This is a genomic window from Aromatoleum anaerobium (assembly GCF_012910705.2).
GTDB lineage: Bacteria > Pseudomonadota > Gammaproteobacteria > Burkholderiales > Rhodocyclaceae > Aromatoleum > Aromatoleum anaerobium.
Genome location: NZ_WTVG02000034.1, coordinates 56,161 through 138,186 on the forward strand (window position 1 = coordinate 56,161; position 82,026 = coordinate 138,186).

Sequence of the window (82,026 nt, forward strand, 5' to 3'; positions counted from 1 at the left end):
AGCGGCGCGCCGGCGCGCTGCGTTCGTGCGTCGGCAGCACGGGTAGGCGGCATTGGTGGTGCGGCATCCTCGCCCTGCAGCAGCCGTTCGCGCTCGGCATCCAGCGCGAGCTGTTCATCGACCAGTGTCTGCTGCGCGGCAAGGTGGCTGGCGCGCAGTTGTGCCAGCACGTCGGCGGCGCGCTGCTGCGCCTGCAGCAAGACGGCGCGGGCCGGGTTGTCGCCTTGCAGGCTGCCGACCCACAGCGTCAGGGCGGGCAAGGGCGGCTCATCGATGTGCAACTCCGCCAGACTCGCGAAGTGCTCCTGCCAGGCCGCGATCAGGCGCTTGCCTTCGGTCTCGACGGTGGCGTCGGCGGCGCTGCGGCGGGCCGCGGCGGCTTCAGTTTCGTCCAGGCGTTCGTCACGGGCCTGTTGCCGGCCTGTGTGCGCCGCCTCGGCCTGCGTCACGTCGCCGACGCGGCGCTGCACCAGCGCGAGCTGTTCGCGCCGCGTCGCCGTCGCGTGGCGCAGATCGTTGCGGGCGGTGTCGAAGGGCAGGGGGTCGAGCGTCGCCACCTCGGCCGCCGGCAGCGCCGCGAGCGGATTGAGCTGCCACGGCTCGCCGATGCCGCTCGCCCGTGCTGCGGTGGCGGCCTCTTCGCGTGCCGCGGCGAGGGATCCTTCGGCCAGCGTCCGGCGTGCGTCGCGTTCCTGCAGCGCGCGGCATTCGCGCTCGAAGCGGGCCGCGGCCTCATCGGCCATGCGCGTCGCGGTGGCGAGGTCGGCGGTGCGTGCCTGGGCGTCGCGTTCGGCCTGGGCGAGGCGATTCGCGTCCTTCATCGCCGGGTCGGACTGCAACTGCTCGAGCCGGGTGCGCCCGGCCTGCAGGGCGGCGTCGGCGGCCTCGGCGCGGCTCTTCGCCTCGCGCTCGGCGTCCTGCGCGGCCTGCCAGGCCGTGCGCGCTTCGTTGAGGGCACGGCTGGCGCCGTCGTAGCCGGTTTGCGCGCTGCGCAGGGCACGGGACTGACGCCGCGCGTTGGTTGCGGCATAACGCTGGTAGCGCTGGTTGAACGTCCCGACCGCCTTCGCCAGGAGTTCGTAATCCTGCAACTCGCGGCGATATTCCTCGAGCTGGTTCAGCGCGTCGGCGACGTCGGTCAGCAGGTCGGCCGACATCGGCGGCAGCGCCTCGGTCAGCGCATCGGAGAGGTTGCCTTCGTCGGGCTTCTTGGAAAGCTGCGGCTGGCGCAACTGGACCAGCGTGTCCATCAAGGCCGCATAGCGCGCGGCCCCCAACTGGAACAGCCGCTCGTCGACGGCGCGGCGGTACGCGGTAGCCGTATCGAACACCTGGCCGTGGTCCTGCAACGCCTCCCGCAGGCGCTCTCTGGTGAGCACGTGGCGCGCCGGACTGGTGAGCCACAGATCCTGGCCGAGGCGCCGCGCCTCCAGCACGAAGAACCACGCCTCCACCTGCGCCCGCGCGGCGGCCGCCGACAGGCCGCAGCCGAGGCTCAGGTAGGCGGGCTGGCCGTCTTCGGCGATCCGACCGAACTCGATCCATGCGTAGCCGATGCGCCTGTCGAGCTTGCCGAGCAGCAGGTTCCACGCCATTTTCTTGCCGGCATCGCCGTCGGGCTCGATGCGCGAGGGTTTCAACTGCGCATCGAACAGGAACGGCAGGGTCAGCGACAGCACCTTCGACTTGCCGGTGCCGTTGTTGCCGCGCAGCAGCAGGTGGCCGTCGCGGAACCAGAATTCCTCGCTGTCGTAGTGAAAGAGCTCGACGAGGCCGAGTCGCAGCGGTTGCCAGCGGGCCAGCGTCGGCACCGGCAGTGCCGGGCGGGCGCCGGCGACCGGGAGAGCGGGCGGAAGGTCGATCAGGGTATCCGGAGTATTCAAGGGGCACATCTCAATCGAATAGGTTGGCGGTGGCGGCGGGTGCTGCCGGCTTGAGCTCGGCTTCGCCGACCGCAAAACGCGCCAGCGCCGGCAGCGTTCGCACCCGGGTGCCGTCGCGCGTCACCAACTGGAGGCGCTGCAGGCGTTCGAGCGCCGTTACCGCCAGCTCGTGCTCGGAGCCGGCTTCGCGGGCCGACTTGCGCCAGAAGCTGCCGAAGCGTTGGCGCGCAGCGGCGATGAACGCGGCGACGTCGGCCTCGCTCACGCTGCTGGCCGCGCGGGCGCTCAGGAACTCTGCGACCAGCAGCGTGACGTGCGCTTCGGTGCCTTCGGCCGGCATCGCGACGTCGGTCAGTTCGCCGTCCTCGTCGGCCAGCGCGAGACCTTCCGCACGCTGTTCGGCGACCAGCCCGGTGGCTTCGCACAGGCGGGCGGCCATCGTGCCGCGCTGGTTCATGAAGTAGGCGCGCAGTTCGGCATCGAGGCGGTCGAAGTAGATCACCGGGTCGTCGAGCAGCCGGCGCGCGAGGTGATGGCGCAGCGCCGTGCGCCGGCCTTCGTCGCTGTCGGGAACGTGTTCTGCGACCAGCGCGGCGAGCCGCGCTTCGAGGGTCGTCGGCGCTTCGTCCGCAGGCCAGGTGGACGGCCCGCGCGACGCCGCGAGCACATTCGAGAGGACTCGCCGCTGGACGTCGTAGAGGGCGTCGTGCAAGGCGTCCGACCCTTCCGCGCCGCCGCGCACGAAGCCCTCTTCATCACCGGCCACGCGCTGCAGTACGCCGAGTTCGAGCAGCGTGCGGCAGACTGCGACCAGTTCGCGCCGCTCGTGCTGCGCCTGGAGGGTGAACGTGAAGCCGAGCGCGGCCAGCGCCGGGTCGGCCGCCAGCGCGAGCAGCCGGTCGCCGAGGACCCGTAGCGTGATCTGCGGATCGGCCCGCTCCAGCGCCGCGCAGGCCAGGCACAGCAATACGTAGCGGCGGCGCTCGTAGCCGGGCAGCCCGCGCGTCGCGTCGTCGAGATCGGCCGGGCGCTTGTACAGGCGCGCCGCATCGCGTTCGATGTGCAGGGGCCAGCCGGTTTCGCGCGCGAACCACTCGCGCAGCGCGTCGGCATGACGGCGCACGGCGGCGAACCCGGCCTGCGCGGGGGTCATCAGCGGCGTCATCAGCAGGGCTCGCAGCGCGCCGGTAAACTCCTCGCGCTGGTGGCGGGCCTGCTGTTCGCCGATCGCGGCGCTGTCGAATTTCATCAGCGTCATGGCGTAGCGGTGATCGTGATGTGGTGGTCGCGGCCGGCGAACACGCCGGCATCGGTGACCACTTCGGCATGCGACTGCGCACCCATCGGCTCGAGGCGAATGTGCAGCAGCCCGTCGCCGGTCTGGCGCTCGACCACGTCGTCGGGCGAGGCTTGCACGGTCAGGGCCTCGCCGAGCAGGCTCAGCAACAGCGCAAAGGCGTGCGGATCGAGCCGCCCGATCTCGGACAGGCGCGTCCTGCGCCCCGTGGCCAGGCGTTCGCGAGCGGCTTCGACCTGCCGGTGCTCTTCATCCAATTGGCGGGCGAGCAGGGCGCGTTCCTCGTTGCGCTCGCGCACCTTGGGCAGCGGCCCGCGCGGGGCGGCCTCGCCGTACTCGCGCAGGCGCGGATGAATGCGCAGCGGCGGCGCCTCGGCCCACGGCGTGGTAGCAGGCAGCTCGATGCCGGCGCCCGGCTTCAGCGAGAAATGCCGCGCCGGGTTGAGGGCGAACGCGGCGCGGCCCAGGCGGTGCGCCTCGTCATCGTTGGCGCACGCGGCGAACCAGCCGGCCAGCACGCGGAAGTCGGCCGAACGATCGCTGCGCCCGCTGCGCCGCTCGTTGAGCGCCGCGACCGCCGCGAGCAGCTGCGGAATCGCTGCCCGCGCCTTCGAGCGCAGCACTTCGGCCTGCGGCGGTTCATGCTGCGTGCTGACGAACCAGCCGCGCAGGCCCTTCCAGCGTTCGCGCCAGGCTTCGTGGCGCTGCGCGAGCGCGTCGGCCTGCGCCAGCGAATCGCCGGGCGCCGCGTCGCGCGCTTCGCGTTGTGCGGCCGCCCACAGCAGCGGATCGATCCGCGGGTGGAGCAAGGCGATGTGCTGCGCGATCTCGCCGGAGCGCCCGACCAGGTCGCCGATGAAACGTTCGAGGTAGTCGATCAGCCGCTTCTTGTAGGCCACCACCGCGGTGGCATCGGCTTGCTGGAGTTCGATGCTGCGTGCCATGCCCGCCATGAAGGCCTGGGCGTTGTCGGCCAGGCTCTCGAACACACGCACCAGGTCGCGCAGCGTTTCGTGCACCTTCGCCGCATCGGGCGTCGGCGAGTCGGCGAGTGCGAGCAAGGTCTTCAGCCGGCTGGCGATGTCTTCGAGCGCGATGGTCTGCAACTCGGCCCGCCGGCCGAGCGCCCTGGCGAAGGCCGCGAGTGCCGTCTCGACTGCCTCCCCACCATGCGAGAGCCGGTAGAGGAAGCGGGCCCGGTAGAAGTCGCCGATGCTCGCGACGCGTGCCGTGTCGGGTTGGGCTTCGAGGTTGCCCCACTCGACGAGCTGGGCGAGCGCGGCCTGCACCTCTTCAAGCTTCGGCACGCCGTCGGTCCACCGGGCCTCGGCCAGCACCTCGTCAGGCCGCATATGCAGGCGGAACTGGCGCTTCGCTGCAGCAAAGCTGTTCATGATGCTGCGGTAGACGCTGGCCTTCTCGGCGCTGACGTGTCGGAACAGCTCGGCCGGTGTGTTCGCAGACGGCATGGACTGGATTCTGGGAGTTCTGGCCGCCCGATGTTGGCAACAATGCGAGCGATTGTCGAGTATTTCCGTGCTTGTTCTTGGTAGGCCAATGAACTACATTGATCCCATGGATTTTGAATGGGATGAGGCGAAGAGCGAAGCGTGCTTTCAGGGGCGCGGATTTGATTTCGCCTACGCGGTCAGAGCGTTTTTCGATCCCAATCGGCTCATTCGGGCCGACTCCCGTTATAGCTACGGCGAAGAGCGCTATCAGCTGATGGGCAGGATCGAGCACAGGCTGTTTGTGGTCATCTACACGCCGAGAAACACGGCGATGCGCATCATCTCGGCACGCAAAAGCCAACCAGAGAGAGGTCAAGCATTATGAAAACCGTACGCGTGACAATTGATCCCGCCGTGCCAGAGTCGCTCGCACAGGGGCGCATCGACCCGGCACGCGTCGACGCCACGTCGGAAGCAGAACTTGTGCGCCAGCGGGCGGCTGATGATGCCGAGGCGATGCAGGATGCTGCGAAGTTCGCGCGCCGCGTGCGTAAACGCCTGGGTTTGAGCCAGGCCGAATTCGCTGAACGCATCGATGTGCCGCTCGACACGATACGCAACTGGGAGCAAGGCAAACGTTGCCCCACCGGTGCAGCCAAGGCATTGCTGAAGGTGCTGGACAGAGCGCCCGAGGTTGCGCTGGCCGCCTTGCATTGATCAGTTGCGCGGCAAACCTCGCCCTTCAGGGCGGGGAAGGATAGCGCGGACGGCGCAGCCGTCCTTGCCTTTGCCTCAATGTGGCGTCTGCTGCTGCTCGATGTATTGGCGGATGGCTTCGATGGGTGCGCCCCCACAGCTACCGGCAAAATAGCTGGGCGACCATAGTGCACCGCCCCACAGCTTCTTGCGGATGCTCGGGTAGTTCTGCTTGCGGATCATGCGGCTGGATACCCCTTTCAAGCTGTTGACCAGCGCTGACACTGCAACTTTCGGCGGATAGTTCACCCGCAAATGCACATGGTCGTCCTCGCCGTCGAACTCCACCAGTTCCGCTTCGAAGTCGGCGCAGACACCCGAGAAGATGCCGTGCAGCGCGTCGAGGATTTCCTTGGTGAACACTTCGTGGCGATATTTTGTCACAAAGACCAAGTGAACGTGCATCAGGAACACGCAGTGCCGCCCGTGCCGAATATCGTTTTCATTGCTCATAGACCAAGAGTATAATTCCAACTATGCAACGTCTCCAAGCCTTCAAATTCGAGCTGATGCCGACCGGCGAGCAGCAGCGCGACATGCGCCGCTTTTCTGGCTCGTGCCGCTTCGTGTTCAACAAGGCGCTGGCGTTGCAGCAGAGCAACCACGAGGCCGGTGGCAAGTTCATCGGCTATGTCGCGATGGCGAAGCATCTGACGGCGTGGCGCAACAGCCTGGAAACGTCCTGGCTGAAGGATGCGCCCGTCCATCCGTTGCAACACGCCCTCAAAGACCTCGAAAAAGCCTACAAGAACTTCTTCGAGAAACGCGCCGATTTCCCGCGTTTCAAGCGCAAGGGGCAAAGCGACAGCTTCCGCTATCCCGACCCGAAACAGATCAAGCTCGATCAGGCCAACGGCCGCATTTTTCTGCCCAAGCTGGGCTGGCTGCGTTACCGCAACAGTCGGGAAGCGCTGGGCGAACTGCGCAACGTCACGGTCAGCCTGAGCGGCGGCAAATGGTTCGTCAGCATTCAGACACGGCGCGACGTTGAAACCCAACTGCCGCACGGCGGCGCGATCGGCATCGACATGGGGATTGCCCGCTTCGCCACGCTGTCGGACGGCACGTTCTACGCGCCGCTTCACAGCTTCAAGCGACACGAAACCGCTTTGCGCCGCGCGCAGCGGGCGATGAGCCGCAAGACCAAGTTCAGCAACAACTGGAGGAAGGCGAAAGTCCGCGTCCAGCGTATCCATTCCCGCATCGGCAATGCCCGCCGCGACTACCTGCACAAGTGCTCAACCACGATCAGCCAAAACCACGCGATGGTGTGTATCGAGGACTTGCAGGTGCGGAACATGTCCAGGTCGGCGGCAGGCACGGCAGACGCGCCGGGAAGAAACGTTCGGGCCAAATCCGGCCTGAACAAAGCCATCCTCGATCAAGGCTGGGCCGAGTTCCGACGACAACTGGACTACAAGCTGGCGTGGAACGGCGGACACCTCATCGCCGTGCCGCCACGCAACACCAGTCGCACTTGTCCGTGCTGCGGCCATGTATCAGCGGACAGCCGTCAGACGCAGGCGCGGTTTCTGTGCGTCGAATGCGGTTTCGAGGAGAACGCCGATGTGGTCGGCGCGATCAATGTGCTAAGGGCGGGACACGCCCGGTTAGCTTGTGCAGATACTTCGCCTGAAGTCAGGGCGTCGGGCCAAGAACCCACCGAAGCGACTATACAGTTCAGCGTATAGCGCCGTAGGAATCCCCCTCCTTTCCGGTCTCAAGGCCGGCGAGCGTTAGCGAGAGGTGGGGGAGGATGTCAAAAGACGGTCTGTCCGCGCTGCGACGCGTGCTGCCTTGATCCGCCTCCAGGCCGGACGTATGCAAAGCAGCATCGACGCCGCCTCGCGAAGCCTCGGGCTGCTAGAATTCGGCGCCCTGACCTTGCGCGAGTGAATGCATGAAACGCCTCGAATCGGCCTTCGAACACTTCCTCTTCAGCAGCCGCTGGCTGATGGCGCCGGTGTATGCGGGATTGATCTTTGCGCTGCTGGTGCTGCTCGTGAAGTTCGGCAAGGAGGTCTGGCAGCTGTCGAGCCATGTCATGACGGCGAGCGGCAGCGAGGTGATCATCGGCGTGCTGTCGCTGGTGGATATCTCGCTGATCATGAGCCTGCTGATCATCATCATGCTGAGCGGCTACGAGAACTTCGTCTCGAAAATGGAGGATCTGCACGCCCACACCGACCGGCCGGAATGGATGGGGCATATCGGCTTTTCCGACCTGAAGATCAAGCTGATCGGCTCGATCGTCGCGATCTCGGGGATCGAGCTGCTGAAGGCGTTCATGAATGTCGGCAATCTTTCCGACCGCCATCTCGCGTGGATGGTCGGCATCCACCTGACCTTCGTGCTGTCGGGCCTGCTCTATGCGCTGATGGACCGGCTGCAGGGCAAGGGGCATTGACGGTCGCAACGCCCGGCGGATAGCGCTGCGAACGCCTGTGGCTCATCCGCCCCGCTAGATGTGCAGCCGCTGCAGCAGTTCGCGCTCGATCTTGACGACCCGTGCATCCTGCGACAGCCCGTTTCCGCTGAGCAGGAACGTGTCTTCGACGCGTTCGCCGAGCGTTGCGATCTTCGCGGTGTGCAGGACGATGCCGTTCTGCGCGAGCACTTCGGCGACCGCGAACAGCAGGCCCGGGCGGTCGGCCGCGGTCAGCGAGAGGATGTAGTGCTTGCCGGACTCGTCGGGCAGGATGCTGACGCGCGGCGTGATCGGGAAATGCTTCACCTGGCGTGACAGCCGGCCTGACGACGGGCGGTCGGGCGGGGCGGGTTTCTTCAGGCGTTCGGTGAGCTCGTGCTCGATCAGCGTGATGACGTCGCGGTAATGGGCGGCGTTGCCCGGGTCCTGCAGCATGAAGCTGTCGAGCGCATAGCCGTGGCGCGTGGTGTGCACCTTGGCGTCGAGGATCGAGAAGCCGAGGCGGCCGAAGAAACCGGTCAGGCGCACGAAAAGATCCTTCTGGTCGCGCGTGAACACCATCACCTGCACGCCCTGGTCGGCTTCGGAGACGCGCGCCTTGACGACCGGCTCGAGGGTGTCGGGGCGGTAATACAGCGTGCGGCTGTGCCACGCGATCTCTTCGGCTGAATGGCGCATGAAATACACCGCATCGAGCTGGGCCCACAGCGCGTCTTCGACGCCGGGCCGCAGTCCGTGATAGCGCAGCAGGGCGCGCGCGTTTTCCTGGCGGTCGTCGAGCCCGAGCGCCTCCTGCGGCGTCGCGCCGCGCAGCAGCCGGCGGGTGGCGAAGAAGAGGTCTTCGAGGAGCTTCCCTTTCCAGCCGTTCCAGACCTTCGGGCTGGTGCCGCGGATGTCGGCGTGCGTGAGCAGATACAGCGCGCTCAACCGCCGCACGGTGCCGACAGTGTCGGCGAAGCGCCCGATGACGGCGGGGTCGGAGGTGTCTTCCTTCTGCGCCACGTGCGACATCGTGAGGTGATGTTCGACGAGCCACACGACGAGATCGGCGTCTTCACGGGCGAGATGGTGATGTTCGCAGAATTCGCGCGCGTCGATCGTGCCGAGCTTCGAATGGTCGCCGCCCCGTCCTTTCGCGATGTCGTGGAACAGCGCGGCGACGTACAGCAGCCAGTGCCGCTCGAAAGCCATGATGAGCTGCGTCATCAGCGGGTATTCGTGCGCGTGCTCGCCCATCGTGAAGCGGCGCATGTTGCGCAGCACCATCATGATGTGCTGGTCGACGGTGTAGACGTGGAACAGGTCGTGCTGCATCTGCCCGACGATGCGTCGCCACGAGGGCAGGTAGCCGCTGAGGATGCCGTACTGGTTCATGCGGCGGAACTCATGCACGATGCCGCGCTTTTGCTGCAGGATCGCGAGGAAAAGCTCGCGGTTGTGCGGGTCGGCGCGAAACGCGGCGTTGATGCGCTTGCGGTTGAGCCACAGGGCGCGCAGCGTGCGGGCCGTCATGCCCTTGAGCTCGGAGCGCTGCTGGAGGATCAGGAAACACTCGAGCAGCGCCGACGGGTGCCGGGCGAAGGTGTCGTCTTCGCGCATGTCGAGCAGCTCGCGCACCGCCTGGAAACGGTCGTTGATGACGATCGCCGCGCCGGCGCGCCGCGGGAAGATCTCGACACCGTAGTTCTGCAGCAGGATGGTGTTGGTCTGCGTGACCTTCTTCGCGTTGACGTAGTAACGCTGCATGAACACTTCGGAGGCGCGCTTGGCGGCGGTCGCTTCGATGCCGAGGGCGCCGGCGAGCCTTTCCTGGTAGTCGAACAGCAGCCGGTCTTCGCTGCGCCCGGTGAGGTAGTGCAGGCGGATGCGTACGTGCTGGAGGAAACGTTCGATGCTGCGCAGGTCGCGCGCTTCGGCGCCGGTGATCAGCCGCCGCCGCGCGAGGTCGCGCCAGTTGCGCCCGAGCCCGGCGGCCCGCGCGATCCAGCCGAGCATCTGCAGGTCGCGCAGGCCGCCCGGGCTCTCCTTGCAGTTGGGTTCGAGCGCGTAGGGGGTGTCGTTGTAGCGCGCGTAGCGCTTTTCCTGTTCGAGCTGCTTGGCCTTGAAGAACACGCGCACGTCGAGCAGCGCACGATAGCGCCGGCAGAATTCCTCGAACAGCGGCCGGTTGCCTTCGAGCAGGCGCGATTCGAGCAGGTTCGTCTGGACGGTGATGTCCTGTTCGGCGGCGTCGATTGCTTCATCGACGGTGCGGGCGCTGTGGCCGATCTCGAGCCCGACATCCCACAGCGCACCGAGCAGCACGGACAGGCGCGCCTGCATCGCGTCGTCGGCGGTGTCGGGCAGCAGCACCATCAGGTCGACGTCGGAGCACGGGAAGAGCTCGCCGCGGCCGTAGCCGCCGACCGCGAGCAGCGCCACGTCGGCGGGCATCGCGCACGCGCGCCACAGCCGGTGGATGGTCTCGTCGACGAGGTGCGCGCGGCCCTTGAGGACGGTGGACGTCGCCGGATGGGCTTCGTAGGCCATCCGGATGCGCATGCTGCCGTCGGCGAGGCGGGCACGGGCGTCGGCAATGGCGGCCTGGACCGCATCCGTGGGGATCGCCGCGGTGCTCATCGCGCGTCAGGCAAGCGAGGGGAACAGCGGCGCGACGAGCGCCGGCGGCGGCGGACAGCCCGGCGAGAGCGTCAGCACTTCGACGCCGGTGTCGGTGACGAGCACCATGTGCTCCCACTGCGCGGACAGGCTGCGGTCCTTGGTGACGATCGTCCAGCCGTCGGGGAGCTCGGAGATCGCGGCCTTGCCGGCGTTGATCATCGGCTCGATCGTGAAGGTCATGCCGGGACGCAGCTCGATGCCGGTGCCGGCCTTGCCGTAGTGCAGCACCTGCGGTTCTTCATGGAACTTCAGGCCGATGCCGTGACCGCAGAATTCGCGCACCACCGAAAAGCCGTTGCTCTCGGCGTGCTTCTGGATGATGTGGCCGATGTCGCCGAGCCGCCCGCCGGGGCGCACCACGGAGATGCCGAGCCACAGGCATTCGAGCGTCACCTGGCACAGGCGCTTGGCGAGGATCGACCCGTCGCCGCCGACGATGAACATGCGGCTGGTATCGCCGTGGTAGCCGTCCTTGATGACGGTGATGTCGAGGTTGACGATGTCGCCCTTCTTCAGCGCCTTGTCGCCCGGCACGCCGTGGCAGATCTGGTGATTGACCGAAGTGCAGATCGACTTCGGGTAGGGCGGGTAGCCCGGCGGGGCGTAGTTGAGCGGCGCGGGGATCGTGTGCTGCACGTTGACCATGTAATCGTGGCACAGGCGGTCGAGTTCTCCGGTCGTCACGCCCGGCTGGACATAGGGCGTGATGTAGTCCAGGACTTCCGCGCCAAGCCGGCCGGCGACGCGCATTTTCCCGATTTCTTCCGGCGTCTTTATTGTGATGCTCATTTCCGTGGGGTCGCGTGTAAATGAGAAAGGCTAGCGCATGCGCGAACGCGCGGCAAATTCATGCTGCCCCGCGAGAGGCGTGCGGGTGCGCGGCCAGGCGCGAAGTCGCCTTGAGTGGAGAATGGCATAGCTGCTATCATCTTGGGCTTGTCTGCCGACCGAGGCGGGCAAAATCCACACGCCCGGCATCGTACCGAAAGGGTCCGCCGGATCGGGGCAAGCGCCCCGTGGCGGTTTTAGGCACTGAAATGAGGTTGCCGAAGGATCGCGGAGAAGTCCGCGAGTGCTTGCGAATATTGTGAGCGGCGACCGTGCCGGGCGGCGGTTCAACCCTGAAAATCCGGAGTTTTACATGACTGTCACGATGCGTCAGATGCTCGAAGCGGGCGTCCACTTTGGCCACCAGACCCGATTCTGGAATCCGCGCATGGCCCCGTACATCTTTGGCCAGCGCAACAAGATCCACATCGTCAACCTCGAAAAGACGATGGGCAAGTACAACGAAGCGATGACCTACGTGCGCAAGCTCGCGGCCAATCGCGGCACGATCCTGCTGGTCGGCACCAAGCGCCAGGCACGCGAGATCGTCGCCGAGGAAGCTCGCCGCGCCGGCATGCCGTTCGTCGATGAGCGCTGGCTCGGCGGCATGCTGACCAACTTCAAGACGGTCAAGCAGTCGATCAAGCGCCTCAAGGAAATGGAAGCGATGGTCGAGGACGGCTCGATCGAGCGCCTGTCCAAGAAGGAAGCGCTGATGGCAACGCGCGAAATGGACAAGCTCAAGAAGAGCATCGGCGGCATCAAGGACATGGGCGGCCTGCCCGACGCGCTGTTCGTCATCGACGTCGGCTACCACAAGATCGCGATCACTGAAGCGCAGAAGCTCGGCATCCCGGTCGTCGCCGTCGTCGATACCAACCATTCGCCGGACGGCATCGACTACGTGATTCCCGGCAACGACGACTCCTCGCGCGCGATCCGCCTGTACGCCCGCGGCGTCGCCGACGCGGTGCTCGAAGGCCGCAGCCAGGCGCTGCAGGACGTCGTCGCAGCGGGCTCGGACGAGTTCGTCGAAGTCGAGGAAGACGGTTCGGACGAGCAGGCCTGAGTCCTGCCGGCCTTTGATCGCGTCGAATTGAATACGGAATACAGGAGTTAGCATGGCGGAAATTACCGCAAGCATGGTCAAGGAACTGCGCGAGAAGACCGACGCGCCGATGATGGAATGCAAGAAGGCGCTGACCGAAGCCGCGGGCGACCTGGCCAAGGCCGAGGAAATCCTGCGCGTCAAGCTCGGCAGCAAGGCGAGCAAGGCAGCGTCCCGCGTGACCGCCGAAGGCATCGTCGCGACCTGGCAATCGGCCGACGGCAAGCTGGCCGCGCTGGTCGAAGTGAACTGCGAGACCGACTTCGTCGCGAAAAACGACGACTTCCTCGCGTTCGCCGCTGCGGTGGCCGAGCTGGTCGCGACGCGCAATCCGGCGGATGTCGCCGCGATCGCGGCGCTCGAACTCGACGGCCAGACGGTCGAGCAGGTGCGCACGGCGCTCGTCGGCAAGATCGGCGAGAACATCACGATCCGCCGCTTCACGCGGATCGACGCGCAGGGCGCGGTGGCGAGCTACATCCACGCCGGCGCCAAGATCGGCGTGCTGGTCGACCTCGTCGGCGGCGATGAAGCGCTCGGCAAGGACCTCGCGATGCATATCGCCGCGGCCAAGCCGAAGGCGCTGATGGCGTCCGAGATCCCGGCGGAGCTGATCGACACCGAGCGCCGCATCGCGATCGAGAAGGCGCGCGAAGCCGGCAAGCCGGAAGCGATGCTCGACAAGATCGCCGACGGCACGGTGCAGAAGTTCCTGAAGGAAGTCACGCTGCTCGGCCAGCCGTTCGTCAAGGACGACAAGCTGACGATCGAAGCCCTGCTGAAGTCGCGCAACGCGTCGGTGGCGAGCTTCGTGCTGTACGTCGTCGGCGAAGGCATCGAGAAGAAAGTGTCCGACTTCGCCGCCGAAGTGGCTGCGCAAGCCGCCGCCGCGGCACAGAAGTAAGGGCCGCCAGATGAGTGTCGCCGCTTACAAGCGCATCATGTTGAAGCTGTCCGGCGAGGCCCTGATGGGGGACGACTCGTACGGCATCAACGAGGATGTGGTCAGCCGCATCGTCGCCGAGATCGCCGAGGTGAATCGCCTCGGCGTGCAGATCGGCGTGGTGATAGGCGGCGGCAACATCTTTCGCGGCATGAAGGGTGCCGCCTCCGGCATGGACCGCGCCACTGCGGACTACATGGGCATGCTGGCGACGGTGATGAACGCGATGGCGCTGGCCGACGCGTTCCGTCGCGCCGGGGTCGAGGCGCGCGTGCAGTCGGCGCTGCGCATCGACCAGGTCGTCGAGCCGTACATCCGCGGCCGGGCGATCCGCCACATGGAAGAAGGCCGCGTCGTGATCTTCGCGGCCGGCACCGGCAACCCCTTCTTCACGACCGACACCGCGGCCGCGCTGCGCGGGGCGGAGATGGCCGCGCAGATCGTGCTGAAGGCAACGAAAGTGGACGGCGTGTATACCGCCGACCCGAAGAAGGACCCGCAGGCGCAGCGTTACCACCGCATCAGTTTCGACGAGGCGATCGGCCGCAATCTGGCCGTTCTCGACGCGACCGCGTTTGCGTTGTGCCGCGACCAGAAACTGCCGATCAACGTGTTCTCGATCTTCAAGCCGGGCGCGCTCAAGCGCGTCGTGCTCGGCGAGGACGAAGGCACGCTGGTCCATTCGTGAGGACTCGACGATGATCCCCGAACTCAAGAAGACGACCGAGCAGAAGATGCAGAAGTCGATCGAGGTGCTCAAGGCCGACCTGGCGAAAGTGCGCACCGGCCGCGCCCATACCGGGCTGCTCGACCACGTCATGGTCGAGTACTACGGCAGCATGGTGCCGATCAACCAGGTCGCCAACGTGACGCTGATCGACGCCCGGACGATCGGCGTGCAGGTGTGGGAAAAGCCGATGATGCAGAAGGTCGAGCGGGCGATCCGCGATTCCGACCTCGGCCTCAATCCCGCGAACCAGGGCGACATCATCCGCGTGCCGATGCCGGCGCTGACCGAAGAGCGCCGCCGCGACCTGACCAAGGTCGTCCGCCACGAGGGCGAGGCGGCGAAGATCGCGATCCGCAACCTGCGGCGCGACGCCAACCAGCACCTCAAGGATGCGGTCAAGGACAAGACGATCTCGGAAGACGACGATCGTCGCGCCCAGGAAGATATCCAGAAGCTCACCGACCGAAACATCGCCGAAATCGACAAGCTGCTCGCGCAAAAAGAGCAGGAACTGATGCAGCTCTGATCCTCCCGGATCGCATTCTCCAATCCGGACGAACCGCGGGAGACGCATCATGACGGAATCATCCTTCATCAGTTCGACGCGCGACGTCCCCGCGGTGTCGGGCATCCCCCGGCACATCGCGATCATCATGGACGGCAATGGCCGCTGGGCGCGCAAGCGGTTCCTGCCACGCGTCGCCGGCCACAGCCGCGGCGTCGAATCGGTGCGCAGCGTCATCCGCGCGTGCATGGAACGCGGCGTGTCCTACCTCACGCTGTTTGCGTTCAGTTCCGAGAACTGGCGCCGCCCGGCCGACGAGGTGTCGTTCCTGATGCAGCTGTTCATGCGTTCGCTGCAGAAGGAAGTCGACCGGCTTCACGACAACAGCATCCGTTTTCGCGTCATCGGCGACCTGTCGCGCTTCGACCCGAAGCTCGTCGACATGATCCGCCGCGCCGAGGCGCGCACCGCCGCCAATGAAAAACTGACCCTGACGATCGCCGCGAACTACGGCGGCCGCTGGGACATCCTGCAGGCGATGACGCGGATGCTGGCGAAGAACCCCGAGCGGCGCGAAGGGTTCACCGAAGAGGATCTGTCGAGCGAGCTGTCGCTGAACTACGGCCCGGAACCGGACCTCTTCATCCGCACCGGTGGCGAACAGCGGATCAGCAACTTCCTGCTGTGGCAGCTCGCCTATTCCGAGCTTTATTTCACCGATACGTTGTGGCCCGATTTCGACGTCGCGGCGCTGGACGAGGCGATCCGCTCGTACCAGGCGCGGGAGCGCCGTTTCGGACGTACCAGCGAGCAGCTTCGTCAGGCCGAAGGCGTGGTTTCTCCGTCAGGCGGCCATGCTTAGAACGCGCGTCATCACGGCGCTGGTATTGCTGACGGGCCTGCTTGGGGGGATTTTCCTGCTGCCGCCCTGGGGCTGGCTCGCCCTCGCCGCGACCATCTGCGCGGCGGCGGCGTGGGAGTGGGGCGGCCTCGGCGGCTTTCCCGTCGGCCGGCGCAGCGTGTTTGCGGTGCTGATGGGCATTGCATGCCTGCTGACCGGCGCGATGAGCGGGCTGGCGGGCGACGACGCCTCTCCTCCGGCCGGGCTCGCGGCGCTGTACCTGGCGAGCGGCGTGTTCTGGGTTGCCGTCGTGCCGGTATGGCTGGCGAGAAAATGGCGCATCACCGGCGCGGCCGGCACCGTCATCGTCGGCCTGGTCGTGCTGCTGCCGCCGGCGCTCGCGCTGGCGCACCTGCGGATGCTCGGTCCGTGGCTGCTCCTGGCGGTGATGGCGGCGACGTTCGTGTCGGACATCGCGGCGTATTTCACCGGGCGCGCGTTCGGTCGCCACAAGCTGGCGCCGAGCATCAGCCCGGGCAAGACCTGGGAGGGCGCCGGCGGCGCGGTCGCCGGCGTGCTCGTGTTCGCGCTGATCGTTCTGGCTTCGAGCGCGCCGTCGATGCTCGACGCGCGCACCCTGTTGCTGGTGGTTCCACTGCTCGCCGCATTCACGGCGGTCGGCGTCCTCGGCGATCTTTTCGAGTCGCTTCTCAAACGTCAGGCCGGCGTCAAGGACAGCGGCAGCATGCTGCCCGGGCACGGCGGCATCCTCGACCGCATCGACAGCCTGACCTCAACCCTTCCGCTGGCCGGTCTGGCGGCTTTATGGCTGGCCCTTTGATCGATGCCTGACCCGACTCCCCCCCGCCTGCAACGCGTCACGGTGCTCGGAGCGACCGGTTCCATCGGCATGAGCACGCTCGATGTGCTCGCCCGGCATCCGGACCGCTTCGAGGCGTTCGCGCTCACCGCGCAGGTCCAGGTCGAGCGCCTGTTCGAGCTGTGCCTGCGCTTTTCGCCGCGCTTCGCGGTGCTCGTCGATTCGGCCGCGGCGTCCGATCTTCGCCAGCGCCTGAAAGCCGCCGGTTCGGCGACGGAAGTCCTCGCCGGGGCAGGGGCGCTCGTCGAGGTCGCGGCGCATCCCGACACGGACGCGGTGATGGCGGCGATCGTCGGCGCTGCGGGCCTTGCGCCGGCGCTTGCCGCGGCGCGCGCCGGCAAGCGCGTGCTGCTCGCGAACAAGGAGGCGCTGGTGCTGTCCGGGCGGCTGTTCATGCAGGCGGTGGCCGCGAGCGGCGCGCAACTGCTGCCGATCGACAGCGAGCACAACGCCGTCTTCCAGGCGCTGCCGCAGGGTTACACGCGCGACCCGCAGCGCTGCGGTGTACGGCGCATCCTGCTGACGGCGTCCGGCGGCCCTTTCCGCGAGCGCTCGCTGGAGAGCCTCGCGAACGTCACGCCGGACGAAGCCTGCGCACATCCGAACTGGGTCATGGGGCGAAAAATCTCGGTCGACTCGGCGACGATGATGAACAAGGGGCTCGAAGTCATCGAGGCCCACTGGCTGTTCGCGGTGCCGCCGGAGGCGATCGAGGTCGTCGTGCATCCGCAGAGCGTCATCCATTCGATGGTCGAATATGCCGACGGCTCGGTGCTCGCGCAGCTCGGCAACCCCGATATGCGCACGCCAATCGCGCACGCGCTGGCCTATCCTGAACGCATCGACGCCGGCGTGCGCCCGCTCGACCTGTTCGAGATCGGCCGGCTGAACTTCGAGCGCCCGGATTTCGTGCGGTTTCCGTGCCTGGCGCTCGCGTACGACGCGCTGCGCGAAGGCGGGGCGGCAGCGGCCGTGCTCAACGCCGCGAACGAGGAAGCGGTCGCCGCGTTCCTCGATCGCCGGGTGGGATTCACGCGCATCCCCGACATCATTGCGGCGACGCTCGAACGCGCGTGCGATCTGTCGGTCGATTGCATCGAGGCAATCCTCGATGCCGATGCGCGCGCACGTGAAATCGCGCGAAGTGAAATCCTCGCCCGACAGACGACTCCATGAACATTCTCGAATACCTGATCCCGTTCGTTCTCGCGCTCGGCCTGCTGATTCTCGCTCACGAACTGGGCCATTACCTGATCGCACGCGCGTGCGGCGTGAAGGTGCTGCGTTTCTCGATCGGATTCGGGCGCCCGCTGTTGCGCTGGACCACCGGCGCCGACCGGACCGAATGGGCGATCGCGGCGTTCCCGCTCGGCGGCTACGTCAAGATGCTCGACGAACGCGAAGGCGAAGTCCCGCCGGCCGAGTTGCACCGCTCGTTCAACCGGCAGTCGGTATGGCGGCGCTTCGCGATCGTCGCAGCCGGGCCGCTCGCCAACTTCCTGCTCGCGATCGTGCTGTACTGGGGCCTGTTCGCGACCGGCACCGAGGAGCTCAAGCCGCGGCTCGCGCTGACCGACGGACCGAGCATCGCCGCGTCGGCCGGCGTGCGCGAGGGCGATCTCGTCGCCGCGGTCGATGACGAACCGGTGCGCAGCTGGCCCGAGCTGCGCTGGGTGTTGTTGCGCCACGCGCTCGACGCGCGCGAGGTGACGTTGCAGGTCCGCACTGCCGAAGGCGGTGACGCGCTGCGCACGCTCGACCTGTCCGGCGTCGAGGTCGACGACGGCGAGAGCGACCTGATCGCGGAAATCGGCCTGCGCCCGTGGCGCCCGCTGATTCCGCCGGTGGTGGGCCGGATCATCCCGGACGGCGCTGCGGCGGCGGCAGGCATCAGGGAAGGCGACCGTTTCGTGTCGCTTGCCGGCGAGCCAATCACGTCGTGGGTGGACTTCGTCGAGCGGGTGCGCAGCTCGCCCGGCGAATCGCTGCCGGTGCGGCTGATGCGCGGCGACACACTGGTCGAGACGACGCTCGTGCCCGAAGTGTCGGAGGACAGAGGCGAACGCGTCGGAAAAATCGGTGTCGCGGTGGCCGAACCGCCGGGCGGACGCGAGGAGATGTTCGCAGTCGTGCGCTACGGCCTGGTCGACGGATTGTCGAAGGCGATTGCCCAAACCTGGGAAACCAGCGTATTGAGCCTCAAGATGATGGGCCGCATGCTGACCGGCGAAGTGTCATGGAAAAACCTCTCGGGACCGGTGACGATAGCGGACTATGCCGGGCAGTCGGCGAAGCTTGGATGGAACCATTACCTGAAGTTCATCGCGCTGATCAGCATCAGCCTGGGGGTGCTGAACCTGCTGCCCATCCCGGTGCTGGATGGGGGGCATTTGCTGTATTATGTGATCGAAATTATCAAGGGCGGCCCAATTCCCGAGCGCGTGATGGAGATCGGCCAGCAAATCGGCCTGGTTGCGCTTGCAATGCTGATGGCATTCGCCTTTTACAACGACATAACTCGTCTCATTTCTGGCTGAATCCCTAATGAAACACAAGCTTCTCACCGGGCTGCTGACGGCCCTGTTCGCCGTCGCGCCGGTGCATGCGTTCGAGCCTTTCGTCGTCAAGGACATCCGGGTAGAAGGTATCCAGCGAACCGAAGCCGGAACGGTATTCAACTACCTTCCGGTGCGGGTCGGAGAGACCTTCACCGAGGCGCAGGCCGCCGAGGCGATTCGCGGCCTGTTCGCCACCGGGTTTTTCAAGGATGTGCGGATCGAGGTCGAAGGGGATGTGCTGGTGGTGCTCGTCGACGAGCGTCCGGCGATCGCCCAGATCGACTTCGTCGGGGTCAAGGAGTTCGACAAGGAAGCGCTGAAGAAGGGGCTGCGCGAAGTCGGTCTGGCCGAATCGCGGATCTTCGACCGGGCGCTGCTCGAACGCGCGGAGCAGGAGCTCAAGCGGCAGTACCTGAGCCGCGGCAAATATGCCGCCGTGATCGAGACGACGGTCACGCCGCTCGAGCGCAACCGCGTCGGGCTGAACTTCAAAGTCGATGAGGGCGAGGTGGCGAAAATCCGCCAGATCGAGATCATCGGCAACAAGGCGTTCAAGGATTCCGAGCTGCTCGGCCTTTTCCAGCTGACCACCCCGGGGTGGCTCAGCTGGTACACGAAGAACGACCAGTATTCACGCCAGAAGCTCGCCGCCGACCTCGAGAACCTGCGTTCGTATTATCTCAATCGCGGCTATCTCGACTTCAACATCGATTCCACCCAGGTGTCGATCACGCCCGACAAGAAGGACATCTACATCTCGGTGAGCGTCACCGAAGGCGAGCGCTACACCGTCTCGGCGGTGCGCTTCGCCGGCGACCTGATCCTGCCCGAAGAGGAATACCGCAAGCTGGCGGCGATCAAGCCGGGCGAGATCTTCTCGCGCGAAAAGCTGACGGAGACGACGAAGGCGGTCGCGGACCGTCTCGGCAACGAAGGCTACGCTTTCGCCAACGTCAATGCTTCGCCGGAAGTCGACAAGGAAAAGCGCGAAGTGGCGTTCACGATTTTTGTCGACCCGGGCCGCCGCGTGTATGTCCGACGCATCAACGTGGGCGGCAACACCAAGACCCGCGACGAGGTGGTGCGGCGCGAGATGCGCCAGATGGAAGGCGCCTGGTACGACGCTGAAGAGATCAACCGTTCGCGCACCCGCATCGACCGCCTCGGGCATTTCGAGGAGGTGACCGTCGAGACGCCGGCGGTGACAGGGACGACCGACCAGGTCGACGTGAATTTCAGCGTCAAGGAGCGCCCGACCGGCAACCTGTCGCTTGGCGTCGGCTTCTCGAGCTCGGAGAACATCGTGCTCTCCGCGTCGGTCTCGCAGCAGAACCTGTTCGGCAGCGGCAACGCGCTGACGCTCGCGCTCAATACCAGCGAATCGAGCCGCACCTACGCGCTGTCCTTCACGAACCCGTATTTCACGCAGGACGGCTTGAGCCTCGGCTGGGACGTCTATCACCGCACCTACGATCCGTCGGAATCGCTGTCGGTGGCGCCGTACAAGACCGTGTCGTCGGGTGCCGGCCTGCGGCTCGGCTACCCGATCGCGGAAGACGACTCGATCAACTTCGGCCTCGCCGTCGATCGCACCGTCATCACGACGTTCGACGCGAGCCCGCAGCAGTACCTCGACTTCTGCGACCCGAACAAGGATGACTTCGACTGCGACTCGGTGACCAGCCTGGTGGCCACCGCGGGCTGGGCCCGCGACACGCGCGACAGCACGTTCTATCCGCGCATGGGCAGTTACCAGCGCGTCTTCGGCGAGGTGAGCATCCCGCCCGGCGCGCTCCGTTATGCCAAGCTCAATTACCAGTATCAGCACTGGTTCCCGTTCGGTCGCGACTACGCGCTGATGCTCAACACCGATCTGGGCTGGGCGAAGGGGTACGGCGGCAAGCCGTTGCCGTTCTACAAGAACTTCTACGCCGGTGGCATCGGTTCGGTGCGCGGCTTCGACCAGAGCTCGATCGGGCCGAAGGATCCGATCAGCGAAGACGCCCTGGGCGGCAACCGGCGCGTGATCGGCAACGCGGAATTCTATTTCCCGCTGCCGGGCACCGGCATGGACCGCTCGTTCCGCATGTCGGCCTTCTTCGACGTCGGCTCGGTGTGGGGCGAGGGCGACAAGGTGAACTTCGCCGACCTGCGCTACAGTACGGGGCTGGCGTTCTCGTGGAGTTCCCCGATTGGCCCGCTCAAGTTCAGTTTCGGTGTTCCGCTGAAGAAGAAGGAAACGGACGAACTGCAGAAATTCCAGTTCCAGTTGGGCTCGGTCTTCTGAGCGCCCCCAGGAAACGGCTTTGCCGTTTCCGCCCCCCGAGGGGGACAAGAAAACTTGGGGCGGCCCGGCGTTTTCTTGAGAGAACCCGATCTACCCGATTCCGTTGGAGAAGCATGTGAAAGTTACGACCCTGACCGTTCTTGCCGCTGCGCTGCTGAGCGTTGCCGCGCCCGCCGCCCTGGCTGAGTCCAGGCTCGGCTTCGTCAATTCCGACCGGGTGATGCGCGAGGCCGCGCCGGCAGTGCGGGCACAGCAGCGTCTCGAAAAGGAGTTCGAGAAGCGTGACCAGGAGCTTCAACGTCTCGGCAAGGAACTGCAGGCGCTGCAGGAAGATCTCGAACGCAACGGCGTGACGATGGCCGAGGCCGATCGGCGCAACAAGGAACGCTCGTTCAACGACCTGAACCGGGACTTCCAGCGCAAGCAGCGCGAGTTCCGCGAAGATCTGAACCAGCGCCGCAACGAGGAGCTCGCGTCGGTGCTCGACCGCGCGAACCGCGCCGTCAAGCAGATCGCCGAAGCGGAAAAATACGACGTGATCCTGCAGGAAGCCGTGTACGCGAGCCCGCGTATCGATATCACCGACAAGGTGATCAAGGCGCTGGCGGACAGCAAGTAAGCGCAGCGTTCCATGTTCCGCCTGGATGAACTCGTCGAGCGCCTCGGCGGTGAACTGCTGGGTGACCCGGCAACGGCGGTGCACCGCGTCGCGACCCTGGAGCAGGCTGGCGAAGGCGATCTCGCGTTCCTCGCGAATCCGAAATACCAGTCGCGCCTCGCCGCGTGTGGCGCGTCCGCGGTCATCCTCGCACCCGCTGCGCGCGACCTGACCGGCCTGCCGCGCATCGTCACCGCCGATCCGTACATCTATTTCGCGCGCGTCGCGCAGCTGTTCAACCCGCCCGAAGCGTTCGTGCCGGGCGTGCATCCCGCGGCGAGCGTCGCGAGTCCCGTTCCGGCTTCGGCGACCGTCGCGGCCGGGGCGTCGATCGACGTCGACGTCGAGCTCGGCGAACACGCCGTCATCGGCGCGGGCTGCCGCATCGGGCGCGGCGCCCGCATCGGCGCGGGCTCGCGGCTCAATGCCAATGTCACGATCTATCACGACTGCGTGGTCGGGCGCGACTGCATCGTGCATGCCGGCGCGGTGATCGGCGCGGACGGGTTCGGCTTCGCGCGCGAGCGCGACGGCAGCTGGGTCAAGATTCCGCAGGTCGGCCGCGTCGTCATCGGCGACGACGTCGAGATCGGCGCCAACACGACGATCGACCGCGGCGCGCTCGACGACACGGTCATTGGCGACGGCGTCAAGCTCGACAACCAGATCCAGATCGGTCACAACGTGCGCATCGGTGAGCACACCGCGATCGCGGGCTGCGTCGGCATCGCCGGCAGCACGACGATCGGCGCGCGCTGCATGATCGGCGGCCAGGCCGGCATCATCGGGCACCTCGAGATCGTCGATGACGTCGTGGTGTCCGCGGGCACGCTGGTGACCAAATCAATCCGCCGGCGCGGCGTCTACACCGCGAACCTGCCGGTGCAGGGCCACGCCGAATGGGTGAAAAACTTCGCCCACTTGCGCCATCTGGATGCGCTGGTCGATAGAATACGCGCCCTCGAAGAACGCAAAGAATGAAAAGCCCGGTGATCGCCATGGATATCAACGAAATTCTCCAGTACCTTCCGCACCGCTATCCCTTTCTGCTCGTGGATCGCGTGCTGGAGATCGAAGAAGGCAAGCGCATCCTCGCGTTGAAGAACGTGACGATGAACGAGCCGTTTTTTCCTGGCCACTTTCCGCATCACCCGGTGATGCCGGGCGTGCTGATCGTCGAGGCGATGGCGCAGGCCGCGGCGCTGCTGTCGTTCAAGAGCATGGGCGTCAAGCCCGACGAGAACTCGGTGGTCTATTTCGCCGGCATCGACAACGTGCGCTTCAAGCGCCCGGTGGTCCCCGGCGACCAGCTGCTGTTCGACGTCGTCATCACGCAGAGCAAGCGCAACATCTACAAGTACAAGGGCGTCGCCCGCGTCGGTGGCGAGCTCGCGACCGAAGCCGAGCTGACCTGCGCGCTCAAGACCTTGTCATGATCCATCCGACCGCCATCGTCCATCCGGGCGCTGCGCTCGGAGCAAACGTCGCCGTCGGCCCGTATTCGATCATCGGCGAGCACGTCGAGATCGGCGACAACACGCGCATCGGGCCGCACGTCGTCATCGAAGGTCGCACCCGCATCGGGCGCGACAACGAGATCTTCCAGTTCTGCTCGATCGGCGCGGCGCCGCAGGACAAGAAATACGACGACGAGCCGACGCGGCTCGAGATCGGCGACCGCAACACGATCCGCGAGTTCTGTTCGTTCAACGTCGGCACGAGCCAGGACGCCGGCGTGACCCGCGTCGGCAGCGACAACTGGGTCATGGCGTACGTCCACATTGCGCACGACTGCGAGGTCGGCGACCACACGATCTTCGCCAACAACGCGACGCTCGCCGGACATGTGCACGTTGGCGACTGGGCGATCCTTGGCGGTTTCACCGGCGTGCACCAGTTCGTGCGCGTCGGCGCGCACAGCTTCTGCGGCGTCGGCACCGTGCTGCTGCAGGATCTGCCGCCGTTCGTGACCGTCGCCGGCAATCCGGCAAAGCCCCACGGCATCAACAGCGAAGGCTTGCGGCGGCGCGGTTTTTCCGCCGCGGGCATCGCGGCGATCAAGCGCGCGTACCGCGCCCTTTACCGCTCCGGGCTGAGCTTCGACGAAGCCCGCACGCGCATCGGCGAGATCGCCGCCGACCATTCCGAAGTCGCTCCGTTCGGGGCCTTTCTTTCGGCCTCCGCGCGCGGCGTCGTCCGCTGAGCCGATGGCGACGCGCATCGCGATGGTCGCGGGCGAGGCCTCCGGGGATCTGCTCGCGAGCCACCTGATCCGCGCGATCCGCCAGAAAATCCCCGATGCGGAGTTCTACGGCATCGGCGGGCCGAAGATGCAGGCCGAGGGCTTCGACGCGCTGTGGCCGTGCGAGCGCCTCGCGGTGCATGGCTACGTCGATGCGCTGAAGCGTTATCGCGAGCTGTCCGGCATCCGCAAGGCGCTGCTGCGGCGCGTGCGGCAGGAACGGCCGGACGCGTTCATCGGCGTGGACGCGCCCGACTTCAACCTGTGGCTCGAAGGCAGGATCCGTTCGTCCGGCATTCCGGCGATCCATTTCGTCAGCCCGTCGATCTGGGCGTGGCGCGGCGGGCGCATCAAGGGCATCGCGCGCTCGGTGTCGCACATGCTGTGCCTGTTTCCGTTCGAGCCGGCGCTGTACGAGAAGGCCGGCATCCCGGTGAGCTACGTCGGGCATCCGCTCGCCGACGTGTTTCCGCTCGCGCCGGACCGCGCCGCGGCGCGCGAACTCCTGAACCTCCCTGCCGACTGCAGGATCGTCGCGCTGCTGCCGGGGAGCCGCCAGTCCGAGGTGCGCAATCTCGCGGCGACCTATATCGAGACGGCGCGTCTCCTCGCCGAGCGCCACCCGGACATCGGCTTCGTCGTTCCGCTGGCGACACGCGAGACGCGCGCGCTGTTCGAGCAGGCGCTGCACGCGGCCGACGCCGACGAGCTGCCGATCCGCCTGCTGTTCGGCCATGCGGTCGAGGCGATGACGGCGGCCGACGTCGTGCTCGTCGCGAGCGGCACCGCGAGCCTTGAAGCGGCGCTGCTGAAGCGGCCGATGGTGATCAGCTACCGCATCGGCAAGTGGCAGTACCGGCTGATGAAACGCATGGCCTACCTGCCGTGGGTCGGCTTGCCGAACATCCTGTGCAACGACAGCGTTGTGCCCGAGCTGCTGCAGGACGACGCGACGCCGCAAGCGCTGGCCGACGCGCTCGACCGCTGGCTCAACGACGCCGGCGCGTGTGCCGAGCTTGCGCTGCGCTTCGAGGCGCTGCATCGCGAGTTGCGCCAGGACACCGCCGGGCGTGCGGCGGCCGCGATCCTTCCCTACCTGAACCGGAGCCCCGAATGGAAGCCATCCCGGCAATCGGCCTGATCTGCGGCGTCGACGAGGCCGGGCGCGGACCGCTCGCGGGTTCGGTCGTCGCCGCCGCGGTGATCCTCGACCCGGCCCGCCCGATCGACGGCCTGAACGACTCGAAGAAGCTCACCGAGCGGGCGCGCGAACGCCTCGCGCCGCTGATCCGCGAGCGGGCGATCGCGTGGGCGGTCGCCGAAGCGAGCGTCGAGGAGATCGACCGCCTGAACATCCTGCACGCGACGATGCTGGCGATGCAGCGAGCGGTGGCCGCGCTCGGCTGCGTGCCGGACCTCGTGCGGGTCGACGGCAACCGCTGCCCGCCGCTGGCAGTGCCGGCCGAGGCGGTCATCAAGGGCGACGCGACGGTGCCGGCGATCGCCGCGGCGTCGATCCTCGCCAAGACGGTACGCGACGCGCAGATGATCGCGCTCGACGGCAAGTATCCCGCGTATGGTTTCGCGAGCCACAAGGGTTACCCTACGGCTGAACATTTCCTCGCGCTGCGCCGCCACGGCGTCGTCGCGTGCCACCGCCGCAGTTTCGCGCCGGTGCGCGAGCTGCTCGACAATCCCGAACTCTGGCCTGCGGGGACGCTGACATGACTTTTCATCACCTGATGCTGTTCCTGCACCTCGTCGGCGTCGTCGTGTGGGTCGGAGGGATGGCGTTCGCGTACCTGTGCCTGCGCCCCGCGGCCACCGCGCTGCCTCCGGCGCAGCGGCTGCCGCTGTGGGCCGCGGTGTTCGCGCGCTTTTTCCCGCTGGTATGGACGAGCGTCGCGCTGGTTGCCGCGAGCGGGGTTGCGATGCTGGTCGACACCGGCTTCGCGCGGGCGCCGGTCGCGTGGCACGTGATGCTCGTCACCGGCTTCGTGATGATCGCGGTGTTCATGTGGATCTGGGCAGGGCCGTGGCGCGCGCTGCAGTCGGCGGTGGCCGGCGAGAACTGGGCGGGCGGCGCGGTCGCGCTGAACCTCATCCGCCAGCGCGTCGCGTTCAACCTCGCGCTCGGCTTCGTCACGATCGCGATCGCGACGCTGGGGCTCGGGCTGTAAGGGTCTGGCGCGCCGTTCGCAGTGAAAACGATCACTTCCCGCGACAATCCGGCCGTCAAACGCCTGCACGGGCTCGCGCATTCGGCGCGCGACCGGCGCAGCGAGAGCCGCACGCTGCTCGACGGTGCGCATCTCGTGCGGGCTGCGCTCGACGCCGGCTGGCCGCTGCGCGAACTCATCGCGAGTGACCAGGGGCTCGCCCGCGCCGAGATTGCGGACCTGATCGAGCGCTGCCCCGGCGTGCCGGCGATCCACCTCCCCGACGCGCTGTTCGCGCACATCAGCCCGGTCGACACGCCGTCGGGTCTGATCGCCATCATCGACCTGCCGGCGCCGCCGTCGACACAGGCATTCACCGAATCGCTGCTGGTGCTCGACGGCGTGCAGGACGCCGGCAACCTCGGCACGATCCTGCGCACTGCGGCGGCCGCGGGCGTGCGCGACGTGCTGCTGACCCCGGGCTGCGCACAGGCGTGGTCGCCGCGCGTGCTGCGCGCCGGCATGGGCGGGCACTTCTGCGTGCGGCTGCACGAACATGCAGACGTCGCGGCGCTGCTGCGGGGCTACCCGGGACAGATCCTCGCGACGGGGCTCGGCGCCGGCGTGCGCGGGCTGTACGAAATGGACTTGCGCGGAGCGGTCGCGTGGCTGTTCGGCGCGGAAGGCCGGGGGCTGTCTGCGGCAGTTGCGGCGCTCGCGACCGACACGGTCGTCATTCCGATGCCGGGCGCCGTCGAGTCGCTGAACGTCGCGGCGGCCGCGGCGGTGTGCCTGTTCGAGCAGGTGCGCCAGCGCCGCGCCGCATAGCGCGACGCCGGGGCGGTCAAGCGGGCAGTCGCAGCGCCGCGGCGACTTGCGCCGGGCCGGCGCCGGCGACGTGCGGGACGACGCCGAGCAGCGGCGCGGGGATGCGCCGCCGCAGCGCTTCGAGGTTCTCGTCGACCCGCAGCATCGCCGGGTCGATGCGGTTCGCGATCCAGCCGGCGAGCGTCAGGCCGCGCGCCGCGATCGCCTCGACGGTCAGCAGCGCGTGGTTGATGCAGCCCAGGCGCATGCCGACGACGAGGATCACCGGCAGCCCGAGCTCGCGTGCCATGTCCGCCGTGTCGTAACGGTCGCCGAGGGGCACGCGGAACCCGCCGATGCCTTCGACGATGACGACGTCCGCCTGCGCGCGCAGGCTCTCGAACGCTGCGCGGATGCGCGCCGGGTCGATGTCGATGCCTTCTTCGGCAGCCGCAATGTGCGGCGCGACCGGCGTCTTCAGGCAGTAGGGGTTCAGCTGGTCGAGGCCAGGGTCGAAGCTGGAGGCCGCACGCAGCTGCGCGGCGTCCTCGTTGAGCCACTCGCCGGCGATCCACTCGGCGCCGGCGGCAACCGGCTTCATGCCGAGCGCGCGGTGGCCGTCCCGCCGCGCCGCATGCAGCAGGGCGCAGGCAACGAAAGTCTTGCCGATCTCGGTGTCGGTTCCGGCGAGGAACCAGGCGCGGGGTTCAGTCATCTGTCGTTCCTTCGGGGGCGGCTGCGAGGTCCGCGCCGCAACCCGCCGCTTGCGCGGGTTTTTTCAGCGCGAGCAGGATCAGGTCATAGGTCGCAGGCAGCAGGCCGTCGTCGCGGCGATGCGTCTCGTAGCGTGTTTCGAGCACTTTCCAGGCCGCGCGGCCGAGCGGTTCGCGGCGCCGCTGCGCGCCGAGGCTGTGCGCGCCAATCGACTTGATGTCGCGCAGCAGCTGGCGCAGGTCGGGGGCGATGGCGAAGACGGGAAAATTGTCGGCGGCGATCGGCTCGAAGCCGGCCGCGACGGCTTCCGCTATCCAATGCTCGGACGGGTGAAAGCGGATCGCATGCTCGGCGTCGTCCACGGTGGCGAAAGCGTCGCGCAGTTCCCACAGCGTGCGCGGGCCGAGCGTCGCGATCCACGCTTCGCCGCCGGGGCGCAGGACCCGCGCAAACTCGCCGAGCGCGAGCGCCGGTTCGCACCACTGCAGCGCGAGGCTCGACCAGACGGCGTCGATCGAGCCGCCGGCGAGCGGCAGCGCTTCGAGGTCGGCGCAAAGTGGCACCGGACGCGTGTGTTCCGGCCCGACCGCAGCGAGCCGGGCGAGCATCGCCGGCGCGAAATCGAGCGCGAGCAGCGTCGCCTGCGGACAGAGCCGGGCGAGCAGGTCGAGCCCGTAGCCGGTGCCGCATCCGGCATCCACGACGCGCTGCAGCGGCGGCGCCGACGCCAGCCGGGGAGCGGCGAACTCGGCGAGCCGGTGGCAGATCTCGCGCTGCACCGCGGCTGCGCTGTCATAAGTCGCCGCGGCGCGATCGAACGCGCGTCGCACCACGTGTTTCGGGATCGTGCGGCTAACCACGGACGACGTCCTCGATGAGCGCGGCGCAGTCTTCCGGGCGCGACAGGAAAGGCGCGTGGCCGCAGTCGTCGAATCGTGCGAGGCGGGCGTCGGGCAGTCGCGTCGCGAGCCATTCGGCGGCGGCGACCGGCATCAGCGCGTCGCCGGCACCGTGAATCAGCTGCACGGGCTGGCGGACGTCGTCGAGCGCGGCGCGCCGGTCGCTGTCCGCGAGCAGTTCGAGGCCCGCGCCCAAGGCAGCGGGATCGCACTGTTCGATATCGGCGAGCGCCGCGTTCAACGTGTTCGCGACCGTGCGCCGCCGCGCGTCGCCGAGTGCCTGCAGGGCGACGAAGCGGCGCAGCGTCGCGGCCGAATCGTGCGCGAAAACGTCGATGAATCCGGCGACGGTCGAAGCGGCGAGCCCGTGCGGCCACGGCGCGGCGGTGTTTTCGGGGCGGGTGACGAAACACGGGGAAGTGCCGATCAGCACCAGCCGCGCGACCTTGCGCGGATAACGCCGCGCGAGATCGAGCGCGATGAGCCCGCCGAGCGACCAGCCGCATACGACCGCGCCGTCCGGCAGTTCGGGCAGCAGCGCGTCGCTCCACGCTTCGAGCGTCGTGTCGCGGGCCGGTGCGCCGCCGTGGCCGGGCAGCGCCGGCGTGCGCACGCGCAGTGCGGCCGGCAGGTGCGGCGTCAGCGCGCTCCACACCTGCGGACCGAGTCCCCAGCCATGCAGCAGGACGAGATCCGGCCGGCTCATCGCCGCGCCTCGAGCCGGTTTAGCGCGTGCGCGAGACGGCGCACGTCGTCGGCGCCATGCGCGGCGGTCAGCGAGATGCGCAGGCGCGCGGTGCCGTGCGGCACGGTCGGCGGGCGGATCGCCGGCACCCACAGGCCTTCGTCCCACAGCGCGCGGGCGACGGCGAGCGCTTCGGCGTTGTCGCCGATCAGCACCGGCTGGATCGGCGTGCGCGACGGCAGCAGCTGCCAGCGGGCGAGGGCGAGTTCGCCGTGCAGCAGCGCGACCAGCCCGGCGAGGTGCTCCCGGCGCTCGTCGCCGCGCTCGATCAGGTCGAGGCTCGCGAGCAGCGCTTCGGCGAGCGCGGGCGGCGCGCCGGTCGTGAAGATGTAGGTGCGGGCTTTTTGCATCAGCCATTCGACGACATCGGCGTCGCCGGCGACGAACGCGCCGGCGACGCCGGCGGCCTTGCCGAGCGTGCCGACGTAGATCAGCCGCCACGACGCGAGACCGGCTTCGGCAATCGCGCCGCGCCCGTTCGGACCGAGCACGCCGAAGCCGTGCGCGTCGTCGACCATCAGCCACGCGTCGAAGCGCTCAGCCAGCTCCAGCAAGGCTGCGAGCGGCGCGACGTCACCGTCCATGCTGAACACCGCATCCGTGACGATCAGCTTGCGCTGCGCCGAACTCGATGCCAGCGTGCGCTCCAGCGCCGCCGGGTCGCCGTGCGCATAGCGGTGCAGCTCGGCGCGCGACAGCAGCGCGCCATCGATGAGCGACGCGTGGTTCAACCGGTCGGCGAAGATCGCGTCGCCGCGCCCGACGAGCGCCGGAATCGTCCCCGTGTTCGCCATGTAGCCGGTCGAGAAATACAGCGCGCGTTCGCAGCCGACGAACGCCGCGAGCCGCGCTTCGAGTTCGTCATGGACGGCGTAGTGGCCGCTGACGAGGTGCGACGCGCCGGAGCCTGCGCCCCAGCGCGCGGCGCCGGCCTGCAGCGCGTGCGCGAGAGCCGGTTCGGCGGCGAGGCCCAGATAGTCGTTGCTGCAGAACGCCAGCATGTCGCGCCCGTCGACGCGGGCATGCGGGGTGCACGGTGTCGCGAGACTGCGGCGCGTGCGCCTGAGCGCGCGGGCATCGAGTTCGGCGAGATCGGCCTTGAGGCGGTCGAGGAGCATCGCGGTCAGCCCGGCGCCGGTTCGAGCGCTTCGGCGAGCGCCGCGGCAGCGCCGTCGACGAGATGCGCGACGTGAGCCGCGTCGAGGATGTACGGCGGCATGAAATAGACGGTGTTGCCGATCGGGCGCAGCAGCACGCCGTGGTCGAGCCCGGCGCGGAAGAAGTTGCGCGCGAAGTCGGGCCGCTCGCTCGCGACGTCGAACGCGAGGATCATGCCGCGCTGGCGCAGCTGCCGCACCGCGGGATGCGCGCCGAAACGCGCGTGGACCGCGTCGCCGAGCTGCGTGGCGAGCACGCGGTTCGCGGCCAGCACGTCATCCTGTTCGAAGATGTCCAGCGTCGCCAGCGCCGCGCGGCACGCGAGCGGGTTGCCGGTGTACGAGTGCGAATGCAGGAACGCGCGGGTCGCGGAGTCGTCGTAGAACGCCGCATAGACGGCGTCGGTCGCGAGCACCAGCGACAGCGGCAGGTAACCGCCCGAAATGCCTTTCGACAGGCACAGGAAATCGGGCCAGATGCCGGCCTGTTCGCATGCGAAAAAGCTGCCGGTGCGCCCGCAGCCGACCGCGATCTCATCGGCGATGAGGTGCACGCGGTAGCGGTCGCACAACCCCCGGGCGAGGCGCAGGTATTCCGGGTCGTACATGACCATGCCGGAGGCGCCCTGCACGAGCGGCTCGACGATCAGCGCGGCGGTCTGTGCGTGGTGCTCGGCCAGATGCGCTTCGAGCGCGGCGGCCGCGCGGCGGGCGACGTCCGCCGCGGATTCACCGGGCAGGGCGAGGCGGGCGTCGGGCGTCGGCACCGTCGTGCCGGCGCGCACCAGCGGCGCGTATGCGTCGCGGAAGATCGGGACGTCGGTGACCGCCAGCGCGCCGACCGTTTCGCCGTGATAGCTGCCGGCGAGGCTGACGAAGCGGGATTTTTCCGCAAGGCCGAGGTTGCGCCAGTAATGCGCGCTCATCTTCAATGCGATCTCGGTCGCGGACGCGCCGTCGGAAGCGTAGAACGCATGCCCGAGGCGCTGGCCGGTCAGCGCCGCGAGCCGTTCGGAAAGCTCGACGACCGGCTCGTGCGTGAAGCCGGCGAGCATCACGTGTTCGAGCGTGTCGAGCTGCGCGCGCAGCGCGGCGTTGATGCGCGGGTTGCAGTGGCCGAAGAGATTGACCCACCACGAGCTGATGCCGTCGAGCAGCCGGCGGCCATCGGCATCGATGAGCCACGGGCCTTCGCCGCGCACGATCGGCACCAGCGGCAGCGCTTCGTGCTGCTTCATCTGCGTGCAGGGGTGCCATACGCTCCTGAGGGATCGTTCGAGCAGTGACGGGGCGTGCATCTGGGATTCCGGCCGGGTGGGACCAAGGAATGTCGCGCAATCGGGCTGCCCGTGTCAAACGCCCCGCCACGCTCCGCCCCCGCGCGACGCGAGGCGCGACGTTTTGTTACCATGCGTCGGCCCGGCAACGACAACAAGCACAATCCATGATTTTCGTGATCTCTCCGGCCAAGGCGCTGGATTTCGAAACCCCGCCAGTGACCGCTGCGGCCACCCAACCGGATTATCTGCGCGAAGCCGAGGAACTGATCGCCATCCTGCGGCAGAAGACCCCCGCCGAGGTCGCGGAGCTGATGCACCTGTCGGACCCGCTCGCCGCGCTGAACGTCGCGCGCTACGAGCGCTGGCATCGGCCCTTCACCCCCGACAACGCGAAGCAGGCGCTGCTCGCGTTCAACGGCGACGTCTACGGCGGGCTCGACGCGGGCAGCCTGTCGGAAGATGACCTCGCCTGGGCGCAGCAGCACCTGCGCATCCTGTCGGGGCTGTACGGCATGTTGCGCCCGCTCGACCTGATGCAGCCGTACCGCCTGGAAATGGGCACCCGGCTCGCCAATCCGCGCGGGGCGAACCTCTACGCCTACTGGGGTGACACGCTCGCCGAAGCGCTGAACCGGTTGCTTGCCGCCGAGCGCGAGGCCGGCGGCAGCGCGGTGCTGGTGAACCTCGCGTCGCAAGAGTACTTCAAGGCAGCCGCGCGGGCAAAGCTCGCCGCGCAGGTGATCACGCCGGTGTTCGAGGACTGGAAGGCCGGACGCTACAGGATCATCAGCTTCTACGCGAAGCGCGCGCGCGGCCTGATGAGCCGCTATGCGATCCGCAACCGGGTCGAGGACGTCGAGGGGCTGAAGGGCTTCGACGCCGAAGGCTACGGCTTCGCGCCCGAGGTTTCGGACGCGGCCACGCTGGTGTTCCGGCGCCGCACCGACTGACGCTCACCACACCGCGATCCGTGGGGGACAGCATGAAAATCAGCCATAACTTCGACGCCGGCGCGATCGAGGTCGTCAGCATCGCCAACCCGCAGGACATCCGCCTGCGGCTGCGCCCCGACAATGCCGCGGACCTGCGGCAATGGTTCTATTTCCGCCTGCACGGCGCCGCGGGCCGGCCGCTTCGTATGACGTTCGAGAACGCGGGCGACGCGGTCTTTGCTGAAGGCTGGCCGGGCTATCGTTGCGTTGCGTCGTACGACCGGCGCAACTGGTTCCGCGTCGCGAGTACGGCGTACGAGAACGGCCAACTGATCGTCGAGCACACGCCCGAGCGCAACAGCATCTACTACGCGTACTTCGAACCGTATTCGCAGGAACGCCACCTCGATCTGCTCGGCTGGGCCGAGATGTCCGCGTTCGCGCAGATAGACACGCTCGGCACGACGGTCGAAGGGCGCGACATCGACCGTATCGTCGTCGGGCGGGCGAGCCCGGGGCACCGCCCGGTGTGGATCATCGCCCGGCAGCATCCGGGCGAGACGATGGGCGAATGGTTCGTCGAAGGCCTGCTCGAACGCCTGCTCGATGCTGCCGACCCGGTCGCGCGCAGGATTCGCGAACAGGCGGTGCTGCACATCGTGCCCAACATGAATCCCGACGGCGCCGTTCACGGCAACCTGCGCACCAACGCCGCCGGGCGCAACCTGAACCGCGAATGGCGCGCGCCCGACCCGGTCGCCAGTCCCGAAGTGTTCTGCGTGCGCGAGGCGATGGAGGCGAGTGGCTGCGATCTCTTCCTCGACATCCACGGCGACGAGTCGCTGCCCTATGTGTTCTTCTCGACCGCCGAGGAAGTGCCCGGCTTCACCGCCGAGATGGCGCAGCAGCAGGCGCGCCTCGTTGCCGCCCTGGCCGCCGCGAGCCCGGATTTCCAGACGCAGCACGGCTACAAGACCGGTCGGTTCGGAGACGAACTGCTGACGCTGGCAAGCAAATGGGCTGCCCACCGTTTCGGCTGCGTGTCGCTGACGCTGGAGATGCCGTTCAAGGACAACGCCAACCTCCCCGATGGCCTCACCGGCTGGAGCGGCGCGCGCAGCAAGCGGCTCGGCGGCGCAATGCTGAATGCGATCCTCGCGCATCTGGAGGGCTGACCGAGGTGATCGAATCCATCGCGATCAAGGTTTTGTCGTTCTCATCGGTGACCCTATATTTTCCAGAGGTCCCTTCCCGCGCGGCATTCGGCCTTGGTGCTCAACGGTTGTACTGCCGCTGGCGCTCGTAGTAAGCGTCCTGGTCGCGCTGGAACTGATCTTGCGCGCGTGAGCGGTCCACGTGGTTGCGCCAGGCCTGGTCAGGCACCTGGCTGCCGCTGTGCCCACCGTTCCAGCCGCCCTGGCCCGCGAGCGCGCGGCGTTCGGCGTCCCGGGAGATGGCGTCCACCTGACGCTGGATGTCTTCGTCCGAGCGGCGCTGAGTGTAGGTGGGGGTGGACCATTGGGTGGTGCGTTCCGCCGTGCCGCCGGGCGCGGTGGGGGAGCGCGCGGTGCTCGCGGGGTTGGGCAAGGTGTGACTGTTGCTCCATTGATTCGTGTGCGTTGACGGCTGGGCTGACGGGGCGTGGGGCCTTGGGGGCTTCCGACCAGCGCTGGGTCTTGGGGACCTCGGACCAGACCTGGGTCTGCGCCCAGGCGGGCAGGTTCAGGGAGCAGGCCAGGGCGAGGTAGCACAAGGTACGTTGCATCGGTCCTCCTTGATAGTAGGTTACGGTTGTATCAAGTTGTTACGGCAATGTACAGCCGCCGTAGGGCGGATGAGCCGCGCAGCGATGTTACCCGCCGCATGGGGCAAGGGGACCGGCACGGGTCGTGCGGCGTAAATACCCTGCGGCGGAAGGGGCCTGCGGCTTTTCCGTCCTATGCTCGCTGCGTCGGCACTGACGGGCCTGCGTTCATAAATAGGACGCCCTAAAGATTTGTAAGAACTGTATTGTTGGGTGAAGTTGACTTGATGTAAAGTGCATACATTCACGCTGACGGGTTGCGACCCGTCATTTAGGCGGTCCACTTATAGTTGGGCATCTTAGGAGCCTTTTCTTATGTCACCGCTCGAAGCCAGAACGATCATCGATGCACTCGCCAACGGTATTGACCCAGAGACTGGGGAAATCCTGCCTGTGCAAAGCACCTTCAACAGCCCGCAGGTAATTCGAGCGCTATTTGTCGCTGTCACAGCCCTTGATAGCGCAGCTAAGCGCGCTGAACGCACCAAGGCGTTACCAGACAACGCCGGTCGCTCATGGTCCGAGAAGGAAGACCAAGAACTTCTCGCGCTCTTTGATTCTGGCATCCCGGTTAAAGAGATCGCACAAAGGCATGGTCGCACTCTGGGAGGAATTGCTTCTCGTCTTGTTCGCCTGGGTCGAATCAAAGAGCGTGCCGATGCATATCAAGATGCCCGACCCATCATTCCACCAGACCTTGCGCATAAAGCTGCGCAAGTCCGGTGAATTCAAACGTTGGCCCTACAATTCGCGACGCCATAAATCATTCTCAACTTGTATATGCCGCAGCAAGCAATCGATCTAGCAAATTCAATCTACGATGCCGCAACCCCCGTCTTGTGCATCCATAGCCTCGCAGGCCCACGCTGGAAGCGCAATATTGCCAAGAACCCGAAAGACGCACGCATCGGGCCTTGGTTACAGGCCAAGTACACAGTCGTAAATGATCCGGTGTGGCGTGACAAGGCAGCATGCCTGTACTTAGTCCGTACCAGTGATGGACATCTCAGATACGTGGGTATTTCACGCAATGGTGTAAAGCATCGCTGGAGAACATCACCTGCTTACAACGCCGATACAATGATCAGGCTTCACGAGGATCAACTCTTCCATAGCCAATGTTGGCGACACATGGAGGTAGCAGCTCTTCGAAAACCTGCTATCTCCGTTGAAGTCAGGTCAATTCAATTTCGCTCACTGGCGACAGAGTTGTCGCGCCTTGGACCTCCCCTTTCTGCCTTCTTGGCACTTGGCGACGACGGCGAGGGCCTATGTGCAGCAGTTGAGCGCTGGCTATGTAATCGTAGCGAGGACGAGTTCCTTGCTTGGAATACAGCCATGACAGGCAGAGCGTGAAGCGAAGCCGGCCCAACAATCATTCCAGCGGACCGCCAAAAAGCTGCGCTTTTTGCCGTCCGCTGAATTCGCACGTTGGGCACCTTAAGCTGCCATACGTCTGGCCTTGACAACATGTAGCCTACCGGCTACATTTTTCCTATGATCGAAATACGCGAAACCGACGTCTTCGCTCGGTGGCTTGATGACCTGCGCGACATTCACGCAAGGGCGCGCATCCAAATCAGAATCGAACGGTTAGCCGCGGGAAACCCAGGAGATGTCGAGCCCGTTGGCGAAGGCGTGTCGGAGTTGCGGATCAACTACGGGCCCGGTTACCGGGTGTATTTCAAGAAGCGTGGGGAAGAGCTAATCATTCTTCTGGCTGGCGGGGACAAGAGCACTCAAGCAAAAGACATCAAAGCAGCCTTGCGCCTTGCACGCAACCTTTCGGAGTAGCGGCAATGGACAAAACCACTACCACTCGTTACGACGTGGCAGAACATCTCAGAACACCTGAAGAAATGGCAGCCTATCTGGGGGCTTGCCTTGAAGAGGCCGATGGCGACGCCGCGTTCATTGCAAAAGCACTTGGCGATATCGCTCGTGCTAAAGGCATGGCGCAGGTAGCCCGAGACGCAGGTCTTTCTCGCGAGAGCCTTTATAAAGCGCTTTCCGGCGACCGTAGTCCCGCCTTCGATACCATCCTTAAAGTAATTGGTGCTCTCGGACTACAGTTGCACGCACAGCCGAAGCATGGATAGGTGCCCAACGATGCGCTGCACCCGACGCGCTTACGCGCGCGGGTGAACGCGGGCGTTAGACAGCTCAAAAGTCCGGCCAAATGCTAGCACTATATGCTTGCATTTACAGTCATTTTTTGCTAGCATTCCTAGTGAGCACCAAGCAACGCAAAACCCTGCAGGCCATCTTCACCCAGCCAACGTCCTCATCGATTGTCTTCTCCGACATCGAGGCACTGATCATCGGTCTTGTGGTGAAGTCCATGAGCGGGAAGGCTCTCGCGTCAAGATTCTTCTCAAGGGTGAGCAGTGGCGTTGCCATCGCCCTCACCCTGGCGAAGAAGCCAAGCGCTACCAAGTCGAAGAGGCCCGAGAGTTGCTGGAACGAGTAGGAGTAAAACCATGAACACCATGACCCACAAAGGCTATACAGCCCGCATCGAGTTCGACGAACGCGACAACATCTTTGTCGGTCGCGTACTTGGCCTGCGCGTCATGATCAGCTTCCATGGTGAAACTGTGGCTGAACTGCATGAAGCATTCGCGGGCGCCATCGAGGACTTCCTTTCCGATTGCAGGGAACAAGGGGTCAAGCCAGAAAAGCCTGCCTCCGGCAAGCTCATGCTGCGGGTTCCGCCAGAAGTCCATGGTGCGGCACTCGTCGCTGCTCAAGCTTCGGGCAAGAGCCTGAATCAGTGGGCAACGGAGGTTATTCAGCACGCATCCCGTGCGTATTGAAATGCCGCCGCCGTCTAACCGTGCGTTGCGCGCGGGCGCCAACCCGTCCGGGTGGTTGCCCTCCGCCTTCGGCTACGGCGCCGGTGAAGCCTGCGCGCCCTACGTGAAGAGGTTCAGCAGCCCGTCCAGCCCGACGTGGTCGAGGCGGCAGTCGGCGACGGTGCGCAGCACCGGCTTCGCGCGGTAGGCGACGGCGAAGCCCGCTTCGGTCAGCATCGGAATGTCGTTCGCGCCGTCGCCAGCGGCGATCACCTGCTCGGCTTTCAGGCCCAGGCGCTCGCGCGCGTGACGCAGATGGGCGGCTTTCGCGGCGCCGTCGACGATCGGGCCGCGGACTCGGCCGGTGAGGCGGCCGTCGTGCGTTTCCAGTTGGTTCGCGTGGGTTTCGTCGAAGCCGAGCCGCGCCTTGAGGCGCTCGGTGAAATACGTGAAACCGCCCGATACCAGCACGGTGTGGAGGCCCGCGGCTTTGAGCCCGCGCATCAAGCGTTCGGCGCCCGGATTCAACTGCAGCCGCTGCTCGTAGACCTCGGCGAGCGCCGTTTCGGGCAGGCCGGCGAGCAGGCTCACGCGGCGGGTCAGGGATTCGCGGAAGTCGATTTCGCCGCGCATCGCCGCTTCGGTGATCGCTGCGACCTCGGGTTTCAGGCCCTGCATGTCGGCGATCTCGTCGATGCACTCGATGTTGATCAGCGTCGAGTCCATGTCGGTGACGAACAGGCCGAAGTCGGCGAGCTTGCGCCCGGAGGGCACCCACGCCCAGTCGAGCCCGGCTTCGGCGCACAGGCTGTCGAGCTCTTCGCTGTCGTGCCCGCCCACGAGCCGGAAAGCCTGCGCAGTGATCTGCTCGATGGCGCTCGCGCCGGTGGTCTTGGCGAGATTCTTCAGGGCGACCGAATCGACATCCTCGCCCTGCACGACAAGATTCATGCGGGCTCGCTCCGGCGCTGCAACGCTTCGCGCAGCACGCTGTCGGCGTTGCGGATCGTGGCCTCGGTGCTGTCCCAGTCGATGCAGGCGTCGGTGACCGAACAGCCGTACTTCAGCTGCGACAGGTCGGCCGGAATCGGCTGGTTGCCGGCTTCGAGAAAGCTCTCGATCATCAGCCCGACCACCGAGCGGTTGCCCTCGCGGATCTGGTGCACCACGTCCTTCATGACCAGCGGCTGCAGCTCGGGCTTTTTCCACGAGTTCGCGTGCGAGCAGTCGACGACGATGTTCAGCGGCAGCTTCGCCTTCGCCAGCGCCTGTTCGGCGAGCGAGATCGACACCGTGTCGTAGTTCGGCCGTCCGCCGCCGCCGCGCAGCACGACGTGGCCGTAGCGGTTGCCGCGCGTGCGCAGGATCGCGGACTGTCCCTTGCCGTTGATGCCGAGGAAGCTGTGCGGATGCGACGCGGAAACGATCGCGTTGATCGCGACGTCGAGGTCGCCGTCGGTGGCGTTCTTGAAGCCGACCGGCGTCGACAGGCCCGACGACATCTCGCGGTGCGTCTGCGACTCCGACGTGCGCGCGCCGATCGCCGTCCACGCGATCAGGTCGCCGTAGTACTGCGGGGCGATCGGGTCGAGCGCCTCGGTTGCGGCCGGCAGGCCGAGCTCGTTGACGTCGAGCAGGAAGCGCCGGGCTTTCTCCATGCCTTCCTCGATGTGGAACGAGTCGTCCATGTAGGGATCGTTGATGAAGCCTTTCCAGCCGGTTGAGGTGCGCGGCTTCTCGAAATACACGCGCATCACCAGCACCATCGTCCCGGCCACTTCGTCGGCCAGCGCCTTCAGGCGTTTCGCATAATCGAGGCCGGCGACCGGGTCGTGGATCGAGCACGGGCCGACGACGATGAAGAGGCGGTTGTCCTTGCGGTCGAGGATGTCGTGGAGTGCGCGGCGGCCGGCGACGACGGTCGCCGCGGCACGTTCGGTCAGCGGCACGCGGGCCTTGATCTCCTCGGGCGAGGGCATCGGGTCGACGGCGGCGATATTGAGGTTCTCGGTTTGAGCCAGGGGCATTACGCGCTTCTCCGCAGTGCAGCAGGAGGGCGCATTGTAACGCTGCGCGCGGCGGGCGGGGAGCGCTTGCGGCATCCTCCGGAGGGTGGTGGGGCGGGGCGGCGGCGTGCTGGAAACCGCGCCGCCGCGGCCTTCCGCGGGTTCAGCCGAGCGTTGCGGGCGCGCGGCTGGCGAGCGCCTGCTTGCGCGCCGTCGCGCCGCCGAGCAGGACGAAGCCGAGGAGTTTTTCGTTTGCGTCAAGACACTGCGCCTCGATGCCGCCGCCGGCCTCGTCGCTGACGACGATCTGCCAGCTGCCCTGCGCGCCGATCGCCGGCGGGCAGACGACCGCGGGGCAGGCCGGCGTCTTGACGACAACCGGCATCGCCGGATAGCTGACTGCGGTCGGCGTGCCGGCGAGCGTTGCTGCCAGCGCGCGCGCCTGGTGCATGATCGGCATCACGTACGGCAGCGTCAGGCCGTCGACTTCGGCGCAGTCGCCGAGCGCGTGGATATGCGGATCGGAGCTCGCCAGCCGGCGGTTGGTCAGCACCCCGCGGTTGACGGCGAGCCCGGCCGCGGCGGCGAGCGCGGTGCGCGGCCGCAGGCCGACTGCCGACAGCACCACGTCGGCGTCGAGCGTCGTGCCGTCGCTGAGCGCGAGCCGGTAACCGCCGGCGTGGTGCGACACCGAGGCGGCGGAGACGCCGAGACGAAAGCTCACGCCGGCCGCTTCGAGCCGCTGCCGGAACCACTGTCCCGCGTCTTCCGGCAGCAGCCTGCCGAGCGGCCAACGGGCGATGTCGATGACTGTCGGGCGGATGTCGCGGGCGAGCAGGTCATTGGCGAATTCGCAGCCGATCAGCCCGCCGCCGAGCACCGCGACGCGCTTCGCGCCGTCGAGCCGCGCGGCGAAGCGGGCGAAATCGTCGAGGTCATTAACCGACAGGACGTCGTCCGCGGCGTCACCGCCGAGCGGCAGGCGGATCGGATCGGCGCCGGGCGCGAGCACGAGGTCGCGATAGGGGATTTCTTCGCCACCGGCGAGCTCGACGACGCGGCGCTTGGCGTGGATCGCCACGACCTCGACGTGGGGCCGGATCGTCGCGGCGAGTTCGGCGGCCATTTTTTCGGCCGGCTTCATCACCAGGCTCGCGGCGCTGCGGTGGGCCGAAAACGCGTTCGACAGCATCGGCTTGGAATAGAAGCCGGCCGCGTCGCGGCTCAGGATGACGAGTGGCGTGTCACGGTCGAGTTTGCGCAATTCGCGCGCCAAGGTGTAGCCGGCGAGACCGCTGCCGATAATGACGATGGGTGGGGTCATGGGTTGCCTCTCTGTTGTTCGACTTGTCGGCGGGGTGCCGGGTCGCCGGCGTGGCACGATCCGGCCGCGGGCAGCCTGCTCCTGGATGGCAGGGAGCAGGCGCGATGCCCGTCAGATCATGACCATCTCGAAGTCGGCCTTCGCGACGCCGCAGTCGGGGCAGGACCAGTCGTTCGGAATGTCTTCCCAGCGCGTGCCGGGAGCGATGCCCTCATCCGGCATTCCGGCTGCTTCGTCGTAGGTGAAACCGCACACAACACATTGCCAAATCTTCATGATGTTCTTCCTTTCAAGCGTGATTTGTCGTTGATTCGTCGATTCGGCGCGGACGGATTCAGGCGGAGATCCGGTCGAGCGCTTCCTGGTAGTGGTTGGCGTGGCGCTCTTCGACCTTGGCGAGCGCGGCGAAGCGCTTCGCCGCGCGTTCGAGCACTGCCCTGAACTGTTCGGCGTGTTCCTTCGACTCGACGATCTGCTCGTCGATCTCCTTCACCGCGTCGGCATGGCCTTCCTCGACCGCGGCGTGGCGGAAGCCCGGGTACATCTCGGTGTATTCGTAGGTCTCGCCTTCGATCGCGAACTGCAGCGCGCGCGCCGGCGTCATCTTCGCCTTCGGGTAGAGCAGGTCGAGGTGGCCGAACGCGTGCATCACTTCCTGGTCGGCGGTCGCCTCGAAAACCTTCGCGGTTTCCTCGTCGCCCATTTCGCGGCACAGCTTCGCGAAGTAGCGGTACTTGATGTGCGCCATCGACTCGCCGGCGAACGCGGCTTCAAGGTTCTGGATGGTGACCGATTGCGGGTTGTGGAAGGGATTTGTCATGTTCTTTCTCCTTTCTTCGCGGGTTGCGTTGGAACCCATCGTACGCAGCGCGGGAAGATTGGAGAAATTGAATGTCGGAATGGAATCGATAGGTATGCTCTATCGGAGACGACTCCGGCCGCCCCATGTGACGGCCGTTTGCGGTTCAGGATTCGAAGCGGAATCCGACTTTCAGCTTGACCTGGAAGTGCGCGATCTTGCCGTCGGCGATGTGCCCCCGGATCTCGGTGGTTTCGAACCAGTCGAGGTGCCGCAACGACTGGCTCGCCTGCTCGATCGCATTGCGGATCGCATCGTCGACGCCGACGGGCGATGTACCGACGAGCTCAACGAGTTTGTAGACGTGGTTCTGATCTGTCATCGTCTTCTCCTCCTGGCATGAATGGGCAGGTTTTCCAGTATAGGAGCATGCCGCGGAGTTGCCCGGCGAGCCGCGGCGCAGGGGGCGCCCGCGGGTCCGGCCCCCCGCGGGTCAGGGATGTGCCTCCTGCACCCGCGCTTCGCGCAGGAAAGTCCCGAGCGCGGCCGGATCGAGCGGGCGGGAGAAATAGTGGCCCTGCGCGAATTCGCATCCGATCTGGCGCAGGAAGTCGGCTTGCCCGGCGTGCTCGACGCCTTCGGCGACGACCGACAGCCCGAGGCTTTTCGCGAGCGCCACGACCGCGCGCGTCAATGATCGATCGTTGCGGTCCGCGGGCAGACCGTTGACAAACGAGCGGTCGATCTTGAGGCTGTGGACCGGGAAGCGCTTGAGATAGGCGAGCGAGGAGTAGCCGGTGCCGAAATCGTCGATGCTGATGCTGACTCCGGCCTCGACGAGTTCGGTGAGGACGACGACCGCGCGCTCGGGATGTTCCATGACCATCCCTTCGGTGACCTCGAATTCGAGGTCACTCGGCGCAAGGCCGGCTTCGTCGAGCATCGCGAGCAGCCGGCTCGCCAGATCGCTGCGACGGAACTGCCGCGGCGACAGGTTCACCGCGACCCGGCCGGCGAAGATTCCCGCGTTCTTCCACTCGCGCACGCGGCGGGCCGCTTCCCGCAGCACCCATTCGCCGATCGGCTCGATGAGCCCGGACTCTTCGGCAAGCGAGATGAAGCGCGACGGCAGGATCGTCCCCTTTTGCGGATGCTCCCAGCGCACCAGCGCTTCGACGCCGGCGACTTCGAGGGTCGCGAGGTCCATGCAGGGCTGGAACACCAGCTTGAGTTCGTCGCGGTCGAGCGCCGCGCGCAGGCTGTTCGCCATGAACAGCCGTTCGCTCGCCTGGGCGTTGATTTCCGGCGCGAAGAAGCGGTAACGGTTCTTCCCTTCCTGTTTTGCGCGGTACATCGCCATGTCGGCCTGCCGCAGCAGCGTTTCCGCGTCGAGGCTGTCGCAGGGGTAACAGCCGATGCCGATGCTCGCCGAGATGTACTGGTACTGCGGTTGTCCGCCCAGGATGTAGGGCCGCTCCAACGCATCGAGGATGTTGCGGGCGATGATGCCGGCCTCCTCCGGGGAGCGCAGCTCGTCGAGCAGGACGGCGAATTCGTCACCCCCGAGGCGTGCGGTCGTGTCGCTCGCGCGTACGCAGCCGCCGAGGCGTTCCGCGACGCGCCGCAACAGTTCGTCTCCGGCCTCGTGCCCGAGGGTGTCGTTGATCGGCTTGAAGCCGTCGAGGTCGATGAACAGCAGCGCGAGCATGTTCCCGTGCCGCTCGGCGCGAACCAGCGTGTCGGCGAGGCGCTCGCGAAACAGCAGGCGGTTCGGCAGTTCGGTCAGCGCGTCGTAATGCGCGAGGTGCTGCAAGCGGGCTTCATACTGCTTTGCAGCCGAGATGTCGGAAAAGACGCACACGAGGATCATCTCGCCCGACCCGTACGCGGCCCTGCTGATGCTGCTCCACGCGGGATACATCTCGCCGTTCTTCCGCCGGCCCCGGACTTCGCCCTGCCACTGCCCGGTTTCGCACACCGCGCGGCGCCGCTCGTTGCGATGCGCCTTTTCGGTTTCCGCAAGAAGTATCGCAAGCGGCTGCCCGATCACTTCCGCCGGCCAATATCCGGTGATTGACATGAACGCGCGATTCACCGTGGCAATCCGCCCGCCGCGCGCGATCACCACGCCCTCTACCGCGGAGTCGAGCGCCGTCGCGGCGAGCGCGAGCTTCTCCTCCGCCTGCGCCCGGTCCGCTTCGCGCTGGTGCAACAGTTCCTGCGCCTGGGTCAGCGCGCGGCCCACTTCGTCGGCTTCTTCGAGCGCGAGCGGCGGGAGCGAAACCGGCTCGCCCCGGCCGATCGCCAGCGCCGGGGCGACGAGGGCCTGCACCGGCCGGGCGATCCTGCGACCGAGGAAACCCGCGAGCGCGAGGCCGCCGAGCAGCAGCACCATCGCGCCGACGGCGTACTGGCGCAGCGCGTTCACGAGCCCCGCGGTCAGGGCACTCTGCGGAATGCCGATCGCCGCGATCCACCCGTAGCGTGCGGAACGCGAGAAGTAACCCACGACCGGTATACCGTCCTGCGAGACAGCTTCGACCGAGCCTTCCGTTTCACGCCGGGTTGCCTCGAGCAAGGCGGGGAACGTCTTCTGCCCGATCAGTTTCTCGTCCGCGGGGCTTCGCGCGAGCCGCCGGCCTTCGCTGTCGAGGAGCACGCCCACCCACCCCGGCGCCAGCCCCTGCTGCTGCAGAAGCTCCCCGAGGTGTTTCAGTTCGATGCCCAGCGCCAGGCTGTAGAGGACCTTTTCGTCGCGGATGACCGGGACTTCCAGGCTCACCACAGGAGTTCGCGTCACCCCGTTGATATGGACGCCGGACACCACGGGCAGGCCGGTTTCGAAGACACGGCGCAGCAATGCGGGATTGGCATGCTGCGGCAACGGCGAACCCGGAGGCTGCAGGAGGTTGAGGAGCTGCTGTCCCGAGGCGTCCGTCAGCACGATCGTGAACCCGGCGGTGTGGCGAAGAACCTCCTTTGCCTGACGGTAGAACTCGGTGCGGTCGCCGCGGTCGATGTCGTCGGAAGCTGCGAGGGTTTCCAGGGCAGCCTGATTTGCCGCGATGTCCCGTTCGACGAGCCGCAGCAGGGTGTGTGTGGCCTCGTGCGTCTGCTCGAGAACGGCGGCCCGTTCCCGTTCGTAGGACAGATAGATGACGATCGCGGCGAGCAGCCAGGCGGGCAGGATGCAGGCGACGACGAGGAGTACGACTGTCGAACGGATCGTGCGGCGGCGCGGAGCCTGAAGACGCATCTCGTAGAACCTCCACGACACGACTGCGACAGCAGGCAGACGTCGTCATCACTGTGGTGCGGGGGACGACGACACGGTAAAAACCATGCGACCAAAGTAGTATGCGCCCCGACGGCGCACTGTATGCCAAACCTGCCGTGTTCGCCAATCCCGAGAGCGGTCAATCCGCATGAAGAAGGTCCCGCTCGGTTTGCCCGGAACACGCGGCGTTCTGGTGCGCGGCGATCCCGTTTAGAATCGCCCCCTCCCGGCGGCCCCCGCGTGGCCGTCCCGGCCCTTTCGCCGACCCGTTACAACCTGGACACTGGACTCACCGATGCTGCGACTCACCGAACTCAGGCTGCCGCTTGATCATCCGCCCGAGGCGCTGAGCGCTGCGATCGTCGAGCGGCTCGGCATCGCCGCCGGCGACCTCGGCGAGGTCACCGTCTTCAGGCGCAGCTACGACGCGCGCAAGGTCGCAATGATGAGGATGATCTATACCGTGGATATCGTCGTGCGCGACGAGGCCGCGCTGCTGCGCAAGTTCACCGGCGACCGCCACGTCGGGCCGACGCCCGACACGAACTACCGCTTCGTCGGCCGCGCGCCGGAAGGCTTCGCGAACCGCCCGGTCGTCGTCGGCTTCGGCCCGTGCGGCATCTTCGCCGGGCTGATCCTCGCGCAGATGGGTTTGCGGCCGATCATCCTCGAACGCGGCAAGGCGGTGCGCGAACGCACCAAGGACACGTGGGGGCTGTGGCGCAACAACGTGCTGAACCCCGAATCGAACGTCCAGTTCGGCGAGGGCGGGGCGGGGACGTTCTCGGACGGCAAGCTCTACAGCCAGATCAAGGACCCGAAGCATTACGGCCGCAAGGTGCTGACCGAATTCGTCAAGGCCGGCGCGCCGGAAGAGATCCTGTACGTCGCGAAGCCGCACATCGGCACGTTTCGCCTCGTCGGCATGGTCGAGGCGATGCGCCATGACATCGAGGCGCTCGGCGGCGAGGTCCGCTTCCAGCAGCGCGTCGCCGACGTGCTGATCGAGGACGGCCACGTGCGCGGGCTGACGCTCGCGTCGGGCGAGGAGATTCGCTGCGACCACGTCGTGCTCGCGCTCGGCCACAGCGCGCGCGACACCTTCGGGATGCTGCATGCGCGCGGCGTGTTCATGGAGCCGAAACCGTTTTCGATCGGCTTTCGCATCGAGCATCCGCAGTCCTTGATCGATAAAGCCCGCTTCGGCCCGAACGCGGGCCATCCGCTGCTCGGCGCCGCCGACTACAAGCTCGTGCATCATGCGAAGAACGGCCGCAGCGTCTATAGCTTCTGCATGTGCCCGGGCGGCACGGTCGTCGCGGCGACCTCCGAGCCGGAGCGCGTCGTCACCAACGGCATGAGCCAGTATTCGCGCAACGAGCGCAACGCGAATGCCGGCATTGTCGTCGGCATCACGCCCGCCGACTATCCGGGCGGGCCGCTCGCCGGCGTCGAGTTCCAGCGCCGCTGGGAATCGCGCGCGTTCGAGCTCGGCGGCGGCAACTACGTGGCGCCGGCGCAGCTGGTCGGCGACTTCATCGCCGGCCAGCCGTCGGCGGTGCTCGGCTCGGTCGAGCCGTCGTATAAGCCGGGCGTGAAGCTCGGCGACCTCGCGACCAGCCTGCCGGACTACGCGATTGCCGCGGTGCGCGAAGCGCTGCCGGCGTTCGAGCGCCAGATCAAGGGCTTCTCGATGCGCGACGCGGTGCTGACCGGCGTCGAGACGCGCACTTCGTCGCCGCTGCGCATCACGCGTGGCGCGGATTGCCAGAGCCTGAACGTGAAAGGTCTTTATCCGGCGGGCGAGGGCGCGGGCTACGCGGGCGGCATCCTGTCGGCCGGCGTCGATGGCATCCGCGTCGCCGAAGCGCTCGCCACCGCGCTGCTCGGCGCGCCGGTCGGGGTGTGAGCGCCGCCGCACCGCTTGGTGCGCACCGATTCACCCTGCCGCGGCATGCCGACGCAGCGCAATTCAAGGAACAAGCATGGAAGAACGCCTGACGAAGATCGAGACTAAGATCGCGCTGTCCGAGGATCTGCTCGAAGAGCTCAACCTCGCCGTCTATCGCCAGCAGCAGCAGATCGACCGGCTGCAACAACAGATCCTCGAACTGCACCGCCAGCTCGCCGCGGCGGCGCCGGGCGAGCGGCCACGCGACCTGCGCGACGAAATCCCGCCGCACTACTGACAGGCCGCGGCGGCGGGATCAGGGCGCCGGCAGCGCGGCTTCGAGTTCCGCCCACATCACCCACTGGCCGCAGGCATTGCGCGGGCCGCGCAGCGAGCCGTGCCACGGCCCTTCGATGCACGGTCCCTTGTCGTCGTTTTCGTCGTACTCGACGCTGCCGGGCTCGCTCCCGGGACGGCGCTTGCCGCCCCAGCGCTTGCAGGACAGGCAGCGTTTGCGGTCGAGCGGCTGGCTGGTCATCGTTGCGCTGTGCGGATGCTGGAACGTCAGGCGTCGTGCCCGGCGCTGCGGCGCTGCAGCGCCGCGCGGAAGTTGCAGTCGCGCTGCCAGGCGCGGCGCTCTTCGGTCGCGAACGCATAGGCGCGCGCTTCGTCTTCGCCCAGCGCGGCGAGGGTTTCGAGGGTGCGCTGCAGGAACACGTGCTGCGGCATCATCGTGCCGAAGAACAGCACCAGCTCGCCGCGCTGGATCAGCAGCGTCGGGAAGTTCTCGACGTCCAGGTCGCCGAGCCAGTCGGCATCGTCTTCGATGTCCACCCAGTGGAACCCGGCCTGCGGCCACTGGCGGGCGAGGGCGTCGAAGCCGGCGCGATAGTCGCGGCAGGTGCCGCACCAGTCGGCGCACAGGCAGGCGACGAGGAGTTCGGGAAGCGGTTGGTCGTTCATCGGGAAGGCTGCCAGTCGGTCATCGCGCGAGTGCGCATACCGGCCGAGGCTAGCATATTCCGCGCACGACGGCCGCCTGCCGCGGCCATCTCGCAGACGTCGCGGATGGGCTTGCACTCGATCCGTCGTTACCGCAGAGTTTCAGGAGTATCCCCTGCCCGCGACAGCGGGCCGCAGCGAGGAAGAGCGCGATGAAAATCCAGATCCTGTCTGACCTGCATCTGAACGTTGCCGAGATGGAGCCTGCGCTCACCGATGCCGACATCGTGGTCCTCGCGGGCGACATCGCACGCCCCGAGCGGGCGATCGCGTGGGCGCGGCAGTTTTCGCAGCCGGTCGTCTATATCCCCGGCAACCATGAGTATTACGGCGGCAGCCTGGCGGGCGTCGAGCAAAAGCTGCGTGCCGCGGCCGAAGGGAGCAACGTCCGCATCCTCGATTGCGACGGCGCGGTGTTCGGCCGGGTGCGCATTCTCGGCTGCACGCTGTGGAGCGATTTCCGGCTGTTCGCGCAGGCCGAACGTCAGCAGCAGTCGAGAGCCGAAGCGACACGGCTGATGTACGATTTTTCGCGCGTCCGCATCGATGACGACGCGCCCGATCTGTTCACGCCGGCGCTGTCTGCCGGCCTGTTCGATCAGGCCTCCGCGTGGCTGCGCACCGCGCTGCAGGTGCCCCACGAGGGAACGACGGTCGTCGTCACCCATCACGCGCCGTGCACGCGCAGCGTGCATCCGAAATACGCCGATTCGCCGATCACGCCGGCGTTCGTCTCCGACCTCGACGAACTCGTCGCCGCGTCGGGCGCGGCGCTGTGGATCCACGGTCATGTCCATGATTCGCACGATTACCGCATCGGCGCGACGCGCGTGCTGTGCAACCCGCGCGGCTACGGCAAGGACGGGGTGAACGAGAACCCGCGGTTCGATCCGGCGCTGACGGTGATTGTCGAGGAATGAGCCTCCTCACCGTGCGGCGGTCAGCGTTCGGCAGGGTGCGTCACGGGGCAGGGTGCGTCACGGATTTTCCGGGCAGGCCATGCCGGAGCGCGAGGCCTCGCGCAGCCATTCGATGAGCGCGGCGCGCTCGGCCGGATCGGGGATGCCTGCGTAACCCATCGTCGTGCCGGGCACGACCCGGGTCGGCGCCGCGAGAAAACGGTCGAGCGTTGCCGCGTCCCAGACGATGCCGGACTTTCGCATCGCATCCGAATACTCGTAGTCGGGAAGGCTGCCCGCCCGCCGGCCGAACAGCCCGCAATGGCGCGGGCCGGTGCGGTGGTAGGCGAGCGCGTGGCAGGCGAGGCAGCGTGCGTAGATCTCCTCGCCGCGCGGCGCCGCGCCTGCCTCCCCCAACGATGAGGCGAATGCCAGCACAACCAGCACGCTCATCCAGCACGACGCCCGCAGCATTGCCGTTTCCCGTTCAGGACACGAACGCCGACGGCACCGGGTCTTCGCCGAGCGCCTGGCGCAGGATCGCCCAGTGCATTGCCTCGTCGCCGAGGATGCTGGCAGCGGCCTTCGCGAGATCGGGGTTGGCGAACAGCGGCACGGCGCCGAGGTAGGCGCTGACCGCTCCCTGTTCGAGCCCGGCCGCGAAGCGCAGCACATCCGCCTCGGCTTTCAGGGTGGCGACCGGAAAGTCATACTTCTGCCTGCTTTCCGCCGGCTTGCCGCCGAGCTTCGCGACCGTCTGCGCCAGGAGATCGACGTGGGCCTTGTGATGACCCTGGAACTGCAGCGCCAGGTCCCGCGTCGGCGCACGCAGCAGCCCGCTGTCGGCGCCCAGCTGGTACGCGGCAATCGCTTCGTGCTCGGCGGCGAGCGCCGTGTTCAGGATGCGCGCGTCCGCCGCAGGATCGCCTTTGCGCGTGTCCGCCTGGGCGGCGAGGGCAGGGCGGCCGGCGAGCAGCGCGACCGCTGCGGCCGACAGGGTCGCGCTGCCGTGCAGGAAACGACGGCGGCTCGGGATGATCAGCAGGGAAGAGTGTTCGATTTTCATGATGGGGCTCCGTTTCGTGAGGTCGAACAATCCCTCGACGCGTCGGGCGACGCATCAGCGGGGAAGGGCCGGGTGGGGCTGGCGCAGACGTGCGGGGAGTGCGCGGAGTACGCCAGAGCTGCGGGCGAGCGAGTCCCGCCGCGGTCAGCCAGGCGGGGGCGCCTGCTCCAGCGCGAGTTCGAGGCGCCGGTGCACCGCGGCGACGAGGCGGTCACAGCGGGCGCCGTCGAACGAGAAGAATTCGTCGATCGTCGGGCCGATCTCGCGGCCGATCGTGTCGCGCAGCAGATGGCGCGCGCGGAACAGCGCGGTCTTGACGGCCGCTTCCGAGATCCCGAGGCTCGCGGCGGTTTCGGCGACGCTCAATTCCTCGACCGCACGCAGCATGAATACTGCGCGGCAGCCGTCGGGCAGACGGTCGATCGAGCCTTCGATCACGCGTCGCAGTTCGCGCCGCATCGCCATCGCTTCCGGCGTTTCCGCCAGTGCGGCACGCCTCTCGTCATGTGCCGCGACGTCCTCGGGCAGGCCGCCCGAGCGCGACCTGGACCGCAGCCGCTCGAGCGATTTGTTCACGACGATGCGCGTCAGCCAGGTCGACAGGCTCGACTCGCCCTTGAAGTCGGCGAGCGCCCGGTAGGCGCTGACGTAGGCATCCTGGACCGCGTCCTCGGCGTCGGCATCGTCGCGCAGGATGCCGCGGGCGGTGCGGAACAGGCGGCGATTGTTCGCGCGCATCATTCGTTCGAGCGCGCCCGGCTCGCCATGCAGAACGTGGGCGACGAGTTCGGAATCCCGGGCGGCCGGAAGCGGAGGCGGGGCGGTGACGACGTTGGTCATGATCGGGACTCCATCGATTCATCCGACCATTGGATGATGCCGCCGCCCGAAAGGTTACGCCGATGGATGACGGATGCGGAACACCTGCGGATCGCCGCCGTGATCGAGCAGGATGCGGCGGACGCGGTCCTGCCACAGCGCGCCGAACTGCCGCTGCTCGTCCGCGTCGGCCTCGCCGGTGAGGCAGCGCGCCATCAGCGACGGCATCGCCGGGTCGGCCGGAATCGTCGAGAGGTCCGCTTCGGCGTCGACGGCCGCGCCGGTGTCGAGGCGCGTGAAACGCAGCGCGAGCGGCAGGTCGACGGCGAACTGCTGCAGCCCGCGACGCACGTAGCGCCCGGCGAGGCCCTTGAAGCCGCCGTCCTGCGCAGCACCGGTCAGCAGCGTCACGACGCTTGCAATCACGCCGGTGACGCCGTCCTCGAAGCGGTTGCGGAACTCGACGCGTACACCGCCGCGTTCGGGCACTTCGCCGGGGTACAGCGCGGTCAGCGCATGGCAGGTGAGAAGATAGGCCGAGCCGACCGTCGGGCACGAGTGCCCGGCGAGCTTCACGGCGTCCTCATAGCCGTATTCAATGACGCCGTCTTCGGCAGCGCCGAGGAAGGCCGCCAGCGCGTCGCGCACCTTGAGTCGCGGCACCGCGCGGTAAAAATCGGGGAATTGCATTGCTGCTCCAGGGAGTCGTTGGTTCGGGAAAAATGGTATCGGCGGCACGGTCCGGCCGGCCCGCCGAGGGGTGGTGCATCATGGATGGCGCGTCACGCGCGATGCAGCAGCATGGTGATCAGCAGCGAGGCGTCCTCGATCGCGGTCACCGCGTGCGGCTCGGCATCGGCGAGATAGACCAGCGTGCCGGGGGTGAGCGTTTGCGCCTGACCGTGTGCGTCGAGCTCGACGATGCCTTCGAGGCACTGGATCGTGATCAGGCCGGCGGCCCGGTGTTCCTGCGTCGACTTGCCGGCCGGCAGCACCAGCCGAAAGACCTCGAAGTGCTCGGCCCTGATGAGCGTCGACGACACCGTGTCGCGGACGCGTTCGCCGAGCGGCGTGATGTTGATCAGTTCGCCGGAAGCGGCGTGCGGAATGGCCATGACGTTTTATATGGACGCCTCCCGTTTGCAAGGACGATTTGGTGTGTTGGGACAGATAGGCTGCAGTTTTATATCCGGCCTGTGGTGCAGGCCGATGCCTGCTGGCCCTGATGGAATCCGCTGACCCGCGCCTCATTTCCTTTGGTGGACTCGAAGTCCGGAACGTCATACAGGCTTGGCGGGTCACGGTCTGACCTGTTTGCCATCACACGTTTTCGTACCTTCGCAACCTTTACGGCGGCCACTCCTTTCTTCAAAGTGGTTGATTGACGTTGTGCTTCAGCCCTGCGCGGGTTGAGTCACAAACTCCCTTTGGTACGTCCGTTCATGAGCGAGAATCGCCCAGATCGTCCGCGCCATCTTGTTGGCCAAGGCCACCACCGCGACGTTGAGCGGTCGGCGCTGGCGTAATGCAGTCACCCACGGGCCCGGATCCTTCGCGTTCGTAAGAACCGCCCGGGCGCCGTGGATGAGCAGCGTTCGAAGGTAGGTGTCGCCGCGCTTGCTGATGCCAAGCAATTTGACTCGCCCGCCCGTGCCGGTCTGTCGTGGCACCAGTCCGGCGAAAGCGGCAAACTCCCGCCCGGACTTGAAGGTCTTGGCATCGCCCATGATGGCGACGGCGGCGGTCGCGGTCAGCGGCCCGACGCCAGGAATCTCGGCAATGCGCCGGCAGGCAGCGTCTTGCTTGAGCCAGTCTTTGATGCGCCGCTCGATAGTGGCGATCTCGGCATCCATCTTCTCGATGCGCGCCCACTGCTCGCGCAGGGTGTCGATGACGATCGCCGGCAGGCGATCCGACAGTCGTGCCAGGGCTTGCGTGATGCCCTTCCGGATGGCGGCTTTTCCCTGCGCCATGACTTCGCCGTATTCGGTGAGCAATCCCCGCAGGCCGTTGATCTGGGCGGTGCGGAACTTGACCAGCTGGCTGCGCATGCGATGCAGCGCCAGGATCGCTTGCTGTTCCTCGCTCTTGATGGCGACGGCCTTGACGTGCGGCTGCTGTACCGCCGTCCAGATCGCCCGCGCATCGTGGCGGTCATTCTTGTTGCCCGTCACGAAGGGCTTGACCGCCTTGCCAGGAAGCAGCTTGACCTGGTGCCCCAGCGCCGTGAGGCTCCGCGCCCAGTGCTGCGCGCCGCCGCAGGCCTCCATGCCGATCAGGCAGGGCTGCCGGTTGGCGAAGTGCTCGAGAAACTTCTCGCGCTTGAGCGGCAAACTCACGATCTCTCCCGTCTCCATGTCGATCCAGTGCAACTGGAACACCCGCTTGGCAATGTCGATGCCGACGACCGTTTTGCTATCATTCATCTCGGACCCTCCGGTTTGCCTGTGAAGATCTTCGTATCTTCCACCTTGGCACTTTGATGCCGTCGGCCCGTGAGGGTCCACCTCTCGATCGACCACCCCCGCAGAGTTATCCACGGCGCCGGGCGCCGCAGGTCCCTCTATCACCGCAGGCGACCGGCGCGGTGGGTAACTCGTGTTCAGCGCTCACGGGGGGCGGGAGGCGTCCATACCATTTCCTAACCGATGGTATAGCCGCCGTCGACGACGATGTCCTGGCCGTAGATGTTCTTCGCGCCGTCCGACGCGAGGAACACCGAGGTCTCGGCAATGTCCTCCGGCTTGCCGAACTCGCCCGTCATCAGTCGCGAGTTGATCTGCCCGGCGACTGCGCCGAGCACGTCCGGCGGCAGGCCGACGGTGCCCCACAGCGGCGTGGCGATCGGTCCCGGCGCGATCGAGTTGACGCGTATCCCTTTCGGCGCCAGCTCCGCCGCGAGCGTCTGGGCGAACGATTTCAGCGCTGCCTTGCTCGCGCTGTAGATCGCGAGGCCGGGGAAACCGACCTGCGTCAGGAAGGTGGTGATGAACTGCACCGATCCGCCGCGGCGGATATGCGGCAGGAAGAGGCGGACCGTCTCGGCCGCGGCGAAGAGGTTCACCGAGAACTGCGTCTCGAACGCTTCGCGCGTGCTGTCCTCGAACGAGACGACCCGGGCGATGCCGGCGTTCGGCACGACGATATCGACGCCGCCGAACGCCTTGAGCGTCTCGGCGACAAGACGCTGCAGATCCTCGGCGCACGTCGCGTCGCCATTGACCGTGACGACTTTCCCGGCGTGGGCGGTCTTGAGCGCGTCGAGCGCCTCCGTGTTCCGGCCGAACGCGGCCACTTTCGCCCCTTCGGCGACGTAGCGCTCGACGATCGCGCGGCCGATGCCGCTGCTCGCCCCGGTCACGACCGCGACCTTGTCTTCCAGACGTCCTTTCATGTTCGCATCCTCACCGGTTTTCTGTCGTTACGGAGTGGGCAAGCATCACCGTCCGCGCCGCGGCCCTCATTGATATCCATCAATCCTCGGCATCCGGGCGTCGCTTCGGTCAAATACATGACCAGTGCGCGCCCCTCGTGTTCCCGCTGCCGCGGCGATGGAGCCGTCGCGAATGGAATGGCTTCTGAACTCGCCCGAGCTCGACGATGTCATTTATCGAGCCAGCGCGCTTTCCGCCCCGCCGGAGCCCGCCACGCTGCGGGCGCTTTCCGGCCGACCTCGAGGAGAATCCGATGCTTCCGATCCGCCGCCTGCTCGTTGTTTCCGCGTCCGTGTCGTCGTTCATCGGGTTCGTCGGCCTCGCGGCGAACCTTGCTACGGCGCTGGCGCAGGAGACCGTCCGCAGCGAAGCCGGAGCGGTGAAAGTCGTCGAGGTCGCGCGCGGGCTCGAGATCCCGTGGAGCCTGGCGTTCCTGCCGGACGGCCGGATGCTGGTGACGGAGCGGCCCGGGCGCCTGCGCATCGTGTCGCCGGACGGCAAGCTGTCGGCGCCGCTGAAGAACGTGCCCGAAGTCCAGGCCGGCGGGCAGGGCGGCCTGCTCGATGTCGTGCTGAGTCCGCGCTTCGCCGACGACCGCACGATCTTCTTCTCGTACGCCGAACCGACGCGGCGCGCCGCCCGCACCGCGGTGGCCCGTGCGCAGCTCGATATCGAAGGCCTGAGTCTTTCCGCGGTGAAAGTGATCTTTGCGCAGAACGATGACCCGTCAGGGCGCAGTCACTGGGGGTCGCGGCTGGTGTTCGACCGCGCCGGACTGCTCTACGTCACGCTCGGCGAACGTTTTTCGTATCGCGACAAGGCGCAGGAGCTCGACAGCCATCTCGGCAAGATCGTCCGCATCCGGCCCGATGGCAGCGTGCCGCCGGACAATCCCTATGTCGGCAAGCCGGGCGTGCAGCCCGAAATCTGGTCGTACGGCCATCGCAACGTGCAGGGCGCGGCGCTGCATCCGGAAACGGGCGTGCTGTGGGCGCACGAGCATGGTCCGCAGGGCGGCGACGAAGTGAACGTCATCAAGCCGGGACGCAACTACGGCTGGCCGGTGATCACCTACGGGCGCAACTACGGCACCGGCACGCAGATCGGCGAAGGCACCGAGCGCGCCGACATCGAACCTCCGGTGCATTACTGGATCCCGTCGATCGCGCCGTCGGGGATGGCTTTCTACACCGGCGACGCCTTCCCGGCGTGGAAAGGGAGCCTGTTCGTCGGCGCCTTGCGCGCGCAGCTGCTGGCGCGGCTGGAACTGGACGGCACCCGCGTCACCCATGAGGAACGCCTGCTGGCCGGGCTGGGCAAGCGCATCCGGGACGTGCGCCAAGGCCTCGACGGGAAGCTGTATCTGCTTGACGAGAGCGACGGACGGATTCTCCGGCTCGATCCGGGCTGACACCGCTTGGCCTGGCTTTGATGTTGCAAACACATCAAAGCGAGGCCAAAATGCGCTTATGCACCTTATTGAGGATCACGAGCCATGAGCGTTGCTGCCCTTCGCAAACCCGATGCGACGCAGGTCGTCACCAAGGCCCTGCTCAACGCTGGCAAGGAAATGGGGCTGACGCAGGCGGCGCTGGGCGTGGTCATCGGCAAGGACCGCACCGCGATCAGCCGCAACGGCATCGACCCCGACAGCAAGGCGGGAGAGCTCGCGCTGCTGCTGATCCGCGCATATCGCGCGCTGTTCGCGCTCGTCGGCGGCGACGCCGCGCAGATGAAGCACTGGATGCACACCGACAACCACCACGTCGGCGGCGTCCCGGCCGAGCAGATTCGCACCGTCCAGGGTTTGCTGCGCGTCGTCGAATACCTCGACGCGATCCGCGGCCGGCTGTGACGGACATCTGGGCGTCGGTCGGCGCAGAAGCGCCGGTCGTCGAACTCGCAGGCGATCTCGTCCGGCTCGTCGAGAGCCAGGAGCAGATCGCGACGAACCGCCTCGTCGATACGCTCGAAGAACAGGCGCTCCTCGAATCCCTGCTGGAAAGCTCGAAGCCGCCGCTGCCGCAAGCGGCCCGCGGCCTGCATTACCTGCTGGCGACCCCGTTCCGTTATCCGCCGCTGCGCCACGGCTCGCGTTTCGGCGGGCACTTCGAGCCCAGCCTGTTCTACGCGGCGTTCGACACGGCCACGGTGCTGGCCGAATCGGCCTATTACCGCTTCGTCTTCTGGCATGGCATGACCGTCGCGCCGGCGTCGCCCCTGGCGTCCCAGCACACGCTGTTCGGCGCGCCGTGGCGCTGTGCCCGCGGCGTGCAACTGCAGTTGCCGCCTTTCGACCGGTGGCGCGAACAGCTCACCGACCCCGCGGATTACGCCGCGACCCAGCGACTCGGCACGGCGATGCGGCAAGCCGGCGTCGAAGCTTTCGAATACGTCTCCGCGCGCGACCGCGCCGGCGGCCTCAACGTCGCGCTATTCACCCCGATGGCGCTCGCCGCCCGGCGGCCGGACTTCATGCAGGCATGGCTCGCGGAAACGGACGCCGGTGAGGTGCGCTTCTACTGCCAGGAAGAGCGGCTCGTGCACCGCTTCCCGCTCGGGCAGTTCCTCGTCGCAGGCCGGTTGCCGATGCCGGCGGTATAGCGTTTGCATTGAGCGGCCTGGGCGACTTTTCGCGCAGGTTCGCTCGAATGATGGGTAGGCTGTCGCACGCCAGCCACCTGACAGGTCCGGTGGAATGGCCGGTTGGGCCTCTCATTCATAGTGCGTCCACATACGCAGGACGCGAACCGTTTTCTCGTTGGCAAAGACTTCGTACACGATGCGGTGTTGAATATTGATGCGACGAGAGTATGCACCGGCAAGATCACCGACCAATTTTTCAAAGGGAGGTGGATTTTTAAACGGGTCGTCGGCAAGAACCACGAGCACTTCTTGCGCCTTTGGTTTAAGACCGCTTGCAGCAAGTTTCTTTGCATCCTTCAGTGCTTGCCTGGCATAAACGATTTCCCAACTTACCACTTAAGCTCCTTCGAGCTTTTTGCGAGAGGTTCGGCCATCCCAGCCTTGATGGACTCACGCATGCCAGGTACGGCTAGCAGGTACAGAGTTTCCTGAATTGCGCTCCAGTCTTCTGCGGAGAGAAGCACGGCACTGTTGCGTTTTCCGGTAATGATGATTGGCTCATGAGACTCAACTGTTTGATCAATGAGCCGGTAAAGATTTGCCCGGGCTTCGCTGGCGGTCAGTGTGTTCATCTCGCGCTCCTCCAAAGAGGCTTTATGGTACGCGATGGCGTACGTGTGTCAAGTGACTCTGCGAGCGCAGCAAGAGGCCCAACGTTTGAGTTTCCCCGCTCTTGGAGACAGGCGAAGCCAGCCGTAGCGAGTCGGGTGCAACGCTCACGCTCACTCGCGGCCCTGCTGGAGCGGCGAAGCCGCGAAGGCACAGACGTCGGGTGCAGCGTGTTGTTCGGCCTCACCCTCGCCGATCCTTGATTTTCTCGATCACGACCTTGCCTAGTTGACGCGTGTTGTACGGGTTGCCTTGCGAGTTTGTGATGGCTAGTTGCAGTCGGAGAGCCAGTTCTCGAAGTACTCTCATCGTCGGGGTCAATAACTTTCCCCCGCTTTCCACCTCGATTGTCCCAGTCTCCATCTCACGAATCGTCAGCCCCTCGTAGCTCACCTCCGCTATTGAGCGCACATTCTCCTCAGTCTTCTGCTGCGCCACCGCTGCGGTAACGCCGTGCTGCTCTACCCCTGCTTCCGCGAGGCCAAGAATGCTTTTGATGATGAGGCTTCCAAGTTGCCTTGTATTGAATACATTGCCGTTTGAGTTCACCAAGGGCACATTCAACTTAAATGCTAACTCCTTGAGCATCGGCAATGCGGGCGTAACGAGTTCTCCCTCGCGGGTGATTTCGATCGAGCCACTCTCAAGCTCACGAAGTGTGTAATCCTGGTATGTAACCTCAGCGGTCGCCTTTAGCTCATGAGTTGGTCTGGCCTTCCGAATGAATCTGCCGATCGGAATCGCCCTTTTTCCATCCGCCTCTGCTGTCATTAATTGCTCAGCGTCGCGCAGCGGAGCGTCAAGCAGCGTCTCGATTTGCATCTCTTCGGCATTGATCCTGAGGACAATGACTCGATCGACAAGCTCAAGGGTTCTCGGATTGAATGAGATGTGTCCAGATGATCCGATCATGGCAGTGGTCTTCACCGAGATGCGCTCGCCCGTACCGCTGACCACGTCATAGCCCTTCTGATTCACGGTCACAGCCATTTGCCCGTTAGTGACCACGGCCGCGTAGAGTTCACCGATTCGGCTGCAAAGATGCTTAAGTTCTGTCGGTTCAACACCCCATTGCATTTCACGCTCGAACCAAGACATTGCTTCCCCGAGCGACTGTATGAGTTGCATTTGGGTCAGAGCCATCGACTATCTTTCCTATGAGGCCGAACGTAGAAGTCACCGGCGCTGCGCGGCCTTATCGCGCAGCGTCCGTGTGGACTGCCGGGTTGGGCGACTGCTGGTTACTACCATCGCCGTCTTGCCAGCGCCGACTATTGTCTGATTTCAGAACGGACTGTCTTTCGCTGTTGTCTTGGCGACTTCTTTTCTGAAATTATTAATGGCAGTTTCAATCAGTTCTAGCTGTTTGCGTTCCTCGATTATGTAGTACAGCATATCGAGGCCGTCAGAGCAGGTCTTGCGTGGTGGATTTAGTTCTTTGCGAAGTATTGCGCTTACGTCCCCATTAGTCCAAACGGCATCAATCTTCCCCACCCTATTATTAAATTCGTTCCCCATTCTGTTTTTGCAGGTTTCAATTTTTGTGATGTCGTCCAGTCTTGGCGGCCCATATTTGGTTGTCAATGTTTCAAGGCCCACATTTGGAGAGTAAATTTCAATGCTTATCAAACGGTCTTTCAGGAATATCGTCTTGCTGCTATTGCCAATAGAGGCAACAATCTTACTTGATTCGTAGTTGGCCTCAACAACATCGTATGCAAGACCACCAATCTGAATATTTTCGACGGTTCCTGTGCTGTTGCCAAACCTACCATCGAAGCAGAGCGTTTTTCTGTCTGGGGTCAAGTATTTCAGTTCTGATCTGATTACTTGTCCCTTGTTGTCCCTGAGTGTGTTGCAGTCAATTGGGGTAATCCCAATAGTTGAAATGTATTCCTGCTTGCTCATTCCGATGCTAATGGCTCCGATGCTGGTCGGACCGCCCCCCGCAGCAAGTGCTCCAGAAGAGGTGAATATAACTGCCAAAAACGCCATGTTCTTCATTTGATTACCCCTTCTCTTGACGATTCCAGATCGGTTTCATTTCTCGTATCAACTGCGTTTCCAGTGCTTCGATTTTCGGGATGTTTTCTAAAGTTCGCTCGAACAAAATAATTTCAATGTGAAGATTGTCTCGGTTGGAGTGCATCAGCTCTCCAGCAGGGTAGTTTCGTGCACTAGTGCTTGATCGTGTGTAATCGCGCAGGCGCTTTCGAAAGCCGCCATTTTCCAACTCAGTGGCTTTACCAATGTACACGACCTTATCGTTAAGAATCGCTCGGTAAATCCCAATGTCTTTGCTGTAAATCGAGAAATCGGTAGATGTCTCGGTCAATAGACCAAGTGGAATCCAAGAAAGTGGTTCAGTCATTTGATGTCCCTTGGGGTGGTTCAAGAAGTCGCCCAACGAATAGGGTTTATCCGTCGCGCCGCAAGCGCCGTTCCATGCCGTGGCGTCTGTCGCGAGGGATAAACCGTGTTGAACTGAACCGCCGCTCAGGCGGTGATACTGGGGATTCTACGCGCTGGCAATCCCCGATGCATAGCGACGCGGATGAACCGGGCGCGTGATAGTGCGCATTTGCTCGCTGAGGCACGCGCCCCTCGCGCGGGGAACCGTCGTCGCGACGGGAATCGCAGGCGTCGACTCGCTTTTTCGAGGACGTCGCCGAGTGCGGGGCATGCAGCGACGCGCCGATGCGCAGGACGGATCGGCAACGCGAACGGCGTGTTCACTGACCGCCTCATTGAGGTCCGTCCCGACAGCGCCGCTCGGGCATCTCGGATGCCTGCCGCTGCGGCAAGAGCAGATCAGGGGACAGACCACGGTTTCCAAAGGTTTTGCACAAAAGCTGAAAACCGTGGTCTGTCCCCTATTTCCGTCCCCTATTTCCCCCCTCTGCAATCGGAAAGGAAGTCCTCGATGGCGCCAGCGAATGCTTCATGCAGTTCAGCCACAGTTTCACCATGGAAGCTGATCATGACGCGCAGGCCAAGTACGCGACCGACAAAGATGTTGTCGCGTTCGTCGAACTCGATGCGGGCTGTATAGCCTTTGTGGGTCATGGTGTTCATGGTTTTACTCCTACTCGTTCCAGCAATTCTCGGGCCTCTTCGACTTGGTAGCGCTTGGCCTCTTTTGCCAGGGTGAGGGCGATGGCAACGCCACTGCTCACCCTTGAGAAGGATCTTGACGCGAGAGCCTTCTCGTTCATGGACTTCACCACCAAGACCGATGATCAGTGCCTCGATGTCGGAGAAGACAATCGATGAGGATGTTGGCTTGGTGAAGATGGCCTGCAGGGTTTTGCGCTGCTTGGTGTTCACAAGGAGAATGCTAGCAAAGAGTGCTAGCGTTTGGCCGGACTTTTAAGTCGTTTAACGTGCGCCTTCACTCGGGCGCCAGCTGAATGCCCACGACGGAAAACGAAGTTTCGGTGCAGCCAAAAGCGCAGTGCCTTCCGCTATGTCGACGCTGTGACACACATCACGGCAAGACTTGACGGATAACGCCTTCGGGTCATCCACCTACGCTCGCTGCGCAATCTTGCGGGCGTCAGATAATGCAATGTCGGGATCGAATCCGCTAGGGCGCTGCGGCTCCACCATGTGGGAAAAATGCGTGATTGCAAGACTTGACCCTGTTTTCGGACCTGTGACCCTGTTTTCGGACCTGACCCTGTTTTCGGACCCTGTTTTCGTGTTGTTCAGACCAGCGAACACCGGCAGGCCGGCCTCCTGAGCCGCGGCGTCCCACTGCTGAGCCATCTCGTCCGGGGTCAGTCCGTCTTCGTCTTGCCCTTCACGTTCAGTACCAGTTTGCGCGGCGCCGGTTGCAGGCTGCGGCGTTCCGCCTGCCGGGCGTGCCACTCGGGCGTCCGACGTTGCTCTAACTCGCCCAGCACCTTCTGAAACTCCCCGGGCCGCATCTGCAGCAATCGCGATTTCGACCGCTCGCTTTTCATAATCGTCCTTCTTGATGACCTTGTCGTTGTAGGCAATCCACAGCTTCGTCCACTGCTTATGGAACTGCAGCGGAAGTTCCGTGCCGTCGATAGTATGCCAGTCGGACAGCGCCTCTTCGACGTCCACCGCGCGGATCGGTGCCCCGGCGTGGTCGCGCTCGACGGCGTCTACCCGGTCGAAGCCGACGGCCTCAGCGAGCGTAGGGCGGAAAAGCCATAGGCGCCTTCCGCCGCATGGTACTTTCGCCCCACGACCGATGCCGATTCCGTTGTCATGCGGCGGATAACGCCGCTGCGCGGCTCATCCGTCCTATGCTAGACTTGATCCCGTGTTTTGACCCTTCTGCTGTATCGCCAGCGCCGACTTTTCAGTATTTCATTGTGCGCTTCCACTCGGTATACAGATTCTGAGGGCCAGTGACGCCTCGTTTCAAAGCTTCCTTAGGTGTAACGACGGGAACGTCCTCGGATACGAAAGCAACACTTTCTCCGCCAATGATTCGGTCAACAAATGTAATGTTCGAAGTGTTGAACCCACTCAACTTGAGAATCTCATCGCGAGGCAGGTTAGAGAGTGGTTTCTTGCAGTCAAGCGTAGAAATAATTGCGCGCTCAATTGCCTTGCTAAATGGCGAGTTTATAGATCGGGTTGCCTGTTGAAGCTGAAACAGTAACTCCGCGAGCTTTTGATTTTCCATGCGTGGCTCCAATGAAGAGGCACCTAACGTATGAATTCACGGGCCTGCGCGGCTTTTTGCGCAGGCCCGGTGGAATGGGTTAGCCCAAAAAAAATTTGGGCAACTCATCTTTGGTTGTCATATAGCTAGCTGACGCCCCGGGGCACATGAAAGTATTGGTCGTGACGGAGCCGCAGCCCATTTTCTGCAAGAACCTCAATAATCTCGTTTCGGCTTAACCGCCCAATAGCTTCAATCGCCAATAAATCAGAAGCGCGAAGACAGGCAAGCTCCTTTACCGTCTTTATGCCGGCTCCTGTCAATGCCTCGGTCGTTCGCTGAGACAAATGCAGCACCTCGATTGGCTCACTTATCAACCTGGAAATGGCTTCCACTTCCTCTATGGTCTTGGCTCCCTTAAGCGCATTGTCACGGACCAAACGGTCGATATTCTCAAGAATTTCACGATCAGTACGGTTGTCAGACACGATTAGCTCCAGGCGGTGACTGGACACCTGCTCAGGGCAGGCTATTCAAAACTGGCAGGTCCGGTAAATCAATCCAGCGGTCGAGCGGAAAACTAACTAAGCCCAATTCTTCCACCCAGGCAGCGGTTCTGTCGCTCTCGCAAGCCATCGCAATTGGGAGTTCCTCTAGAAACGGAAGAAGCACAGCAGTTCTATGTCTGCCGTTGATAAATTGTGTCTTACCGGAAATGAGTTGGACAGTCGGTAGAAAGAATCGCATTACCCCATCGTCCGGTGTGAAGAACCAGTCAGCCAAGTAGGCGGGCCGAACAGTAACTGACTCACGGCACAAGAAGTCATCTTGATCAAAATGCGCGTGGAACAGCTTACGAGGAACCCAGTAGGGCCTGTCAGTGTAGAGGCTTAACTCGGGACGGCAACGCATATTTGAGATTGAAAGGGCTAACGTCTGAATTCACCAGCCTGCGCGGCTTTATCGCGCACCGTCCGGTGGATTGATGCCTCCGCAGAACAGGGGACAGACCACGGTTTCCAAAGGTTTTGCACAAAAGCTGAAAACCGTGGTCTGTCCCCTATTCAGGGCTTCATAGGGCTTCATCGCGAAGCGAGCCACGACATGAACCGATTGTTGAACAAGCCCAGTCAACCCATTCCATTACACACAATACATTCATCATTCTGGTCACGCGCGTACTTGAGCCCCGCCGCGAAATCCATGACGCGCCGAAGACCGATCCAGATCGTCTTCACGCCGGGCTCGCCGTCGCCCTTGCGCCCGAGAAAGCCGCCTAGCATGGCCACCAGATGCGCACAGATGGGGGCAGGCCTTGCGTTCGAGCACTGGGCTGTGCTGCGCTATGCCATATTGCAAGACCTGACCTTATTGTCGCAGGTTCATCCTCCGCCTACGAGGTCGGAGTACCAGTTTTCTACCTATTGTCGCGTGCTGCAATCCATGCAGCAATTCCAGCTATTGAATCTTGATCCTCCGCATTTTGTACAAGTGGGCATCGCTGGCCTAACGTTACTGCCGGCCTTGCGCGGCTTTATGCACAAGATCCGGTGGAAAGGTTAGGCATTGCGGCGCTCCTGCATTATGCGATCAGCCTCCTTCTTGAAAGTCTTGTGCATTATAAAATCGAGGAATACCTTTGTCTTGAGCACCTCATCCAAGGTGATTTCACGCTGACCGATCTGCGAGTGAGCCACTTGGCTAGATCGTATTGCATAAACCTCGCGCAAATCGTCTTGTACCTCCTGCGATGCTCCCATTACCGCTAAACCGCGCTGTAGGTCGCGCAGTTCATTTCGCAACTTCTTGACGCCGAGAATTCGTGCCGTAACGAAGTGCTCAAGTGCCCTATAGAAGCAAAGAAATGCTTCTCTACGAAAATTGAGTTCATAGAAGTTCATTCGAAGAAGGAGCAAGCCGCGACAATATTCGCCCGTTAGTACGTTCGAGTCTTCTCGGGTAACGATGCCAAAGATGAGTACCGCGTTATATATGTCTTGCTCTGCTAATGGCTTCAATTCTTCATATGTCGTGTCGCTCTCGACAATGAGCGCACTACCTCTTGAGTTCGTTCCTTCCAAGTCATCCGCAATTGTGAGTACTGGGTGAACCCACGGATCGTTATACCAAGAGAAGCTTCCAATTGTTCCAGCATTCAACGCGATTAGGATAGCATTAATGGTGTGGTGCGCGTAATGCACCTTTGCTGCTTCTATCTGTGGCTCATCCAAGGCGCGGATGGAAATGACAAAGTCCCTCTCCCGTACATGTTGGACACGGATATTGGACTCCGGCAACTGGAGAAGTCGAAATGGAGCGTCCGTGAGCGTATGCGAATCGCTACGAACTCGGCAGGATATCCACATGCGATGCCTAACGTCTGAATTCACCGTCCTGCATGGCTTTTCGCGCAGGTCCGGTGGAATGATAGGTTACCCCCGCGGCGCGATTACGTGCCCCATTAGCGCTTTGATACTGCCATATGCAACTTACGTATCCCATCGGCCTGTTCTGATGTGTTTGAGACGAGCCCATCTGCACACTCGCGGACCCTGCTGCTACCGCAATAACCGACATACTGAGTTATGTAGAGTGGAAATGGCTTGGTTGGGTTGTTCCAGAGAATTACGGCCGCGTATACTGTGGAATATCCAAGGTTGGACGTATTTTGATCGAGCGTAACGACATTGAGTTGCATTCGAGGTTGTTGTTCATCGAAGGAAATCGCTAGCGACGAAGACGACCGAATGCCTTCCTTGATTGCGAACACCAGGCGCTGACCGACTGCATCAGGTGTGGTGCTTATTATTTCCACGGGCATCTGAGCCCACGTGGATGTGCTGGCAAGGAGCGCCCACAAAGCAGAAAGCCGAGTGATCATGTGCATGGTGACTCCATTCAAATAGGGGGGTTAACGAATAGACACCAAGTGTCGATGTAAAAGTGTTATTGGATATGTCGGATAAGCCAGGACTGACTGGCAAGCCCTTGTTCCGGCAGGTGTGACGTGTGTATCCAAAAAGCATATTTCCCAATAACATGGCACAAGCCATCCGGTCTCTCGGTACGACTGCGCCACGGCTGCTCGATCTTTTCGAGATCGGCTGCGGCTGAAGCACTACAGCCTGCGCACCGAGCAAGCGTATGTCGGCTGGGTCAAAAGATACATCATTCATCACGGTCGGCGCCATCCAAACGACATGGGAAAGCAGGAGGGGGAGGCTTTTCAGACCTCGCTCGCGGCTGAGCGCGACGTGAGGGCGGTGACACAGGGGCAGGGTTTGTCGGCGATTCTGTTTCTTTACCGGGAGGTGCTGGAGCACCCCCTTGCCATGGCTGGATGAGGTGACGCGGCCGAAGCAGCCGGCGCGCTTGTCTTTGGTGATGTCACGCGGGGAAGTGCAGCGGCTGATCGCGGGGGTGGATGACCCCTGCTCGGGCTGATCATCGCGCCGCCGGATATGAGAAACTGCCGCGAACGCGGATCGTTCGCGCGTCCAGATTTGTCCCGCCGAAACCTTCCGTTTCCGTCCGCGGTCCTCGGGCGGCGCGTGATCCACTGCCCTTGAACCCTGCAGGAGAGCCGATGCATCTGCCGAACCACCAACTCGCGATGACCGTGCTGATGACGCCGGACATGGCCAATTTTTCCGGCAACGTCCATGGCGGCACGATCCTCAAGCTGCTCGACCAGGTCGCCTATGCGTGCGCGAGCCGCTACGCCGGGCACTATGTCGTGACGCTGTCGGTGGATCAGGTGATGTTCCGCCAGCCGATCCATGTCGGGGAGCTCGTGAGCTTTCTCGCGTCCGTCAATTACACCGGCAAGACGTCGTTGGAAGTCGGCATCAAGGTGCTGGCCGAGAACATCCGCGAAAAGGTCGTGCGCCACGCGAACAGCTGCTTCTTCACGATGGTCGCGGTCGACGATGAGGGCCGCTCGATCCCGGTCCCGCCGCTCGTCCCGACCACGCCCGACGAGCTGCGGCGTCACGCCGCCGCGCAGATCCGCCGCGAATTGCGCCATGAATTCGACCTGCGCCAGCGCGCGTTGAGGCCGGCAGCAGCATGAGCGGCACCCAAGCGAACAATCCGCTGCACGGCGTCACGCTCGAACGCATGCTGACCGAGCTGGTGGAGCATTACGGCTGGGACGAGCTCGGGCAGGAGATCCCGATCCGCTGCTTCCAGCACGAGCCGAGCGTCGCGTCGAGCCTCAAGTTCCTGCGCCGCACTCCGTGGGCGCGCGAGCGGGTCGAGTCGCTGTATCTCTACGTGCTGCGCTTGCGCCGAAGATAAGCCGGTGCGCCCGTCCACAACGGTCTATGATGATCGTGCCCTGTTCCCGGTTGTTCGCAGGCATCGCCGGGGGGTCATCCAGTAACGGCAACAAAGCGGTGACGGCGCCTTTCACGGCGCACGCATTGCAAGGAGAAACACAATGGCCAAAGGTCAGGTACGCGGAAACAAAGAGGCCAAGAAGCCGAAACAGCCGAAAAAACCCGAACCGCCGGCTGCGGGCGGAATCATGGCGCCGAAGACGGACAAGTCCGGAAAGAAATAGCCTCGGCTCGCTTCGGCAAACCACGAAAAAACCGGCTTTGCGCCGGTTTTTTGTTGAGGCACGGTACAGCGCCCGGCCCCGGTTTCAGTGTGCGAAGCGCACACAATAGATCGGCGGAAGGTGCGCCGACAGGCACATCCACGTCTCGCCGCCGTCTTCCGACACCCACAACGCGCCGGTCGTCGAACCCATCGCGAGCCGCCTGCCGCTGCTGTCGACGTCGAGCCCGTGGCGATACACGAGGTCGTACGCCGGCGCCCGCGGCAGCCCGTGGTCGAGCGGCTCGAAGCTTGCGCCGCCGTCGCGGCTGCGGTTGACGACCAGGTGCGCCCCGACCGGCACGCGACAGGCATCTTTCGCCGCCGGCACGAACCACGCGGTGTCCGCGTCCTGCGGATGGACCGCGACGGTGAAACCGAACGACGACGGTTGCGCCGTGAGCGGCTGCCAGCTCGCCGCGGCGTCGGTCGAACGATAGATGCCCGAATGCTGCTGCGCCCACAGCACGTCGGGATTCGACGGGCATTGCACCATGCGGTGCACGTCCTGGATGTTCGGGTCGCCGCCGCGTTCGTCCGGCATGTAGTCGGCGATCATGCCGCTCGCGCGGCACTCCCAGCTGTCGCCGCCGTCGCGGGTCTGCCACACGCCGCCGCAGGAGACGGCGATCGTCACCACCCGACTGTCGCGCGGGTCGATGCAGATCGAGTGGATGCCGGGCTGGTCGTAGCCGCCGCCGAACCATTCGCGGCGTTCCGGGCGATCCCACAACGACCGGACCAGCCCCCAGGAGTCGCCGCCGTCGGCGGAGTGGAACAGCCCGCCGGGGATCGTTCCGGCCCACAGCACGCCGGGCTGGTCCGCGCCGGCCGCTTCGAGCGCCCACACCTGGGCGAGTGACCAGGCTGCGTCGGCCTCGTCGGCGGCTGCCGCGGGTTTGGGCGGGTAGACTGGCACCGGGCTTTCATCCCAGCTCTGCCCGCCGTCGTGCGAGCGGCGCATCTTCACGCCGAAGTGCCCCAGGTTCAGCGCCGCATGCCACGTACCATCGCGCGGGTCGGCGAGCACCATCGTGACCGGGTCGCCGAGGAAGTGGACGTGCGCTTCGGGCAGCCAGTGCGGGCTCGCGTGCGGATGGCGGTCGAACACGAACAGCCCCTTGCGGGTGGCGACGAACAGTCGATCGGTCATCGATGCCTCCTTGCGGCGCTTCAACCGCCCGAGAGCGCCTGCACAACGTAGATTTCGGCGTTTTCGCCGGCCGGGTCGGTGAGGTGCAGGCGGTCCTTCACGACCCGGCCATCGACGAAGATCGCGACATGGCGACGCAGTGTTCCCTGGTCGTCGAGAATATAGTCGCGCATCTGCGGTTTTTCGGCGAACGCGGCCGCGAGCGCGCCGTTCACCGTGTCGCCGGCGACGCGCAGCGGCGGGCAGGGCTGGTGACGCTGGATCGCGGGGGCGAAGACGATTCGCGGCATGATTGATCTCGGAGCGGCGGCCAGGCAGCGAATGGCATGTCGCGGCCTTCACCAGTCTAGACCAGCAATCCGGGCGTCGCATGACGTCCTGCCCGGTCTGGCGGCAGCGTTGCGGGCGCCGCGCGCAGGTCGTTCAGCGGTTCTCGCCGCTGTCGTCGTCGAAGAGTTCGGGCGGAATGTCCTGCGGGCAAAGCTCGTTCGCGTTGTCGCCCATCAGCGCGAGGGTCAGCCTCAGCTGGCTGCGCAGCTCGCTGAGGTTGCCTGGCCAGCGGTGGCGTCGCAGCAGCGTCAGCGCGTCGGGACTGACATGGATCGCTCGCTCGGGGCAGGCCTCGCGCACGAACAGCCGCACGAGTTCGTCGAAATCGTCGCGCTCGCGCAGCGGCGGCAGGCTGAGCTGCAGCCCTCCGGCCGCGGCGAAGTGCGCCAGCTCCAGGCGTCCGCTGTCTGCGAGGTGCGCGACCCGCTTGCGGGTTGCGGCAATGATGCGCGTCGCCCCGCGCGACGTTCGCGTGCCGAACAGCGCCCTTTGCATCGCGTTCGGCAATGCGTCGATCTCGACGACGAACAGCGTGCCCTCGGCAGCCTGTCCGAGCCGGTCCGCGAGTTCGGCGCTGGCGCCCGCGCCGTGCAGCGACGATCCGTCGATGATCACCAGTGGTGCGTCGGCGTGGCGACGGTGATCGGCATGGAACGCACGAATGAGATGCGTCTTGCCGGTGCCGGTTTCCCCCTCGATCAGGAGCGGAACGTGTGCCGCTGCGTTGGCGCGCAGGGTCGCGATCGCGGCGGCAACGCGCGGGTCGCTCTGGCTCATCTGCGCAAGTTGCCCTCCCGGTCCGGGCTCCCCCGCGCACTGTGCCGGGGGAGGGCGAGGCGCGCGAGGGGCGATTGAACGGTCGCGCAGCGCGGCGCGGCCGACGAAGCTGCGCCCGTCGACCGCGCGCAGGGGAAATGCACCGCCGTTGCCAGTCGCCAGGCCGAGCAGCGTCGCCCAGCCGGTCGCGAAACAGTGATCGAAGTCGGCTGACGGATGCGCCCGGTCGAGCTTCAGCAGGCTGCGGGCGGCACGGTTGCTGGCGACGAGGCGGCGTTCTTCGTCGAACACGGCCAGGGCTTCGAGCGGACCGTCGACCAGTTCGGCGCGGCTGTGAAACCGGATCGTCACAAAGCCGCCTTCCAGATGCTCGATGAGGCTGTGTTCGATCAGTTCGGCGGTGGTGCGCAGCAGCGCTCCGGCATGCGAGATGTTGGCCCGCACATCGGTCGAGACGTCAAGAATGCCGAGCATGCCGCCGCCGGGCGCGAGAATCGGTGTCGCGATGCAGGTCAGGAAGCGGTTGCGGTCGAGGTAATGCTCGGCACCGCGCACGGCGACAGTATGGCCCGTGTGCAGCGCGGTGCCGATCGCGTTCGTGCCGACGCTCGCTTCGCTCCACTCGGCGCCGGGACTGAGCGCAACGCGGGCTGCGCGGTCGAGGAATTCGGTATTGCCGAGCGCGCTCAGGATCAGCCCGCGCTCGTCTGCGAGCAGCACCATCGAGGACGGGCCGCCGATCTGCCGGTACAGGTTTTCGATCGCCGGGCGGGAGAATGCGAGCAGGCGCGCGTTCGCCTCGATGTGCTCGGCGAAATCCGTGCGCGCGAGAATGCCGTCCGGCAGGTGCTGGTCGGGGGCAAGGCCGTGTTCCCGGCTGCGCAGCCACGAGGCGCGCAGTACGGGCGATGACGGCAGGGCGGGCAAGGCTTCGGACATATATCGGCCCTGTTGCAGGAATCATGCCGCTTGACTCCTGATCGTCGATCGCCGCGGGTGCAACCCCTCATCGGCGGCTTGTCGTCGGCACGAGCCGATGCGCCGGGCGTGTCGCGATGGAGCAGGTGTGCGGGAATGGAACAGCGCCTTACCGGGCCAATGACACCTTCCGATTGCGGAAGGTGGCTCACGAATCGTTTTTAAGTCGATGAAAAGAAATGAAAGTGGCGACGTCGGAGGCAATCGTTCGCAGTGACTGGCATGGTGCCTGCAATTGAGGCCGGTAACGCAAACGCGTGTTCCGCAACCGACAGATCGAGGAGACCCCCATGCTTTACGAATTGCCCGGCCAGCCCGGCGCGAAGGTCCAGTTCAAGAGTCGCTACGACAACTTCATTGGCGGCAAATGGGTCGCGCCGGTACGCGGCCAGTACTTCGACAACGTCACGCCGATCACCGGCAAGCCGTTCTGCCAGGTCGCCCGCTCGACCGAGGAAGACATCACGCTCGCGCTCGACGCCGCCCACGCCGCGGCCGACAAATGGGGCCGCACGTCCGCCGCCGACCGCGCGAACCTCCTGCTCAAGATCGCCGACCGCCTCGAAGCCAATCTCGAGCTGCTGGCCTACGCCGAGACCGTCGATAACGGCAAGGCGATCCGCGAAACGCTGAACGCCGACATCCCGCTGACGATCGACCATTTCCGCTACTTTGCCGGCTGCCTGCGCGCGCAGGAAGGCGGCATCAGCGAGATCGACGAGCACACCGTCGCCTATCACTTCCACGAGCCGCTCGGCGTCGTCGGCCAGATCATCCCGTGGAACTTCCCGATCCTGATGGCCGCGTGGAAGCTCGCGCCCGCGATCGGCGCGGGCAACTGCGTCGTGCTCAAACCCGCCGAATCGACGCCGGTCAGCATCCTGGTGCTGGTCGAGCTGATCGCCGACCTCTTGCCGCCGGGCGTGCTCAACGTCGTCAATGGCTTCGGCCGCGAAGCCGGCATGCCGCTGGCGACCAGCAAGCGCATCGCCAAGATCGCTTTCACCGGTTCGACCGCGACCGGCCGCGTGATCGCCCAGGCGGCCGCGACGAACCTCATCCCGGCGACGCTGGAGCTCGGCGGCAAGTCGCCCAACATCTTCTTCTCGGACATCGCCGCAGCCGACGACGCGTTCTTCGACAAGGCCGTCGAAGGCATGGTGCTGTTCGCGTTCAACCAGGGCGAAGTGTGCACCTGCCCGTCGCGCGCATTGATCCAGGAGTCGATCTACGACCGGTTCATGGAACGCGTGCTGGCGCGCGTGCGGGCGATCAAGCAGGGCAGCCCGCTCGACACCGACTGCATGATGGGCGCGCAGGCGTCGACCGAGCAGATGAACAAGATCCTGTCCTACCTCGACGTCGGCAAGCAGGAAGGCGCGCAGCTCTTGATCGGCGGCGACCGCGCGCATCTGGGCGGCGAACTGGCCGAAGGCTTCTACATCCAGCCGACGCTGTTCAAGGGTCACAACAAGATGCGCATCTTCCAGGAAGAGATCTTCGGGCCGGTGCTGGCCGTGACAACTTTCAAGGACGAAGCCGAAGCGCTGGAAATCGCGAACGACACGCCCTACGGCCTCGGCGCCGGCGTCTGGTCGCGCGACGGCAGCACCGCCTACCGCATGGGCCGCGCGATCAAGGCCGGCCGCGTGTGGACGAACTGCTACCACGCCTACCCGGCGCACGCGACCTTCGGCGGGTACAAGGAATCCGGCATCGGTCGCGAGACCCACAAGATGATGCTCGACCACTACCAGCAGACGAAGAACCTGCTGGTCAGCTACAGCCCGAACGCGCTCGGGTTCTTCTGATCGATCGACAGTCTCCCTCGTAGTCATTTCGGGGCGGCGTTGAGCCGCCCCTTTTTTTCGATCGGAATGTAACGGATCGGAGCAGTTGCTCCGAAACGGAACGCTGCTGTACCGAAAGTCGATACCGACCGCAGCGGCTTGCGAACTGGACTGTATCCTGCTTTATTCGTACATGCGGAAACCTGGTGTTTCGTCGCGGCGCGATTCACGTCGACGACAACGAAAAATGACGGAGACAAGGCGATGAAGCAATTCTTGGCGACGCGGCTGATGTTCGCCGTGCTCGCGCTGCTGGGGATGGCGGCCGCCAGTGCCGCCGAGCCGGCATTGATCCGCATCGGCGTGCTGCAGTACGGCACCGTCAGCTGGGAACTCGAGGTCATCCGGCGCATGGGTCTCGCGGAGCGCGAAGGCGTGCGCATCGAGGTCGTCCCGCTGGCATTGAAGGACGCCGCGAACGTCGCGATCCAGGGGGGCGCGGTCGATGTCATCGTCAACGACTGGATCTGGGTCGCGCGCCAGCGCGCCGAGGGGCGGGACTTCACCTTCGTGCCCTATTCGCGCGCCGTCGGCGGCATCATGGTCCACCCGGATTCGGGCGTGCAGACCCTGTCCGACCTGCGCGGCAGGCGCCTCGGCGTGGCCGGCGGGGCGCTTGACAAGAGCTGGCTGCTGCTGCGCGCGTATTCGCGCAAGACGCTCGGCGAGGATGCTGCGACGCTCGTCAAGGCGGATTTCGCCGCGCCGCCGTTGCTCAACGAACTGATGCTGCGCGGTGAGCTGCCGGCGGTGCTGAACTTCTGGCACTTCGCCGCCCGGCTGCAGGCCGCGGGAATGCGGGAACTCCTCGGCATCGACGAGATTCTGCGCGAGCTCGGCGTCGCCGGCGAACTGCCGCTCGTCGGCTGGGTGTTCCGCGAAGGGTGGGCGCAGCGCAATCGCGCGGCGGTCGAAGGTTTTCTCCGCGCGGCGGGCGAGGCCGAGCGCGTGATGCGCGACTCCGACACCATCTGGCAGGAGCTGCGCCCGCTGACCCGCGCCGAAAACGACGCGACGCTGCTCGCGCTGCGCGACGGTTTCCGCGCCGGCATCGTGACGGCGTCCGGCGCACACGCGCAGGCGACCGCCCGCCAGGTGTTCGGCATCCTCGCGCAAGAGGGCGGCACGGCGCTCGTCGGCAGTGCGCGCGTCTTGCCGGCCGGCACCTTCTGGAATCGGGACGCAGACGGTGAGCACGCGAAGCGGCGCGAATGACGGTGCCGTGCTGCGTCTGGCGCCCCGGCGGGCGCGCGGCCCGGTGAGGCTGCGCCTGCCGCGCAGTGACGCCACCTTGCGCATGCTGTCGCTGCTCGCGTTTCTCGCCGCGTGGCAAATTGCGGCGGCAGTGCTGCAGAGTTCGGCGCTGCCGACACCGGCGACGGTGTTCGGGCGTGTCGTCGAGGAGACCGTTTCGCTCGCGCTGCCGGCGCACCTGGGCATTACGCTGATGCGTGTCGCAGTGAGCTTCGCGCTCGCGATGGCGATCGGCACCGCGATCGGGATCGCGATGGGCCGCTGGCGCAGCGTCGACGTGCTGCTCGACGGCTGGCTGGTCCTCGGCCTCAACATCCCGGCGCTGGTGACGATCATCCTGTGCTACGTGTGGTTCGGTCTGAGCGACACGGCGGCGGTCGTCGCGGTCGCGGTAAACAAGATCCCGACCGTGATCGTTACGGTGCGCGAGGGCGCGCGCGCGATCGACCGTCGCCTGCTGCAGGTCGCGCAAGCGTACCGGCTGCCGCGCTGGCAGACGCTCGTGCGCGTCTATCTGCCGCAGCTCTACCCGTGGCTGACCGCCGCCGCGCGCAGCGGCCTGTCGCTGATCTGGAAGATCGTGCTGGTGGTCGAGCTGCTCGGCCGCAGCGACGGCATCGGCTTTCAGCTCAACATGTTCTTCCAGTTTTTCGATATCGCCGGCATCCTCGCCTACACGCTGGTGTTCGCGGCGCTCGTGCTGCTCGTCGAGGCGGTGGCGCTGCGGCCGCTCGAGCGGCGCCTCAACCACTGGCGGAGCTGATACGAGGCTGACATGCTGGAAATCGACATCGATCGCAAGCGCTATGCGGACCGCGGCGGCTCCCCGCATGTTGCGCTGTCCGGCCTGAACCTGCAGGTCGGCGACGGCGAGTTCGCCTGCGTCGTCGGCCCTTCGGGCTGCGGCAAGAGCACGCTGCTCAACGTCGTCGGCGGGCTCGACGGCGACGTCGAGGGCCGCGTGCGGCTCGACGGCGAAGCGCCGGGGAACGGCGTCGGCTTCATGTTCCAGGAGCCGCGGCTGATGCCGTGGCTGAGCGTGCTCGACAACGTGCTGCTGGTCGCGGGGCGTTCCGCTGCGGCGAAGGCGCGCGCCGTCGACCTGCTCGTCGCGATGGAACTCGGTGATGTGCTGCAGGCTTATCCCGGCCGTCTCTCGGGCGGGATGCAGCGCCGCGTCGCGCTCGCCCGCGCGTTCGTCATCGAGCCCAAACTGCTGCTGATGGACGAGCCTTTCGTGTCGCTCGACGTGCCGACGGCGAACCGTCTGCGCGCGATGCTGGTCGAGTTGTGGCAGCGCTGCCGCTCGACGGTGCTGTTCGTCACGCATGACCTGCGCGAGGCGCTCGCGCTCGGCGACCGTGTCTGTTTCCTGTCCGGCGCGCCCGGGCGCGTCGTGCTCGATCTTGCCGTGACGCTGCCCCGGCCGCGCGCCGCAGACGGCACCGCGGTGCTCGAACTGCAGGCGCGTCTGCTCGCACAGCATCCTGGGCTGCTCGCCGGCCTCGCCAGCGGTAACGGGTGTGCGCCGGGGCGCGACGATGGCTGAAGCGATGAGGGAGGCGGCGACGCAGGCGACGACCGCAGCGATCGAGGCCGGGGTCCCGCTGCTCGAGCTGCACGCGGTGCGCAAATCCTACGGCCCGCGTGAAGCGCTGCGCGGTATCAGCGTCGCGGTCGCGCGCGGCGAGTTCGTCGCACTGCTCGGGCCGAACGGCGCCGGCAAGAGTACGCTGTTCCAGCTATTGACCGGGCTGTTCAATGCCGACGGGGGCCGCATCGCGGTCTGCGGCCACGACATCCGCGACGATCCGGTCGGCGCGCTCGCCGGCATCGGCGTCGTGTTCCAGCAGGCGACGCTCGATCTCGACCTGTCGGTCGAGGCGAACCTGAAATTCCACGCGCGGCTGCACGGCCTGGGCAAGCGCCATGCGCGCGAGCGCATCGACGACGCGCTCGCCCGCGTCGGACTCGCCGGGCGCGCCTCGGACCCGGTGCGCGAGCTGAGCGGCGGCAACCGGCGCAAGGTCGAACTCGCGCGCGCGCTGGTGCACGAACCGGCAGTGTTGTTGATGGACGAGGCGACGGTCGGGCTCGACCCGGCGTCGCGCCGGCAGCTGCTCGACGAGGTGCTGCGGCTGCGGGATCGCGGCGTTGCGGTGCTGTGGGCGACCCACCTCGTCGACGAGGCCGAGGCCGCCGACCGCGTCGTCGTGCTGCATCTGGGCCGCGTGCTCGCGGACGGCCCGCCGGACGCGCTGGTCCGTGCGGCCGGCACGGCGACGCTCGCCGAAGCTTTTCTGCAGATGACCGGTGGCGCGGGGATCGCGTGACGCGCCGTGCCGAACGACGCAACAGGAACAGCAACTGATGAAAAGGAGACGGACTTGATTCGACCCGGACGCGGCGCACCGGCCGCCGCCCTCACGCTCGCGTTTGTGCTCGCGGCAGCGCCGGCACTGGCAAAGGAGACCGGCTACGTGTTCGTCAGCAGCGAGAACGACAACGCGGTGACGGTGCTCGACGGCAGGACCTGGCAGGTCGTGAAGACGATCGCAACCGGGCCGCGGCCGCGCGACATGCGCCTGAGCCCGGACCGCGGCACGCTCTACGTCGTCGCGAGCAAGGCCGGCCGCGTCGATGTCATCGACGTCGCGCGGCTGGAGCTCACGCACAGCATCCCGGTTGGCGAGGACCCCGAGATGTTCGACATCGGACCCGACGGCAAGCGGATGTACGTGTCGAACGAGGAAGACGCGCGCGTCTCGGTGATCGACATCGCAGGCCGCAAGCCGGTCGCAACGATCGACGTCGGCGAGGAGCCCGAAGGAGTGAAGCTGAGCCCGGACGGGCGGCGGCTTTACGTCACCTCCGAAGTCGCGAACATGGTGCACGTGATCGACACGGCGACGCACCGGATCCTCGCGAATGTCGTCGTCGGCAACCGGCCGCGGCGCTTCGCGATGACGCCGGACGGCGGCGAGGTGTGGGTCACGAACGAGCTCGGCGGCGCGGTGACGATCCTCGATGGCGCAAAGAACGCGCTCAAGGGTACGGTCGAGTTCAAGCCGAAAGGCTTTCGCGCCGACGAGATCACCCCGGTCGGCATCGCGATGAGCCGCGACGGCAGAACGGCCTACGTCACGCTCGGCCGCGCGAACCACGTCGCGATCGTCGAGGTCGCGAGCCGCAAGGTGACGGACTACGTGCTCGTCGGCAACCGCGCGTGGGGCGCGACGCTGAACCGCGACGAGAGCCTGCTGTTCGTCGCGAACGGCCTGTCCGACGACGTTTCGGTTGTCGATACGCGCACCCGCAAGGTGCTGCGCTCGGTGCCGGTCGGGCGCGTGCCGCATACGGTCGTCGTCGATGACTGACGGGATGGCCAGGACAGTCGGGGCGAGGGTGAGGGCGAGGGTGAGGGCGTCCCGGCACATGAGCCGCGAGCGAAGCGGTCGGCGCTTCGGGCGATCGATCGTCGGTTTCGCTTTCGCGCTGCTGGCGTCGTGGTCGTTCGCCGCGACCCCGTCGCCGCTGCCGAAGGCCGGGGCGAACGGCAATGCCGCTGCGCTCGCGGCGACGGCTCGTGCCCCCGGCCCGGCCGCGAAAGCGGTCCGCATCGGCTACGTCGAGCTCGAGCCGGACGCGCGCTACGACCCGCTGCGGCTGAAGTTTCGCGGCCTCGCGCAGCCGCTCGGCCGGCCGTTCGCGGGCGCCGAAGTGGCGCTGCGCGAAGCGCGCTTCGTCGGTGACGCGCTTGGCGCCAGCTTCGCACTCGAACGCGTCGCGGGCGCCGACGCGAAGGCGCTGCTGGCGGCGATCGACACGTTGCACAAGGACGGCGTGCGCTTTTTCCTCATCGACGCGCCCGGCGCCATCGTCGCCGAGCTGTCGCAGGCGGTGCGCGGCCGCGAGCTGCTGCTGTTTAACGTCTCGGCGCCCGACGACGCGCTGCGCCAGGAGCAGTGCCAGGCGAATCTGCTGCACACCTTGCCGAACCACGCGATGAGTGCCGACGCGCTGACGCAGTTCCTGGTGTCGAAGAAATGGCGTTCGGTGCTGCTGCTCGAAGGCCCGCGCGCCGACGATCGGCTCATCGCGGCGGCGTTCGAGCGGGCGGCGAAGCGCTTCGGCCTGAAGATCGTCGAGACGAAGAAATTCGTGCTCTCGAACGACCCGCGCCAGCGCGAGCAGGGCAGCGTCGCGCTGCTGACGGCCGGGGCGGATCACGATGTCGTGTTCGTCGCCGACAGCGACGGCGAGTTCGCGCGCAGCGTGCCGTACCGCAGCGTGCGTGCGCGACCGGTCGTCGGCGCCGAAGGTCTCGCCGCCCTGGGCTGGCACTGGTCGTGGGAGCGTCACGGCGCGCCGCAGTTGAACGCGCGGCTCGAGAAGCAGGCCGGGCGGCAGATGAGCGACCCCGACTGGGCCGCGTGGGTCGCGGTGAAAGCGATCGTCGAGGCGGTCGTGCGCACGCAGAATGCGCCGTTCGCGCAGTTGCGCGACTACATCCGCGGCGACGAGATCACGATCGACGGCTTCAAGGGCAACCGGCTCGGCTTCCGGCCGTGGGACAACCAGTTGCGTCAGCCGATGCTGCTCGCGACGCACAACGCGGTCGTCGAGCGCGCGCCGCTCGCGGGCTTCCTGCATCCGGCCAACAACATGGACACGCTCGGCTTCGACCGGCGCGACAGCCGCTGTGCGTTCTGAATCCTCCCGCAGGGAAGGGCAGCGATGAAAACCTCGCACGCGCTGCTCGCGCTGCAGGCGATCGCGGGGCGCGAGATCGCCAAGTTCGTCCGCCAGGGCGGGCGCTTCGCGTCCGCGCTGGTGCGCCCGCTGCTGTGGCTCGTCGTGTTCGCGGCGGGCTTCCAGAACGTCTTCGGCGTGTCGATCATCCCGCCGTACGACACCTACATCCCGTATCAGGTCTATATCGTGCCGGGCCTGCTCGGCATGGTGCTGCTGTTCAACGGCATGCAATCGTCGCTGGCGATGGTGTACGACCGCGAGATGGGGATGATGCGGCTGCTGCTGACCGCGCCGCTGCCGCGCTGGTACCTGCTGTTCGCGAAGCTGCTGGCCGGCACGCTGCTGTCGGTGCTGCAGGCCTATGTGTTCCTCGTCATCGCGGCGCTGTTCGGCGTCGACCTGCCGTGGAGCGGCTGGCTGTACGCGCTGCCGGTGCTGGTGCTGTCGGGAATGATGCTCGGCGCGCTGGGCCTGTTGCTCTCGGTGCAGGTGCGCCAGCTCGAGAACTTCGCCGGCACGATGAACTTCGTGATTTTCCCGATGTTCTTCCTGTCGCCGGCGCTGTATCCGCTGTGGAAGCTCGAGGAATCCGGCGCCGCGGCGATCCATGTGGTCGCGCAGTGGAACCCTTTCACGCACGCGGTCGAGGCGATCCGCTTCGCGCTGTACGGCCAGTTCGCCGGCACGTCCGTCGCGATCGTCGGCGGCTGCCTCGCGCTGTTCTTCATGCTCGCCGCGCGGGGTTACGACCCGCAGCGCGGCATGCTGAAGAAAAGCGGTAAAGCGGCGTGATCCTGCTGATCCTGCGCGATGGAAATTGTTCAGCGACAGCTGTTCAAGCTTGATGCAAGGTGTTCAAAAATGGAGCACCTTGCGTCGCGGCTCAAATAATTCCTCAACTTTCACGGTGATTGGTACGTCACGCCATGCGCGGCAAAAATGCGGCCGAGTTCGCCGGAACTTTGCAGTTCGGCGATCGTGCTCGCCAGCGCGGCGGCCAGTTCGCGGCTATCAGCTTTTACCGCCATGCCGAGCGGCCACGCGCTGACCCGCATTTCGGGTATCGCGAGCGTATCGAGCTCGAATCGTCCGCGCTCCTGCAGCGCAGCTTCGAGCTGGCCGCGCGGCGCCAGCACGGCGCTGACTTCGCCTCGCGTCATCGCCGCCGCCGCGTCGGCGACGCTGCGGAAATGCACGACGTTGTCGCGCAGCCGGCCGTTCAGCACGTTCAGCAGGAAGTCGCTCGCGTGCGTATCGAGCTCGGCACCGATCTTCTCGCGCGTAAACACTTCGAACGCGTTCGCCGCGGAACCGGCGGGCAGCGGCACGCGCGCCGCATCGCGTGCCAGCGCCATCGTCTCGCGGTGGTACGGCGCGATGATCCGCACCTTGTCGTTGCGGGCGGCGAACTGCGCGTCGACGGGGACGTGCATCATCACGTCGGCGGGGCGGGTGCCGAGGTAGTGGCCGCGCCACACCATGTTGCGCAGGTCGTCGTTCATGTCCTCGTCGGCGGCGAACTGCACGATCTCGGCGCGCAGGCCGAGGCGCTCGGCGAGCGCCTGGCCGACGGCGATGTCGATGCCCTTGCCGCGCGCCGAATATGGCGCGAAGTCCGCATACACCGCGATCCGCAGGGTATCCGCCTGCTGCAACTCCAGCTCGGCGAGCGCGTGGGCCGGCAGCATCGTGCCGGCGAGCAGTGCGCCTGCGGCGAGCAGGAAGCGACGGCGCTCACTTCTCACGGACCGTCTCCAGCCACGCGCGGATCGCCCACATCGCCTCCTGCGACAGGGTGCCCTCGAACGGCGGCATGTATACGGCGCCGTTGCGCGTGACGCCGTTGCGCACCCGGCCGATGAAATATTCGTCGGTCTCCGGTTCGAGGTCGAGCAGGCGCAGGTCGGGCGCGATACCGCCCGAGACCGCACCCAGGCCGTGGCAGCGCGCGCAGTTCTGGTTGAACGCCGAATCGCCGATGCGGATCGCTTCCTTGTTGCCGCGGTACGGATTGACCGTCTGCCAGTCCGCGCCGAGCTGCTTCAGCGACGACGTATCGACCGCCTGCGGCGTCACGTCGCCGTGCGCGTGCGCAACCCCCGCTGCAGCCGCGCACGCAAGCGTTGCCATGAATGCTCCGACTCGCAGTCCGCGCGCCAGTGTCTCCTTGTAGTTGTGCATTTCCACCGTCCTGTTTCCTTATGGCTGAAGTGATTCGGATCATACTGCCGCTGTTGCGGCATGACCTGTTACTGCAAGGCCTGTGCCACTATCACAACTGTCTTGCCGTTCGCCCCGCCGCCGGCTGTAACCCGCATGGTGGCTGGAAGAATGCAATGGCATGAAGGTTGCTAACCATGTTTCACGCTGCTGTGAAGCTGCTTGCTTCAAGCTGGGGCAGGTGCTACTTTTTGGCGCACAGGGGCCTCAAGAAAACGCCGGGCCGCTCCAAGGTTTCTTGTCCCCCTCGGGGGGCGCAAAACGGCAAAGCCGTTTCCTGGGGGCGCTCATAAAAAACATGCCTCGTACGGCGGGCGGGACAGGAGGAGGAGACGATGGTATTACCGCAATTGCGGGACCGCCGTGACAACACGCTGGTCGACGCGCGCCGGTTTTTCTTCGAGCATGGCGAACTGCCGCAGGCGGGTCTCACGCCGCCGGTACTGCGCTCCTGGCAGCGCTGCCGCTCGAGCGGGCTGGATCACCTCGACAAGCATTCCCCCGATCCCGAAGGTCGCGCCGGGCTGTCGGAGGCGCGCGAGCGCAGCGCCCGGCTGCTCGAGCACGCGGGCGGGATCATGGAGCACGTCTTCGAGCAGATCCGTGCCTCCGGCAGCATGGTGATCCTGGCCGACATCCACGGCATGATCCTTCACAGTCTTGGCGATGCCGATTTCCTCGGGCGCGCGCAACGCGTCGCGCTGCAGCCGGGCGCTTCGTGGGACGAAGCGGAGCGCGGCACCAACGCGATCGGCACCGCGATCGTCGAGCTGGCGCCCGTCGAGGTCATGGGCGCCGAGCACTATCTCGAACGCAACGGCTTCCTGACCTGCAGCGCGTCGCCGGTGTTCGATGCGCGCGGGCGGCTGGCCGGCGTGCTCGACATTTCGGGCGACTACCGCAGCCAGCAGCGGCACACGCTGGGCCTTGTCCGCCTGTCGGTGGAACTGCTCGAAAAGCGGCTGTTCGAGGCGGAATTCGCCAAGGAGATCCAGATCGCTTTCCATGCGCGGCCGGAATACGTCGGCAGCCTGCAGGAAGGCGCGCTGGCGGTCGGCGAGGATGGCCGGCTCCTCGGTGCCAACCCGGTCGCGCGTGAAGCGCTGGGGCTGTGCGCCGGGTTTGTCCAGGCACCGGTTTTCAACACGTTGTTCAGGCTCGGTCTGGAGCAGGTGCTCGACCGGGCGGCAAGCGCCGGCGATGCCTTGCTGATGCTCGAGATGCGGCGCGGCGACACGGTGTACGCCCGGGTGCGCGCGCCGCGCGGGCCGCGCACCGCCGTTCCCGCCACCGGGCTCGCGGACCGCGCCGCCGAGCCGCGGCGTACTGCGCCGAAAGCGGGCGAGGGGCGCGGCAACGACATCACGCTCGACTGCCTGGCGACCGGCGACGAGCGGCTGCAGCTTGCGCTCGACCGGGCGCGGCGAGTGCAGGGCAAGGACATTCCGCTGCTGATCCAGGGCGAATCGGGTGTCGGCAAGGAACTCTTCGCGCGGGCCTTCCACAACAGCGGGACGCGGCGTGACGGCCCTTTCGTCGCCCTGAACTGTGCGGCGATTCCCGAGAACCTGATCGAATCCGAACTGTTCGGCTATGTCGGAGGTGCCTTCACCGGCGCGCGCCGGGAGGGGGCGGTCGGCAAGATCCAGCAGGCGCACGGCGGCACGCTGTTCCTCGACGAAATCGGCGACATGCCGCTCGGCATGCAGGCGCGGCTGCTGCGCGTGCTGCAGGAACGCTGCGTATCGCCGATCGGCTCGCTCAAGACGACCCCGGTCGACCTGTCGCTCGTCTGCGCGACGCACCGCATGCTGCGCGACGCGGTGAAACAGGGCCTGTTCCGCGAGGACCTCTATTACCGCGTCAACAGCCTCACGGTGACGCTGCCGCCGCTGCGCGAGCGCACCGACATCCGCTCGATCGTGACGAAGATTCTCGCCGCCGAGGCCGAGGCGATCGGCGCGCGCGGAGCGGCGATCACCATCAGCGGCGAGGTCATGAACTTCTTCGAGCGTTACGCCTGGCCGGGCAACGTGCGTCAGCTGCAGAACGTGATCCGGGTCGCGGTCGCGCTGCTCGATGACGAGTGCGAGATACGGGCGGTGCATTTGCCCGAGGAATTGTTCGGCATCGATGCTGACGGCGAGCACGAAGAGCGCTCCCGGCAGGCCGCGGAACCGCCGCCCCGGGCGGCTGCCGGCGGCAACGTCGCGCGCAGTCTCGACGAAATCGAACTCGAGGCGGTCGCGACCGTCATGCGCGAGGTGGGCGGCAACGTCTCGGCCGCGGCACGCCGCCTCGGCGTCAGCCGCAACACGCTGTATCGCAAGCTCGGGCGGATGACC

General features: G+C 65.7%; 89 protein-coding genes and 2 pseudogenes (1 of these 91 only partly in view). 47 read left to right on the plus strand and 44 right to left on the minus strand.

Annotation, left to right across the window (positions count from 1 at the left end):
• The 3 genes in view from GO606_RS02710 to GO606_RS02720 are tightly spaced (at most 10 nt apart) and all read right to left on the minus strand, a layout consistent with a single transcriptional unit that may run on beyond the window.
• Positions 1 to 1,883 carry the 5' portion of a TIGR02680 family protein gene (locus tag GO606_RS02710; RefSeq protein WP_246979309.1) on the minus strand. It extends 2,278 nt beyond the left edge of the window, so the window shows 1,883 of its 4,161 coding nt (coding positions 1–1,883); it begins with the start codon at positions 1,881 to 1,883; its stop codon lies beyond the left edge, outside the window.
• 10 nt (positions 1,884 to 1,893) lie between these two features.
• On the minus strand, positions 1,894 to 3,141 hold the full coding sequence (locus tag GO606_RS02715; RefSeq protein ID WP_246979310.1) for a TIGR02678 family protein: 1,248 nt from the start codon (positions 3,139 to 3,141) through the stop codon (positions 1,894 to 1,896).
• Positions 3,138 to 4,649, minus strand: a complete 1,512-nt coding sequence (locus GO606_RS02720; protein WP_169118726.1) for a TIGR02677 family protein — start codon at positions 4,647 to 4,649, stop codon at positions 3,138 to 3,140. The genes GO606_RS02715 and GO606_RS02720 overlap by 4 nt, the downstream gene beginning before the upstream one ends.
• On the opposite strand from GO606_RS02720, the gene GO606_RS02725 reads away from it, so the two are divergent.
• Positions 4,648 to 5,016, plus strand: a complete 369-nt coding sequence (locus GO606_RS02725; protein ID WP_211166638.1) for a BrnT family toxin — start codon at positions 4,648 to 4,650, stop codon at positions 5,014 to 5,016. The genes GO606_RS02720 and GO606_RS02725 overlap by 2 nt on opposite strands.
• Complete coding sequence (locus tag GO606_RS02730) at positions 5,013 to 5,348, plus strand: helix-turn-helix domain-containing protein (protein ID WP_169118725.1); 336 nt, start codon at positions 5,013 to 5,015, stop codon at positions 5,346 to 5,348. The genes GO606_RS02725 and GO606_RS02730 overlap by 4 nt, the downstream gene beginning before the upstream one ends.
• A gap of 75 nt (positions 5,349 to 5,423) precedes the next feature.
• Here the strand turns inward: GO606_RS02730 and tnpA are convergent, their stop codons facing one another.
• A complete protein-coding gene (gene tnpA / locus GO606_RS02735; RefSeq protein WP_169118724.1) occupies positions 5,424 to 5,840 on the minus strand; it encodes an IS200/IS605 family transposase in 417 nt (138 codons plus the stop codon).
• Positions 5,841 to 5,863: 23 nt separating this feature from the next.
• Between tnpA and GO606_RS02740 the strand changes: the two genes are divergently transcribed.
• On the plus strand, positions 5,864 to 7,078 hold the full coding sequence (locus GO606_RS02740) for an RNA-guided endonuclease InsQ/TnpB family protein (protein ID WP_169118723.1): 1,215 nt from the start codon (positions 5,864 to 5,866) through the stop codon (positions 7,076 to 7,078).
• 209 nt (positions 7,079 to 7,287) lie between these two features.
• Positions 7,288 to 7,794 (plus strand): TIGR00645 family protein, encoded by a 507-nt coding sequence (locus GO606_RS02745; protein ID WP_169118722.1) that lies wholly within the window; start codon positions 7,288 to 7,290, stop codon positions 7,792 to 7,794.
• A gap of 54 nt (positions 7,795 to 7,848) precedes the next feature.
• Here the strand turns inward: GO606_RS02745 and GO606_RS02750 are convergent, their stop codons facing one another.
• Together GO606_RS02750 and map are read right to left on the minus strand one after the other, a co-directional pair.
• Complete coding sequence (locus tag GO606_RS02750; RefSeq protein WP_169118721.1) at positions 7,849 to 10,434, minus strand: [protein-PII] uridylyltransferase; 2,586 nt, start codon at positions 10,432 to 10,434, stop codon at positions 7,849 to 7,851.
• A 6-nt stretch (positions 10,435 to 10,440) separates the two neighbouring features.
• Positions 10,441 to 11,265: a type I methionyl aminopeptidase gene (gene map, locus GO606_RS02755; RefSeq protein ID WP_169118720.1), complete on the minus strand. Its 825-nt coding sequence runs from the start codon at positions 11,263 to 11,265 to the stop codon at positions 10,441 to 10,443.
• A 352-nt stretch (positions 11,266 to 11,617) separates the two neighbouring features.
• On the opposite strand from map, the gene rpsB reads away from it, so the two are divergent.
• From rpsB to GO606_RS02840, 17 genes are all read left to right on the plus strand, one after another.
• A complete protein-coding gene (gene rpsB, locus GO606_RS02760) occupies positions 11,618 to 12,373 on the plus strand; it encodes a 30S ribosomal protein S2 (RefSeq protein WP_169118719.1) in 756 nt (251 codons plus the stop codon).
• A gap of 52 nt (positions 12,374 to 12,425) precedes the next feature.
• The gene (tsf, locus tag GO606_RS02765) at positions 12,426 to 13,316 is read left to right on the plus strand and encodes a translation elongation factor Ts (RefSeq protein WP_169118718.1); all 891 of its coding nucleotides are present in this window, start codon (positions 12,426 to 12,428) and stop codon (positions 13,314 to 13,316) included.
• A gap of 10 nt (positions 13,317 to 13,326) precedes the next feature.
• Positions 13,327 to 14,043 carry a UMP kinase gene (gene pyrH / locus GO606_RS02770; RefSeq protein WP_169118717.1) on the plus strand — a complete coding sequence of 239 codons (717 nt, stop codon included), beginning with the start codon at positions 13,327 to 13,329 and terminating at the stop codon, positions 14,041 to 14,043.
• Between the two features lie 10 nt (positions 14,044 to 14,053).
• Complete coding sequence (gene frr / locus GO606_RS02775) at positions 14,054 to 14,611, plus strand: ribosome recycling factor (protein WP_169118716.1); 558 nt, start codon at positions 14,054 to 14,056, stop codon at positions 14,609 to 14,611.
• A gap of 49 nt (positions 14,612 to 14,660) precedes the next feature.
• Positions 14,661 to 15,452, plus strand: coding sequence for a polyprenyl diphosphate synthase (uppS, locus tag GO606_RS02780; protein ID WP_169118715.1), 792 nt, complete (start codon positions 14,661 to 14,663; stop codon positions 15,450 to 15,452).
• Positions 15,445 to 16,272 (plus strand): phosphatidate cytidylyltransferase, encoded by an 828-nt coding sequence (locus tag GO606_RS02785; RefSeq protein WP_169118714.1) that lies wholly within the window; start codon positions 15,445 to 15,447, stop codon positions 16,270 to 16,272. The genes uppS and GO606_RS02785 overlap by 8 nt, the downstream gene beginning before the upstream one ends.
• A 3-nt stretch (positions 16,273 to 16,275) precedes the next feature.
• Positions 16,276 to 17,487 carry a 1-deoxy-D-xylulose-5-phosphate reductoisomerase gene (gene ispC, locus GO606_RS02790; protein ID WP_169118713.1) on the plus strand — a complete coding sequence of 404 codons (1,212 nt, stop codon included), beginning with the start codon at positions 16,276 to 16,278 and terminating at the stop codon, positions 17,485 to 17,487.
• Positions 17,484 to 18,848 carry an RIP metalloprotease RseP gene (gene rseP / locus GO606_RS02795; protein ID WP_169118712.1) on the plus strand — a complete coding sequence of 455 codons (1,365 nt, stop codon included), beginning with the start codon at positions 17,484 to 17,486 and terminating at the stop codon, positions 18,846 to 18,848. The genes ispC and rseP overlap by 4 nt, the downstream gene beginning before the upstream one ends.
• Before the next feature lie 7 nt (positions 18,849 to 18,855).
• A complete protein-coding gene (bamA, locus tag GO606_RS02800) occupies positions 18,856 to 21,156 on the plus strand; it encodes an outer membrane protein assembly factor BamA (RefSeq protein WP_169118711.1) in 2,301 nt (766 codons plus the stop codon).
• A gap of 115 nt (positions 21,157 to 21,271) precedes the next feature.
• On the plus strand, positions 21,272 to 21,775 hold the full coding sequence (locus GO606_RS02805) for an OmpH/Skp family outer membrane protein (RefSeq protein WP_011239208.1): 504 nt from the start codon (positions 21,272 to 21,274) through the stop codon (positions 21,773 to 21,775).
• A 12-nt stretch (positions 21,776 to 21,787) separates the two neighbouring features.
• Positions 21,788 to 22,795, plus strand: a complete 1,008-nt coding sequence (lpxD, locus tag GO606_RS02810; RefSeq protein WP_169118710.1) for a UDP-3-O-(3-hydroxymyristoyl)glucosamine N-acyltransferase — start codon at positions 21,788 to 21,790, stop codon at positions 22,793 to 22,795.
• 17 nt (positions 22,796 to 22,812) lie between these two features.
• The gene (gene fabZ / locus GO606_RS02815) at positions 22,813 to 23,250 is read left to right on the plus strand and encodes a 3-hydroxyacyl-ACP dehydratase FabZ (protein ID WP_169118709.1); all 438 of its coding nucleotides are present in this window, start codon (positions 22,813 to 22,815) and stop codon (positions 23,248 to 23,250) included.
• Positions 23,247 to 24,017, plus strand: a complete 771-nt coding sequence (lpxA, locus tag GO606_RS02820) for an acyl-ACP--UDP-N-acetylglucosamine O-acyltransferase (RefSeq protein ID WP_169118708.1) — start codon at positions 23,247 to 23,249, stop codon at positions 24,015 to 24,017. The genes fabZ and lpxA overlap by 4 nt, the downstream gene beginning before the upstream one ends.
• A 4-nt stretch (positions 24,018 to 24,021) precedes the next feature.
• Positions 24,022 to 25,197 (plus strand): lipid-A-disaccharide synthase, encoded by a 1,176-nt coding sequence (gene lpxB, locus GO606_RS02825; protein ID WP_169118707.1) that lies wholly within the window; start codon positions 24,022 to 24,024, stop codon positions 25,195 to 25,197.
• Positions 25,170 to 25,784, plus strand: coding sequence for a ribonuclease HII (rnhB, locus tag GO606_RS02830; protein WP_169118706.1), 615 nt, complete (start codon positions 25,170 to 25,172; stop codon positions 25,782 to 25,784). Before lpxB ends, rnhB begins: the two co-directional genes overlap by 28 nt.
• Positions 25,781 to 26,236, plus strand: coding sequence for a CopD family protein (locus tag GO606_RS02835; RefSeq protein WP_169118705.1), 456 nt, complete (start codon positions 25,781 to 25,783; stop codon positions 26,234 to 26,236). The genes rnhB and GO606_RS02835 overlap by 4 nt, the downstream gene beginning before the upstream one ends.
• A gap of 21 nt (positions 26,237 to 26,257) precedes the next feature.
• Complete coding sequence (locus GO606_RS02840) at positions 26,258 to 27,043, plus strand: TrmH family RNA methyltransferase (RefSeq protein WP_169118704.1); 786 nt, start codon at positions 26,258 to 26,260, stop codon at positions 27,041 to 27,043.
• 16 nt (positions 27,044 to 27,059) lie between these two features.
• Here GO606_RS02840 and bioD read toward each other — a convergent pair whose 3' ends face one another.
• The 5 genes from bioD to GO606_RS02865 are packed head-to-tail and all read right to left on the minus strand — an operon-like array spanning position 27,060 to position 31,835.
• Entirely contained in the window at positions 27,060 to 27,737 is a 678-nt protein-coding gene (gene bioD, locus GO606_RS02845; protein ID WP_169118703.1) for a dethiobiotin synthase, read from the minus strand.
• Complete coding sequence (locus tag GO606_RS02850; RefSeq protein ID WP_169118702.1) at positions 27,730 to 28,596, minus strand: methyltransferase domain-containing protein; 867 nt, start codon at positions 28,594 to 28,596, stop codon at positions 27,730 to 27,732. Before GO606_RS02850 ends, bioD begins: the two co-directional genes overlap by 8 nt.
• A complete protein-coding gene (locus tag GO606_RS02855; RefSeq protein ID WP_169118701.1) occupies positions 28,589 to 29,341 on the minus strand; it encodes an alpha/beta fold hydrolase in 753 nt (250 codons plus the stop codon). The genes GO606_RS02850 and GO606_RS02855 overlap by 8 nt, the downstream gene beginning before the upstream one ends.
• A complete protein-coding gene (gene bioF / locus GO606_RS02860) occupies positions 29,338 to 30,498 on the minus strand; it encodes an 8-amino-7-oxononanoate synthase (RefSeq protein ID WP_169118700.1) in 1,161 nt (386 codons plus the stop codon). The genes GO606_RS02855 and bioF overlap by 4 nt, the downstream gene beginning before the upstream one ends.
• A gap of 5 nt (positions 30,499 to 30,503) precedes the next feature.
• Positions 30,504 to 31,835: an adenosylmethionine--8-amino-7-oxononanoate transaminase gene (locus tag GO606_RS02865; RefSeq protein WP_169118699.1), complete on the minus strand. Its 1,332-nt coding sequence runs from the start codon at positions 31,833 to 31,835 to the stop codon at positions 30,504 to 30,506.
• A gap of 146 nt (positions 31,836 to 31,981) precedes the next feature.
• On the opposite strand from GO606_RS02865, the gene yaaA reads away from it, so the two are divergent.
• Both yaaA and GO606_RS02875 read left to right on the plus strand, forming a co-directional pair.
• Entirely contained in the window at positions 31,982 to 32,767 is a 786-nt protein-coding gene (gene yaaA, locus GO606_RS02870; RefSeq protein WP_169118698.1) for a peroxide stress protein YaaA, read from the plus strand.
• Positions 32,768 to 32,799: 32 nt separating this feature from the next.
• Complete coding sequence (locus tag GO606_RS02875) at positions 32,800 to 33,924, plus strand: M14 family metallopeptidase (RefSeq protein WP_169118697.1); 1,125 nt, start codon at positions 32,800 to 32,802, stop codon at positions 33,922 to 33,924.
• Between the two features lie 100 nt (positions 33,925 to 34,024).
• Here the strand turns inward: GO606_RS02875 and GO606_RS02880 are convergent, their stop codons facing one another.
• Positions 34,025 to 34,336 (minus strand): hypothetical protein, encoded by a 312-nt coding sequence (locus GO606_RS02880; RefSeq protein ID WP_246979312.1) that lies wholly within the window; start codon positions 34,334 to 34,336, stop codon positions 34,025 to 34,027.
• Positions 34,337 to 34,868: 532 nt separating this feature from the next.
• Between GO606_RS02880 and GO606_RS02885 the strand changes: the two genes are divergently transcribed.
• The 5 genes from GO606_RS02885 (at position 34,869) to GO606_RS02905 (ending at position 37,369) form a co-directional block, all read left to right on the plus strand.
• Positions 34,869 to 35,279: a hypothetical protein gene (locus GO606_RS02885; protein ID WP_211159681.1), complete on the plus strand. Its 411-nt coding sequence runs from the start codon at positions 34,869 to 34,871 to the stop codon at positions 35,277 to 35,279.
• A 771-nt stretch (positions 35,280 to 36,050) separates the two neighbouring features.
• Positions 36,051 to 36,347 (plus strand): type II toxin-antitoxin system RelE/ParE family toxin, encoded by a 297-nt coding sequence (locus GO606_RS02890; protein ID WP_169120698.1) that lies wholly within the window; start codon positions 36,051 to 36,053, stop codon positions 36,345 to 36,347.
• A 5-nt stretch (positions 36,348 to 36,352) separates the two neighbouring features.
• A complete protein-coding gene (locus GO606_RS02895) occupies positions 36,353 to 36,652 on the plus strand; it encodes an addiction module antidote protein (protein WP_169120696.1) in 300 nt (99 codons plus the stop codon).
• A 131-nt stretch (positions 36,653 to 36,783) separates the two neighbouring features.
• The gene (locus tag GO606_RS02900; protein ID WP_211166844.1) at positions 36,784 to 37,023 is read left to right on the plus strand and encodes a hypothetical protein; all 240 of its coding nucleotides are present in this window, start codon (positions 36,784 to 36,786) and stop codon (positions 37,021 to 37,023) included.
• A gap of 10 nt (positions 37,024 to 37,033) precedes the next feature.
• Entirely contained in the window at positions 37,034 to 37,369 is a 336-nt protein-coding gene (locus GO606_RS02905; protein WP_169120694.1) for a type II toxin-antitoxin system HicB family antitoxin, read from the plus strand.
• 99 nt (positions 37,370 to 37,468) lie between these two features.
• Here the strand turns inward: GO606_RS02905 and serB are convergent, their stop codons facing one another.
• The 7 genes from serB to GO606_RS02940 form a co-directional block, all read right to left on the minus strand.
• Positions 37,469 to 38,299 (minus strand): phosphoserine phosphatase SerB, encoded by an 831-nt coding sequence (serB, locus tag GO606_RS02910; protein ID WP_169120692.1) that lies wholly within the window; start codon positions 38,297 to 38,299, stop codon positions 37,469 to 37,471.
• The gene (locus GO606_RS02915; RefSeq protein WP_169120690.1) at positions 38,296 to 39,375 is read right to left on the minus strand and encodes a 3-deoxy-7-phosphoheptulonate synthase; all 1,080 of its coding nucleotides are present in this window, start codon (positions 39,373 to 39,375) and stop codon (positions 38,296 to 38,298) included. The genes serB and GO606_RS02915 overlap by 4 nt, the downstream gene beginning before the upstream one ends.
• Positions 39,376 to 39,517: 142 nt before the next feature.
• Positions 39,518 to 40,678, minus strand: a complete 1,161-nt coding sequence (locus GO606_RS02920; RefSeq protein WP_169120342.1) for an NAD(P)/FAD-dependent oxidoreductase — start codon at positions 40,676 to 40,678, stop codon at positions 39,518 to 39,520.
• Between the two features lie 111 nt (positions 40,679 to 40,789).
• Positions 40,790 to 40,954 carry a rubredoxin gene (locus GO606_RS02925; protein WP_169120340.1) on the minus strand — a complete coding sequence of 55 codons (165 nt, stop codon included), beginning with the start codon at positions 40,952 to 40,954 and terminating at the stop codon, positions 40,790 to 40,792.
• A 58-nt stretch (positions 40,955 to 41,012) separates the two neighbouring features.
• Complete coding sequence (locus GO606_RS02930) at positions 41,013 to 41,498, minus strand: rubrerythrin family protein (RefSeq protein WP_169120338.1); 486 nt, start codon at positions 41,496 to 41,498, stop codon at positions 41,013 to 41,015.
• 145 nt (positions 41,499 to 41,643) lie between these two features.
• Entirely contained in the window at positions 41,644 to 41,859 is a 216-nt protein-coding gene (locus GO606_RS02935) for a dodecin (protein WP_169120336.1), read from the minus strand.
• A gap of 111 nt (positions 41,860 to 41,970) precedes the next feature.
• Positions 41,971 to 44,733 carry a bifunctional diguanylate cyclase/phosphodiesterase gene (locus tag GO606_RS02940; RefSeq protein ID WP_169120334.1) on the minus strand — a complete coding sequence of 921 codons (2,763 nt, stop codon included), beginning with the start codon at positions 44,731 to 44,733 and terminating at the stop codon, positions 41,971 to 41,973.
• Between the two features lie 316 nt (positions 44,734 to 45,049).
• Between GO606_RS02940 and GO606_RS02945 the strand changes: the two genes are divergently transcribed.
• The gene (locus GO606_RS02945) at positions 45,050 to 46,663 is read left to right on the plus strand and encodes an NAD(P)/FAD-dependent oxidoreductase (RefSeq protein ID WP_169120332.1); all 1,614 of its coding nucleotides are present in this window, start codon (positions 45,050 to 45,052) and stop codon (positions 46,661 to 46,663) included.
• A 76-nt stretch (positions 46,664 to 46,739) separates the two neighbouring features.
• The gene (locus tag GO606_RS02950; RefSeq protein WP_169120330.1) at positions 46,740 to 46,943 is read left to right on the plus strand and encodes a SlyX family protein; all 204 of its coding nucleotides are present in this window, start codon (positions 46,740 to 46,742) and stop codon (positions 46,941 to 46,943) included.
• A gap of 18 nt (positions 46,944 to 46,961) precedes the next feature.
• Here the strand turns inward: GO606_RS02950 and GO606_RS02955 are convergent, their stop codons facing one another.
• Together GO606_RS02955 and GO606_RS02960 are read right to left on the minus strand one after the other, a co-directional pair.
• Positions 46,962 to 47,183: a hypothetical protein gene (locus tag GO606_RS02955; protein ID WP_169120328.1), complete on the minus strand. Its 222-nt coding sequence runs from the start codon at positions 47,181 to 47,183 to the stop codon at positions 46,962 to 46,964.
• Positions 47,184 to 47,209: 26 nt separating this feature from the next.
• Positions 47,210 to 47,608, minus strand: coding sequence for a thioredoxin family protein (locus GO606_RS02960; protein ID WP_169120326.1), 399 nt, complete (start codon positions 47,606 to 47,608; stop codon positions 47,210 to 47,212).
• A 191-nt stretch (positions 47,609 to 47,799) separates the two neighbouring features.
• Here GO606_RS02960 and GO606_RS02965 point away from each other — a divergent pair, with 191 nt between their 5' ends.
• Positions 47,800 to 48,567: a metallophosphoesterase family protein gene (locus GO606_RS02965; RefSeq protein WP_169120324.1), complete on the plus strand. Its 768-nt coding sequence runs from the start codon at positions 47,800 to 47,802 to the stop codon at positions 48,565 to 48,567.
• Positions 48,568 to 48,624: 57 nt separating this feature from the next.
• Here GO606_RS02965 and GO606_RS02970 read toward each other — a convergent pair whose 3' ends face one another.
• The 7 genes from GO606_RS02970 to GO606_RS03000 all read right to left on the minus strand — a co-directional run bounded on the left by GO606_RS02970 (position 48,625) and on the right by GO606_RS03000 (position 53,825).
• The gene (locus GO606_RS02970; RefSeq protein ID WP_246979314.1) at positions 48,625 to 48,999 is read right to left on the minus strand and encodes a c-type cytochrome; all 375 of its coding nucleotides are present in this window, start codon (positions 48,997 to 48,999) and stop codon (positions 48,625 to 48,627) included.
• Between the two features lie 34 nt (positions 49,000 to 49,033).
• Positions 49,034 to 49,612 carry a ferritin-like domain-containing protein gene (locus GO606_RS02975; protein ID WP_169120320.1) on the minus strand — a complete coding sequence of 193 codons (579 nt, stop codon included), beginning with the start codon at positions 49,610 to 49,612 and terminating at the stop codon, positions 49,034 to 49,036.
• Positions 49,613 to 49,756: 144 nt separating this feature from the next.
• The gene (locus GO606_RS02980; RefSeq protein ID WP_169120883.1) at positions 49,757 to 50,452 is read right to left on the minus strand and encodes an RNA polymerase sigma factor; all 696 of its coding nucleotides are present in this window, start codon (positions 50,450 to 50,452) and stop codon (positions 49,757 to 49,759) included.
• A gap of 54 nt (positions 50,453 to 50,506) precedes the next feature.
• A complete protein-coding gene (locus GO606_RS02985) occupies positions 50,507 to 51,121 on the minus strand; it encodes a hypothetical protein (RefSeq protein ID WP_169120885.1) in 615 nt (204 codons plus the stop codon).
• A gap of 92 nt (positions 51,122 to 51,213) precedes the next feature.
• Complete coding sequence (locus GO606_RS02990; protein WP_169120887.1) at positions 51,214 to 51,546, minus strand: cupin domain-containing protein; 333 nt, start codon at positions 51,544 to 51,546, stop codon at positions 51,214 to 51,216.
• A gap of 279 nt (positions 51,547 to 51,825) precedes the next feature.
• Entirely contained in the window at positions 51,826 to 52,857 is a 1,032-nt protein-coding gene (locus GO606_RS02995) for an IS110 family RNA-guided transposase (RefSeq protein ID WP_169120919.1), read from the minus strand.
• 215 nt (positions 52,858 to 53,072) lie between these two features.
• Positions 53,073 to 53,825, minus strand: a complete 753-nt coding sequence (locus tag GO606_RS03000; RefSeq protein ID WP_169119261.1) for an SDR family NAD(P)-dependent oxidoreductase — start codon at positions 53,823 to 53,825, stop codon at positions 53,073 to 53,075.
• A 293-nt stretch (positions 53,826 to 54,118) separates the two neighbouring features.
• On the opposite strand from GO606_RS03000, the gene GO606_RS03005 reads away from it, so the two are divergent.
• From GO606_RS03005 to GO606_RS03015, 3 genes are all read left to right on the plus strand, one after another.
• Positions 54,119 to 55,276 carry a PQQ-dependent sugar dehydrogenase gene (locus tag GO606_RS03005; protein ID WP_211166709.1) on the plus strand — a complete coding sequence of 386 codons (1,158 nt, stop codon included), beginning with the start codon at positions 54,119 to 54,121 and terminating at the stop codon, positions 55,274 to 55,276.
• 84 nt (positions 55,277 to 55,360) lie between these two features.
• Positions 55,361 to 55,720, plus strand: a complete 360-nt coding sequence (locus GO606_RS03010; RefSeq protein WP_041646544.1) for an MbcA/ParS/Xre antitoxin family protein — start codon at positions 55,361 to 55,363, stop codon at positions 55,718 to 55,720.
• Positions 55,717 to 56,469 carry an RES family NAD+ phosphorylase gene (locus GO606_RS03015; protein WP_246979316.1) on the plus strand — a complete coding sequence of 251 codons (753 nt, stop codon included), beginning with the start codon at positions 55,717 to 55,719 and terminating at the stop codon, positions 56,467 to 56,469. The genes GO606_RS03010 and GO606_RS03015 overlap by 4 nt, the downstream gene beginning before the upstream one ends.
• A gap of 111 nt (positions 56,470 to 56,580) precedes the next feature.
• Here the strand turns inward: GO606_RS03015 and GO606_RS03020 are convergent, their stop codons facing one another.
• From GO606_RS03020 to GO606_RS03070, 11 genes and pseudogenes are all read right to left on the minus strand, one after another.
• Positions 56,581 to 56,847: a Txe/YoeB family addiction module toxin gene (locus GO606_RS03020; protein WP_169119260.1), complete on the minus strand. Its 267-nt coding sequence runs from the start codon at positions 56,845 to 56,847 to the stop codon at positions 56,581 to 56,583.
• Positions 56,841 to 57,083, minus strand: a complete 243-nt coding sequence (locus tag GO606_RS03025) for a type II toxin-antitoxin system Phd/YefM family antitoxin (protein ID WP_011239256.1) — start codon at positions 57,081 to 57,083, stop codon at positions 56,841 to 56,843. Before GO606_RS03025 ends, GO606_RS03020 begins: the two co-directional genes overlap by 7 nt.
• Positions 57,084 to 57,303: 220 nt before the next feature.
• The gene (locus GO606_RS03030; RefSeq protein WP_211166708.1) at positions 57,304 to 58,263 is read right to left on the minus strand and encodes a DUF6998 domain-containing protein; all 960 of its coding nucleotides are present in this window, start codon (positions 58,261 to 58,263) and stop codon (positions 57,304 to 57,306) included.
• Positions 58,264 to 58,404: 141 nt separating this feature from the next.
• Positions 58,405 to 59,124 (minus strand): hypothetical protein, encoded by a 720-nt coding sequence (locus GO606_RS03035; RefSeq protein WP_169119259.1) that lies wholly within the window; start codon positions 59,122 to 59,124, stop codon positions 58,405 to 58,407.
• A 4-nt stretch (positions 59,125 to 59,128) separates the two neighbouring features.
• Positions 59,129 to 59,491, minus strand: coding sequence for a GIY-YIG nuclease family protein (locus GO606_RS03040; protein ID WP_169119258.1), 363 nt, complete (start codon positions 59,489 to 59,491; stop codon positions 59,129 to 59,131).
• 515 nt (positions 59,492 to 60,006) lie between these two features.
• On the minus strand, positions 60,007 to 60,447 hold the full coding sequence (locus GO606_RS03045) for a type II toxin-antitoxin system HicB family antitoxin (RefSeq protein WP_211166707.1): 441 nt from the start codon (positions 60,445 to 60,447) through the stop codon (positions 60,007 to 60,009).
• Between the two features lie 201 nt (positions 60,448 to 60,648).
• The gene (locus tag GO606_RS03050; RefSeq protein WP_169119257.1) at positions 60,649 to 61,212 is read right to left on the minus strand and encodes a hypothetical protein; all 564 of its coding nucleotides are present in this window, start codon (positions 61,210 to 61,212) and stop codon (positions 60,649 to 60,651) included.
• Between the two features lie 241 nt (positions 61,213 to 61,453).
• Complete coding sequence (locus GO606_RS03055; RefSeq protein WP_169119256.1) at positions 61,454 to 61,783, minus strand: hypothetical protein; 330 nt, start codon at positions 61,781 to 61,783, stop codon at positions 61,454 to 61,456.
• Positions 61,784 to 61,908: 125 nt separating this feature from the next.
• Positions 61,909 to 62,250, minus strand: coding sequence for a DNA-directed RNA polymerase subunit alpha C-terminal domain-containing protein (locus GO606_RS03060; protein WP_169119255.1), 342 nt, complete (start codon positions 62,248 to 62,250; stop codon positions 61,909 to 61,911).
• Positions 62,251 to 62,892: 642 nt separating this feature from the next.
• Positions 62,893 to 63,054 (minus strand): annotated as a pseudogene (locus GO606_RS03065) (IS4 family transposase); the annotation flags it as partial.
• Between the two features lie 267 nt (positions 63,055 to 63,321).
• Positions 63,322 to 64,059: a hypothetical protein gene (locus GO606_RS03070; protein WP_169119253.1), complete on the minus strand. Its 738-nt coding sequence runs from the start codon at positions 64,057 to 64,059 to the stop codon at positions 63,322 to 63,324.
• Between the two features lie 804 nt (positions 64,060 to 64,863).
• On the opposite strand from GO606_RS03070, the pseudogene GO606_RS22060 reads away from it, so the two are divergent.
• The 4 genes and pseudogenes from GO606_RS22060 to GO606_RS21905 form a co-directional block, all read left to right on the plus strand.
• Positions 64,864 to 65,106: pseudogene (locus tag GO606_RS22060) on the plus strand (phage integrase N-terminal SAM-like domain-containing protein); the annotation flags it as partial.
• Between the two features lie 242 nt (positions 65,107 to 65,348).
• Positions 65,349 to 65,834 carry an acyl-CoA thioesterase gene (locus GO606_RS03075; RefSeq protein ID WP_169119252.1) on the plus strand — a complete coding sequence of 162 codons (486 nt, stop codon included), beginning with the start codon at positions 65,349 to 65,351 and terminating at the stop codon, positions 65,832 to 65,834.
• Positions 65,831 to 66,061 carry a VF530 family protein gene (locus tag GO606_RS03080; protein ID WP_169119251.1) on the plus strand — a complete coding sequence of 77 codons (231 nt, stop codon included), beginning with the start codon at positions 65,831 to 65,833 and terminating at the stop codon, positions 66,059 to 66,061. Before GO606_RS03075 ends, GO606_RS03080 begins: the two co-directional genes overlap by 4 nt.
• 142 nt (positions 66,062 to 66,203) lie before the next feature.
• Positions 66,204 to 66,326 (plus strand): hypothetical protein, encoded by a 123-nt coding sequence (locus GO606_RS21905; RefSeq protein WP_280516166.1) that lies wholly within the window; start codon positions 66,204 to 66,206, stop codon positions 66,324 to 66,326.
• A gap of 84 nt (positions 66,327 to 66,410) precedes the next feature.
• Here the strand turns inward: GO606_RS21905 and GO606_RS03085 are convergent, their stop codons facing one another.
• From GO606_RS03085 to GO606_RS03095, 3 genes are all read right to left on the minus strand, one after another.
• Entirely contained in the window at positions 66,411 to 67,517 is a 1,107-nt protein-coding gene (locus GO606_RS03085) for a WD40/YVTN/BNR-like repeat-containing protein (RefSeq protein WP_169119250.1), read from the minus strand.
• 20 nt (positions 67,518 to 67,537) lie between these two features.
• Positions 67,538 to 67,807, minus strand: a complete 270-nt coding sequence (locus tag GO606_RS03090) for a MoaD/ThiS family protein (protein WP_169119249.1) — start codon at positions 67,805 to 67,807, stop codon at positions 67,538 to 67,540.
• A gap of 133 nt (positions 67,808 to 67,940) precedes the next feature.
• Entirely contained in the window at positions 67,941 to 69,563 is a 1,623-nt protein-coding gene (locus tag GO606_RS03095) for a sigma-54-dependent Fis family transcriptional regulator (RefSeq protein ID WP_169119248.1), read from the minus strand.
• A gap of 329 nt (positions 69,564 to 69,892) precedes the next feature.
• On the opposite strand from GO606_RS03095, the gene adh reads away from it, so the two are divergent.
• From adh to GO606_RS03135, 8 genes are all read left to right on the plus strand, one after another.
• The gene (gene adh, locus GO606_RS03100; protein ID WP_169119247.1) at positions 69,893 to 71,413 is read left to right on the plus strand and encodes an aldehyde dehydrogenase; all 1,521 of its coding nucleotides are present in this window, start codon (positions 69,893 to 69,895) and stop codon (positions 71,411 to 71,413) included.
• Positions 71,414 to 71,656: 243 nt separating this feature from the next.
• On the plus strand, positions 71,657 to 72,667 hold the full coding sequence (locus GO606_RS03105; protein WP_169119246.1) for an ABC transporter substrate-binding protein: 1,011 nt from the start codon (positions 71,657 to 71,659) through the stop codon (positions 72,665 to 72,667).
• The gene (locus GO606_RS03110; protein WP_486187736.1) at positions 72,642 to 73,469 is read left to right on the plus strand and encodes an ABC transporter permease; all 828 of its coding nucleotides are present in this window, start codon (positions 72,642 to 72,644) and stop codon (positions 73,467 to 73,469) included. The genes GO606_RS03105 and GO606_RS03110 overlap by 26 nt, the downstream gene beginning before the upstream one ends.
• 12 nt (positions 73,470 to 73,481) lie before the next feature.
• The gene (locus GO606_RS03115) at positions 73,482 to 74,255 is read left to right on the plus strand and encodes an ABC transporter ATP-binding protein (protein ID WP_169119245.1); all 774 of its coding nucleotides are present in this window, start codon (positions 73,482 to 73,484) and stop codon (positions 74,253 to 74,255) included.
• Positions 74,256 to 74,259: 4 nt separating this feature from the next.
• Positions 74,260 to 75,039 (plus strand): ABC transporter ATP-binding protein, encoded by a 780-nt coding sequence (locus GO606_RS03120; RefSeq protein ID WP_169119263.1) that lies wholly within the window; start codon positions 74,260 to 74,262, stop codon positions 75,037 to 75,039.
• A gap of 54 nt (positions 75,040 to 75,093) precedes the next feature.
• A complete protein-coding gene (locus GO606_RS03125) occupies positions 75,094 to 76,083 on the plus strand; it encodes a PQQ-dependent catabolism-associated beta-propeller protein (protein WP_169119244.1) in 990 nt (329 codons plus the stop codon).
• 58 nt (positions 76,084 to 76,141) lie between these two features.
• Positions 76,142 to 77,419, plus strand: a complete 1,278-nt coding sequence (locus tag GO606_RS03130) for an ABC transporter substrate-binding protein (RefSeq protein WP_169119243.1) — start codon at positions 76,142 to 76,144, stop codon at positions 77,417 to 77,419.
• Positions 77,420 to 77,443: 24 nt separating this feature from the next.
• Complete coding sequence (locus GO606_RS03135; protein ID WP_169119242.1) at positions 77,444 to 78,253, plus strand: ABC transporter permease; 810 nt, start codon at positions 77,444 to 77,446, stop codon at positions 78,251 to 78,253.
• 110 nt (positions 78,254 to 78,363) lie between these two features.
• Here the strand turns inward: GO606_RS03135 and GO606_RS03140 are convergent, their stop codons facing one another.
• Positions 78,364 to 79,206 (minus strand): substrate-binding periplasmic protein, encoded by an 843-nt coding sequence (locus GO606_RS03140; protein WP_169119241.1) that lies wholly within the window; start codon positions 79,204 to 79,206, stop codon positions 78,364 to 78,366.
• A complete protein-coding gene (gene pedF, locus GO606_RS03145; protein WP_425532183.1) occupies positions 79,196 to 79,648 on the minus strand; it encodes a cytochrome c-550 PedF in 453 nt (150 codons plus the stop codon). The genes GO606_RS03140 and pedF overlap by 11 nt, the downstream gene beginning before the upstream one ends.
• Before the next feature lie 368 nt (positions 79,649 to 80,016).
• On the opposite strand from pedF, the gene GO606_RS03150 reads away from it, so the two are divergent.
• Positions 80,017 to 82,026, plus strand: a 2,010-nt coding sequence (locus GO606_RS03150; protein WP_169119240.1) for a sigma-54-dependent Fis family transcriptional regulator, incomplete at its 3' end; no start/stop codon positions are given.

Coding starts and splice junctions, on each gene's coding strand:
- GO606_RS03095 (WP_169119248.1), bottom strand. CDS start 69,563: ATGTCCGAAGCCTTGCCCGCCCTGCCGTCATCGCCCGTACTGCGCGCC.
- GO606_RS03025 (WP_011239256.1), bottom strand. CDS start 57,083: ATGAACACACTGACCGCCAGCGAAGCCCGGGCAAATCTTTACCGGCTC.
- GO606_RS02970 (WP_246979314.1), bottom strand. CDS start 48,999: ATGAGCGTGCTGGTTGTGCTGGCATTCGCCTCATCGTTGGGGGAGGCA.
- GO606_RS02945 (WP_169120332.1), top strand. CDS start 45,050: ATGCTGCGACTCACCGAACTCAGGCTGCCGCTTGATCATCCGCCCGAG.
- GO606_RS03115 (WP_169119245.1), top strand. CDS start 73,482: ATGCTGGAAATCGACATCGATCGCAAGCGCTATGCGGACCGCGGCGGC.
- tsf (WP_169118718.1), top strand. CDS start 12,426: ATGGCGGAAATTACCGCAAGCATGGTCAAGGAACTGCGCGAGAAGACC.
- pyrH (WP_169118717.1), top strand. CDS start 13,327: ATGAGTGTCGCCGCTTACAAGCGCATCATGTTGAAGCTGTCCGGCGAG.
- GO606_RS02940 (WP_169120334.1), bottom strand. CDS start 44,733: ATGCGTCTTCAGGCTCCGCGCCGCCGCACGATCCGTTCGACAGTCGTA.
- GO606_RS02740 (WP_169118723.1), top strand. CDS start 5,864: ATGCAACGTCTCCAAGCCTTCAAATTCGAGCTGATGCCGACCGGCGAG.
- GO606_RS21905 (WP_280516166.1), top strand. CDS start 66,204: ATGGCCAAAGGTCAGGTACGCGGAAACAAAGAGGCCAAGAAGCCGAAA.
- GO606_RS03080 (WP_169119251.1), top strand. CDS start 65,831: ATGAGCGGCACCCAAGCGAACAATCCGCTGCACGGCGTCACGCTCGAA.
- GO606_RS02930 (WP_169120338.1), bottom strand. CDS start 41,498: ATGACAAATCCCTTCCACAACCCGCAATCGGTCACCATCCAGAACCTT.
- lpxB (WP_169118707.1), top strand. CDS start 24,022: ATGGCGACGCGCATCGCGATGGTCGCGGGCGAGGCCTCCGGGGATCTG.
- lpxD (WP_169118710.1), top strand. CDS start 21,788: ATGTTCCGCCTGGATGAACTCGTCGAGCGCCTCGGCGGTGAACTGCTG.
- map (WP_169118720.1), bottom strand. CDS start 11,265: ATGAGCATCACAATAAAGACGCCGGAAGAAATCGGGAAAATGCGCGTC.
- GO606_RS02990 (WP_169120887.1), bottom strand. CDS start 51,546: ATGGCCATTCCGCACGCCGCTTCCGGCGAACTGATCAACATCACGCCG.
- GO606_RS03010 (WP_041646544.1), top strand. CDS start 55,361: ATGAGCGTTGCTGCCCTTCGCAAACCCGATGCGACGCAGGTCGTCACC.
- frr (WP_169118716.1), top strand. CDS start 14,054: ATGATCCCCGAACTCAAGAAGACGACCGAGCAGAAGATGCAGAAGTCG.
- GO606_RS03090 (WP_169119249.1), bottom strand. CDS start 67,807: ATGCCGCGAATCGTCTTCGCCCCCGCGATCCAGCGTCACCAGCCCTGC.
- GO606_RS02975 (WP_169120320.1), bottom strand. CDS start 49,612: ATGAAAATCGAACACTCTTCCCTGCTGATCATCCCGAGCCGCCGTCGT.
- GO606_RS02750 (WP_169118721.1), bottom strand. CDS start 10,434: ATGAGCACCGCGGCGATCCCCACGGATGCGGTCCAGGCCGCCATTGCC.
- GO606_RS02920 (WP_169120342.1), bottom strand. CDS start 40,678: ATGACCCCACCCATCGTCATTATCGGCAGCGGTCTCGCCGGCTACACC.
- GO606_RS02955 (WP_169120328.1), bottom strand. CDS start 47,183: ATGACCAGCCAGCCGCTCGACCGCAAACGCTGCCTGTCCTGCAAGCGC.
- lpxA (WP_169118708.1), top strand. CDS start 23,247: ATGATCCATCCGACCGCCATCGTCCATCCGGGCGCTGCGCTCGGAGCA.
- GO606_RS03035 (WP_169119259.1), bottom strand. CDS start 59,124: ATGAAGAACATGGCGTTTTTGGCAGTTATATTCACCTCTTCTGGAGCA.
- GO606_RS02995 (WP_169120919.1), bottom strand. CDS start 52,857: ATGAATGATAGCAAAACGGTCGTCGGCATCGACATTGCCAAGCGGGTG.
- GO606_RS02935 (WP_169120336.1), bottom strand. CDS start 41,859: ATGACAGATCAGAACCACGTCTACAAACTCGTTGAGCTCGTCGGTACA.
- rpsB (WP_169118719.1), top strand. CDS start 11,618: ATGACTGTCACGATGCGTCAGATGCTCGAAGCGGGCGTCCACTTTGGC.
- bioD (WP_169118703.1), bottom strand. CDS start 27,737: ATGACTGAACCCCGCGCCTGGTTCCTCGCCGGAACCGACACCGAGATC.
- rnhB (WP_169118706.1), top strand. CDS start 25,170: ATGGAAGCCATCCCGGCAATCGGCCTGATCTGCGGCGTCGACGAGGCC.
- GO606_RS02925 (WP_169120340.1), bottom strand. CDS start 40,954: ATGAAGATTTGGCAATGTGTTGTGTGCGGTTTCACCTACGACGAAGCA.
- bioF (WP_169118700.1), bottom strand. CDS start 30,498: ATGCTCCTCGACCGCCTCAAGGCCGATCTCGCCGAACTCGATGCCCGC.
- GO606_RS02720 (WP_169118726.1), bottom strand. CDS start 4,649: ATGCCGTCTGCGAACACACCGGCCGAGCTGTTCCGACACGTCAGCGCC.
- GO606_RS03005 (WP_211166709.1), top strand. CDS start 54,119: ATGCTTCCGATCCGCCGCCTGCTCGTTGTTTCCGCGTCCGTGTCGTCG.
- GO606_RS02715 (WP_246979310.1), bottom strand. CDS start 3,141: ATGACGCTGATGAAATTCGACAGCGCCGCGATCGGCGAACAGCAGGCC.
- GO606_RS03135 (WP_169119242.1), top strand. CDS start 77,444: ATGAAAACCTCGCACGCGCTGCTCGCGCTGCAGGCGATCGCGGGGCGC.
- adh (WP_169119247.1), top strand. CDS start 69,893: ATGCTTTACGAATTGCCCGGCCAGCCCGGCGCGAAGGTCCAGTTCAAG.
- GO606_RS02730 (WP_169118725.1), top strand. CDS start 5,013: ATGAAAACCGTACGCGTGACAATTGATCCCGCCGTGCCAGAGTCGCTC.
- GO606_RS03000 (WP_169119261.1), bottom strand. CDS start 53,825: ATGAAAGGACGTCTGGAAGACAAGGTCGCGGTCGTGACCGGGGCGAGC.
- GO606_RS03085 (WP_169119250.1), bottom strand. CDS start 67,517: ATGACCGATCGACTGTTCGTCGCCACCCGCAAGGGGCTGTTCGTGTTC.
- GO606_RS02895 (WP_169120696.1), top strand. CDS start 36,353: ATGGACAAAACCACTACCACTCGTTACGACGTGGCAGAACATCTCAGA.
- rseP (WP_169118712.1), top strand. CDS start 17,484: ATGAACATTCTCGAATACCTGATCCCGTTCGTTCTCGCGCTCGGCCTG.
- fabZ (WP_169118709.1), top strand. CDS start 22,813: ATGGATATCAACGAAATTCTCCAGTACCTTCCGCACCGCTATCCCTTT.
- GO606_RS02745 (WP_169118722.1), top strand. CDS start 7,288: ATGAAACGCCTCGAATCGGCCTTCGAACACTTCCTCTTCAGCAGCCGC.
- tnpA (WP_169118724.1), bottom strand. CDS start 5,840: ATGAGCAATGAAAACGATATTCGGCACGGGCGGCACTGCGTGTTCCTG.
- GO606_RS02865 (WP_169118699.1), bottom strand. CDS start 31,835: ATGCACGCCCCGTCACTGCTCGAACGATCCCTCAGGAGCGTATGGCAC.
- GO606_RS02885 (WP_211159681.1), top strand. CDS start 34,869: ATGTCACCGCTCGAAGCCAGAACGATCATCGATGCACTCGCCAACGGT.
- GO606_RS02890 (WP_169120698.1), top strand. CDS start 36,051: ATGATCGAAATACGCGAAACCGACGTCTTCGCTCGGTGGCTTGATGAC.
- GO606_RS03040 (WP_169119258.1), bottom strand. CDS start 59,491: ATGACTGAACCACTTTCTTGGATTCCACTTGGTCTATTGACCGAGACA.
- serB (WP_169120692.1), bottom strand. CDS start 38,299: ATGAATCTTGTCGTGCAGGGCGAGGATGTCGATTCGGTCGCCCTGAAG.
- GO606_RS02985 (WP_169120885.1), bottom strand. CDS start 51,121: ATGCAATTCCCCGATTTTTACCGCGCGGTGCCGCGACTCAAGGTGCGC.
- GO606_RS02905 (WP_169120694.1), top strand. CDS start 37,034: ATGAACACCATGACCCACAAAGGCTATACAGCCCGCATCGAGTTCGAC.
- GO606_RS02725 (WP_211166638.1), top strand. CDS start 4,648: ATGGACTGGATTCTGGGAGTTCTGGCCGCCCGATGTTGGCAACAATGC.
- GO606_RS02965 (WP_169120324.1), top strand. CDS start 47,800: ATGAAAATCCAGATCCTGTCTGACCTGCATCTGAACGTTGCCGAGATG.
- GO606_RS03075 (WP_169119252.1), top strand. CDS start 65,349: ATGCATCTGCCGAACCACCAACTCGCGATGACCGTGCTGATGACGCCG.
- GO606_RS03030 (WP_211166708.1), bottom strand. CDS start 58,263: ATGGCTCTGACCCAAATGCAACTCATACAGTCGCTCGGGGAAGCAATG.
- GO606_RS02980 (WP_169120883.1), bottom strand. CDS start 50,452: ATGACCAACGTCGTCACCGCCCCGCCTCCGCTTCCGGCCGCCCGGGAT.
- uppS (WP_169118715.1), top strand. CDS start 14,661: ATGACGGAATCATCCTTCATCAGTTCGACGCGCGACGTCCCCGCGGTG.
- GO606_RS02960 (WP_169120326.1), bottom strand. CDS start 47,608: ATGAACGACCAACCGCTTCCCGAACTCCTCGTCGCCTGCCTGTGCGCC.
- yaaA (WP_169118698.1), top strand. CDS start 31,982: ATGATTTTCGTGATCTCTCCGGCCAAGGCGCTGGATTTCGAAACCCCG.
- ispC (WP_169118713.1), top strand. CDS start 16,276: ATGCCTGACCCGACTCCCCCCCGCCTGCAACGCGTCACGGTGCTCGGA.
- GO606_RS02915 (WP_169120690.1), bottom strand. CDS start 39,375: ATGCCCCTGGCTCAAACCGAGAACCTCAATATCGCCGCCGTCGACCCG.
- GO606_RS03055 (WP_169119256.1), bottom strand. CDS start 61,783: ATGGAAAATCAAAAGCTCGCGGAGTTACTGTTTCAGCTTCAACAGGCA.
- GO606_RS02875 (WP_169118697.1), top strand. CDS start 32,800: ATGAAAATCAGCCATAACTTCGACGCCGGCGCGATCGAGGTCGTCAGC.
- GO606_RS02835 (WP_169118705.1), top strand. CDS start 25,781: ATGACTTTTCATCACCTGATGCTGTTCCTGCACCTCGTCGGCGTCGTC.
- bamA (WP_169118711.1), top strand. CDS start 18,856: ATGAAACACAAGCTTCTCACCGGGCTGCTGACGGCCCTGTTCGCCGTC.
- GO606_RS03130 (WP_169119243.1), top strand. CDS start 76,142: ATGAGCCGCGAGCGAAGCGGTCGGCGCTTCGGGCGATCGATCGTCGGT.
- GO606_RS03120 (WP_169119263.1), top strand. CDS start 74,260: ATGAGGGAGGCGGCGACGCAGGCGACGACCGCAGCGATCGAGGCCGGG.
- GO606_RS02855 (WP_169118701.1), bottom strand. CDS start 29,341: ATGAGCCGGCCGGATCTCGTCCTGCTGCATGGCTGGGGACTCGGTCCG.
- GO606_RS02785 (WP_169118714.1), top strand. CDS start 15,445: ATGCTTAGAACGCGCGTCATCACGGCGCTGGTATTGCTGACGGGCCTG.
- GO606_RS03105 (WP_169119246.1), top strand. CDS start 71,657: ATGAAGCAATTCTTGGCGACGCGGCTGATGTTCGCCGTGCTCGCGCTG.
- GO606_RS02950 (WP_169120330.1), top strand. CDS start 46,740: ATGGAAGAACGCCTGACGAAGATCGAGACTAAGATCGCGCTGTCCGAG.